We start from the raw sequence: 93,532 nt of genomic DNA on the forward strand, positions 1-93,532 counted from the left end.
CAGGATCAGACGGGGGCCGCCTTCTCGTCCGCTGAACTGCGAAAACGCCGACCAAGTTCGAGCCGTGTTCGACGCCGGACCATAAATGACAAGTTAAGTATTAGTATGCGAACCGCCGGCATGGTCACGGCCCTTACAACCTCGTGTCTGGTGCAAGCGCCAGCAGCTGCAGCTAGCGAGGCTGAGCCGCGAGTATATACGTATGTGGTTCCTCTTAGTACGCCCGTACCTTCGCTGGCTGAAGTTCGTAGCGGAAAGGGGATGCTCCGGCTTGAGGCTGCTGCCCAGGGTGCGACCGCGCCTCGCGTCCCCATGGAGACTATTGGGCCTGCGGAGCTTTACGGGGTGAAGTACAGCTCTCCGTCGAGTGTTGGACCTGTAGCGACTCCGAAGAAGCAAGGTTTTGCCACCGCGGCTCCGGAGCCATCCCGGGGGATATCGCTCGCCGAATGCAAGCTTGCCCTTAAAAACTTTGAGGTGGATGTCTACCTTAAATCGCGCTACGCGGCCTGCTCCGGCATGAAGGTGACTCAGCTATGGAAGAACCGGCAGGGACTACCGGGCAGTAGTAGCTTTGCGTTCACAGTGAGGGGATCAGTCCCTAAGGGTGACCGGAAGTTCTACTTTGAATACGACTTCAGCGATTTCGCTAAGAGTGGCGCGAATCTAACCAGCGGCCTCATGTACAAGATAGATTACGGGATGCCAGCCGTACAGCCGACCACGGCGAGGGTGAAAAACGGCGGGAATATGCCGCAGCAATCCATGAGCTTCGATCAGCTATCTGGAATGAAGCCCAACGCGCGGTTCCTGCATAGCGTTAGCGTTGACCCGGGGCAAGGAAGCGGCTTGGACGACGTCGTCTACGGGGTGTACATGCCCGAGCTGAGCTCCAAGCTCCCTCCAGGTTGGCTTGGCGAAGAATTGCACAAGAGGCCGTTCGTTCTCCCTCCCCGGTGGGACTCTGCCTCATATCTCAATAACGCCACAGGAGCCAATAAGGGGGGTGCCGCATTCAGCACGCTTCCCACCCTGCACTACAGCGCCGCTGATGGCGCCGAAGAAAAGGATGCAGCTAGGCACATACGAGATGCTTACGCTAAGCCGGACGCAACCAAGCCGCCAGCCACCGGAAAATTCTTCCCCGGGCAATCCGCGACCAACCCGTTGCATCGCTTGTATCACGACGGCGACCGTCGCAAAAGGAACCGGGCTGTCGCTTTGAGCAGCTGCATCCGAAATTTCGGCGAGGACTACACCAAGAGCAACATTCCAGGGAAGAAGAATGATTGCGACGAGTTCCCCTTTGCTGTGACCTATGAAGGTGCTGCACAGTTCGAATACCCGCCCCACACCAAGCCTGATAACTTCTCAGTCCGTCCGGTCCTCTCGGACGAGAACCAAGCCGCTGGCCGCATTCTTGGTGATTTTCTCACAAAGAACCGCGTCATAGACGGCGATGGGGACGGGTTCCTTGTGGCTGTTGATGACGGGCCTTCGGAGCATCGAGCAAGGTTGATTAACGGGAACAGCGATAAGTGCTTGGAGGTAGATAATTCGAGCCTCCAGAACGGTGCTCGCGTGCAGCAGTGGGACTGCTTGGGGCAGCCAGGCGCCTCGTGGAGCCTGAGGCCGGACGGAAATAACTTCAATATCATTAACGCGCATAGCGGAAAATGTTTGGAGGTGGCAGACTCGCGAACGGATGATGGCGCCCCGGTACAGCAGTGGGACTGCATGGGAAGCAAAACACAGCAGTGGGACCGGGTTGATCTGCAAGGAGAGTCGCAAAACATTCTGCTTTATAACGTAAACAGCGGGAAAGTGCTCGAAATGGATAATTCCAGCATGGAGAATGGCGCTAGGGCTCAGCAATGGAAGTACACAGGGCAGAGAACCGCCAAATGGAGTGAACTCGCGCAAAATTAAGAAGGGTGGGGCCCGGTATTACTGATGCCTGGCGTCCATTCAAGGGGCGGCACATGGGAAAACTGGTCAGAAAGCAGCAGTTGGCCGTCGAGGTGGAGTTCTACAGCTTCGGGATCCAGGAGGAGAACGACTTCGCAGTCGCTATCCCGTATCCGGACCACGGTCAAAGTGACACCTTCCTGCAAGCATTCCCGATGCGAATCGATATGGGCAGCGCTGGGCATACGCACACTGCGTCAGTCGAAGTGGAAATCTGGGATTCATCCCCGGACTTAAGTGATCCGTCGCCATGGGACGAGGTGGACGAAGCCACTTTGGAGACGGGCAGCGGGCATCTTTCAGTTTGGAGTGTGGGAGGTCGGCAGCCAAACGCCACTCTCCACTTGGGCAATGCTGGGCTGTGGAGGGTCCGCGTCGCGGTGGCTGGCCGTGAGGAGACCGCGAGGCAGACTCGCGTGAGCCCCGTTGACGGCGTCGAACGGTGGCTCCTGCAATTTTGGCCCGAAGCGTCCTGAAGCGGGCGCGACTTGGGCTTCCCGGAGGCAGACGCCGAGCCGTTGTGCTCGAGTCACCAAAGCACCTCGTGCGCATGTGATCCGGAGGACGGGCGGCAGGGTGCCGGACGATTGCCTTAGGCGGTGCACTAGTTCTCGCTCACTGCCTGGAAGCCTGGCGGCAATGCTCTGGGCACGATCATGATCCCTGCCCATGGTGTTCGGCCGGGTTGCCGAGGCTGCCACGAACTGGCGTGAGACATGGACGCCTTATCCATGTCTCCGCCACGCAGCGATCTATCCGACGACACTCAACGGATACTCCGGATCATCACCGTGAGGTGGGGCGAGGCCGCTGAGGGCTGGCTGTATCCAATCCCTTCGTAACCCCACGACCGGTAGAGCGAGTGGACCTTTCCGTCCCCGGCCGCCTCATTGACCATGAGAGTCACGTACTGCTCGTCTCGACTGGCGAGCAGCGCGTCGTGAATGCGCCGTGCGGTTCCCGTCCCACGCCATGCGGGGCGAACTCCGATCTCCTTCAGGGCAACGGCCGGGCGCACGGTGTATCGCTCATCCGGCACCGGTTTGGTCCGCTGCCAGTACCTGTCACCGTCCTCGATCCTGTTGCCGTAGGCGTACCCCACTGGGTGGTCGCCGTCATAGGCCAGGACCGCCGTGAACCCTGGCTCGGCGCTGTGCCTGTCGAGGCGTTCGCCGAATGCGGTGACGGCGTAGTTCGGCAAATGCAGCAGCGGGGCGCGGACTTCGGCGTATACGTCGAGCAGGTCGCCGCGGACAGGGTCGAGCTGGGTGAACGTGCGGAGTTCGATGGCGGGTGCCGAGGTCATACTGTGGCCCTCCAAGCGGCGGTGTGCTCGGTCCAGGTACGTGTGCTGACGCTACCCGGCGCAGTGGCGCGCAGCGCAGCGCTGAATTCCTGAAGCATGCGGGAAACCCGCGCATGCTGGGTAGCGGCCTCGACCGGAACAGACATCGCCGTACGTGTAGCGGTCTCGACGTCGCCCTGTGCAAGCTGGGCGTGGGCGAGGCGGCTGGTTGCGATGGCACGGGAACGACGCATGTGCGGCCTGAGTGCGACGAGGCAACGGTGCGCGTGGTACTCGGCGGTGGGCCAGTCGCCGACGGCGAGATAAGCCGTGAGGGCGAGCGAATGCAGCTCGGCCTCGTCGTAGAACGCCAGTAACCACACGGGTCGAAAGGTGTCCGGTTCAGCGCGCCCCATTGCGTCCTGCGCCTGGTCGAAGGTTCGACGCAGACTGCGACGTTCGTGGGCGATTCCTTGGATGGCCATTTGCCGGGCCATTCCGAGCGAGGCGAACATGGGATCGCGGCGCGTGATGTGCAGATTCCGCGCCACGTCGTTGGCAGCGAGCGCATCAGCAGGGCGGCCCATATGTCGGTAGAGGCTCCCCGCGTGGGACCAGATGCGGAACTTGATGGCCTGGTCTCCGGAGAGCTCGGCGAGGGTTTGGGCTTCGCGCATATGGCCGATTGCTTCGTGGTAGCGGCGGCCATCAATAGCGGCCCACATCGCGGAAGAACGGAACGAAGCTGCGGTGGCGTAGAGGTTGCTGCGTACACGCTGGGTGGCGCTACCGGAGTTCTGGAGGTTCAGGGCTTCGTCAGCGAGAGCCGCCGCGCGTTGTTCGATGCCGGGTTGGCCGCCATGGCGGTGGTCGCTGGCGACGACGGAAGCGAACTTGCGTTGCAGGCGCTCGACGTCGCTCATACCGATCGTGCGCGGTGCGGCAGCGCCTGGCGCAGCGGCTGCCACGGCCGCCGCGAGAGGGCCGGCGACGAACGTGCGGCGATACATGGGGTCCTCCTGCAGTGGGGCTGCCGTGAGCGAACGCCGTCCCCGTGGCACGAAGCCTAAAACGGCCGCAGACATCCCGGTAACGTCTTCCAGTGCTCGCCGCGTTGCCGCGTTGGGCCAGCGGACCCTTCCTGAGCGCCAGTCCCGAACGGTACGCCCGTCGAAGCGACCAGGCCGACCAGTGAGACGTTCAAGGGCTGCATTCGCAGCTTTGGCAAGGCTGTTGGAGCTATGGCCATGCTCGCTCATCCACGCCTCAAGAGCCTCATTGCGGGCGACATCCATAACCGCACAGTAGATCGCCGCGCACACACTGTCAGGTAAAGAGGTAGTCAAAACCTCCTGGAGGGCGCGCGAGGATACACGCGGTTACCCCTAACCCGCCGCGTGAGTACGGGCGTTAGCTGCTGCGTACGGCGACCGGCCCCCGCGTTATCGCCCGGCCGTGCCGACAGCCCTACTGCCCCACAAAGAGCCGAGGCCAGCAATGCGCCAGAGCATCACCGCCCGCAGGGCCCCTGACTGGATGGACGTCGAGCGGCAGAGCGACGTGGAGTGGCACCCGGACCAAGTCCGGATCGCGACGGACCCGGTAGTCCGGCTGATGAACGATCGCCGCGAAGTTCTCAGACGGTGCCTCGCACGCATCGCGGCGGCGGGGCGCCCCCCGCGGGTGTGCCTGTACGCGCTCTCGGTCAGAGGGCAGGAGCCGCGGCACTCCCTGAAGGCGGCTGCGGCTTACGCAGTGCGCCAGTCCTGGCAGGTGGGTGTGGGGCAGTCCTTCACGGACCACCAGGGTCCGACCGACCCCGTGACGCGACCGGGCTGGTGCCTGGTGCGGCAGCAGGTCCGGGCCGGGTACGCGGACGGGGTCGTGGTGGTCACCCACTCCGTCATCAGCCCCCACGTCGGCGAGTACCGGCGGGAAGTCGACTGGTTCGGACAGCACTGGGGGTTCGTCGGCGTGGTCGTCCCTGAGATTCAGGCGGCACGCAGGTGATGGCCCCGGCATCCAGACCATGGTGCACCGCTGCCCCGTGTGCCACGCGACGCAACAGCGCCGCATGCCGCACGCTCCCCGATACCGCACACCTGGGAGGCCCCCGATGAGCCCTGCCACAGGCGTAGCCCCGACCCTCGCAGCGTTTCGGTCGCACGCCTTCGAGGTGGCCATCGCCCCGGACCCTGTACGAGTCGCCCACATACGGCGCATCAGCAAGGCGTTTATGCGGCACTGGGCCGTGCCCGCCCCACTGATCCGTGACGTGGTGGTCGTCGTCTCGGAACTGGGCACGAACGCGATCCAACACGGCCGCGGGACCGTGAGGCTCCGCATTCGGCACACCGGCAACGAACTGCGCGTCGAGGTCACCGACGACAACCCGGCGCCCGCCCGAATGCGCGCCGCTGGGGATGACGACGTACACGGCCGTGGTCTGTTCCTCGTCCACGTCCTCGCCCGGGACTGGGGCGTCAGTGAGGACGGCCGGACCACATGGGCCACCTTCCCCGTCCCCACCGGGAGGCCGTGATGGTCGCAATCGACGATGCGACCGCCGTCGAGCTGTTGAACCAGCCGGTCAGCCCCGAGGACGAGGTGAAGCTCAGGGTCGCCCATCTCCTGTCCCGTTCCCTCGCCCACGAGGGGATCAGTGATGACCTGATCGACACCCTCGAAGAAGCCCTCGGCAACCGGCCCGTCCCCGCGGCTCCTGTACGAAAGCTCGACGCCTTTTTAATCCGCTTCGGCTTCCCCGTCCCCCGGCAACCACCGCCCAAGGACACACCGCTCAGCGAAAGGGACGCCGCGCGGATCACCGACCGGTTCCACCGGGCGACCCGCCAGCTGATGCAAGTCGTTCCGCACCGCGTCGCGATGTATCCGACCGAGGAACTGCGCCGCCTGCTCGCCCTGCGCGACGAGCAGGCGGCTCCCGAGGACGCACTGCCCTACCTGCGTCGATACGCCCTGGCGATCCTCGCCGTCCTCGACCTCATGGGAGACGACGCCGAATGACGTGCGCTCGCCTCCACGGCGTCGGGCCCCCTCCCCGCACGGCCCGCCCCCCGCCCCCACCTGGGGCTCACCGCGCCGGGCCTGTCCGCCCATCATCGACGGGGGATGACCCACCCGGCCACCGGACCTGAAACAAGGCTCGGTGCCGGACGAGCGGCGTGGGGAGAGGAAACCGGTACCACTGCTTCTCCCCGCGCCGCTACCCCCTCAGCAACCTCCGCGTCTCCTGGAGAGTCATGCTCACAACCTCTACCTTCCGCAGCGTCGAAGGCGCTTACTTGGCCCTCCTCAGGCTCGTGACCAGCGAGCACGAGCACCAGATCGCGGCGCGCGGCAACCATGCGCGCGAGGTGATCGGAGTGGGCTTCCGGTTGCCCGACCCCCGTCAGCGACTGCCGTACCTGGTGACACGCAAGGCCAACCCGATCTTCCAGTTCGCCGAAGCGCTCTGGTATCTGGCCGGCCGCCGCGACCTGGAGATGATCGGCTACTACGCGCCGTCCATGCGCTCCAGCTCGTCCGACGGCGTCAACCTCGGTGGGTCCGCCTACGGCTACACCCTCTTCAACCCGGCACAGGGAGATACCGTCTCACCGTTCGACCGGGCCCTGGAGTTGCTGCGCACGGAGAGAGACAGCAAGCGCGGTTACCTGCCGGTCTTCTCCGCCGCCGAGCTGGCCGTCAGCGACAACACCGACATGGCATGCCTGGCCGGGTTGCACCTCCTCGTCCGCGGCGGACGATTGCACATGGTGTGCAACATGCGGGCCAATGACCTGGACTGCGGCCTGTTGTCCGACGTGTTCAGCTTCACGATGATCCAGGAGTACGCGGCCGTGCAGCTCGGTCTGGAGCTGGGGACGTACACCCACTTCATCGGTTCGGCGCACGTAAACGACGCAAACGCCGAGCGCGTCAAGAAGGTGCTGAACGAGGCGGACACGCGACACCACCCGCAGCACTTCCCCTTCCCGGCGATGTCCACGCAGACCAATCCCGACACCATCACGCGAGTCCTCGAACACGAGGAACTGCTGCGAACGAACAAGGCCCAATACAGCGCGGGGGACATCGCGCGCCTCGACGTGAACCCGTACTGGCAGCAGGCCGTGTTGCTGTTCGAGGTGTACCGGCAAGTCGAACACGACAAGACCCACGCCGTGAGCCGTGATGTGCTCGACGCACTGCATCCGGGCCTGCGCTGGCTCCTCGGGCACCGCTGGATGGCCTGCGCGACCACCGGAGCCGAGCAGTGAGCGCCAAGCCGCCGAGCGGCGCCGTGGTGGAGGGCATCGACTTCACCCGCTGGGCTGTCGTCCTGTGCAAGCCGGACGCGCTGGAGCGGGGCCTAGTGGACGCGGTACTCGAACGCATCGCTGCCGCAGGAGTCACCATCACTGCCCGTCGCGACCTCACTGCGCAGGCGTGGCAGGCCCACGTCGCCTACCGGGACATGCTCGCGGACACCGGTACGGCACCGCAGGTGCTCCCCGCCCACCTCGACGCCGCGTACGCCGGCCAACCTGTCGTTGTCGCCCTGGCGCATGGCGAGCTGGGGCTCCACGCCCGCTTACGGCAACTCCTCGGTCACACCGACCCCACCCGGGCCGTGCCCGGCACGATCCGCCGTGACCTGGGAGACGACAGCCTGGGCACCGCGCGTGCCGAGAACCGGCTTGTACGGAACCTTGCGCACACCTCGGATGACCCAGCCGCAGCCCGCCGCGAGTTCGGGACCTGGTTCGGTGCGGCCCGCCCGTCAGCACCGGACTTCGAGCGGTGCTCCGTCATCCTGTGCAAGCCGGATGCGGTGGAACGGGACCACGTGAACGCCGTCCTCGAGCGGATCGCCGCTGCGGGGGTCACCGTCACCGACCGGCGAGACGTCACCGTGGAGGCGTGGCAGGCCCACGTTCACTACTGGGATCTGCTGGTGGACGCCGACTGGTTCCCCGACCGGGACATCCCCGCCTGTCTGGACGCGGCGTACGCCGGCCGGCCCGTCACGGTCGCGCTCGCGCACGGCGAGCCCGGCTTCCACGGCCGTCTGCGTCAGCTCCTCGGCCACTTCGACCCGCCCCACGCAGCGCCCGGCACAATCCGCGGCGACCTCGGCGACGACAGCCTCGAAGCCGCCCTCGCGGACAAACGCCTCGTGCACAACCTGGTGCACACCTCCGATGACCCCGACGCCGCCCGTCGGGACTTCGGCATCTGGTTCGGCGCCGGCCTCCGCGAACTGCTGACGCCCATCCCGCTCCAGGCCGCCCCCGCTGATGCGTGACTCCCTTCGCCTGCCTCTGGAGGACCACATGACCGTCCCCACAGCCCCGCCCCGCCGCGCCCTGCCGATTCTGTCCCCCGAGAAGATCGGCGGCCTGAAGCCAGCACTCGCCGACGTGATCGAGTACCGCAAGTCGGGGCTGTCACTGAACTGGATCGTCGGCTGTCCGCTGGAGTGCGGGTACTGCGTCCGGCACCTCTTCGACAACTTCGAGATGAAGGTCCCCCGACGCCTCATGAGCGACGAGGAGGCCGTAGTCCACCTCGTCAGCCACCCGTACTTCCGGGCACACAAGACGCCGATCCAGCTCCTGAACCGAGCCACCGACCCGATGCTGGCCATCGTGAAGCCGCACGTGTACGAGGTGCTGCGCAAGCTGGACGAGCAGGGCCTGACCAACCACGTCCTGATCATCACGCGGTGGCGGGTGAGCCCCGAGGACTGCGCCGTCCTCAACAGCTTCAAACACCTGCGCCTGACCGTGCTGGTCACCCACTCCCACATCGCCGACCCCGCCATCGAGCCCGTGGACTCCCGCATCGCCGCGGAGAGCCTGTGCACCCTGTACGAGCACGCCGAGCGCTACCGCACGGTCCTGTACTGGCGGCCGATCGTGCCCGGCCTGAACGACTCCGGCGCCGACATCGAGCGGGCCCGGGAGCTGTCCCGGCACGCACACGCCACGGTCTTCACCGGGCTGTTCTTCCGTGAGGAGATCGCTTCCTACTACCAGGCGCACGGTCTGCCCATGCCGTATGAGGAGACGGCGCGGCGGAAGATCATGCCGGAGGTCGCCGAGCGGCGGATACTCGACGCCTTGGAGCGAGGCTCCTGGGGCGCCCTGTTCCGCAAGACCTCCTGCGGGGTGGCGTACGCGCATGGAGAGGCCGACTACAACGGCCACTTCGGTGTCCGGGAACTGTGCGACATCTGCCCACAGGACCAGATCGCGCGGTGCCAGGCCGCCTGGGTTAAGCCGGAACTGTCAACGGTCACTCAAGAAGCGCGATTCCTCGGCGCGACGGGCGAGGTAGAGGTCAACGACCGTGCCATTGTCGTGGAGGGACTGGACGAGCCGCCGCGCTACTTCCTCCAGCACGGCTTCGGCTACCAGTGCCACGACCGCTCCAAGCCTCACCACTACCGCCAGCACGGCCGGGCCCCCATCGGCTGGAAGGCGGGGAACGGAACCACCAGCGCATGAACTTCTCCTCCTGGCCCTCGCTGCTCGTTGTCGATGTCGAGGGCAACGGCACCAACCCGCCCGATCTGGTCGAAGTCGCCGCTCTGCCCGTACGGGCAGGACGCCCGGACACGAGCACGGCGGGGGTGTGGCTGACCAAACCGCGCCGCCCCGTCACGCCCTTCGCCGCCCGCGTCCACGGTCTGACCAACGAGCGGCTGGAACGCGAGCCGAGTTGGGAGGAGATCGCCGACCAGGTCCACAGGCTGCTGGCCGCCTCGTGGATCTGCGCGCACAACGCACACGTGGACTACAAGGTGCTCTCCGCGCACCTCCCGCGGTGGCAGCCGGCCGGAGTGCTCGACACACTCCGGCTGGCCAGGGCCACCTACCCCGGCTTGCCGAAGTACAGCCTCGACGCCCTGATCAACCACGTCCAGCCGGACCTGAGCGCAGCGCCCGCCCAACGGCACCGCGCCACGTTCGACGCCTTCGCCACGGCGCAGCTCCTCCTCGCCATGGCCGCCCACTACGACACCTGGGACCAGCTCGTCGCCGCGGCCGTGCCGCCCGGCCTGCCCGGAGCCCCCCAACCAGAAGAGGAACCGACCCTGTGGTGAACAAGCCTGTGCGTATCGGAGTGCTCGGTACCCACTCCACCGGCAAGACCACGTTGCTGAAGCGGATAGAGATGGAGCTGCGCGCCCACGGCGTCCGCGTGGCCCGCACCGGCCGGCTGGCCAAGCGTGCCGCCGCTATCGGCCTGCCGAAGATGCACCAGCACACCGTGGCGTCCACCGAGTGGATCATCACGCAAGGCATCGCCGACGAGATCGCGGCCGCCGCGCAGGGCGCCGCCGTCATCCTCGCCGACCGGGCCCCGCTCGATGCCGTCGCCTATCTCCACGCCGCCCTGGAGTTCCGTGACGAGCACCTTCACCGGCTGGAGCGGGAGCGCCTGCGGCTCCTCGCCTCGACACAGCTCCCCAAGTACGACCTTCTCCTGGCCACCGTGCTCGACCCACACGTCCCGGTCGACCAGAGCCACGACTACGACCCCCGCTATCGCCTCCTGGTGGACCGCTATGTCCACAGCCTCCTCGCCGACGACCCGATCCCGCACACCCGCGTCACCAGCGAACCCACCAGCCAGGTGAACGCCATCGAGCAGTCGATGCGGCTCTGCTTGCGGGAGGCAACCGTATGACCGCCTCGGCGCCTGCCGGCACCATCACCATCGCGGGGAAGACCGTCTCGCGGCTCGGGTTCGGCACCATGCGGCTGACCGGGCCGGGCACCTGGGGTGATCCGGACGACCGCCACACCGCGATCAGTGTGCTCCGTCAGGCTGTGCACACCTACGGCATCACGCACATCGACACCGCGGACGCCTACGGCCCCCACACCGTCGAACACCTGATCTGTGAGGCGCTGTACCCCTACCCGGGGCACGTGCTGATCGCCACGAAAGTCGGCATGCTCCGCCCCGCCCCGAACGTGTGGGTGCCGCATGGCCACCCGGCGTACCTCAGGGCGTCTGTCGAGGCGAGCCTGCGCCGTCTCGGTGTTGAACGGCTGCAGCTGTGCTACCTCCATCGCATCGACCCCGAAGTGGCCCTCAACGATCAGATGGCGGTCATGCAGGCCCTGCAGGACGAGGGCAAGATCGGGCACATCGGCCTGTCGAAGGTCACCCCGGAGGACCTTCGCGCGGTGAGCGGAGAACTCACCATCGCGGCAGTGCAGAACGTCCTCAACATGAGCGACCCCTTCGACCCGGCCCTGGAACTCTGCCGAGACCTCGCCATCCCGTACGTGCCATACCGGCCCTTCGACGCCGGCACCCTGGCTCGCGCGCACGGGGTTTCGGCCCCCCTGCACTGGCTCCTCAACCTCGGCCGTCATGTCGCCCCGATTCCAAGCACGAGCCGACCGCTCCACCTCGAACAGATCGTCGCCGCTGCGGCAGGCGAAGCCTGATGCCGGCGATCACAACCCCCGCGCCCGGCGCCCGCAGTACCGACCCCGCGCCTGCGCGGGAAACGGCCCGGTACGAAGGCTGGCGGCCGCCGATCGTCGCCGTGTCCCTCCTCGTCCCGGTGGGGGCGGACGCGCTGGTCGTCATCGACCTCCTCGGCTGCATCGTGCTGCCCACCGGAACCCTGTACGACGGCCAGACCCCACAGCAGGCCGCCCAGGACGTTCTTCGCAGGGCCCCGGACGGCATCCCCCTCCTGCGGCGCGTCGCCCTGGCCTGGGTACAGACCCGCCGCAGAAAGATCATCACGCACGTACTGGCAACGGAGCCGATGACCCGCGAGGACGTCGGACAGCTCATCTACCGCGACCCACGGGCTGACGTACGCGTACTGCCCACCATGCGGGCCATCGACCAGCTTCCGGCGGCGGGACGGCTACGAGTCCTGGCCGGATTGCAGGCCCTAGCCACCGGTGAGACGGCCTACATCGAAGCGGATGAGGTGAGCCCCGCCGCGCCCCCAGGGCTGACGACGAAACCGAGGCATGCAGGTGACTGGGACTGACGCCTCGACTGTAAAGGCGGAGGTGCCGCCCCACACCCCTGGTCCAGGCGTGCGCCGACGACCACCGCCGACGGACCGCGTTTCTCACTGACCACTCCGCGATGACGCTGACGCTCTCCGTGGTCGGCTGACCCACGCCGCACGAGAAAGGAATCTGCCATGATCGTACCGACGCCGCCGAAACAATGGGTGAGCCTTGGACTGCTGTTCGGGGGGCACACCTCTTACGAGACCCCGCCGCCCGTCCATGTGCCGCAGGTGGCGCCAGCCCCGCCTCCGACGCCCGGCCCGCAGACCGTCGAAGAGCGCCCGGCCGAGGAGGAGATGCGCGCGGCGGGCTACGAGCCGAAGGCGCCGTTCCCCGGCACCCGCTCCAGGCCCTGGCCGAGCCAGTGCACCACCTGCGGCGCACCCCGCCAGCCGTCGCTCCAAGACGTAGAGCGAGGCATGAGGTGCAAGCACATCCGGCGGAGGTCTGCCACCCCCAGCCTATGAGGCGAGCGCGCACACCCGAGCGATACAAGGTGTTCCAGTGCAAGCTGTGCCCGAACAAGGGAACTGACCGGGAGATTCGCGGGGTCGGCGCGAGGATAGCGGCGTACCGCGTGTGCAGTTCGTGTGACTTCTGGCTGACGTGCCTGGGCTACATGATGCTCGGCGACCAGGACCCCGACGGCCGCCGCGCGCTGCGCGTCGAGTCATCGGACAGCGGGGGCCACTCGCCCCGCCCGCTCTCTGCAACGGCCTGACCATCCCGGTCGCGAGCTTCGAACAGATCTGCTCCTTCGGCGCCGATGAGCTGGTGGCGGCGATCGGCAAGCCCAAGGGGATGAGCGACAAGTGGTTTGAGGCATCTTTCAACGAACTACTGCGCCGGGCCCTGCAGTTGGGGGATATCGCGGGCGACACCGACGAGCACCGCGCCATCAACTACCTCGCGGTCCGCTATCCGCGCATCTACGAGAAGACCGTGGAGGCCTTCGCCGCCGACTCCGCACTGAGCGGGGTCAGCTTCCGCGAGTCCCGGCAGAGCGGTGCCCGCAGGATCATCGACGTCGTGTTCTGCTACACGGGCCGCCAGACGGACGTGACCGAGAAGTTCTTCGTCCGGTGGACGTGACCGAACCTTTCCCGTTCCTGGCGAACAAGCTGTCGCCCTACTACGACCGTTGTCCCGCGCCGGACCGGCGCGGGACGAAGGAGGTGTGTGAGATGGGTGTTCCGGGCTTCACCGCCGAATCGGCGGTCTACCGGACGAGCGGGCACTACCGGGTGTACCGCAGTGGCTCCACCGGCCGTCGGCAGGTCATCACGCCGCAGGGCGATGCAGCAGGGTACTGCAGCACGGTTGAGTGCCCGGCGGAATGCGCCCGACCCCTGCGATTCCAACCCCTACGGCTTTTGGTGCACGCGATGCTTGAAAATCTGTCGGGAGAACTGCGTCCCCGCGTCATCCCGTCGGCTCCCGCGCCAGATTGCCATGTACGTCTGGTGATGCCCCGCGGCTGACAGCACAACGAGGACGGCATCATGGCGGCATCGCTGGAGCAGGTCGGGCTCGCGCCCCTGATGGCGCGCAGCGCCGGCCGGCGGGAGATCGCCGTGGGGCTGATCGACGGCTTCGTTGCCCTCGACCACCCGGAACTCGCCGGCCGGCATCTGCGTCTCCTGCCCGGAGGTGTCGGGGGCGGGCACGGTGGCGCCTGTCGCAGTGCCGGCGGCGACGCGTCCTGCCGCCACGGCACCTTCGTCGTCGGTCTCCTCGGCGCCGGCCGGGCGTCGGAGCCACCCGGCATCTGCCCGGGCTGCACGTTCCTGGTGCGCCCCCTGTCCGCTGCCGGCCACCCACCCCGCCGCCCACCTCGCGCCGGCCGCGCGGCCCGAGGACTTGGCGGCCGCCATTGTGGAGACCGTCGACGCGGGCGCCCGCGTGCTGAACCTGAGCGTCGCGCCGGAGCGGCCCTCCAGCACAGGACTCCGCGAGCTGGAGTGGGCACTTGACCACGCGGCCAACCGCGGCGTGATCACGGTCGCGGCCGCCGGGAACCAGGGCGCGGTCGGGACGTCCGTGATCGGCCGGCACCCGTGGACCGTCCCGGTGGTCGCGTACGACGGGCGGGGGTTGCCGATGAACCTGTCGAATCTGGGGGGGGATCGATCGGAGTACGCGGTATCGGCGCGCCGGGCGAACGCATCGTGGGCCTCGGCGTCGGCGGGCGCCCGCTGGTGCTCACCGGTACGAGCGCGGCCGCCCCGTTCGTGGCTGTCCGTTGACGTTCATCGTTGTCCGCATGCGGTGCTGATCTGTGGGATGAAGGAACGCGAAGCCCGGTGGGAACTCGGTTCGTGTCATTGGATCTTGCGTTTCCTGTGGCGGTAGACGCGTGCCGGAACGCGAACCGCCGTGAGTGGTCTTCCTGTTAGGTCATGAGGCGGCGGGTGAAGGCCAGGGAGTGGGTGAAGATCTCCTCGACCTGGGCGTCGGGCAGCCGGTGCCAGCCGTGGTCGGCGCCCGCGACCGTCCACAGTTCGACCGGCGCCCCGGCTCTCTCCAGTGCGGCGGCGAGGGATTGGCTGTGTGAGCAGCTCACCAGGGTGTCCTCGTTCCCGTGGACGAGGAGGAACGGCGGTGCGGCGGGGTGGGCTTGGGTGAGGGGGCTGGCTGCGTGGGCGCGTTCGGGGACGGTGGCCGGGGCCGCGCCGAGCAGGAGTGCCTCGGGGGTGGTGGGGTCTTCGGGGGTGAAGCAGCCGCGTGCGGTGGTCAGGTCGCTGGGTGCGTACCAGATCACGGCGCCGGCCAGGGACGGGATGGTGTGGGTCAGGGCGAGGAGCGCGGCGAGGTGCCCGCCGGCGGATTCTCCCCACACCACCGTCCGCCGGGTGTCGATGCCGAGTTCCGCGGAGCGCAGGGTGAGCCAGCGTAGTGCGGCGTTCAGATCGTCGAGTGGGGCGGGGAAGATGGCCTCGCCGCTGAGCCGGTAGTCGACGCAGGCGACGGCGCAGCCCGCAGCCGCCATGCGCGCAAACGGTCCTGGATCCCAGGTGCGTGTGCGCAGGCCCATGTCATCGCGCCGTCCCCGGCGCCAGGAGCCGCCGTGGACGAACAGCACCAGCGGAACGGGCCCTGCCAGGTCGTTCGGCAGCCACAGATCCAGTTCCAGTGGGCGGCTGCCCTCCGCCACGTGGTAGGGCACGCCGCGCAGCTGACGGACGCCGGGCTCCCTTTCATCGGCGGGTGGCAGGGCAGCGCGGTCGGGGTGCGGCGCGGCGATCAGTTCCCGGACCGGGGGCCCGGCCGCCGTCACCGGGTCCGCCACTGGTGGTCGGGCAGGAAGCGCACGTCGTACTGCTCGGGAACGCTGGCGAACTTGTGAGGTTCCGGGATGACCGGTTCGGCGGGCAGACCGAGCTGCTCGGCGGGCGCGCCGAAGTTCTCGAAGAACCGCTCGAAGGTGCCGCCGGGGCCGGCGGCGACGCCGACGACCTGGCTGTGGTGGCGCTCCATGCGGTAGGCGTGCCGGCAGTTCTTGGGTACGAAGCCGAAGTCGCCGGGGGTGAGCAGCTTCTCCTGCTGGTTGCCCTCGGTGTCCTCGACGAACAGCCGGACGGCGCCGGCGGTGATGTAGAAGACCTCGTGGGTGTCGGTGTGCAGGTGGGCCGGGATGATGTCGCCCTTGGGGCCTTCGACGGTGAAGAAATTGAAGGTGTTCTCGGTCTGCTCGCCGCCGGCGTAGATGGTGATCAGGTCGCCGAACAGGTGGGCGCGGTCCCCTTCGCCCTTCTCGATGAAGTAGGGCTTGCCCGGTTCCGCGGGTATGCGTGAAGCCTGGCGGTAGCGGGTGGCGTACTCGATGGTCATGTCTTCTTCTCCTCGGATCTGCCCCGTGACGACTGTCAGGTAGCCTGACATGAAAGGGTTCGGGCAGGCAAGCCGTGCAGGTGACCCGGTCCCGCTTTCCGTCATCGTGAGGAACAGATGCAATCCACCCGCCGCAACCTCCCCCAGCTGCTCGGCGACGCCCGGCGCTGGTTCGAAGAAGGGCTGCTGGCAGCCCTGGAAGCAGGCGGAGCCACACCTGTGTCCCCGACACAGGCACAGCTCTTCGCCGCGCTGGACGACCACGGCACCACCATCTCGGAGCTCGCCCGGCGCATGGGCGTCACCCGCCAGACCGCTCACCAGGCCGTGCACGGCCTGGTCGCCGCCGGACTGCTCGAACAAACCCCCGATCCCACCTCCGCCCGGCAGCGGCTGATCCGGCGCACCGCGGAAGGAGAACGCGCTCACCGCCAGGCCGGCCTCATCCTCGAACGGCTGGAAGAGCAGCTCGCCGAGCGGATCGGCCGGGAGAACGCCGATGCCCTGCGCACGGCACTGGAGGCGCCATGGGGCCAGCCGCCCGCCCCGCGCTCCGTGTGAGTCGATGTACCGCCCGTCGTCGACAGGGTGTTTTGCCCTACGGCCCTTCGACGGGGTGCCGGGGCGGTCTCGGGCCGGCCCGGCCTCAGCGGCAGGCCGCCTCCAGGCCGGTTGCGCCCTCGCCCACCCGCTCGGTGGTGATGGCGCCCGCGCGTGGCAGGGCGGGGTCGGTGATATCCACGAGCGAGGCCCGGTACGGCGACCGGGGCAGGGCCTCGGGCTCCATGCTGAGCCGGCCCGTCCTGGCGGTGTTCCACCGTGCCGCCGTGACGGCCTTCGTGCCTCCGGCTCGTGATCACTGCCGCCGTCAGCCAGCCGATGGAACAGGCCCACCACGGTGGTCTGGCCGGCCTTGATCTGAAGTTCCCTGCCGTCCGTGAGCCCGGCTGTGCCGCGTACGCCCAGTGTGCGGTTTGCGGCGCTGCCCTGTAGCTCTGTCCGCGCCGGACGAGAACGGACAGCAGGCCTTCACCGCCTCGCAAGGCGCCGTGAGCGGCGGGGACGCGGGACCGTGCGGGCGGGGCGGGCTGGTCAGAGCTGGGCGGCGACGCTGACGTCGGTGAGGTGTTCGGCTTCGGTCCACAGGCGTGCCGCGACGGTCTTGTCCTGTGCTCGGCGCGGTGGGCGGGTGGCTTTCGGGGGGCCGGTCATGACCCAGCGGGGGCCGTAGTAGCCGCCGGGTGTGGCGTCGGGGCCGGTCGCCGCGTACAGCAGCGGTTCCGCGCCTTGCTCGGGGCCTTGGGAGGGCACGATTTTGGCGGCCAGCGAGGTGAACCCACCGGGTCGGCCGCCGCCGAGGGTCGGTCCCGAGGCCATCAGGTTGGTGCGGGTGGTGCCGGGGTGCGCGCCGACCGACAGCAGTGGCCAATGGTGTCGGGCCGCGATGTCCGCCAGGTGCAGGGTCATCATCAGGTCGGCCAGTTTGGACTGGTGGTATGACCTGGTGGGGCTGTACTGGCGGGTGGACTGGAGGTCGTCGAAGTCGATCCGGCCGGTGGCGGCGCCCAAGCTGCTCATCGTGGCCACGCGTGGCGCGGGCGCCGACAGCAGCAGCGGCAGCAGCCTCACCGTGAGCGCGAACGGGCCCAGGAAGTTGCTGCCCAGTTGCAGCTCGAATCCGTCCGCTGTTTCGTGCCGGGTGGGCACGTTCGCCACTCCGGCGTTGTTGAGCAGCAGGTCCAGCGGCCTGCCGTCGGCGGTCAGCTTGTCGGCGAACTCGCGAACCGAAGCCAGGTTGGCCAGATCGAGTCGGCGCACCTCGACCTGGGCGTCGGGGTGCGCGGCGAGGATCTCCGCTCGCGCTTGCTCGCCCTTGGCCGGGGTGCGCACGGCGAGCACCACGTGGGCTCCGGCGGCGGCCAGACGTTTGGCGGCCTCTTTGCCCGTGCCGCTGTTCGCGCCGGTCACGACGGCGAGCTTTCCGTGTTGATCGGGAACCCGGTACATCACTACCCCCTAAAAGACTACTGGTCTCTAACATGGTCAACCGTAACAGACCGCCGGTCTAGCATTAAGAGACCGGTGGGTAGTTACGATGGGCGGGTGGAATTCCAGCGCGCACGCAGTGCCGAGCAGCGACTCGAACGGCGTCGGCAGATCTTGTCGACGGCAGCCGTGATGCTGACCGAGATGCCGGTCGCCAAGCTCAGCCTCAACGAGCTGAGCCGCCGAATAGGGCTGGCCAAATCCAACGTGCTGCGCTATTTCGAGTCGCGCGAGGCAGTCCTGCTCGAACTCTTGCTGGCTGAGATGCGGGACTGGATCGCCGAAGTGGAGCGCGCGGCCGGACCGGGCGGCGGAACACCGCGCGAGCGCGGGGACCGGCTGGCCGAGACCCTGGCCGCCTCCCTGGCGCGGCGGCCGGTGATGTGCGACCTGCTCGCCGCGCAGGCCGCGGTGCTGGAACACAACATCTCCACCGAGGTCGCCGTCCGGCACAAGCACGCGGCCTGGCAGAACACGCAGGCCCTCGTCGAGCTGGTCCGGCGACACCTCCCCGAACTCGGCACCGAGGGCGCGTCCAGACTGGTGGAGACGACCGTGCTCACGGCCATGGCAGCCTGGCCGTGCAGCCGCCCCCCGGAGGCGCTTCAGGCCGCCTACGACTCCGACCCGGCGCTGGCCCCCCTGCGGATGGACTTCACCGACCTGGTGCGCCGCACGGCGGAGGTGACCGTCTGGGGACTCCTCGCCCGCCAGGAGCCGACCCCCGCAAGCCCAGCTTCCTGAGCGACCACTTGCGCCGTCGCAGGCGCATCCACGCGGACCGTGCGCGGCTCAGCGCCACCTGCGAATCGGTCAGCCTCATACGGCAAGGCAAGGCAAGGCCGGCGCAGGTGTGCACAGGTCGGGGGATGCCGTACCGTGGATGAGTCCTCGCCCCGAAGGTCCCCTTCGGCGGCAGTGTTCGAGCTTCCTGTTCCGCGATCTTGAGGTGATTTCATCCACCAGGCCATGTAGCCGTCCGCGTTTCCCCGCGTGTCGATTCTTCGAACGTGTCCGGGGGCGGACGTCGCGCTGGCCTGAGTTGCGTCACCCTCCCCCGTATTTCCTGTTGTTTCCCGGGTGCAGCTCTGCCGTCTGCCCCGGGTTTCGTGTTGTCCGGCCCCGGCGCGGCTGACGGCGAGCTCCCCGATTCTTCTGAATCAGGAGTTCCACCGTGGTTTCCCCTTCGCTCGACCCTGAGCCGAAGCATCCGGCCGAGTCCCCGGCCCGCATCCCCTCCCGTACCGCCCGTACGACGATGACGTCGGCTGCCCGGATCGCCCTCGTGGTGGTCCTGGTCGCCGAGCTCATGAACATCCTCGACAGCTCGATCGTCCTCACCGCCCTGCCCACTCTCCAGGAGTCTCTCGGCGCCGGACCGGCCGCCCTCCAGTGGGTGACGGCCGGCTACTCACTGACGATCGCCCTGGGGCTGATCACCGGGGGCCGGCTCGGCGACCTCTACGGCCGCCGCAGGATCTTCCTCATCGGCACCGCCGCCTTCACCCTGGCCTCGCTGCTGTGCGGGCTCGCATCCGACCCCGGCACGCTGATCGCCGCCCGCATCCTGCAAGGCGGCGGCGCCGCCGTGATGCTCCCGCAGGTCCTGGCCACCCTCCACGTCACGTTCGACGGCGAGCAGCGCAGCAAGGTCTTCGGCCTCTACGGTGCCGTCCTATCGTTCGGTTCCGTCCTGGGGCCGGTGCTGGGCGGTGTGCTCACCCAGTCCGACCTGTTCGGCCTGGGATGGCGGCCGGCCTTCCTGATCAACCTGCCCATCGGCCTGGCCGTGTTCCTCCTCGGCCGGAAGTCCGTCCAGGAGTCGACCGCGGAGCGGGCCCAGCGTCTGGACCTCACCGGCGTGCTGCTGTCCGCGCTGTCCGTCGTCCTGATCGTCTTCCCGCTCACCGAGGGCCACGCGCACGGCTGGCCCCTGTGGTGCTTCGCCATGCTCGCCGCCGGTGCTCTCGTGCTCGGCGTCTTCGTACGCCACCAGCAGCACAGGAAGGACGACGCCCCGCTGGTGGTGCTGTCCCTCTTCCAAGGCAGGGCGTTCTCCGGCGGGCTTTCCGCGCAGCTGCTGCTCGGCCTGTCGACTGGCATGTTCTTCATGAGCTGGACGCTGTACCTCCAGCGCGGCCTGGGCATGAGCGCGCTTCAGGCGGCCGTGGCCTTCGTGATGATCGCTCTCGGTGAGCTGGCCGGCGCGATGGTCGCGGTGAAGGCCGCCGGACGCTTGGGGCGCCGCCTGCCCCAGGCCGGTGTTCTGATCGTTCTCGGCGCGATGACGGCCTACGGGCTCCAAATCGTCGACGGTCAGGGCGACCTGACGCTCCTGGCGATGACCGTTCCGCTCCTGGTGCTCGGGGTCGGCTTCGGCGCGGTCGGCGGGCCGATCGCCGACATGGCACTCGCCAAGGTCCCGCACGAGAACGCCGGTTCGGCGTCGGGGCTGTTCAACACTGCGATGCATCTGGGCATCGCTCTGGGCGCGGCGCTGACCGCCTTGGTGTTCTTCTCCGCCACCGGCGGCTCGACCGACGGCGCGGTCAACCGGGACGCGTTCACCGGCGTGCTCTGGTGGGCCGGCGGTGCCTTCGTGGTGATGTGGGCGCTGATGTTCTGCCTGCCCAAGCGCCCGGGCAATCAGAAGGACTGAGCCATTTCCCAGGGCGGCGGCTCCTGCATCCCCAGGCGCCGCCGCCTCGGGGCCCGGTTCTGTTCCGGAGCTGTGCGTGGCACCTCCTGCCGACTGACACAGAGCGTCACAGCCCCCTGGGTTGAGCACAGCTAGTGAGCGCCGTCGAGGCGGTGATGCGGCAGGCACGGGTGCTGCCAGGCAGGGCGCTGGTCGGTGGCGAGGTGCGGGCGCGGCGCCACGGCCCGACAATGGCGTCCATGAGCCGTATGGAGAACGTGCTGTTCATGCGGGCCGAAGACGCCGGCACGGGACACCAGGCGCTGGACCGGCTGCGCCGCGCCGACGCCGACGGCGCCCTCACCTTGCGCGGGGCCGCCGTGATCGCCCGGGACGCGGAGGGTTCCGTCGACTTCCCCGACACCCTCGACACCACCGGCACCGCTCGGGGCTTCCTCGCAGGCGGGCTGATCGGCGGCCTCGGCGGCATCCTCGGCGGGCCCCTCGGCGTCATGGCCGGTTTCGGAGCCGGTGGTCTCGTCGGCGGTGCCCGGGACGCGCGACGGGCCACCGCGGACAACGTCGCCCTCCAGTTGCTGACCGAGGAAGTGCCACCGGGCACCACGGTCCTGGTGGCAGAGGTCGCCGAGGACGGCCCGGAGGCGGCGGACGAGGCGCTCGCGCCGTGCAGGACGCCGGTACGGCACCCGGCGGACCGGGTCAGAGAAGAGGTCGAGGCGGCGATCGCGGAGGGCAGGAGGAGCGCGTGACGCCTGCGCGCCCGGACCGCCCCCCTCCGCCCCGCCGCACCGGCTCGGCGAAGCAGTGGCCAGTGCACCGCCCTGCCGGTGGTCGCACCTCCGGTGCCGGTGTCGGGGAGGCCGCCGGATGACCTGCGAGAGCCCCCGCCCGAGCAGGGCCGACGCGCCCCGCTACCTGCCCATCGCCGAGCACGGCCTGATCGGCGACATGCGTACGGCCGCGCTCATCGGGACGGACGGCACGATCGACTGGTACTGCTGCGCGCGTTTCGACGCACCGAGCGTCTTCGCGGCACTCCTGGACGCGGACCGCGGCGGGGCCTTCGAGCTCGCCCCGGACGTGCCCGCCCGGACGAAGCAGTTCTACTTCCCCGACACCAACATCCTGATCACCCGGTTCTTCGCGGACCACGGCGTCGGCGAGATCCAGGACTTCATGCCGATCGTCGACGACTCGCGGGAGGCGGACCGCCACCGTCTGATCCGTCGGGTCCTGTGCGTCCGCGGGGCCCTGCCGTTCAGCGCCCGGGTGGCACCGCGCTTCGACTACGGGCGGCAGACGCACACCGTGAGCGTCCGGAACGGCCATACGGTCTTCGCGTCCCCGGACCTGTGCCTGGGTCTTACCGCCAGCGTCCCGGTCGAGACCGACGGCCTGGACGCCCGGTCCTCCTTCACGCTGGAGGAGGGCGAGGCAGCGGTGTTCACGCTGGACCGGATCTGCGACGGGGTGGAGCCGCGGGGCTGCACGCCGCTTGAGGCGGAGGAGATGTTCGGTGCCACGGTGAGGTACTGGCGCCGATGGCTCTCGCACTCCCGCTACCGGGGGCGCTGGCGGGAGACGGTCCACCGCTCCGCCCTCACCCTCAAGCTCCTCACGTACGCCCCGACCGGTGCCATCGTGGCCGCGCCGACGACCAGCCTGCCCGAACAGGTCGGCGGCGAGCGCAACTGGGACTACCGCTATGTGTGGGTGCGGGACGCCGCGTTCTGCATCTACGCACTGCTCCGGCTCGGATTCACCGACGAGGCCAAGGCGTTCGTGGGCTTCCTGTCCGAAATCATCCGCGCCGGATGCGGATCCGGCACCGGGGCCGGGTCTGAAGGCCCGCTGCAGATCATGTACGGGATCGATGGCAGAAGCGAGCTCCCGGAGGAAGAACTGCCCCACCTGGAGGGCCATCTGGGCTCATCACCCGTCCGTATCGGCAACAACGCCGTCACACAGCTCCAACTGGACATCTACGGAGCCCTCATCGACTCCCTCTACCTCTACGACAAATGGGGGGAGCCGCTGTCCAGCGACAACTGGGACACCGTCGGCGCGCTGGTCGACTGGGTCTGTGACCACTGGGACCAGCCGGACGAAGGCATCTGGGAGACCCGCGGGAAGACCCAGCGCTTCCTCTACTCACAGCTGATGTGCTGGGTCGCGATCGAGCGGGCGATCCGGATCGCCCGCCACCGCGGCCTGCCGGCGGACATGCTGCGCTGGATCCGGGTCCGTGACGCGATCTACCGGCGGATCATGGAGCGCGGCTGGTCCGCGGAGCGGCGGGCGTTCATCCAGCACGAGGGCGACGACGTCCTCGACGCCGCCGTCCTGATGATGCCGCTGACCAAATTCATCTCGCCCACCGACCCCAAGTGGTTGGCCACCCTCGATGCCCTGGGCGAGGGCCTGGTGTCCGACTCCCTGGTCTACCGCTACGATCCGCAGCGCAGTCCGGACGGCCTGCGGGGCGAGGAGGGCACCTTCTCGATCTGTTCCTTCTGGTACGTCGAGGCCCTCTGCCGCGCCGGCCGGGTGGACGAGGCCCGGCTGGCCTTCGAGAAGATGCTCACCTACGGCAACCATCTCGGTCTCTTCGCCGAAGAGATCGGCCGCACCGGCGAACAGATCGGCAACTTCCCCCAAGCCTTCACCCACCTCGCGCTGATCAGCGCCGCGTTCAATCTTGACCGGGCACTGGGGTGAGACGCGCGCTGGGGTGAGTCCGCCCCTGCGCAGCCACGGTCCGCGCGGGGACGGTCCGGGAGCCCGGTGACGGCTTCCTCGGTGGCGACGACGGGAAGGCCCGCAGCCATGTAGGCGAGCACCTTCAGCTTCATGCCGCCCCCGGAAAACGACGATGCTCACCGGCCCCGTGGCCGTCATGGTTCCCGCCCTTCGGCCGCACCGTCGGGGGCCGGGACGGCCGTCCGGGGGAGGAGGCCGTACTCCCATGCACGGCGGACGGCGTGGGCGCTGGTACGGGCGTGGAGCTTGGCCAGCAGGTTCTGGTGGGTGTTCGTCATGGCGCGCGGGACGAGGCGCCGGGCCTGGCACAGGTGCTTGATCGTGATGCCGCCAGTGAGGGCGAGGAGCACCATCCACTCCGCCGGGACGAGGTCCGGTGCAGGGCTGTCGATCTTCGCTGGCGCGGGGAAGCCCGGGTGGCTGTAAGCGGTGTGGACCAGGTGGGGGCGGTCGACGGCCGCAGCCCAGGGCGGCGGCTGCGGCGTGGAGGTAGGTATCCACCGCACCCGGCGTGATCTTCATGGCTTCCGCGGCCTGCTGTCGGGTCCGGCCGAGGGCGATCAACGTGACCACTGCCTGCGACTGCGGCCTGAGAACGGTCGAGGCTCGGAGCGCTTGGTACTCGGCAGCGGGGACGAGGCGGGCGAGGACAAGCCTCGGCGGGGTTGCAAGGGATGGGGCACGGGTGACGGGCATGGGAATCGGCTTTCGAGTGGTATGGAGGACGCGGACTCAGAGCGTGGGCGGGGCGAGGTCGAGCACGACGGGCAGGTGACCCGACAGGACGCGGGTCGTCGGCGTTTCATGCACGGCCGCGCCGATCAGCTCGTTGATTGCGGCTTCTTCCCGACGGCCAGGTAGACGGGGCCGGGGGTTACCGGGTGGGGGACAGGCACGCGGCCGCGAGGGGGCCGCGGGTGAGGGCCATCAGGCGCAGGTCGGCCGGCTGGGCTTCGCACGATTTGGGCAGGCCCACCCGGTGGCGGCGCAGCCCGAGCAGCCCCGGATCGGCGACGGGGTGCCGGGTGAGCGCTCCGTCGGTGCCGAGGACGTACTGGGTGCCGTACAGCTGTGGCTTGCCGCCGTCGTGCATCAGCTGCCGGTCGGTGAAATAGGCGAGGTGCCGGGCCGGGGCATCCTCATGGTCCACCGACTCCAGCAGCAGGGCGTGGGCCTTCTGCTGGAACACCGACTGCCGGTCGCACAGCAGGGCCACCCACCAGGCGGCCTCCGCCCCGACCTCACCCACCAGGGCGGGCCCTGGCCAGCCATGGGCGTCGAGCATCAGCCCCAGTTCCCGGGCGGCGCGGTTCTCCCATTGCACTATCTCCAGCAGTTCCGTCCGCGTGGGCACCAGATCGTGCGTCATGCGGGCGGCGACGCCCTCGCGGTGCAGACGGCACAGCGTGACCAGAAGATCCAGACGGAGGGGCGGGCGGGTATCGGGCCTCATGCGGGTGGTGTCCTTCGCGGCACGGCAGAACAAGGAGGGCAGGACGGTGCGGTGCGAGCCGGGGGAGTAGGTGGTTCCCTGGGGGCAGGTCCCAGAGGCGGCCGCCGCCAGGGGGCCGGATCAGGACCTGCTGCTCACAGCAGGAGAGGAGCGGTGCGGGTCACCACCCACCCCGTGGGCACGATGACCACCAGCACAAGCACGACCCCCCTCGGGAAGCGGGCTGCCTGCCTCGGACCGGCCATGCGGTGGGCACCACGGCAGCGTCTTCCGGCGTGCCGCCCCGTCGGCTGCCGCCCTACCGGAGCCCCGGCGAAGGCGCGTCTCGGCGGGGGTGCCGGGGGCATGAGCGGGGCTTCGCCGGCCGGGCCCCGGTAGGCGCTCACCGCGCGCGGCCTTGAGCTGCGGGGCATACGTAGGCCCAGGTGGAGAGGTGGCCGTCGGGCAGGGTGCGCCAGCCCCAGCGGCCCAGGTTCTCCACCAGGTCGAGTCCGCGGCCGTGCTCAGCGTTCTTGTCGGTCTGTCTCCGGGCGGTCGGCCTGCCTTCTCCTCCGGCGTCCTCGACCTCGATCAGGACCGCGCCGCCGCCCTCGGCGATGCACAGCCCGATCTCCGTCCCCGGGGTCTCGGCACGGCTGTGGCGGTAGGCGTTGGTCAGCAGCTCGGCGGCGAACAGCTCCGCCTGGAACGCCTCTTCCGGGCTCACGCCCCATCGGAGCAGGAGCTGCCGTACGGTGCGACGGGCTTCGCTGACCGCTTCCCGTTGCCGGGGCACGCCCATCGCCTGGAGGTGCTCGGCCCGGAGCCGGGGACGTTTCCGCAACGCGGGAACCGTCTGGGGCGCGGAGGCGCGCGGGGCAGTCACGACGCTCATGCCGCACCCCCGCCCATGCCTTGGGGGAGGAATCCGGGAGGGGCGGGTTCGTGCGGGTTGCCCAAGGCCCGGTAGCAACGCCGTGCACCGTCGAAGGCGGTGCGGCCGTGGAGCCACCGGTGGTTGTCGAGGAGGTAGCCCTGGCCGGCTTCCAGGGTGAGCATCTGCTGGTTTCGCTTGGCCGCCATCCAGAAGCCATGCAGGTGCATCTGCGTCAGAGGGCTCCAGCGGACGAGACGGTCCTGCCGGTAGCGCACCGCGACACGGCTGCCTTCGTGCCGGGCGAACACGGGGGCGAAGATCCCGGTACTCGGGCCGAAGAACCCCGCGCGCGGACCGGAGAGAACGGCCACCGCGTCCGGGCACCGCTGCTCAAGCTCAGCGTGGACGGTGCGCCCGTCCACCAGGAGGCAATGCCCTCCCTCGGGCGCGGGCTGGGTGCACACCATCAGCATCAGGCGGGGCGGGCTCTTCAACGCCGCGCCCTCGGTGTGCAAGGCCAGCTCACCGTTGGTCAGCCCGGCGAAGCCGGGGCGCTCGTCGTGCCGGCCGGTGTTGTAGATCGCGGTCAGCCCGTCCGCCCCGCTGTCGCGGTGGTGCACCACGCGCATGACCTGGGTGGCGAAACCCAGCACGCGACTGCGCGTAGTCAGCCTGTCGAAGGTGACCAGACCTGCCGCGCTCAGCCCTCCGGCTACCCTCTCCACTGCCCCAGGGAGCTGAAGGTCCACGTAGTGGCGGGCGAACAGATCCATCGCGGGTGACGTGGCGCTCATCGGCGAACTCCCGTGAGATTTAAGTCCGGTGGGGATCACTCTGGAGACCAGGGCCGGGCCGGTAAAGCGACAGATTGTCGACCTGCCACCCCCGCTCTCCCGGGCCCTGGAGGGGTGGGTGCGTGCTACGGTCCGAGCGGCCCAGCCGCACCCAGAACCGCGAGGAATCGCATGCCCTACGTGCCGCCGACCTGGCCCGTCTCCGTCAAGGGCGTCGCCCTGGACTCCCAGGGCCGCACCCTGCTGCTCCACAACGAACGCCACGAGTGGGAACTGCCGGGCGGGCGGCTCGAACCCGGCGACCCGAGCCCGGAAGCGGCCCTCGAGCGGGAGATCGCCGAGGAGACCGGGTGGCAGGTCACCGTCACCGCCGATGACCTGCTGGACGTGTGGATCTACGAGCCGATCCCCGGCCGCCGTGTCGTGATCATCACCTACGGCTGCACTGTCCTGACCCCTGATGCTGAGCCCGTCCTCAGCCACGAGCACAAGAAGATCGGGCTCTTCGGCGCCGACCAGGTGCCGGGCCTGACGATGCCCGACGGGTACAAGAAGTCCATTACCGCCTGGCGCGCCCGGCTGAATGAGCCGACCGCGTACGAACGGACCTGACCCATGCCGCCGGGCTGCTGCCCGACCCCCGACACACGCCATGCCCTGTGGCGCTGGGCCACCCCGCAGGCGGAGACCGTCCTGGCGCGCCGTGACCTGGGGGCCATCTTGCGCTTCCACCGCCACGTCCACGGCCAGAACCAGACCGCCCTCGGCGACCAGCTCGGCTACGACAAGACCTACATCTCCGCCCTCGAAACGGGAAAGCGCACCATCGACGACATCGGCTCCCTGCGCCGTATCGCCACCACCCTGCGCCTGCCCCCACACGTCCTCGGCATCACCGACGCAGCCGACATCGACCACCAGACCATGATCCAGTTCGGCGAGTCCACCGTCCGCCTCGCCGAGATCGCCCGCCAGTCCGGCCACGCCTCCGAAGCCGTCGAAGAACTCTGGCCACTGGTCGCCCGCCTCGAAGCCCGCGTCGACGACGGATACGCCGAACGCGACGGCCTGCACCTCCTGGCCCGCGCCCGCGTCGGCCTCGGCGTCGCTCTCGGCAACATCCTGCCCGAGGAACGCCTGGCCACCGCCGCCCGCTGGACCGCCAAGAGCCTGCCCATCGCCGACTACTTCGGTGACCCCGGCTTCCGCTCGTACGCCCTGCGGATGCACGGCAACGAACTCAGGAAGGCCGGGCTCAGGGGCGCCGCCGTCACCCGCCTCCAGCACGCCGCCGCCCTCGTGCTCGACCACGACGCACGCGCAGCCGTCCTGCCGCTGCTCGCCCGCGCGGCCGGCACGCTCGGCAACGGCCACCTCTTCGACACAGTCGTCGAGGAGTGCGGGCACCTGCTCGGCGACGGAGTCCAGCACACCAGCCTGTTCAACCCCTTCGCCCTGCACGAGGTCAGTGTCCGGGGACTCGTTACAACCGGGCGGATCCGGGATGCCATAAGGCTGATCGACACCACACCAGTGCCCACCACGCCTGTGGCGCCCCAGTGGCGCGTGATCGAACTGGTAACCGTGGGCCACGTGCAGCTCCTTGGCGGCGACCGGTCCGGAGCCGAGCAGTCTCTGACCCAGGCCACAGCGGAGGGAGCGGCGCAGCGGCTGCCGCACCAGCTCCAACGCATCATCCGAACCGCTGGACAGCAGCTGCCCGACATCGCGATGGCGGCGACGGGGCATCTGCACCGGCTTCGCCATGAGATGGCCGCGTGAACGGAAAGCCGAATGTGAGCATGCGACGCCAGTCGCGTTAGCGGATCGCACCACACGTGCAGATGCGCGCATCGACCTCTCCCTTCGTCCCCTGCAAGACCCAGCCATGAACACGGTCTCCTCGCCTCACAACATCTGCGCTGTAAAGGATTCGGGCCCGGGTGACGCAGGATCGTCACGGCGCGGCGAGCCAACAACCGACAACATTTGACGGGTCGTTGCCAGCCATCAGGAATTGAGATCCGGGCGAGAGACAGGCAGTGAGAGGTTCACTGTTTCCCGTCACGTGATGCGGTGCCTGGTTCCTATGATCGTGAAAGCACCCATGCACTGAGCTGGCGAGGTGAACAGATGGAGGAGCCCACGCACGCACGCGACTGCGCCACGCGGCTTCGTGAGCGCGCAGAGCAAGAAGGATGGGCGACTGAGCAAACGGCCTCAGCGATTCACCAGTGCTGCGGGCTCAGCAGGCTTCGAGCACACCGCCTCGCGCACGGGTGGACCTTGCGCGAGGCGGTGGAGCGACTGCTGAATCTTTGCGCGGAAGAAGGCATCACCGCGCCGAAAATCGACGCCGACCAACTGGGGCGCTGGGAGAGCAACACGCACACGCCCCGAGCAACGACGGTCCACCGGTTATGCCGGCTGTACCGGACCGACGCTCACAGCTTGGGACTGGCAGGCGCCAGCGACTACCGCCTACACCGGGCCTCTTCGACAGTGGACTCGACGCCGGGAGTCATCTCCTCAGGCTGCGCAGTGGTGAAGCATTCCGCCTTACCGCCCTCGTCTTCTTCTGCCCACGACTTCGACATGCAGATCGAGCAGATCCGGCGTTCCGTGGACCGCACGCTAGCTGCGGGCAGTGTCAGCTCCGGGCAGCTGGACCTGATCGAAGAACGATTGCTGTGGTCGCGCCAGCGGTACCTGTACGCTCCGCCCACCGACATACTCAAGGAACTCCTCGAGGAGCTGTCCGACGTCCAGGCCCTGGCCGCCGAGCGGCAGCCGGCCAGCGTGCAGACCCGCTTGTCGGAAATGACGGCCGTTCTCGCGACCCTGATCGCGGACGCGCTGATGAAACTCGGCAACCTGCGCAGATCACATGCCTGGTACGACACCGCCCGCACAGCAGCGGACGACAGCGGCAATCTCGAACTCCGCGCCCGTGTCCGGGCCCAAGCCGCCATGCTGCCCTACTACTACGGCCCCATAGAAGCCGCCGTTTCGCTGACCCGGGAAGCCCGCCTGATGACGCGCGCACGCCCGACGGCAACCGCGGCCTTCGCCGCCGCAGCCGAAGCCCGCGCACTCGCCCAACTCGGCGATTCAGCGTCTGCCGAGCACGCCATCGACAGCGCCCAACGGGTCTTCGAACAATGTGACACTGGTACGGACAACGACGCCTTCGCCTTCCCCGCCCGGCGCCTGCTGCTCTACCTCTCCGGCGCCTACACGGCCCTCGGCCACAGCATCCAGGCGCGCCGAGTCCAACAGGAGGCGCTCGCCCTCTACCCGGCCCGCACGGGCATCGACCCCGCGCTGCTCCGCCTGGAGGCCGCGATCTGCCTCGCACACGAGCGCAGCCCCGGGGAAGCCTGCCAGATGGCCGGTGAGACATATCTCCAGGTGCCCGTGGAGCACCGCACCACCATCCTCGGGGCCCGAGCACAGCGGGTCATCGACGTACTGCCGACATCCGCACGATCGGCCCGAGCCGTCCGCGAACTGAGTGACATCCTCGCTCTGCCCGCAGGGCCGATATGACAGCAGGGCTGCGCTTCAGCCAGCCTTGAGCCCATGACTGCACCAGCAATGGCCCATGGCGGGTTCGACACGCAGGAGATGAACGACGTTCTGCGCCGCGCCTGTGCGGCTGCGGGGCTCGACAGCACAGACGCACAGCTCTTGCGCGGTCACACGAACGCCGTCGTCCGACTCGCCAGTGATCCAGTCGTGGTGAAGATCGCCCGCCGGGGCTCCAGCCGGGCCGGCGTCGAGCGAACCGTCCGCTTCGTGTCCTGGCTGATGGAGCTCGGCTTCCCCACCGCCCCCCTACACCCCGTGCCGGAGCAACCAACGGTGATCGACGGCCACTCGATCACCTTCTGGACCTACCTGCCCCAACCGCAGCACCCGGTGGCCGCCGAACAGATCGCCCCACCGCTCCACGCCCTTCACCAGCTCTCCGAGCCCCCGGAACCCCTTCGCGAACTCGACAACGTCGCCGCCATCCGAGCTTCCCTCAGGGCCACGACGTCCCTGCCGCCAGCCACCTTGAACTTCCTCACCCGGCGGCTGGACGCGCTCGAAGCCCGCTTGGCCAACGTGCCCTTCGCCCTGCCGCGGGCCATCGTTCAAGGGGACCCACAGCACCGAAACGCGCTGCACCACGGCGGGCAGGCTGTCCTGTGCGACTGGGACACAGTGGCCGAGGGACAACCGGAATGGGACCTGGTCACGATGGAGATCCACTGCCGCCGATTCGGGTATGGACAGGAGCACTATCAAGCCTTCGCGGACGGCTACGGCTTCGACGTCACAGCCTGGGAGGGTTACAGCATTCTGCGCGATCTGCGAGAGCTTCGGATGATCACCACCAACGCGAGGAAGTCTGCGCAGGCATCCGCAACCCTGGCAGAAGTCGAACGCCGCATCGCCGGGCTCCAGAACGAGGACGCGAGTTTGCAGTGGAACATCCTGTGACAGAAGCGAGCCTTAGGTAGCACTCCGCTGTAGACCTCCTCCAGGCCGTCATGTGGCCGAGCAGTGTTCAGCAAAGCTGGCCGACTCAGCAGCCGCGCACGGGTCGAGTGTGGGAGGGCAGGCGAGGTGCCCCGCCCGGCTGTGGGTCTTGTCGATCATCCGTCTGTGAGAAGTCCGGGAATCCGTCATCAGGGGTACGGGCGGGTAGGCGGCGATGCGCGGGTTGGGCCCTCTGTTTACGACCCGTCGGATTCGCCGACAGCAGACGGGACAGAGCCTGAAGGGGCTGGAACGTTCTCGAGGACCATGTCAACGTACAACGTCCCCGAGAACACCATGCGCGGCGAAGGGATAACCGTCCCTTATCGTGCCCCTTTCGCCTCGCCTGAGGCTCTGGTCCGAGGAGTCCGCCTGTCCGACACTGCTTGGCGATCTCTGCGCTTCATCGCTTCGTTCTTATCCGCCCTCGGCGCGGAGGAACTGCTGCAAGGCGACTGGTTCGTGGTGCGCCTTCTCCCGCGTATGTCGCCGCCCGATCAGGTGCTGCGACTCGGCATATCGCTGGTGCTAACGGCGCTCGTGAGTGGGTCGTGGCTCGCGACCTCAGCCGCTTCGACGCCACGGTGCGGCAGTCTCCTACATAGCAGAAGATCCCCGGTTAGCGAAACCGGGATTCGTCCACACCATTGTCCTTGTCCGCAGCGGCTTTGCTTGGCGGTGGAACGTGCGGACATGGCGATCAGTGCTGCACAGGTTCCGTGGGGACGGATGTTTCCGCCGAAGTCCCCTCGGTCCTGTAATTGGCAGTCTCTGTTCGCTGCAGGGACGTGTATTTCTGCAGTCGGCTGAAGTTGTCGTCGGCGAACGAATTTGTCCGGAACCTCTTACGTGGCGCGTAGGTTTGCTGGTCAAGGTGTGTGGGACGGCCTCCGGCAGGGAGGTGAGGTGACTGATAGGGGAAAAGCGGAGAGGCGGTTATCGTGGAATCTGATTCTATTCGAGAACTATGCAGGCGAAGTTGCAAGTGCTGAGGAATGCGTAGAGTGAATGACGCTAATTTCTGCAGGCTTGGTCTGACTCTAGTGGTCGGTTCTGATCAAAAAGTCGAGGATGGGTTGGCTGCTTTCGCTCATAGTGTCGGCGAGGCACCTCTCCGGGCGTTGGGGCTGATCCATTCGCTGGAGGCCTCCGAAGTCAACAGCTTGACTGCTAATGCCGCGGTGTGTGCCCCATCGGTAGAGAGGTCCCGTAGGCGAGTAAACCGCTGAAGATCCGGGGGCGTTCGACGTGTCAGAGCCAGTTCTGGTGGTGTGGACGGCTGTCTTCCTGGGTGCGTTCGGGTCTCGATGTCGCCAGAGTCCCCCGACGCTTTGAATGCGGGCAGCGCGCCGCCCCAGCTGCCAGGGCGGCGGGCACGTCGATGGGACGGGTTTCGGGTTTTGCAGGGTGCTGCACGCCCTGTCTTGGGTGTGAGGCCACTGTGCACGCGCGGGCGTGTCAGCGCGATGCTCGCTGAACTGACGGTTAATGAGAGGGAAGCGGTGAGTCGATGATATCCCTGGGCCATCAGAGTAAGGGGCGCGACAGGGCCTTGGGCGTCGTGAGGCTTTCGGTCGGCAATATTGGTCAAACGGGCAACGAGACGCAGCGCCGTCGGATCCAGAAGAGGGCTGAGGCCGACGAGCTTGAGGTGGTGGGCTGGGCAGAGGACATCGATGTATCTGCTTCGCTTTCTCCGTGGCTCCGTCCCAAGATTGGTGACTGGCTGAACAACCGACGTGACGAGTTCGATGTCTTGTACGTCTACAAGATCGATCGCATAGCCCGATCGGTGAAGGACCTGTGTGCTCTTCTCGATTGGTGTGACGAACATGGTAAATCCCTTGTGTCGATCGAAGAGGGCTTTGACCTGTCGACTCCTTGGGGACGCACTATTGCCAAGATCCTCGCGGTCCTGGCGGAGGCTGAGCTCGAGGCCATCAAGGCCCGGGTCCGTGCCTCTCGTGCGGCTCTGCGTGAGGCAGGCCGATGGGCTGGCGGCCTTGTGCCGTTCGGTCGTGTTGCGGTCAGAGAGGATGACGGCTATGCCTTGTGCCTTGACCCGGTGTACGGGCCGGTGCTGCTGGAGATGATTCGCCTTTTCCTGGCGGCTAAGTCGTACGGGGTTGTTGCTGACTGGCTCAACTCCGGGGGCGTCCCCACGACGGCGGACATTGCCCGCATTCGGGCAGGAGCGTCCAAGGAAAATACGCGTTTGGAGGGTGAGAAGGCGAAGCCTAGGGGGGCCAGGTGGATGGCGTCCTCGGTACGCTCCATTCTGACTTCACGGTCTCTGCTGGGCGAGTACGTACGCGCAGACGATACGGTCGTTCGCCAGGCTGATGGCTCTCCGGTGATGATCGGGGAACCTGTGCTCACCGAGGTCGAATGGCTTCAGCTGCAGGAGGTCGTGAGCCTGGTCAAGAAGACACAGGGGCCTCGGCGGGTCTCGCCGGTACGGGGCTTCCTGTTCTGCGACGGTCCGGGGGCTGCGGTGGCTCCGCACAGCCTGTACTGGACGAAGGGCGGGGATGGCACGGCCCGGACCCGGAGCAAGACCGCCCGTATCCGATGCGACGGCCGCAAGGCCACAGGGCTCAAGCCGTGCTTTGGTCACTCGTGGTCCGCGGACGTGCTGTACGGGCTCATGGAAGCTGCCTTCAAGTTCCAGGCGGGCCGGATCCCGGTTCAAGAGCGTAGGACGGTTGCTGACGGTTCCAGAGCGTTGCAGGTGGCGGTCCTGGATGGTCGTATGGCCGAGCTCGGAGCGGAGTTCAAGGCGGGCCATCTCTCCGCTGTCGAGTTCGCCGGGCATCTCGGGGAAGTGGCGAGGCAGCGGGAGGAACTGACGAATGCTCCTGCGGCCAAGCCGGTGGAGCAGTGGGTGGCCGCGCAGAAGCACGTCCCGGGCTGCACCGGTGGGGACTGTCCGTGTTCTGCCATGACCTACGCGGAGTGGTGGGATGCTTCGACTCCGGAGGAGCGGCGCGAAAAGCTGCTGGCCTGGGGGGTGAAGGTCTATGCCGGTACTCGGGGCTTGCGCTTCGAGTACGGCAAGGGCTTTCCCGCTCAGGTGCAGCTGAGTGAGTTGAGATTCGATGGTTCTCATGCCAAGGCGGGGCCGGGCACGGTTTCGGTGGTCATAGACCCGGGGGCGTGGACGGCTGAGCTGATGACGCATGAGGGAGAGGTGGCGACGTTCCCTCTCCCTGGGGGGACTCAGGCGGTAGCCCTGGCTGCGTGAGCAGCCATGGGTGAATGTTTCGTACCGTGTTCCCGCTCGGCGTCAGTTTCCCTGTGCGGTGAAGGCCGCGTAGGCGGCCTCGTCGAAGAGGACGAAGCGCACCTCTTCGACGGACGTGTCCGTGGTCTTCACCGTTTCGACGGCGATGTGTGCCGCGTCGTCCATCGGCCAGCGGAAGATGCCGGTGGAGATCGCCGGGAAGGCCACCGTTCGGGCTCCCAGCTCGTCCGCGACCCGCAGGGATTCGCGGTAACAGGAAGCCAGGAGATCGGCTCGGGGTGGGGAAACGCTCCACACCGGGCCCACCGTGTGGATGACCCAACGCGCCGGGAGGCGGCTCGCCGTCGTGGCGACGGCACGGCCGGTGGCGAGGCCCTTGCCGTAGTGGGACGCGCGCAGGTCGCGGCAGGCGCTGAGGATCTCGGGGCCTCCCGCGCGATGGATGGCGCCGTCGACACCCCCGCCGCCGAGGAGGGAGGAGTTCGCCGCGTTGACGATGGCATCCACGTGCTGCTCGGTGATGTCGCCCCGCACGAAGGTGATGGTGGTCATGAAGCCATCTTCGCTCACCACCTCGTCCCGGCCGAAGCGGGTTTTCCAGGGGCGTACGGTGACATGACACGTTCCGCGCACGAATGAATCCGTGCGCCCCCACCGTGCCGTTTGCATCGGCAGGACGAAAAAAGTCATTCCATACCACCGCCCGGTTGCTCTTCTGCTGCCAATCTGCAACCTGGACACGCCGAAACATGGGGCGGATCTTCCGTCTCCGGCAGGCCATCGGGGGATCACATGGCACGGGCGGACAGCTGCGTTCGGCCTGCCGCGCGAGCGGTTCGGCATCGGCTCCACGGAACGGTGGTACGGGTACTCCTCGCGCTGGGCGCGGTAGTGGTGTTGAGCGCGCCTTCGCCGTCACCGGACGATGGTGTCCCGGAGGAGTTGGGCCGGACGGCCCAGGAGCTGCGTGAGGCCAAAGGCGGACAGGCCCTCCGGGTAATGGTGAAAGGGCAGCTCGACCTCAGCCGGGGAAACGTCGGGGAGGGTGTGCGGCAGATCGTCGGCGCGCAGAAAGACCGCCCCTTGGTCGTCGACCTGAGCGCAACTCGCAAGAGTGGGCAAGTCGGAGCCCTGCTCGCTCTGCTGGCGAAGGAGCGGGTGTTCCCGCGCGATGCGGTACTCAGCTCGCTGCGAGGGCAGGACGAGGCATTGACGGAAGTGCCACTGTGCGGCGATGCGAAGTACAAGGCGCTGTGTCAGGCGCTGCTGAAGGGGGACGTGAAGCTGGAACCGGGTAAGGGCAAACCGCTTGTCTTGCCCATCCGCGACCCGGCGTTCGCGCCCGGAAAGGGACCCGACGGGACGCGGTCGCTGGTTCTGGGAGAGGGCCGGCGCCCTACAGGCGGTGGACGCCCCGACGCGGCCGACGTCCTGCTCATCGCCCTCATGGCCCTCCTCGGACTCGTCGCCCTGGCCGTGTTCAAGACCAGGCGCCCCGTCACCACGGTCACCACCGGCCGTCCGCTGCCGCCCGGCTTTCTCCTCTCGGGGGCGACGGCGTCCGAGGGCCGGTCGTCTCCGGCGCCCACGGGGCGGCCTCGCCTGGCCGTCGTGCGGCGGCCCCTGGACGGCCCGGTGCGGACCGCGGTCGTGCGGACGTGCTTGCGGCCTCAGGGGTATGTCGAGTTCGACGGCTGGCTGCACCGGGCGACGTGGGCCGAACCCTCGCTCACCCCGCCGGGGCCCGGAGCGAGAGTCGACGTCGTGGGCCCGGAGTCCGGGCGGCTGGAGGCCTTCGTACCCGGCGGCCCCGGGCACGCCGACAGCCACGCGCGCGGCAGCACGCCACCCTGACGTCCGTACCGGAACATCAACGCACACACATCGGGGGACAACGTGATATCCGGAATACCGAAGCGGCCACCCGTGCCACCGCAGGACCTGCCCACGCAGGACATGCCCGCGTCCTTCAACGACATCGAGATCGAGAACAACAACGCCCAGCGGCTACCGCTGCTGCTCCTCCTCGACACCTCCAGCTCCATGGCCGGTGAGCCCATCCGGCTGCTCAACGAGGCGTTGGCCACCTGGGGGGACGAGATCAGGGACGATCCGGCGCTGAGCAACAGTGTCGAGATCGCCCTGGTGACCTTCGGCGGCGCGGGTGTCGGCGTCTGGCAGGGGCCGCACGAGCTGGCCCCGGGAGCGCAGGTCAGCCCGTTCGTACCCGCGCAGCTGTTCCAGCCGCCGCGGCTCGCCGCCTGTGGGGTCACCCTGCTGACCGAGGCGGTGGAGGCGGCGATACCCCTGGTGGCGAACCGCAAGACGGAACTGAGGCGCAAGGGCCTGCAGTACTACCGCCCGCAGGTCTGTCTGGTGACGGACGGCCTGCCGACCGACACGGCGGGCCGGGTCACCTCCGCGTGGCGGCGGCTGATCCCGGTCCTCGCCGCGGAACAGCAGGCGAAGAGGTTCCGTTTCTACGCCTTCGGTATCGGCGGCATCAGCGAGTACGGGCAGCAGGTGCTGCGCGAGCTGGCCCCGACGTACCACGCCACGCTACGGGGATTCCCGTTCAAGGACCTGCTCCAGACCATGTCGGCCAGCGCCGGCGCGGAGCAGAGGGGCGCGGAGGAGAAGACGTTCGAGCAGCTCTTCGCCCGCTTCAAGACACAGCGTTCCGCGTGGGACGCCTGAGCGACGAAGGCGGGGACGAGGTGTCGGGGGTGGTGGGAAAGGGGCATTCCGGAGCAGCGACATGGCGGGTGCACGGCCTGAGCGTGCGCGGGTACCGGCATGTGCAGCAGGGGTTGCCCTGTCAGGACGCCTGGGGGCAGGCGTGCGCGGGCCCTACCGGTGCCCGGATCACCGTGCTGGCCGTGGCCGACGGGGCCGGCAGCAGGCCCCGGTCCGAAGAGGGCGCACACCTCGCGATCCGGCTCGCCACCTCGGTGTTCGGGCGACATCTCGCCTCCTTCGCGACGGCGCCGGACGAGCCGGGCGGGCTCGGCGAGCGGGGAGAACCAGGCGGACCGGGCGAAGCGGACACCCTCGCCCGGCTCCAACGGGACGCCTTCCGGGAGGTGGTGGACACCTTCCTCGAGGACACCCGGGAGCTGGCCGGGGACAGGGGCGGACCGGCGGACTTCGCCACCACTCTCACCGTGCTGGCGCTCGGCCCCGGCTGGGTGGGGCACACCTCCCTGGGCGACGGATTCGCGGTGCTGCGCGCCGGTGAGACGGACGGCGCACCGCAGTTCCACCTTCTGCCGCAGCCGGAGCCACCGGGGGAGTACGGCAACGAGACGACGTTCCTCAGCTCGCCGGACGCCGCGTCGCGGGTGCGGATCGACTGCGTCCGTGACGACGGGGTGGACGGTGTGCTGTTGTCGACCGACGGTCTGGCGCAGGCGGCCCTGTCCACCGCGGACGGCCCGGGAGGGCCGGTGCCCAACCGGTCGTTCGTCGCTTCCGTGCTGCGTGCGCTGGACCGGCCGGGGCCGGATCCGCAGGCCGACGCCGACGACCTGGGGGCGCTGCTGCGTTCGCACCGGCTCACCGCGCTCAACGCCGATGACAAGACGCTCGTCCGGGCCGTGCGTGGAGCCCGGCGGGAGCGGGGGAGGGGCCTGTTGTGACGGGCCGGAAAGTGCGGTTGAACGGTTGGCCGGTCGTCCTGCTCGATCAGCCGCTGGGCTCGGGCCTGGAGGCGGCGGTCCACGGTGTGGAGGGCGCGGATGATCTGGTGGTCAAAGTCTACCACGAACCCGACGCGGCCCGGGAACACCGGCTGAGGCGGATGCTGTCCCTGAGCCCGCTGGCCGGCCGCCCGGTGGGCCCTGGCCAGCCGCCCGAGCTGGCCTGGCCGGTGGGTCTCGCGTACACGACGGACGGTGTGTTCCTCGGCTACGGCATGGGCCGCTACGCCGGCCCCGAGCACGTGCAGCTCACCGGGTTGTTCAGCCGCGACCAGCGGCTGCGCCGGTTTCCCGAGCAGACCGACTGGCGGTTCCTGCTCGGCGTCTGCTGGAACCTGGCCTTCATGACGGCCCGGCTGCACCACGAGGGGCTGGTCATCGGTGACTTCTCCGCCAAGAACGTGGTCGTCGACCAGCGGGGCTTCGCGACGTTCCTCGACTGTGACTCGATCGGCTTCACCGACCCCGTGACGCGCGAGGTGTTCCCGGCCTTCCTGCACACCCCCGACTACGCGTCCCCGGAACGGCTGGCCGGTGCCCCCGGCAGCGCGCACAGCGACGACTTCGCCTTGGCGGTGCTGGTCTACCAGTTGCTCAGTGCCGGATACCACCCCTTCGGCGGGGTGCCCCGCGACAGCGAGGACGACGTACAGATCTCGGACAACATCACCGCCAGCCGCAGCTTCGTCGTACGGCCGGAGTCGGTGTACCTGCCGCGTGGTGTGATCGACCCGACGGTCCTGCCCCCCGCGGTACTGGAGCTGTCCCGGCAGGCGTTCGGGCCGGGATTGCGGGAGGTGGCGTCACGCCCCTCGGCCCGGCATTGGCTGGAGGCCCTGGAGCAGGCGAGGGCCGAGGGCGCGGTGACGACGTGCCCCACTCGCCCGCGTCACACGCACAGCACGCACCTGGCCCGCTGCCCGTGGTGCGACCGGGCCCGGCTGACCGGCCACGATGCCTTCAACCCTCCGACGGCCCCGCCCGCCCCCGACCCCCAGCCCGACGACCCCGTGTTCCCGCCGGAGTGGCTCAAGTTCGCGGCAGTGGCGTCAGCCATCCTCCTCGTCATCATGCTGCTCGCCTCGGTGAGGTGAGGCGATGCGGCCGTTCCCCGATCCCACGGGCGCGCACGACCATGTCTTCGACCGGATCGCCCGGGCCGTCGATCCCACCGACCCGGCGTCCGCCGATCTGCTGGCCCTCGTCGGCTCCGCGCGGGCCCGGATGACCACACCGATGCGGGTGGCCGTGGCCGGACAGATCAAACGCGGGAAGACCACACTGGTCAATGCGCTGCTCGGCGAGGAGATCGCCGACACCGGACGACTCGAACTGACCTTCAACGTATGCGAGTTCCATCACGCCGAGCGCCCGCGGCTGCTCGTCCACTTCAAGGACGGCAGGCCCGCCAGGGAGTTGCCGCCCGGCGCGCTGTCACGGCTGACCGCGCGCGACCCCGCCGGGACGCGGCTGCTGAGCGCCGTACGCAAGGTGGAGGTGGGCCGCCCCAGCCCGTTGTTGCGCCGCTTCCGGCTGGTGGACACGCCGGGACTGGGCAGCGTGCACGGCACCGACGCCGAGAACACCCTGGCCTTCCTGGGCATCGACGACCCCGAGCAGCGGGAGGACGCCGCCGGAGCGCTGCGGCGGCTGGGGCGTGACGTCCGGTCGGTGCACGCCGAGAGCGCCGCCGAGATGGACCGTGCCGACGCCGTCGTCTTCGCCTTCAGCCGGGGCCTCGGTCGAGCCGACCAACAGGCCGTCGACTCCTTCGCCGGGGCGTACGGCACGCTGGTGAGCCCGCTGAAGGCCTTCGGTGTGCTCACCCGCGCCGACCAGTACTGGCCGCCCGCCGGTGAGACGGGCCCGGACGGACTGCCGGTGGACCCCATGGCCCACGACCCCATGGCGACGGCCCGGCGCATCGCCGACTCCTGTTGTGAACGGCCCGCCGTGCGCCGCGTGTTCCACACCGTCCTGCCCGTCTCGGGGCTGCTGGGAGTGGCGGCCCAGTGCATGCCGTCCGCCGCGTTCGAGCCGCTCGCGGACCTGGCGAGGACTCCACCGCAGCGGCTCGCGGAGCTGATGGAGGACGTCAACCTCTTCTGCGTCCGCGACTACGCGCAGCTGCCCGTACCCGCCGGGACCCGGGGCGCCCTGGTGGACCGGATGGGGGCCTGGGGTGCCTTCCTCGCGTGCGGCGCCCTGCGCGAGGGTCTGGACGAGGGCGCCACCCGCCGGTTGCTGCTGGAACGCAGCGGCGTCGTCGCGCTGCGGGAACAGATCCTGCGGCACTTCGGCAACCGCGCCGCACTGATCAAGCTCGAGCACGGCCAGCGGGAGATCGCCGAGGAGGTGACCCGGCTGCGCACGGCGGCGCAGCTTGCCGACCGGCCGCCGCCGGCCGTGGCGGGACGGGTGGCCGGACTGCTGGAGGACATGAGAGTCACCGACGCCGGCCCCTCCGAACTGGCCGCCCTGGCCGCCTACTACCGGGGCGGGCTGGACCTGACGGCGGCGGAGGAGTCCCAGCTGTTGGCGGTGACCGGCGAGTCGGGTCCGAGCTGCGCCGCCCGACTGGGCCTTCCGGCGGGCACCCCGGTGGCCACTCTGCTGCGGACGGCCCGCCGCCACGCCGCCCACTGGGCCGCGCGCTGCTGCGACCCGCTGCTCGACCGGCCCGCGCTCGCCGTCGCCCGCGTGGTGCTGCGGTCGTACGAGCGGGTCGCGGACCTGGTCGGCCGGGCGGAGGAGCTGCTGTACGGGGACGGCCATGAAGGGCCGGGCGGGTCCGCCGAGGACGAAACGGACGGAGGGAGCGGGCGGTGAGCTGGAACGCGTACGACGGGGGTGCGAGCGCGTACGACTGGGGCGTGAGCGCGTACGACGGGGAGGGTTTCGAGCCACCGCTGGACCCCGCGTCCGGCGGGGAGCTCTTCGACCCGACGGACCTCGCGGACACCCCGGACCCCATGGAGTGGACGGATTTCCTGGATCCGCACGACGGCGCGGAGATCGACCACGGTGCTGCCCCGGCCCTCGCGGGCGTCGCCGACCTGCCGAACTACGCCCCTGCCCACAGCGACCCCCATGCCGTCGTCGGCGACCCGGACGGCGCCATGGGCGTCTGGCATCAGCACACCGGCGAGGGCGGCTGCGCGATCGGCGCCCAGGGCATGGTCCTCGAATACCTCACGGGGGAGCGGGTCAGCGAGGAGCAACTGACGGCGGAGGCCACGGCCAGAGGGTGGTTCGACGGCGCGGGCACCTCGCCGGACGCGGTGGGAAACCTGCTGGAGCTGCACGGCGTCCGGGTGGACCACATCGAGGGCGCGTCCCTGGCCCAGCTCCAGGAGGTACTGAGCCGGGGCGACGCCGCCATCGTCGGCCTCGACGCGGACGAGATCTGGGCACCGGGCCACGACCTGGCCGACGACACCCTGGGCGACCTGCCGGGCATCCCCGGTCAGGACGCCCACCACGCGGTCTGGGTCACCGGGTTCGACCACAGCGACCCCGCACATCCGATGGTGGTGCTCAACGACTCCGGGCACCCCGACGGCCAGGGCCTGAGGTTCCGCTGGACGAGTTCGTGGATGCCTGGCAGGACTCCGGCAATCTCCTGGTCACCGCCGAACGCCCGGAGGCGTGAAATGACACACGAGCAGAGGACCGGGCCCGTGCGACCGCCGACACCTCTCCTTCCCCACCGGCCGCCGACCGTGGCCCACGAATCCCTGGCGGGGCTCTCCGCCAGGTGCGCCGCGTGGCTCGGCGCGGAACGGGACCGGATCGAGGGCGAACTGCGCGCCGCGTACGGGAAGCCGCCGGGAGCGGCGGTCACCGAGCCGCGCCCGGTCCCGGATGCCGTGCCCCCCGCGGCGGCGCCGCTCATCGAGCTGCTGGACCGCTTGGCCGGACTGGCCGGCGACCCGCCGCCCGCCGACGAGCCGGTGCTGGACCGGGTGCGCCGGGGTGTCGTGGCCGCGCTGACCGCCTCCGGTGTCACCCCCGTCGAGGACACCGGCCCCGTGGACCCCGCCCGCCACCATGTGGTGGCCACCCGCGACGACCCCTCCGGCCTGCTGAGCGACCGCATCGCCGAAACGGTCCGCCCCGGCTACCTCTGGCGAGAGGTGCTGCTGCGGCCCCAGGAAGTCGTCTCCTACGTGCCGTACGTGGGCCCCCGGACCCCGCAACCCGAAGCCGAGCGTGGAAGGGAGGAAGCGCGATGACCGCCACCGACGGCGACCGCCCGAGGTCCGAGGCCCTGTGGGGGGCCCTGCGCCGCTCCCGGACGTTCCGCGAACTCGCCCCGATGGAAGCGGGCATCGGCTGGCCGCTGCCCGTGCCGGTCCTCCAGGACGGTGTGCCGCGCGTCTACCTCCGGATGCCGTTGTTCGTCATGCGCCCCGACCCGGCCGGGGGCGCCGACCTCTTCCCGCCGTTCGCCACGGCGACGCTCGACTGGTCCACCGGGCGCCTGGTCGAGTACACCGACCTGCGTTTCAAGGAGCCGGGCCGATCGCGGCGGGAGTGGATACGGCCCGTGGGGCGCTTTCCGCACCCGGCCGTCCAAGGGCTGTCGACCGCCGCGTACCTGGCGGAGCGCGCCCGGCTGTTCGGCCTGTACGACGAGCTCTTCGACGGTCTCGCGCACGGAAGGCCGCCCGCGGGCACATGGGCGAGGCCGTTCGGCGAGCTGCTGGGACGGCTGCTCGAACCCTCCCTGGCCCCCTACTACCGGCGACTGGCCCCCAGGTTCCTCGGTCGGCACCTGCCCGAGGAAAGGTGAACCACAGCGTGCGCGACAACGCCTTCGGCCGGCTGCGCGCCGACGTACTGGCCGCCTTCCCCCGGCTCACCGAGGAACTCTCCGGCGAACTGGGCCCCCGCCGACGGGAGCGGCTGGAGCAGTCCCGGGCCCGCCTGGAGCGGGGCACCTGCCACGTGGTCGTCGGCGGCGAGTTCAAACACGGGAAGTCCACCCTGCTGAACGCCCTCGTGGAGCGGCCCGGGCTGTTCCCCGTCGACGTCGACGTGGCCACGAACGTGGTCTCCACCCTCGCCTGGGGACCCCGGGAGCGAGCCCGGGTCCACCTCGGCGACCCGGCCTCCGCCGACGGCACCGGGCGGCACACGGAGATCGCCCTCGCGGACCTGGGCGCGTACGTCACCGAGCAGGGCAACCCCCGCAACCACAAACGCGTACGGCTGGTCGAGGTCCGGGCTCCGGTCCCGCGGCTGGAGTCCGGGCTCGTGCTCGTCGACACCCCCGGCGTCGGCAGCGTCAACCCCGAACACACCGCGGCCACCCGCTCCTTCCTGGACCGGGCCGACGGCCTGGTCTTCGCCTGTGACGCCCTCGACCCGCTCACCACCTACGAACTCGACTTCCTCGACGAAGCGCTCAAGGCCTGCGACGTGGTGATCGTCGCCGTCACCAAGACCGACAAGGTCCGTGACGCCGCCCCGCTGGTCGCCGACGCCCGCGAGAAGATCGCCGCGCGGACCGGCCGCCCGGTCGGCAGCCTGGTGGTGGTCCCCGTCTCCGCCTTCCGTAAGCTCACCTGGCTGCGGCACAGGGAACGGGCAGCGGACCGGGAAGGTGACCGCACCGACGACCGGCTGCTCGCCGACTCCGGCTTCCCCGAGCTGGACCAGGCCCTGTGGGACGGGCTGGCCACCACCGCCGGAGCCGTGCAACTGCGCCGGGCCCTGGACGGACTCGGCGACGCGCTCGCCACGGCAGGCTCCCCGACAGCCAACGAACTCGCCGCCCTTGAGTCGGACGAGTCCCTGCGGCGCCTCCGGCACGACATCGCGGGCACCACCGCGCGGATCGAGCGGCTGACCGCGGGCGGCGCCGAATGGCGCACCGAGCTGCGCCAGCGCTTCGAACTCGACAACCGCCGTACGCGCACCGGCCTTCAGGAGGCCTTCGACGCGGTGTCGCGCCGCTATCAGGAGGCGGTCGCCGGCGGCTGCGACCCCGGATCGGAGGAACGGGTCGGCGAGGTGGCCGCGGGCATGCTCCACGCGCTGACCGAGGCCCACGAGCGGCTGGCCACGGTGGCCGTGACGCTGATGCGCGAGTTCACCGAGCGCACCAGCCTGCGCCTCACCCCGCCCGAAGTGCCCCCGCCGCCCTTCACACCCGCCGTGGCCATACCCACCGTACCGCTCGACGTCCGTCCCGCCCGCGCCTTCGACCTGCTGCGCAGCGGCTGGTCGACCGGCATGGCGGGGCTCGGCGCCGGGGGCTTGCTGGGGTTCGTCGAACCGGTCACCGGCTTCACGGTGGCCGCGTGCCTGGGCGTCACCGGAGTCGTCCAGGGCATCCGAAACCACCGGGAGGACCTGCGCGAGCGCGCCGAACGGGAGCGGGCCGCCCGTCTGTTCCAGTTGGTCAACCAGGAGATCACCGCGAACCGGCGGCATGCCACGGAGGCGTTCCACCAGGCGTACGGGGACACCGCCCAGACGCTCACGCAGGAGCTGGGCGCGCAGCTCGCGGCTCAGCGGGAGTCGCTCGCCGAGTCCGGCCGCAGGCTCCAGGAAGCGACCTCGCGGACCGAGGAACAGCTGGCCGGGCGGCGCGGCGAGCTGCTCGCCCGGCAACAGCGCCATCGCCTCCTGCAAGGCGAACTCGACCGGCTGCGCTCCCGGATCGAGCGGTCGGCCGCACCACCGCCCCGACCTCCTGCCCGGCAGCCGACGGGCCCTGCGGACCGACGCCGTGCCCCCGCCGACTCCCAGGGCTCCGCCCCGGACTCCTCGGACTCCTCTCCGGAGTCCCCGGATTCCCCGGTTCCGCTCGGTCTCTTCGACCCCGGCCAGTTCGACGCGCCATGACCACCGATGCCGACCGGCCCGGACCGGTCTACGGAATCGACTTCGGCACCTGGTCCTCGGCACTGGTCGTGCTGCGCCGGGGCCACCCGCCGCTGCCGGTGCGCGACCCCGTGAGCCCGTACGGCACGACATCCGTGCGCACCGCCGTCTGTCTGCTGCCCGACCGGTCCATGGTGGTCGGGCAGGCAGCGCAGAACTCAAGGCTGCGGCACCCGGAACGCTTCCGGTCGGGATTCAAGCAGGAGTTCGGCCAGCCGTCCCCGCACCTGCTCGGCGACCGACGCTTCAGCACCGCACAGCTGACGACGGAGGTCCTCGGCTTCCTCGTCCGGCAGGCCCGGCGTGCCGTCACCCCCGCCCCCGCCCGCGTGGTGATCACCGTGCCCGCCACCTGGGAGAACGGCCGGCGCGAGCTGATGAAGACAGCGGCCCGGGCCGCGGGCCTCGCCCCGGAGACCATCGAGGTGTACAGCGAGCCCGTGGCCGCGGCCGTGTACGCCCTGCACGACCACGACCCGGGCAGGGAACGCACCCTCCTCGTCTACGACCTCGGCGGCGGCACCTTCGACCTGGCCATCGCGCGGGGGACCACGGAGGGTCTCACCGTCCTCGGCTCGCCCGGTGGCCTGCCCGACTCCGGCGGCATCGCCATCGACCAGGCCGTGCTCGCCCTGGTCCGCGAGCGCTGCCCGCAGGCCGTGGACGACCTGCGACGGGCGGCCACCGGCACGGACGATGCCGCGGTGCTGCGCCGCGCGACCCTGCTCCACGAGGCGTGCACCGCTTTCAAGCACCAACTGTCGGTCTCCTCCGAGCACTCCGACCTGCTGACCATGCTGGACCCGCCCGTCGAGATCACCCTCACCCAGGCCGACCTGCGGGACGCCATCCGCCCGCTGCTGTCGGACACCGTCGCCGAGTGCGAGCGGGTACTCGCCGCCCACGGCCTCGACTGGGGCGACCTCGACCTGATCGTCCCCGTGGGCGGGAGCTCCCGCCTGCCCATGGTCGGCGACCACCTCGTGCGGCACGCGCGACGACCGGTGCTCGATGTCTCCGAGCCGGAACTCGCGGTGGCCACCGGCGCCGCGTGGCTGGCCCGCGGGACCGCCCCCGTACGCGTGACGAACTCGACGGCACTCCCGTCGCCCGCGCCCCGTTCCCGTCCGCTGCCGCCCCGGATCGCGGCCCTGCTTGACGCCGGACTGACCGACCGCATGGTGATCGAGGCGGTGCGCCGTGCCCGCACCTGACACCACGCCGGAAGCGCCGATGCCGCTGGCCGCCCACTGGCGACAGTTGGTCTGCTCCTGGGCATCAGGCCACCGGTGGCCGTACGAGGCCGACGCCTCCTACGTGACCATCGAGCGCGACGCCCCCGAAGCGGAGTGGACGATCCGTCTGACGGTGACCACGACGGGAAACGGCCTGCTGATCGTCCTGATGACCGACGACCGCTTCCTGAAGGGGGATCAGCTCGCCCTGGCGGCGGCCGCCGCCAACGCCTGGAACACCGACAGGCTGGTCCCCATGCTGACCGTCTTCAACCTGACCACTGCCCACCCCTACCTGGCCGGGATCCGCACCCTGCCCCTGACCTGCGCGATCCCACGGGCCGACTTCCATACAGCCGCAGATCGGTGGGTCACCGAGGCCCGCGAACTCTTCGCCTGGTGCCGCGAGGAATGCCGTCTGTGACACCTCCCCCCCGGGATTCCCCCTTCCATCCCCTCCGTTCCTCCATCCCCTCCATACGACTGAACCGCCGTCGACCGGAGCCGTCCGTGCGCGGACGCCCGCCTGGGCCGGTGTTACTTATAGGACGGGTGCGAACGTGCGAGGCCCGTCCGCCGGCCGGGCACGGCCATCGTGACGATCCCGGGCTCGGCCCGGTGGGAGGTTCTGCAATGAGACGTGCGCTGGCGTGGACTCCCGTCGCCCTCGTGGTGGCGGTACTGGGTACCTCGGTGGCGGTCGCCGCCGTCGGCCCCACGGTGCCCGTGCGCGGCTCGGCCGGACTGTGCCTGACCGGCCCCGCCGCGGCGGCCCTGGAAGACGCGGACATCACCATGACCGCGACGGCCCCGGCATCCATCGACCCCGCGGTACCCACCTGCGTACGCTTCCCGATCACCCACGGCAGGGTCTCGCTCCCCCTGGAGGACGGCGGGGCGATGCTCGACGGCGGCATGGCCTTCGTACGCGACGACAAGAAAGTCGAACTCGGCGCACTCTTCGGACACTTGGGAAACCCGCGCACCACGGCGAAGGCATCGGTCAACGGCACGGAGAAGAAACAGATCACCTTCCTGCGGTACGCGGTGGACCTGGAACACTTCTCGGTCGGCGCCCGGAGGGTGGCCGCCAGGGATGTCCGGACCGTACTGGCCGAGGACGGTTACGCCGCCTTCGACAAGGCCTTCGACGGCTCCCCGCTGCGCGCCGGTGAGGACATGTTCACGGTCGGGGCGACCACCGTCTTCGTGCTGCCCGAACCTCATGAGGTGACGTGGTGACGGCGGATGCGTCAGGTGGCCCGGTGGCATGTCGGGCAGGAGGTTTTCCATCCACGGCAGACAACAAAAGGCAAGGAGAATATTCGCTCCTTGCCACTCTCAATGTATAGCGCACCAGGGGGCTTGCGGCAAGGCCCGGGGCGTGCCGCAGAATAGTTGATCAAGGCCGGGGACCTGCGGAAACGGCAGACACGCGAGGTGTGTGCCGCTGTCGACGCAGGGGTGCGCGCGCCGCGGGACTACGCGGAGCGACCGGCCGAAACTCAACCTTGTCACCTGGGGGCTTTGTGATTGACGTGATCGTGGTCGGCAGCGGACCGACCGGCCTGATGCTGGCCGGCGAGCTGCGACTGGCGGGGGTGCGGACGGTCGTGCTCGAGAAGCTGGCCGAGCCGACCGCGGAGTCCCGCGGGCGCGGTCTGCACGTACGCAGCGTCGAGGTGATGGACCAGCGTGGTCTGTTGGAGCGGTTCCGCGAGGTCAGCGAGCCGTTCTCGGTCGGCGGCCCCTTCGCCGCCTTCCCCACACCGTGGCCGGAGCAGATGGACACCGCCCACCCGTACGGCCTCGCCATGCCGCAGCCGGTCACCGAGCGGGTGCTGGCCGAGCGTGCCGTCGAGCTCGGTGCCGAGATACGGCGCGGCTGCGAGGTGGTCGGGCTGAGCCAGGACGAGGACGGGGTGACCGTCGAGCTGGCGAGCGGGGGCGGCGCCCCCGCCCATGAGGGCGTAGCCGGTGGGGGAGGTACGCGCCTGCGCTCGCGCTACGTCGTCGGCTGCGACGGCGGCCGCAGCGCGGTGCGCAAGCTGCTCGGCGTCGGTTTCCCCGGTGAGCCTCCCACGGTCGAGACGCTGCTGGGCGACCTGGAGGTGACCGAGGATCCGGCGACGGTGGCCGCCGTGACAGCCGAGATCGGTAAGACCTACGCACGGTTCGGCGTCATCCCCAACCCGGACGGGACGACGTACCGCGTCATCGTGCCCGCCGACGGAGTGGCCGAGGAGCGTGCCGCGCCGACCCTCGAGGAGTTCAAGCAGCGGCTGCGGGAGGTCGCGGGCACCGACTTCGGCGTGCACTCGCCGCGCTGGCTGTCCCGGTTCGGCGACGCCACCCGGCAGGCCGAGCGCTACCGTGTCGGCCGGGTGCTGCTGGCCGGTGACGCGGCGCACATCCACCCGCCGGTCGGTGGGCAGGGGCTCAACACCGGCGTGCAGGACGCGTTCAACCTGGGCTGGAAGCTGGGCGCTGCGGTCAACGGTTGGGCGCCGGAGGGCCTGTTGGACAGTTACCACACCGAACGGCACCCGGTGGGCGCCCGCGTGGTGAGCAACACCCGTGCCCAGAGCGTGCTGTTGGGGACCGACGCGGGTGCGGTCGCGTTGAAGGAGATGTTCTCGGAGCTGTTGGAATTCGAGGTCGTGAACCGGTACGTGACCGAGATGATCACCGCGGTCGGGGTCCGTTACGACTTCGGCGAGGGCCACGAACTGCTCGGCCGGCGCATGCGGGATCTGAAGACGGAGCAGGGGCGCCTCTACGAGCTGATGCGCGGCGGCCGTGGTCTGCTGCTCGACCGGACGGGCCGGCTCTCCGTGGAGGGCTGGGCGGACCGGGTCGACCACGTCGTCGACGCCGGCGCGGAACTGGATGTGCCCGCGGTGCTGCTGCGGCCGGACGGCCACGTGGCCTGGGTCGGTGAGGACCAGCAGGAGCTGCTCAGCCGACTGCCGCAGTGGTTCGGTGCTCCGTCAGTCGAGCGCGCCGCCTGACCGGGAAACCACCTGTCCGGCCCGGCCCCCGACCTCGATGGTGCCATCGGGGTGGGGGAGGGTCAGGATCTGTGAGCCGCTGCCCTGACGGATGTCCAGGGCGCGGCCCTGCTCGTGGGTGAGCACGATCGCCGCCGCGCCCGTAGCCTCGTCCTCGACGACACCGTCATCGCGCCGGGGGAACGCGCGGGCGCGCACCCGCCCCGCGCCCTCGTCCTGCCACGCCCACGCGTACAGCCACCCCTCACCCTCGGGCGGGGCGGGCAGCGCCTCGACCTCGGCCGGCGAGGCGAAGCGTTCGGTGCGCCGGCCCGACGCCCACTCGGCACGCCCGCGCACCCAGGTGAGGTCGCCGTCCCGGCGGACGGGGACCTCACCGGCGGGCGGGCGGAGCACGTCGGCGCCCAGCAGCCACGCGACGCCGACGAGTGGATGCCCGGCGAACGCGAGCCGGGCGGACGGCGTCCAGATGTCGACCAGCCCGCGCTCGACATCGTCGATGAACACGGTCTCGCTGTAACCGAGTTCGGCCGCGAGCTCCTGTCGGCTCCCGTCGCCGCGTACGGCGGCGCCGTCGCGTACGACGCCGAGCGTGTTGCCGCCCCGGCCGTCGGGGCCGCCGAAGACACTGAGCACCTGGATGTCGGTCATCCCGGCATTCAACATCACCGATCACCTCCGTGCCCGTGTCCGCCCTCTTCGCCTTCGGCGCGGTCCTCGCCGATGCCCCGTCGCCACGAGCGGATGCGGCGCAGCCCCCAGACGGTCAGAGCGCCGAGCAGCGCCGCGAGGTAATCGCCGAGGACATCGTGCAGGAGGAAGTCGGGCAGTCGATGCATACGGCTCAGGCTCCGGGCCCTCCCCGGGCCGGCGGTCGGCTGCGATCGGTTGTGAACATCTCCGGCGCGGCGGCGGCCGGACTGGGATGATCCGGGACAGCCACGAATGGTTGCGAACGGCTGCGAACGGTTGCGAACGGGTCGATGGGAGAGCGAGTCGTGGGACGAGCGGGCCACTTAACGATGCCGGAACTGCCGTCCGGCGCGCGCCGTCGGCTCAAGCGCAAGCTGCACGAGCTGCATCTGAAGGCGGGAGCGCCGTCGATCGCGACGATTCGCCGGGAAATGCCCGAGCGGTATTCCCGGTCCGTCGTACACGGTGTGCTCGCGAGCCCGGTGATCCAGCAGCGGGATCAAGTCGTCGCGGTGGCCGAGGTGTTGGTGCGACGGGTCCGTGGAGTCGATGCGGAAAGGTTGCTCGACGAGGTGTACCGGCAGTGGGAGGAGGCCTGGACCGAGGAGGTCCAGCCGGCCGCGGCCTCGGCGACCCCGGTCTGGACCGTGTCGTACCTGGACGAGGCTCCGCGCCCGCAGTCCCGGGAGGCCAACACCCGCCTGGCGGATCTGTTCGGTCTGAGCGGCTGGTCCAAGGGCGAGCTGGCGAGACTCGTGAACCGGCAGGCGGCTGTCATGGGACATCCGCAGCCGGCGGTGGACACCTCGCGGGTTCGGCGCTGGATCGACATGGGGGAGTCCCCGCGTGATCCGGTGCCCAAGGTGCTGGCCGCCCTGTTCACCGAGCGTCTCGGTCGTGTCGTGACCATTGAGGATCTCGGGTTCGGCCGGCGTGGGCGCGCGACCAAGGGGCAGTCCGCCGACGGGCTGCCCTGGGCGCCCGAGCGGACGGCCGCGGTCCTCACCGAATTCACGGGAATGGACCTCATGCTCAACCGACGCGGTCTGGTGGGCGCGGGCGCGACGCTCGCCGCGGGTTCCGCTCTGAGCGTCACCGCGTTTTCTGCGGGCGGCGGCGCCGCCGAAGCCGCCCATGGCCATGAGCGGCAACACGCGTGCGTGGTGTGCGGAAGTCCGGCCGCGGAAGGGCTGTTGCACACCCCGGCGTCCCGGGGCGGCGTCTGTCACCCCTGCGCCCGGCGACTCGGCCACATGGCGGGCCCGGCCATGTGAGAGGTGCCGGGGACGTGCGACGATTCACTCTCCAAGGCCCCCTGACGTCCCGTCGCGAGGAGCCCGTGCGACGATCTCGGCAGTAACTCACATGATTTCAGGACCATGAGAGGGAACGTGGCATGACGGACCACACACGCCGCACCGTCCTACGAACAGCTGCCGCGACCGGCGCCCTGGCGGCGGGAACGCTCTCCGCCGCACCCGGCGCGAACGCGGCGCCCCACGGCGGCGGACACGGTGGGCATCGGCTGCCGACCTACGTATTCGTCCACGGTGCGAACAGCTCGGCCGGTGGTTGGGCGCCCTACCTGCGGGAGCTCACGCTGCTGGGCCATCGCGCCCTCGCGGTCGACCTGCCCGGCCACGGCCCGGACGCCTACTTCCCGGTCGCCTACCAGGCGCCGCAGGACCTCGAAGCGCTCAAGACGGAGCCGTCCCCGCTCGGCAAGGTGACCCTCGACGACTACACCGACCATGTGGTGGAGGTCGTCCGGCGGGTGCGGAGAAACGGCCCCGTGATCCTGGTCGGGCAGAGTCAGGGCGGACTCACCGTCAACCGGGTGGGCAACGCCGTTCCCGAACTGCTCGACCGCATCGCCTATGTCGCGGCCTTCTGCCCGGTGAAGCTGGCGACTCTGCTGGACTACCTCAAGGCACCGGAAGCCAAGGACAGCCTGGCGTTCACGATCCCCGGCGTCGCGGCGGCGCCCGAACTCGGCATCACCCGGGCCAACTGGCGTTCGGGCGACCCGAACTTCCTGGCCAAGCTCAAGGCGGCGACGGCCGCCGATTACCCGGACGCGGTGTTCCGGGCGCTGATCAATACCCTCGAACCGGACGAGACGGCGAGCATCGCCGTGACGGACGCCCGCGTCGACGCCGCGACCTGGGGTCGGATCCCCCGGACGTACATCCGCTTCAGCGAGGACCGGATGATCCCCCCGGCACTCCAGGACCGGATGATCGCCGAGGCGGACGCCCTGACCCCGCGCAACCGCTTCACGGTACGCACCGTGAAGGCCCCGCACATGGGTCCCTACCGGCGCGCCCCGCTGGTCTCGGCACTGGCGGAGCTCGCCCACGGTGTCGCCTGAGCCCGGCCCGGGGTTCCTGGCTGCCGGTCCGTCCGGCCTCGCGACGGAACCGGCCCCCCTGGGGCCTCGGTCGTTCTGCCGCAACGCCACGTCACCCGGGCGGTGACTGCTCCGAAAATACTCAGTGGTTGCGGGTGTGTGCGGGGCGGGCCCGGCGAGGCGGCCGGGTAAGGGTGATCTGACGGGTCACCTGGTGGAAGCAGGTGAGCGCGGTGACCGGTGGCAGGGCGGCGACGCCCAGGGACGGCAGTGACATGGGGGCGTGGCTGACGCACAGGGCTACCGCGAGGCCGGAGAAGAGCAGGAGCACGCCCCAGGAGTGTGCGGCGCGGCGCTGGTGTACGGCGGCACGCAGGATGGACAAGGCGGCTGCCAGCCAGGGGCCGTAGACCAGGGGCGGCCACCAGGGGCACAGACCGCGCGGCACGTACGGGGCAGCCAGGTTCTCCAGGAGCGGATAGGAGATCACTCCGCCGAGCATGCTGGCCGCCGCCACGATCAGTGCGGTCAGCGCGGCCAGGGTGGAACTGAGCAGCCGTGTCCACTGCAACGTCCCGGGCTGCCAGCCGCGGCGTCGGCGATGCCGGGGATGGCTGTGCACACCCCCGGCCCGTGGTGTGGCAGCCGTGCGCCCGGCCTGACGAGGCGCCTGGCCTGGTTCTGTTCCGTGCCATACATGGGGGTAATCGGGTGCGGGGGCGAAGGAGCAGGCCTCTGTTCCCACGGAGGCATGGAGTGGTTCCCCCAGGAGGGATCCGGCGGTTCGCACGGGCTGCTCGTTTGCCGCTCTCGGTTGGGGAACGTGCGGCTTGTGGTCATGCATGGCAGGGCGGCCCGCACCGTCGGGAGTGCTCGTCGGTGCTGTGCGCACCATGTGCCGACTCTTCCGCTGTCACCGCAGCGCCTCCCAGGACTTGTGGAAATCGGCCTGGAGGCGGGCGAGCGTGGCCAGATACCCCTCCAGCAAATCCGAGTCTGCCGGCCCGTCCGGCCGTTGCATCCCGGCGTTCACCGTGCGGTGACCGGACCGGACGGACAAGGCTGCCGCCCACCGGGCGGGAAAAGAAGAGGCCCGTAGGACCCTGGTGGCGCCGGGACGGTCGTGGCCGTCGGGTACGGGCTGCTGCGGTTCGGATGACATCACGCTGCCCCAACGAACGAGAGGCCGACGCAGTTGACCGACATTTGGGTGAATACCACCCAACTCCACAATTTTTGAGCACACCTTGCATTGGCCGGTCATAACATCGCATACTGGTGTAATGGGGGAGACGGTGCGGGCTCGTGCCTGCACGCCTGCCGCTGCCTGCCCCGTCCGCGCTTGTCCATGATCGGCCTCGCCGAGAAATTGTCTTTCGGGGCGGAAGGGACATCCTTCCGTCGCGGGCACTCGTCCCCACCGCCGACGGCCCGTCGCAGTCCCCCATCGGTGCTGCCGCGTCCCACGCCCTGATGCGGAATCGACCGAAGTTGGATTGGCTTCGACCGGCACGAGGACATCGACCGGCCGCCCGGGGTGGACGAGTACGTGGTCAAGCCGAAGCTCGGCGCGGACTCCATAGGCCTGGAGATCGTCCCCCAAGACCGGCGCTGGACACCCTGGAATACGGCGGTGTGCTCGTCCAGCCCCGCATCCGCTTCCGCCCGGCCAGTCCCCGCTACGGGCGGTGTGTCGGCAAGGGCGTGAGCTTCGGCCAGCGGGCGAGGACGCGTCGGCGCATGTCCGCGCAGAGTCGGCTCAGACAGCTCAGATCGGCCCGGTCGGCGGTCATCCGGCCGACGACACCGAGCCGGTGGGCCAGGCGTTGCCGGGCGGTCGCGGTGCCCCATGCCCAGTCCTGGCCGGTGACACGTGCCAACTGGTCGGTGGTCCCGCGCTCGGCCCGCGGGACGAGCGCGTCGCCGCGGAGCAGCCAGCCGGCGCACGCGTCGGTGAGATCACCGCGCGGTTCGGTGCCGGTCGCGGTGCGCCACGCCGAGCGGTAGGCGGCTTCGGCGCGGCCGAGGAGCGGTTCGGGGGCGGAGGTGGCGCACCAGCACGTCGGGAAGCCGATGCGCAGGTAGGCGAGTTCCATCAGGCCGTTGCCGAGAGAGGCCTGTTCGAAGTCGATGAACCGGATCCCGTCGGCGGTGTGCAGATCGTTGCCCGGACACGGGTCACCGTGCAGCAACGCGTACCCCGGCGCCTCGCCGAGGCGGTGCACGAGGTCGTCGAGCTGGCCGGGCGCGGGGGCCGGCACGGGGACCCCGAGGGTCTCGGCCAGCCTGAGGAAGGCGGCCGCGTCGTGGTGTCCCGGGCCCGACCACGCGGGGAGCGCGCCGACGTCGCCCGGTCCGGTCGTCGCGTGCAGCCGCGCCAGGGTCGCGGCGTAACCGATGATCCAGTCGCCGGGCGGGCGGTGGTGGTCCATGTGCTCCAGGACCAGGACGCGCTGCGGGGGATCGGTGCCGAGGAGCGCGGGCACCACGGGAGGGTCGGCGCGGGCGGCGAGCCGCAGCGCGGTCACTTCGCGGTCGTGGCGCTCCGCGGCGTCCGGGCCCGCCACGGCCTGTTTGACCACGGCCCGCGCCCCGCCCAGCTCGACGCGCCACACGTGTGAGCGTGGGCTGCTCTCCAGCAGGCGAGCCTGCCGGGGCCGGCCCAGCTCGTCCCGCAGCGCTTCGCCGAACGGCAGCCGTGGTGACATGAGTTCATCCTTCCGCGCCGGAGGCGGGCCTCCGAGCCCGCCACGGGCGTCACAGTAGGCCGGAGGCGCAGTGGTCGGCCACGGGATTGTCGCGTGCGCGGATCAGTTTCCCGGCCGGTGCCGGAAGGTGTCTCTCACGCCGCCGTGCGTGCCTGCTCGGGGCCTTCCGGGCGGTGGCTCTCCGCGCCGAACTCCACCGCCGTCATCCGTTCGCGCGAGGTCCGGTCGAGGAGCACCACCGAGGCCGCCTCGGCCACCACTCCGGGAACCGCGCCCGAGTCCTTCTCGGCTTGTGCGGACAGCGCGAGCAGCAGCCGGTCGAGCCTTCGCCGGTGGCGGGCGAACACCCGGCCCGGCGCCCAGCGGCCTCGGGCCCGCTGCCCCGCGAGGGCTTCGGCGGCGCCGACGTCCAGCAGCACCAGATGCAGTTCGCGGCCCTGGCGCCCGGCGGACCGGGCCAGCCAGCGGCGCAACCACGGCCGACTGCCGCAGTCGTGCACCAGCAGCGGCCCGCCCGCGCGCACCGCGGCGCGCAGCCGGCGGACGTGCTCCAACCGTGCCCAGGGCCGGTACACCGCGTACGGCAGACGCTCCGGCATCAGCGCCTGGCAGGCGACGTGGACATCCCGGGGATCGACGGCCGCCGCGGCCTCGGACCACCGGCGCAGCAGGGTGCTCTTGCCGCTGCCGGGCAGGCCGGAAACGACCACCACGGCACCTGCGGGATAGCACAACACGGCCGGGGCGCCTGCCCGGTCCCGGAAGTCCACCAACCCGCGCGGACGCACACCCGGCCCTCGGTCCCCGTACGGAACGGCCCGTACGTCCACCGTGTCCGGCCTGCCTGTATCGCCCACTGCCGCCCCTTGTCCGTGCCGACGTGCCCCACGGCCTCGTACGGGCCGCCCGTCGGCCCTCGAGAACCTCGCGCGTCCGCCCCCGCCGGGGCATGAGCGGGGACAGTCTGGGAGACGTCGCGGGGAGCCCGTCGGTTTCTGCGACCGGGACATTTACGGATGGTAGGACGCGATGACACCCTATCGGCCGGAAGCGGCCCAGCGTCCGACTGTCCGGTGGACCGTCGTGGATCAGCGGGCGGCGTCCGGTGCGTGCGTTCGCGAGGCGGAGGGCAGACCTCGTACCGGTCGCACTCGGGCGAGCCCGACAACGCGGCGAGTTCCCCCGGCCACCGCTGGGAGGTGTCCCCGGCGGTAGGCGTCGGGAGTCCGCGAAGATCCGTCGGATGGGCCCTGGCCGGAAGCCGGTGTCAGAGTGATGCGGAGGAAGCGGGGTCGGTAGATGCTCGCGCGGTCGATGACGTCACGCGGTCGGAGACTGTTGACGTTGTACGAGACGACGAGCTCGCCGTGGGAGGCGAGTTCCGGGTGTTCGTGGGCGTTGTAGGCGTAGACGTTCTGGTTGCGGTAGGTGCCGTGCGGTCCTGACTCGGGTGCGGTGTAGACCGTGCGGGGTGTGCTGAAGGGACCGCCGGGGGAGCGGGACCAGGCGAGTTGGAGTTCCGCGCTGAACGGCAGGTCCGCCCGCTGCGTGAGCAGGGCGTACCAACGGCCGTGGCGGACCACGCTGACTTCGTCCGCGGTGCGCAGCGGCGTCCCGTCCGGACCGGACAGCCGGGCGGCACGGGACTCGTCGGGGGACCAGGTGCCGTGGGCGGTCCGGTACTGCCAGGGGCGGCGCAGATCGGACCCGGCGACTCGGGCCAAGCGGAGGTAGTGGCCGCCGGAAGGGGCTTTCTCGGTGCCGTAGATGTAGGTGTGGTTCCGCTGCCGGTCCAGCCACGCCCCCCAGGCCGTGCGGGTCGCGGACGGCAGCGGGGTGACCGACCGCGGCCGGGCGAGCCGGCCCTGGCCGAACCTGGCCAGGACGTTTCCCCGCCAGGCCACGTCGAGTGGACCGGGCCCGGTGCGGGCGTAGCGCGCGTAGACGACCGCGACACCGTGACCGTCGGGAACACCGGCCCGGGCCCAGTACCAGTGGCCGGGGCCGGACACCAGGGACGCGGCACGGCCGGAGGCGTCCCGCCCGGTGATGGTGCGGGGACCGTCGGCGCTCCACAGCACGAAGCTGTTGTGGACGAAGGGCGTCGGCCCGCCGTCATGGGTGGTGGGTGGCCGGGAGCCGTCGGGCCGTACGGTGCCGAGAAAGGTGTCGGAGAAGATCCAGAGTTGACCGGCGGGCGTCGGTACGGAGTAGGTGCTGTCCCCGCCGGTCCAGTGGTGCGGTGAGCGGCCGCGTTCGGCGTACCCGGTGAAGGCGTCGTTCAGCGCGTGGAGCGGGCGCACCCCGGCCACCCGGGGCACAGTCGTGGCGGGCTGCGGGGCGGGTGGCAGGAACGCGCAGGTGGCGGTGAGGGCCGCGAGCAACAGCGCACGGGGCACCCGCGACCCGGCCGCGGCCGCGAGCGCGGCGCGGATCCGGCTCCATGGCGACGGAGGCATTGTCATGGCAGGACCAACGAGTCGGAGGGGCCGGTGGTTGCTGCCCGCTCAGCGGTCGGTGGCGAACAGCATAAGCGCCGTTAGTCCGAAAATCACTTTGACATGCACGCTCTGAGTGGCATTTAGTTCTATTTACTAGGACCATTTCAGTTGGGGAGCACGTCATACTTACGAAGCGCAAAGGACTGACGGCCGCGGGATTCGTCGCCCTGATAACGGCAGCGTCCGTTTCCTGCGGACCCGCCGAACAGCTCAGTGCGGAAGCGAAGGTGCAGCGCGCCTTCGACAAGCTGGGACAGCAGAAGTCCCTTTCCGCGGACATCAGCCTTGACGCGAACGCGGACGAGATCTACGCCGCGCTGAAGGACACCGAGGACTTCGAGCGCCGCGACGCCGACCTGCTCGAAGGCCTCAAGCTCACCTCCGCCTCCGCGTTCGACAAGCCGCTCAAGGACGTCAAGAGCGGCGACGAGAACGGCTCGGGCGCCTTCAAGCTGGCGAAGAACGACGGCAAGGCCCTGTTGGAGGTCCGCTGCATCGGCAAGAAGTACTACGTGCGCGGTGACCTCAAGGCACTCTCGGAACTGCCTACCTCGAAGGACCGCGACGGCAGGGCGGGAATCGACGAACTCATGAGGAAGGCGGACGAACTCCCCTCTTCCATGGGCGCGGTCAAGAGCGCGGTCAAGGGCGAATGGGTCGTGCTCGACGCCGATGCCTTCAAGGAACTGGCCGAAAAACGCGGCAAGAGCGGGAGCGGAGCCCTGGGCGAGGAGGAGCAGCTCGACCCGAAGAGCCAACAGCAGATCTTCGACGCCCTGCGGAAGGCGCTCGGTGACAACGCCGAATTCAAGGCCGCCGGCAAGAAGGGTGGTGCGGACCACGTGAAGGTCACCGTGCCGGCGAAGAAGGTCTCCGAGGACCTCGTCAAGGCCCTCGAGCCGCTGCGGAAGAAGCTGGGCAAGGGCGGTAAGCCGTCCGGGCCGGGCGACACCCCGAAGAAGGACGTCACCGTCGACGTGGCCATCAAGAACGGCATGGTCTCCACCCTGACCCTCGACGTATCCCAGCTGGACGAGAAGGTCAAGGGGAAGCTGCCGCTGGTCATCGGCCTCGGCGGTGGCGCCGGTGGTGTCATGGCACCGTCCGGCGCGCAGGAGCTGAAGCCGCAGGACCTCGTCGCGGCGATGATGCGCCTCGCCATGGACAGGATGGGCGAGCGCGGCACCCCGGACGGCCTCGGCGGCGTACGGATCTGACGCCGGGAGTTCAACGGACGCACGCCCGGCCCGCCTCCCCCCCCAGCCCTGCCCCGCGGTTTCGAAGCCGCCGCGGGCGGGGCAAGGAGGGGGTGAGCGGAAGGGGGCAGCGTGACGGAGGGAAGCTCGCGTCATCCGAAGGAAGAAATCATCGCGCTGCGCATGAAGGAGTACGAATCACTGCGGGCCGAGGTGACCCAACGCGTCAACGCCCGGCAGCAGATCGCGGGCTTCGCCGGTGTGATCTCGGCTCTGCTGTCCACGGGCAGCGGATTCGCCCTCGGCAGCTGGAAGCTGTACCTCGCAGTGATGATCATGGGGCTCGCCGTCCTCTGGCTGCGGGACAGCAACCAGGCGATTCAGCGGATCGGGGTACACCTTCAGCACATCGAGGACGACGTCAATCAACTGTCCCAAGAGATCTACGGCCGCCGGGCCCTGAGCTGGGAGACCCGCAGGCAGCGGCAGCGTGACCGGGAGAAGAAGGTCTGGAAGCTGGGCGGCAGCGCCGGCGGATGGCATTTGAAGGACCCCGCCCGTCACCTGCCTCCGCCGCCGTAGCGTCTTTCCGTCGTCCCGGCAACGTTGCCCGGGTTCGCGTCGGGACGCCCTCGCGCCGCGTCGTACCATCCCCGCCATGAGCCAGCTCCTGACGGTCGACCTGCCCGTGGCAGTGCGCGCGCACAGACTCCGGACCAGCCGCGGAAGCTTCGCGGTCCTCGAAGCGCCTCCGCACGGAGGCGCTTCACGGGCCACCGCCCTGTTGGTGCCCGGATTCACCGGCAGCAAGGAGGACTTCATCCCCCTGCTGGAGCCGCTGGCCGCGGCGGGGGTGCGCGTGGTGGCCATGGACGGACGCGGTCAGCACGAAACCGGGGGGCCCGAGGAACCGGCCCGTTACGGACAGACGGAGGTGGCCCGGGACGTCATCGCCGTCACCGAAGCCCTGGGCGAAGGCCCCACCCACCTGGTGGGGCACTCCTACGGGGGGCTCGTGGCGCGCGCCGCGGTCATCGAGGCGGCTGCGCGCGGGGCGGTTCCCTGGGCCTCGTTGACGGTCATGAACAGCGGCCCCGCCGCCGTGTCCGAGCAGCAGCGGGAACGACTGGGCATGCTGGTCACGGCACTCGGCAGCGTGAGCATGGAAGACATCTGGGAGTTCATCGGCCGGTCCGAAGCCGACGGTGTTCCCCCGAAGGCCGCCGAGTTCATGCGGCGGCGTTGGCTCAACAACGTCCCCGACCACCTGCGCGCCGCGGGGACGCAGATGATCGAAGAGCCCGACCGCGTCGAGGAGTTGGCGCGCGTGCCCGTCCCCAAGATGGTCATCTCCGGATCCCCGGACACCACCTGGGAACCCTCCCAGCTGTCGGACATGGCCGAGCGCCTGTCCGCGGTGCTGCTCCCGATCCCCGGTGCCGGGCATTCGCCGAACGTGCACCGCCCCGGCGAGGTGGCGGCCGGACTGCTCGCTTTCTGGAACGACCGGACGTAGGAAGGGACTTCGACGAGCGGGCGGAGCCCGGAGCCGCACCCGGAGTCGGCCGTCCTCCTCGCGGCCCTCGTTCCGGCCCGCCACCGGTCCTGGGGACGCGCCCCGACGGAGTCCGCGGCGATCCGGTGGGCTGCCGGATCGGCTGAACGTGCGACTTCTCCGCGCCGTGTGCCTCGCCCTCACCGCACTCGTGATGGCGAGCTGCGCTGTGCCACCGGCCGAACCCGCCGCCGGTCGTGGACACCGGCGTCCGCGCCCTCGTCGTCCGCGCGGTCGGCGGGGTGAGTCCCCGCCACCGGGTACACCGTCACCGCCCACACGGACGGCTGCCAGGCCGCCGCGTAGCGCGTCCTCTACGGAGACCAACGACGTTGGTTCCGGGCCCAGGCCACCGTCAACGACCTGCGCTCCGAGGCGGGCGCCCGGATGGTGGCCGACCCGCGCTTCCGCGCCGCCCTGGCCCGGTGGAACCGCTATTACGGCGGACAGCGGGCCAACTGGAGTGGTGACGAAGGCTGGTGGGAGAGCTACATCGCCGACGAGGACTCCTCGTGGGCGAACCACGGCATCTCGGGGCCGGGCATCAAGGACCACGTGAAGGTGTATTCGGGGGCATACCTGGGCGGCCGCATGACGATCTGCCTGAGCCCGGGGGAAGAGGTCTATTACAACGGAGCGGCCAACGACGACGGCGCCTCCCACACCTGGGCGGCGAGCTGCTGAACACCTGCGCCCGAAGGGCCCCGCTCCGGAGCGGGGCCCCTCGGGGCCCGATCGTGTCGGCACCCCCCGGGCACGCCAGGCGAAGGGCAGAGTGGGGCCATGGACTACATCCCTCATTTCCGGCGCGAGGTCCTGGCGTTCGAGGCCGCGGCCCGCCGGGCGGCCGAAGCCGACGTCGCTCCTCTGGTGCCCTCCTGCCCGGGCTGGTCGGTCTCCGAGCTGGTCGGACATCTGGGCGCGGTGCACAGGACCGTGGCCCGCGTCATCAGGGAACGCCGCCGCGAGCCGCTGGACGGCACGGACCTCAGCACCCTCGAACTCCCCGCCGACCGCGCGGGCTGGCCGACGGCACTGGAGCTCGCGCCTGCCGACCGAGGACCGGTTCCGGTGAGCCTGATCGACTGGTTCGGTGACGGGGCCTCGGCCCTGGAGAGACAGTTCAGGGACAGCGGCACGGACGAGCCGGTGTGGACCTGGTCGCGGGAGCAGACCACCGGCTTCTGGCTGCGGGTCCAGGCGATCGAGGCGGCCGTGCACCGCTGGGACGCCGAGAACGCGCTCGGGACGGCCCGGCCGGTCGCGTCCGAGCTCGCGGCGGACGCGGTGGGCCAGACCTTCGAGGTCATGGTGCCGGCCCGGCGGGCCGCGGCAGCCGCCCCGCCCGGGTCGGGCGAACGGTTCCGGTTCCGGCGCACCGACGGCATCCGGGCATGGACGGTGCGCTTCGACGGCGACGACGTCCGGCTCGACGACCGTACCGGCCCTGGTGACGTCGAGCTGGCCGGTACGGCGTCGGACCTGATGTTGTTCCTCTGGAACCGGATCCCCGTGGACCGGCTGGAGGTGAACGGGGACCAGGCTGTGCTCGACCGGTACTTCACCCTCGTTCCGCCCATGTGACGGTACGGCCGGGGGCGGAGTCGGGGCCGGGGCGTGCGACGTCCCACGGTGCTCGCGCTCGACCGGGGGAATTCCGGTCGGCGCCCGCGTCACTTGATGACGACGTTGTGGGCGGGAGTGACCTCCGGGCGCAGGTCGCCGTATCCGAGGTCGGCCAGGATCGGCCCGAGCGCGGTGGCGAAGATTTCGAAGGCCTCGGGGGATTCCCAGACCTCGGTGACCCGCCATCCCCCCTCGACCGGTCCGGAGGCGTGCGCGAGCAACCCGGGAACCGGCAGATCGTCCGTGCTGGTGAAGCCGCGTCCGTCGGTGACGCGTTCGACGCACATGTCGTAGAGGTCCTGAGCCGCGCCGGGGGCGTTGAACGTGACGATGATGGCCATGGCGGTTCCTGTCTGTCGCGGTGTCGGTGGATCCGGAACGTGCCGTGCGACCTGCCCCGCCGGGCCCCGTGGACCGGGCCCCCGGCGTGGCCGACCCGCCCCTCGGCACCCCCTCTGGCTCCCCGTCCCGTGGCCACGGCATCCCCGGCCGTGACGGCTTGTCGGCGCGTTGGCCACCGGGCCGGAGGCTCGGGGCGCGGGCGCGAGGGCCGGACGGGCTCACCGCTTACCGCGCGCCCGGCGCCGTCGCTTCCGGGCACCCGCGTGCCGCGGCCTCCGTCTCTTCGTCGGCCGGCTCCCCCCGGCCGGCGACGGCCCGCTCTGTGCCACACGGCCGCGTAGGCCGTCCTGAGCCCCCTGACCGCGTCCAGGTCGCCCGGAGGCGGACCATGGCCCCGCCGACGACGAAGGCGCCCACCCGCGGCCTGAGCCGGGGGTGGGCGCCTTCGTGGCTGTCACGGGCCGTGGGGCCCACGCGCGAGGGCGCGGGTCCGGTGGCCGGTCGGGGCTAGGCCTTCTCGGCCCCGGCCTGCTGCAGCTCGGTCTCCTGCTTGACGCGGGCGACCCGGCCGCGGACGACGAACCAGCCGCCGACCAGCGCTGCCGCGATGAGCGGCAGGCACAGCACGGTGGTGCGGCTGGCGCCCTCGTCGGCCGCCATCAGACCCAGCACGCTCGCCAGGAAGACCAGCGTGATGATCTGGGTGTACGGGGCCCAGGGCAGCCGGTACCCGGGGCGGGTGACGCGGCCGTCCTTGGAGCGGTGCCAGAAGAGCAGCGAGCAGAGCATGATCATGCCCCAGGTGCCGATGATGCCGATCGCGGCGAAGTTCAGCACGATCTCGAAGGCGTTCTCGGGGACGACGAAGTTGAGGCCGACGCCGAGGACACAGAAGAACGCGGTGAGCAGGATGCCGCCGTAGGGGACCTGGCCCTTGTTCATCAGGCCGGTGAACTTCGGGGCCGAGCCCGACATGGCCATCGAACGCAGGATCCGGCCGGTCGAGTAGAGACCCGAGTTGAGGCTGGAGAGCGCCGCGGTGAGAACGACGAGGTTCATCACGCCGGCCGCGTACGGGACGCCGATCTTGCCCAGGACGGTGACGAAGGGGCTCTCGTCGCCGGTGAAGGCGGTGTAGGGCAGGAGCAGGGCCAGCAGGATGACCGAGCCGACGTAGAAGAGACCGACACGCCACATGATCGAGTTGATCGCCTTCGGCATGATCTTCTCGGGGTTCTTGGTCTCACCCGCCGCGACACCGCACAGCTCGACCGAGGCGTAGGCGAAGACGACACCCTGGATGACCATCAGCATGGGCATCACACCGGTCGGGAAGACACCGCCGTTGTCGGTGATGTTGGCCAGGCCCGGGGTGCTGCCGCCGACGTCGTGCTGGGTGACCAGCAGGAAGATGCCGATGAACATGAAGAGGACCAGCGCGCCGACCTTGATGATCGCGAACCAGAACTCCATCTCGCCGAAGTACTTCACCGAGATCAGGTTCACGGTGAGGACGATCGCGAGGGCGATCAGCGCGAGCACCCACTGCGGAATGTCGCTGAACATTCCCCAGTAGTGGGTGTAGGTGGCGACGGCGGTGATGTCGGCGATGCCGGTGGTCGCCCAGTTGAGGAAGTACAGCCAGCCGGCGGTGAACGCGCCCTTCTCGCCCATGAACTCACGGGCGTAGGAGACGAACGCGCCGGAGGACGGACGGTAGAGCACGAGCTCGCCGAGCGCCCGGACGACGAAGAAGGCGAAGACGCCGCAGACGGCGTACGCGATGAAGAGGGAAGGGCCCGCGTTGGCGAGGCGGCCGCCGGCGCCGAGGAAGAGGCCGGTGCCGATCGCTCCGCCGATCGCGATCATGTTGACGTGGCGGGACTTGAGGTCCTTGCTGTAGCCCGCGTCTCCGGCGTCGACGTGCGTGGACGTCGTCGCCGGGGCGGATACATCGGGCTCGGTGCCGGCCGCAGTGAGGGTGCGGTCACTCATGTATGTCTTCGCCTTCATTGGAGGGGGGAGCAGGATCGGGCCGTACGACTCCGTCGAGGGTGATCTCCGTGTGCGGGGACGGGCGGCCTGAGCGGCCGACCACCCGGCACCGCTGAGCGGCAGCCTCGACGGATGGCCCGGTGCCCGGGACACGGCTGGCGACGCCGCTTCCCGAGGGCTTCGGAAGGGATGGACCGGTGGGCCCGAGGCGTCCCGGTGCTCTTCGATATCTCATCGATGATCTTGGGGGTGCCGGTTGCCCGAGGCCCGAATGATCCGGACGTGGAAGAAGGCGCCGAGCACCCCGGGGGATGGATTCGGACTTCTCTTCCCTGTCTTGATCAGTTCTTGTGGTGAGGACGCTCGCCGTGGGCTAAGCGCCGTCGGCGCCCCGAGGGGCGCGGAGGCCGAACACCTGCGGGGTGTGTCGTGCCTCCCCGGTGACAGACAGCGTCGCCGCGGGAAGCTTGCGCCCCGGAGCGTGGCCGAGCACCGCTTCCGTGGCGCTGACGCGCCCCGGTGCTCCGCCGGCTGTCTGACAAGTCCATGCGGTGAATGGTGTGAGGCGCGCTAGGTAATCGTCAAGAGTTTACGAAAACTTGTTTTTACCGGCTACTCACGGTAGGACCCCCCTGGTCAGCGGCTTTCTACCCGGCGGTTACCGCGCTGTACGCAGGCGCGCCAGTGACGCAAGACACGCCCTCTTGGGTAGGTGTGGGGCATTCATCACGGTGAAAAAGCGGCATAAACGCGCGACGAGGAGGCCGCGGCCCACCAGGGTCCGCGGCCTCCTCGGCCGTATCCGCCGCCCGGCGGCTCAGCGGTAGCGGGCGCGCCCGACGCCGGCGGCGATGGTCAGCGGGACCGTCAGCACGGCGGCGATCAGGAAGAGGGCGCGGTACGCGTGGTGGTCGGCCGCGCCCGCGGCGAGACCGCTGGCGAGCGCGCTGCCGACGTACAGGGCCACGCCGAACATCGCCACCCCGGTCGCCCGGGCCGTCGGGGCGAGCACCGTCGCCCAGGACTGGACCGTGGAGTGCATGAACGACCAGCCGCCCCCCAGGAGCAGCGCCGTCACCACCAGCGCGGGCACCGACAGGCTCACCGCCGCGATCGTGTAGGCCACGGCCATCTGTACCCCGCCGATGAGGATGATCATGGCCGGGCTCCACCGGCCGACCAGCCGCTTGACCAGCTGAGCCGCTGCCATGGACCCCACCCCGTACAGCGCGGACACCGCACCCGCCACCGCGGTCGGCACCCCCCGGGACTCCAGGGCCGGGGCCAGATAGGTCAGGAATCCCAGCAGCACCGCCCCTTCGAGCAGGGCGACGGCCATTACGTACCACTGCCAGCGCGAGCGCATCACCACCCGGATCGGGGCGAGCAGCGAAGGTGTGGGCTCACGCTCGGGCTCGGCCAGCCGCCGCAGGGCCACCGCGAGGTACGCGGCGAACACACCCGGCAGTGCGAACACCAGCCGCCAGCTGACGTAGTGCGCCAGCGCTCCCGCCACCACGGTGGCCACCGCCGTGCCCAGGGCGAACGCCGTCATCAGCTCGCTGAGCGGGCGTTGCCGCACCTCGGCGGGCACCGTGTCGCCCACGTAGGTGAGCGAGGCCGCGATGGACGCGGCGAAGAAGGCACCGGCCACGGCGCGGGCCACGATCAGCATCGTGGCGTTCGTGGCGGCCGCCGACACGAACGCCGCCAGGGCCGCGCCCATCAGCGAGAACCGCATCACCGCGACCCGGCCCACCCGGTCGCTGGCGAGCCCCCACACCGGCTGCATCAGCCCGTAGCAGAGGTAGTAGCCGCTGGCCGCGAGCACCATGGTCGGCAGCGGGACACCGAGCCGGGCACCGATCACCACCAGCATCGGGGCGATGCAGAAGCGGTCGAAGTTGCTGATGAACCCGGCCGCGCGCAGCAGTCGTAACGAAGCCGGCGGCAGGCCCGTCGGCGGCGGGGCGGTGGGTGCGGTCGTCGTGGTCACGGAGACGGTGTCCTTCCTTCAACTCTTCAACCGGACACCCCAAGCCCATCACCCGGCCGGACGTCTTTCCCCGCTCAGCCGATTACCATCACTCACAGCCTGCCGGGCGGCGGGCCGGGTGACGTCACGGGTGGGGGAGCGGGCGGGAGATGCCGGGGAACGGGAACGGCTACGGCACGGACCGCAGCACCCCGCGCAAGGAGCTCGGCGCCTTCCTGCGCTCCCGCCGGGAACGCCTCACCCCCGCGCAGATGGGCCTGCCGGGATCACCGCGCCGCCGCACCCCCGGGCTGCGCCGCGGCGAAGTGGCCGAACTGGCCGGCATCAGCGACTCCTGGTACGCCTGGCTGGAACAAGGCAGGGTCCGCACCTCGGAACAGGTCCTGCGCTCGGTGGCACGCGCCCTGCGCCTGGACGAGGCGGAGACCGCGCACGTGCTCTCGTTCGTCGAGGACACAGCGACGGAGGAGCCCGCACCGGGGTGGGTGTCACGGAATCTGCTGTCGCTGGTGGAGGCGATGGCGCCGAACCCGGCCGTGGTGATCGACCCGCACTGGGACCTGCTGGCGTGGAACGCCGGTTACGCGGCGCTGCTCACCGATCCGGCACGGCTGGCGCCCAAGCAGCGAAATCTCCTGTGGCTGGTGTTCCGGTGGCCACCGAGCCGGCGGTTGCTCGCCCAGTGGGAGCCGGAGGCGCGGAGCCTGCTCGGACAGTTCCGCGCGCACGCCGCCCGGCACCCCGACGACCGGCGGTACGCGGAAATCGTCGACGAACTCATGGCCGATCCCGACGCGGCCCGCTGGTACGCGGAGCGGGCGATCGCCGAATTCCAACCCGCCGTGCGGCATTTCCGTCACCCCACCGCGGGGGATCTCCGGCTGCGCTACGTCAAGCTCGCGGCGGTCGAGGAACCGGGCCATCACTTCCTCGCCTACCTGCCCGACGACCGGTCCACCGGGGACGGGTTGCGCACGCTCACCGGGCAGGCGTGAGAGCCGCCCGTCGCCGGGCGGCTCTCACCTCACAGATCGCGGGTCAGCTCGTCAGGACGGCCTTCATCACCGACCCGTCGGCGACGGCGGCCAGTGCGTCCGCGTGCCGCTCCAGCGGGAACGACGTCACCAGGCTCGCGAGGTCGAAGCGGGCCGCGAGCGCCGGCAGCAGTCGTACGTACTCGACGAGGTGGGCTCCGGTGAACGCCCAGGAGCCGATGACGTCGAGCTGGCGGTAGACGATCTGATGCGGGTTGATCAAGGTGTCACCCGCGTCCGTGTACTGGCCGATGACCAGATAGGACCCGCCCCGGCGGGCCAGGGTGAGGCCCTGCGCCACGGCCGCCGGAACACCGGCGCACTCGATGACGAGGTCCGCCCCCGCCCCGCCGGTGGCGGCCCGCACCTCGGCGAGGACGCGTTCGGGGTCGTCGGCGCCGGCGATGTCCAAGTGGACGTCGCCGATGCCCGCCCTGGCCGCGCTCTGCAGCCGTTCGGCGGGGCCGCCGACGAGGATGACCTTCGCCGCCCCGGCGAGCTGGGCGAAGGCCGCCGCGGCCAGCCCGACGGGCCCGCTGCCTTGGACCACCACGACCTCGCCGAGCCGTACGGGCCGGCGCTCGTACAGGGCGTGCACGACGGTGGGGCCCGCGCAGGCCAGTGACATGGCGGCGAGCGGATCGACGCCCTCGGCCGCCTTGACCACGGTCGTGCCGGGGTGCAGCACGATGTGGTCGGCCCAGGAGCCGGCCAGCTCCGGGCCGTCGTCCAGCGACCGGTTGACACCGTACGTGCGGCGGTTCTCGCACAGCGTCGGTTCGCGGTGCAACCGGCACGGCGGACAGACGCCGCAGGCGATGGAGGAGGCCCACATCACCGCGTCGCCGGGGGCGAGTGCCGCGCCCGTGGCGTCCTTGTGGGTGCCCGGACCCAGCTCCCGCACCACACCGAGCCCCTCATGACCCAGCACCAGCGGGGTGGGGATGGCGAGATGGCCCTGGCACAGATGCAGATCGGTGCCGCAGACCCCGCCGTGACCACAGGCGACGATCATGCCGCCGTCGGGGGCCGGCGGGATGGCGAACTCGCGGAGCGAGAGGGGCCGGCCGAACTCCTCCAGGACGACGGCGCGACCGGTCCGCGCGCCGGTCACGCGGTCACCGTCCGGAGGGTGTCGAGGAACGGCGCCGACAGGGAACGCAGCGGCTCGGTGTCGCGGCACACCACGTACTCCGGCCGCTGCCCGCCCGGCGCCTCGGGCAGGTTGGCGACGTCGTTGTAGGTCGCGATGAGCAGCCGACGGGCGAAGGGCGACATGTTGGGCGCCGACCCGTGCACGATCTCGGGCGAGAAGAAGACCACGGATCCCGCGGGCCCCTTGGGGCTGGTCATGCCGTGCCGGTCGACGTGCTCGGCGAGCTGTCGGGGTGTCAGTGAGATGTCGTCCGGGTCGAGGTGCTGCTCGGACTTGGCGTCGGCCTTGCGGCTCTCGCGCACCAGGCCGCCCCGGTGGGAGCCGGGCACGAAGATGACCGGGCCGTTGAACTCGGTGACGTCATCGAGGAACACCCCGATGTTGACCTGCCGCGGCGCGGGCAGCCCGTCGGCGATCCGCCACGCCAGATAGTCCTGGTGCCACGCCCATCGCTCGCCGCCGAAGGCGGGCTTGGCGTTGATTTTGAACTGGTAGACATACACGTCGTCGGTGAGCAGCTGTTGGACGGGGCCGAGCACCCGGGCGTCGCGGATGAGCCCGGCGAACTCCGGCTGCCGGTGGTGCGAGGCGTAGACCGCGCGGACCTCCGCGCTGTCGTCCTCGACGACCAGGTGGGGGCCGGGCACCTCGCAGTCACGCGCGAAGGACTCGCGCAGCCGCTCCACTTCCCGCTGGTCCAGCAGGGACTCCATCATCAGGAAGCCGTCCCTGTGGTACTGGTCCACCTGTCGCTGATGCAGACGCATGGTTCTCCTCGGTTCGTCGCGGGTTTCGTAGGGGAGTCGCGCCGCGGGTCAGCCGGCGACGAGGTCGCCGCGCTTGAGCCCGGAGTCCGCGGGAACGGCGGCCGGGTCGCCGCCGAGTTCGACGACGGCGTTGTGTTCGTCGACGAAGACGACGCTGGGCACGAAGGAGCGGGCCTCCTCGTCCTTCATGGCGGCGTAGGCGATGATGATGACGCGGTCACCGGGGCTGATCAGCCGTGCCGCGGCGCCGTTGATGCCGATGACGCCGGAGCCGCTCGGCCCCTCGATGACATAAGTGGACAGCCGGGAGCCGTTGTCGATGTCGACGATGTCGACCTTCTCGCCCGGCAGCAGATCGGCGGCCGCCATGAGATCGGACGCGATCGTCAGCGAACCGACGTAGTGCAGGTCGGCCTGGGTCACGGTGGCGCGGTGGATCTTCGACTTCATGAGGGTGCGGTCCATGGGGAACTCGACTTTCCTTGTCGGGAGGGTGATGGGGTACCGAAGGCCGTTCAGAGGGGCCAGGTGACGTACCGGCGCATGCCGTACAACAGCGGTGCCGTGGTGCTCGCGCCGGGTGCGGCCGGGTCCTGCAGGACCTCTGCCCGCAGCACTTCGCCGATCACGATGGTGTGGTCACCGGCCGGTACGAGCCGTTCGACGCGGCACTCGGCGAGGGCGTGGGAGTCCTCGCGCAGGGCCGGCAGCCCCGTCGCGGGGGCGGCCTCCCAGGGGACGCGGGAGAAACGGCCGGCGGTGCGGCTCGCGAAGGCCTCCGCCGCCCGCCGCCCGGGCCCGTGCAGGAAGTTGACGACGAAGGCGCCGCGCGCGGCGAGGACGGGCAGGGTGCTGCCGGTGTTCGACGCGCACACCAGCAGCAGTGGGGGATCGAGGGACACCGAGCACACGGCCGTGCACGCGAACCCGTAGGGCTGCCCGGATTCGTCCGCCGAGGTGACGACGGAGACACCGCCGGGGTGGGCGCCCATCAGGGCGCGGAAGGCGTCCGGGGTCACAGGGGCGGCGGTGTCCGCGAGGGGGCTCACCACGCGAAGGCCCGCGCGTCGTAGAGGTTGATCCCGACCGCCGCCTTGCCGAGGTACTCCAGGCACTCGTGCGGCTTGGCGGGCATGACGGAGGAGAACGACACCTCGCGGATGAGCCGTTCCAGCGGCTGGGAGCGGCTGACCGCCGCCGAGCCGCAGATCCGCAGGGCGTCGTGGGCGAGCTCGGGGCCCACCTCGCCGACGATGTACTTGGCGGCGTGCACCATGGCGTTGGCCTCCATGCTGCCGCGTTCGGCGTCGACGAGATCGCCCGCCTCGTGCACCAGCGCCCGGGCGGCCCGCAGCCGGGCGGACATCCGCCCCAGGTCCTGCTGGAGCACCGGGGACGTGGCGCGCGCGTCGGAGGCGGCCACGTAGTCGGCGGTGTAGCGGTAGACGGCCTCGGCGATGCCCAGATAGGCGCCGGTGTACCCGGCGATCATCCAGTGCGGTTCGCGGACGAGCTTGAACAGCGACATGCCCTCGACGCCGAGGTAGAGCCGGGAGCGCGGCACGGGCACGTGGTCCAGGGTCATCGTGGCCGTGCTGGTGCCGTTCATCGCGGACATGCTGTGCACGGGGCCGAAGGTGATGCCCGGGTCGTCGGCGGCGACGACGAAGTGCGAGACCTCGCTGCTGCCCTCGGTGCCCTCGGCGCGGGCCGCCACGACGTAGTAGTCGGCGATGCGCGCCAGGGAGACGAAGGACTTCTCCCCGGTGATGACGTAGGTCTCGCGGTCCTGGCTCAGGGTGTAACTGGTCCGCACCTCCCGGAGTTTGGCGCCACGACCGGCCTCCGAGGTGGCGGACGCGAACAGCTTGCGGCCGCGCACCACCTCGTCGTTCATCCAGGACCGGAACCGGTCGGCGGCGGGCGGCAGCGGTGTGGCCGCCGCGTCCGCGAGCGCCCCCATCACGACGTTGTGCATGTTGAAACCGAGCGCGGCGGCGCCGTTGTGGGCGCCCAGTACGGCCAGTACGCGGGAGTACCCGCCGTAGCCGAGGCCCGCGCCGCCGGCCTCACGGGGCAGCAGCAGCCCGAGCAGCCCGGCTTCGCGCAGGATGCGGTAGGTCTCCTGGCCGTCGGTCAGTCCGGCGTCCACCCCGGCGGCCAGTGGCGCGAGGGCCGCGCCGGTCTCCTCGGCGAGCTTGAGGATGTCGTCCATGTGTGTCGGCAGCGTCATCGATGTCCTTCGGGTCAGTTCTCGACCGGGAGGCCGAATTGACGGGCGATACCCACCCGCAGCAGATCGTTGGGGCCCGCGTAGGTCAGCGCGGCCATCGGGCTGTGCAGGTCGGCGGGGAGTTCGGAGTCGGCGATGAAGGCACGTACGCCCGACAACGCGGTGGCGTGCTCGGTGAGACGCACATAGTCCTCGGAGACCGAGATCTTGGTCAGCGCCGCCTCCGCCGTCAGCTGCCGTGCGGGGGTGCCCGCGTCCAGCCGGGCGGCCATCGCGTACAGCTGCACACGGGAGCGGTGCAGGGCGAGTGCCATCTCGCTGACCCGGGAGGCCACTTGGTGGCTCGCCCCCATCCGCCGCCCGAAGTGGTCGCGGCCGGCCGCCCACTCGACAATGCCCCGCAGGGTGCGGCGCATGGGGCCGAGGGCGTAGCCGAGGATGACGGCCCGCTCCCAGGCGGTGGTCGAGGACATCACCGCCAGCCCGGATCCCTCGTCGCCGATCAGACAGCTCGCGGACAGCCGGGCGCCCTCGAAGACCAGCTCGCCCATGGGCACGCTCGGCAGTGCCGTCTTGGTGAAGGACTCACCCCGCACCACGCCCGGGATGTCGAGCGGCAAGAGGAAGGCCGACAGGGCGAACGGCGAGCGGCCCTCGCCGGTGCGGGCGAAGACGATGGCCCGGTCGGCGACCGGCGCGGCCGTGATGAACGTCTTGGCGCCGTCGAGGACGAAGACATCGCCCTCGCGCCGGGCCCGCGTCCGCATCGAGAAGGGGTCGCTGCCGCCCGAGCGCTCGGTCAGCGCGTGGCACAGGAGCGTGCCGCCGTCCTGCACGGCAGAGACCGCCCGCCAGGCGTCCTCGGGCAGGGCGGCGCGCAGCGGGAACTGCATGCCGAACACCTGCGAGGCCAGGGCGTAGCAGATGCCCGGGTCGGCGCCGGCCAGCCCGATGCCCTCGATCATGGCCAGGGAGCGGGTGACCGGCCCGGGGTCGGTGTCATCGGCTGGTGCCAGGCGGAGCACACCGAGGTCGGCCATCGCCTGCCACTGCGTACGGAAGTCCTCCTCGCGCACCTTCTCCACGACCGGCCCGGCCAGTTCCCGGTAGGTGTCGACGACCTCCTCGGCCGCCTTCGGGCCGGTGCGCAGCAACAGGTCGACGGGGGCGCTCACGCGGTCGCCCCACCGGTGGCCCGGTGGTCCTCGACCGCGGACCAGAGGGCCTGGGGGGTACGGAAGTTGGCCGCCACGATCTCGGTGTCGGGCAGCGCGATCCCGGCCTCCTTGTCCAGCGCGGCGACGATCTCCATGATGGCCAGCGAGTCCAGCAGGCCCTGTTCGAGGAGCGGGGTGTCGGGGGCGAGCCGGGCGGGCGTCTCGCCCCGGCCCCAAGTGATCTTGCTGCTGATGAGGGCGCAGAGGTCTTCGACGCTGTTCATCACCCGGGACGCGGGCGGGACAGGCGACACGGTGGGGTTCGCGGTGGTCATATCAGGCTCTCCTCGGTGGTGGCGGGTGTGACGGACGGTGCGGCGACATCGCCGCTGAGGGCGCGGCGGTCGACCTTGCCGCTGGTGAGGGTGGGCAGTGCCGCGACGGGGATCACCCGGTCGGGCAGCATCCGCTTGGGCAGGACCGCGCGCAGCTCCGCCAGCACGTCCCGCTCGGTCGCACCGGTCTGGGCGTACGCCCAGATCTCACCGGTGTGCGGGGCGTCCTTGGCGACGACGGCGGCGGTGGCGACCTGGGGCAGGTCCAGTACGGCGCTCTCGACGTCGAGCAGATCGATGCGGTGGCCGCGCCGCTTGACCTGGGAGTCGCGGCGGCCGCGCAGGAAGACACGGCCGTCCTCGGTGATCCGGCCGATGTCGCCGCTGGCGTACGCGCGCCGGGTGGTGCCGTCGCGGAAGACCGCGGTGACCGTGGGGTCCCGGAGCGCGCCGCCTTGCAGATAGCCCTGGAAGACGGTGGGCCCGGCGATGTGGATCTCGCCTTCGCCGTCGGTGGGCCGCCCCTCGGCGTCGAGCACCTCGATGGTGACGCCGCCGATGCCGCGGCCGATGGTCAGCTCCTGGTCCGCGGTCCAGTCGGCCGGCATGCGGAAGTAGGTGCACGCGTTGGTCTCGGTGGGCCCGTAGAGGTTGTAGAAGGGCACGTCGCCCAGGAGTTCCAGGTAGCGCTCCAGCAAATGCGGGGCGAAGGGTTCGCCGCCGAAGGCGGCCACCCGCAGCGACGGCGGTACGGCTTCGGCGAAGCCGCCCTGCTGGAGCATGCCGTGGTACAGCGAGGGCACGGCGACGAAGGCGGTGACGCGCTGTTCGTGGAGCCAGCCGACCACGTCGCGCGGGAAGGCGCGCAGCAGGTCCGGCATGAGGACGGTGCAGGCGCCCACCGCCGCCGCGCTGAAGAGGTCGAAGGTGGTGAGGTCGAAGGTGAGCGCGGCCTGTGAGCCGATGCGGTCGGTCTCGGTGAGGCCGAACTCCCCGGCGGCCCAGAGTGCGTAGTGCGCGACGTTGGTGTGCGAGAGCAGCACACCCTTGGGCCAGCCGGTGCTGCCGGAGGTGAAGAGGATGTAGCCGCCCCGGTCCGTGGGCGGGGGCAGCGGTTCGGGGTCTGCCGGGGCGTCGACGCGCAGCCAGTTCAGCCCGTGCGCCAGCGGCCCCTCGGCAGGTGTGCCGCTCCCCTCGCCCGCCTCCTCGACGGCCCGCCGGCACGCGGTGAGGGACCGGTCCGTGGTGAGCAGCAGGGACAGGCCGGCGTTGCGTGCCATCCGCGCGGTACGGGCCGGGGGATCGGCGACATCGAGCGGGGCGACGACGGCGCCCGCGCGCAGCGCGGCGTAGAGGGCGATCACCGTCGCCGGGGTCTTGGCGGCGTACACCCCGATCCGTACGCCCGGCCCCGCCCCGACGGCGGCGAGCGCGCCCGCCAACTCCCCGACGGCGTGCTCCAGTTCGGCGTACGTCCAGCTCTCGGTGCCCGCGACGAGCGCGGGTCGGTCGGGGTGCGCCGCCGCGGACCGGGCCAGGAGGGCGTCCAGCCGTGGGGTGTCGATCGCGGTGGTCACGAGAGCGTCTCCACGGGTCGTGCGCCGAGTCCGTACTCGGCGAGGAAGGAACGGGTGGCGTCGGCGACGAGGTCGGGGCAGACGAGGTGGGGGTAGTGGTCACACCCCTCGGGCACCAGCCGCCGTACCACGCCGGAGACCGAGCGCTCGACGGCGTCGAGCTGGTCGAGGGTGCCGTACTCGTCCCGGTCGCCCTGGATCATGAGGACGGGCGCGGTCACGTCGAGGTCGTCCTCGATGCTCCAGTCACGGAACTCCGGGGAGAGCCACACCCCGCTCCAGCTCTCGAAGACCGAACGCGGGTCGTCGTGCACCAGCGCCAGCTTCCGGGCCAGCGGACCGGCCTCGTAGGAAGCCCGGGCCGCCTCGATGCCCAGCCGGTTCTGGTCCTCGAAGTACATGTGCGGCCCCATGGCGACGACCGCCTCGACCGGCCGTACGGAGGCGTACAGCAGCGCGATGGAGCCGCCGTCGCTGTGCCCGACGAGAACCGGGCTGCGCACCCCGAGCAGGTCCAGCAGTTCGGGCAGGACCTCGTGGGCGTGCTCGTGCATGTAGCGCGGGGTCCGCGGCCCGCGGGCCGGCCCGGAACCGCCGCTGCCGTGCCGGGAGTACACCAGCGCGCGACGGCCGGTGGCCGCGGCGAGACGGGCGGGGAACCGCCCCCAAGACGCCACGCAGCCGAGCCCGCCGTGCAGGAAGACCAGGGGCGGCAATTCCGGGTCGCCGTCGAGGAATACATGCTCGACGGGGCCGCTTTGTGTGTCGACTACCGGCACATCAATACCCTTCTCGGTGGTCTGTTCGTCCCGTGCGCCCGGTCTTCTGAACGGCGGTGCGCACGCATGCGGGAGGGGATACGCAAAAGGGGATACGGGGAGCCGCGGCAGACGGATGCATCAGGAAACCATGTGTCTGCGGCAGGAATCGGAGGATTGCTTCCGATTATGGTGTCGCGGGTCCGCCTCATGACATGTCGGACATCTTTGACGTGACGTCCGACAGGGGCTCAAGAGATCGGGTGCCTGGGGCAAACGCCCTGGATCGGCGTGCCCTGTCCGCTACTTCGCTGGTCGGAGCTGTCTCCGATGGCATCCGGACGGCTTTCGGTCGACCCGGTTGGCCTTTTCTTTAATGACTCTTGGCTGCCGCATTGATTTCCTATGGGCAGGGCAAGGCGGAACTCGCACTGTCAACCCCCGTCAACTTTCTTGGCGAACACCTGACGGAACGGGTGGCGACGCGTCATCGACGCGCTTCGCGCGGGAATCCGTCCGCCCGGTGCATCGATAAGACTAGGCAGACCGCATCGATCGGAGAAATGCGTTTGCCGTATCGCCTATGCTCTGGCCGTATGGGTGTTGAACTACGTCATCTCCGCAACTTCTTGGTCGTCGCAGAGGAAGGCGGTTTCACGGCTGCCAGCAGACGGCTGCACCTTGCGCAGCCGACGCTGACCCGGAACATCCGCGCGCTGGAGGACCTCCTGGGCGTCCGCCTCTTCGACCGCAACACCCGCAGGACCGACCTCACCGCGAAGGGGCGCGAGTTGCGGGACGCGCTCGTCCCGCTCCTGCAGCAGCTCGACACCGCGCTCGCCGACATCCGCGAGGAGGAGACGCTGCGCCTGGGGTTCAGCTGGGGACTGCCCGACGGGTTGTCGGCCGTGGCCGCGCGCTTCGAGAGCGAGACGGGCGTCGAGGTCGAGTTCGTACGCTGCGACACCCCGCTGGCCGGGCTGGACACCGGCATGGTCGACCTCGGGCTGTTGCGCGGCGAGACGCTGCCGCCGGGGGTGCGCGGTGTGTTCCTCTTCGAGGAGCCGCGCGTCGCCGCCGTGCCCCGCCCCGGGCCGCTGGCCGACCGCACCGCGCTGAGCTGGGCGGAACTGGCCCACTGGCCCCTGGTGGTCAATACGGTCAGCGGCACCACCTACCCCCACATGTGGCCCGAGGGTGGGCGCCCGGAGGTCGGTGCCGAGTGCCGCAACTACGACGAATGGCTGGAGAAGGTGGCGGCCGGCCATGGTGTGGGCACTGCCCCGGTCTCGGCCGCCCGGCGCTTCACCCACCCCGCCGTGCAGTTCGTCCCGCTCAGCGGCGCCCCGACGGTCCGCACGCACCTGGCCTACCCCTCGCACGGCGCGCATCCGCAGGCCGCCCGGCTCGCCGACGACGCCTGGCGGGCGGCCGCCGAGCTGCTCACCGAGGCGACCGGATGAACCGGCGCCCCCGGATCCCGGCCGCGCGGCCATGAAGGGACGGCAGCCGCCTCTTCGCCATCGACGCGGTCATCGTGCGGGGCCGGCCGGCCGGCCGGCCGGGGCGGGGCTGAGCGAGCGCCGGGGCGTTGAGCGCGGCGAGCAGGGTCGTGGAGGCCACCGCCGTGTGGGGGCGGAGCGCGTGAGGCTGCGCGGATGAGGGACGCGCGCGCGAGGTGAGTAATACTCTCCCAATGACTTCACGCATTACGGGTGGGGGTCCCGGGGCCCGTGGCACGGCCGTACGAGTGGTGCGGGCCACCGCACGGGACGCGAAGCGTCTCACCCGGCTCATACGCGCCTCGAAGGCCTACGACGGCCGGTACGCCCCGATGGTCGCCGGATACCGGGTGGGTCCCGACTACATCGAGACCCACCGGGTCTTCCTGGCCGAGGACGCCGACGGCCGGCTGCTGGGCTTCTATGCCCTCGTACTCGACCCGCCGGAGCTGGACCTGATGTTCGTCGCCGACGCCGCGCAGGGGCGGGGCATCGGACGGCTGCTGGTCGAGCACATGCTGGGCGAAGCACGCGGCGCGGGCCTCGCCGACGTCCTGGTGGTCTCGCACCCGCCCGCCGAGGGCTTCTACCGCAGCGTGGGGGCGCGGTGGGTCGGCACCCGGGCCGCGAACCCGCCCGCCGTGATGTGGGACCGGCCGGAGCTCGTCTTCCCGCTCGCGTGAAGCCCACGGGCTCGTACGCGGCAATGGGCTCGTACGCGGCCCCGGCCTGCTGCCCGCCTCCTGAAGCACCGGGCGGCGGTCACCTCCCGGGGCTTCGGGCGGCGGGCCTCAGGGCAGGAGTTGTTCCGCCCAGATGACCTTGCCCTCGGGGGTGTACCGGGTGCCCCAGCGTTCGGCGAGCTGGGCGACGAGGAAGAGCCCGCGGCCTCCCTCGTCCTCGGCGGCCGCGTAGCGCAGGTGCGGCGAGGTGCTGCTGGTGTCGGAGACCTCGCAGATCAGGGTGCGGTCGTGGAGCAGCCGTACGCCGATCGGGCCGGAGGCGTAGCGGATGGCATTGGTGATCAGTTCGCTGAGGATCAGTTCGGTGGTGAACACCGTCTCTTCCAGGTCCCACCGCGTCAGCTGCCGGGTGACGTCGGCGCGGGCGCCGGCGACGGCCGCGGGGTCGGAAGGCAGCTCCCAGTCGGCGACCCGGTCGGGCTCCAGGACCCGGGTACGGGCCACGAGGAGGGCGATGTCGTCGCTCTGGCGGGCGGGCAGCAGGGCGTCGATCACCGCGTCGCAGACCTCCTGGGGCGCCCGGCCGGAATGCGCCAGCGTGGTGCGCAGGATCTCCAGGCCGACGTCGATGTCCCGCTTGCGGTCCTCGATGAGTCCGTCGGTGTACAGGACCAGGCTGCTGCCTTCCGGCAGCCGCAGTTCCGCGGCCTCGAAGGGCAGGCCGCCCAGGCCGAGCGGCGGACCGGCGGGGATCTCGGGGAAGTCCACCGTGCCGTCGGGAGCGACGACCGCGGGCAGGGGATGGCCGGCCCTGGCCAACTGGCAGGTGCCCGAAGCCGGATCGTAGATCGCGTACAGACAGGTGGCGCCCGCGATCGTGGCCTCCTCGCCCGCCGAGGCGGCCTCCGCTTCCTGGTCGATGCGGCCGACGAGTTCATCGAGGTGCCCGAGGAGTTCGTCCGGCGGCAGGTCGAGGGTCGAGAAATTCTGTACGGCGGTGCGCAGCCGGCCCATCGTGGCGGCAGCGTGCAGACCGTGCCCGACCACATCACCGACGACCAGGGCGACGCGGGTGCCGGACAGCGGGATGACGTCGAACCAGTCACCACCGACCCCCGCCTGGGCGGGCAGATAGCGATAGGCGATGTCGAGGGCGTTCTGCTCGGGCAGCCCGCGCGGCAGCAGGCTGTGCTGAAGCGTCACCGCCATGTCGTGCTCGCGGGTGAAGCGGCGTGCGTTGTCGATACAGACCGCCGCACGGGCCGCCAGTTCCTCGGCCAGCGACAGGTCGTCCTCCTCGAAGGGCTCGCTCTCCCGCGTGCGCCAGAAGTTGACGATCCCCATCAGCACGCCCCGTGCCTTCAACGGGACGGTGATGAGCGAGTGGAAGCCGTAGTCCAGGACCGCCTGGGTGCGCTCCGCGTCCTGGGTGCGCCAGTCGGGGGAGGCCGCCAGATCGGGCACGAGCACGGGATGGCCGCCGACGAAGCCCGTGGCCTGCGGGGTCGGCGCGGCGAACGTGATCAGCTCGCCGGCGCGGTACAGCGGGTGGTCGTCCGGTGTGCCGGTGAGCGCGACGCGGCGCAACTGCGGTGCCTCACCCCCGACCCCCGCGCGGGGCTCCTCGCCGCGCAGCACGGGCTCGGCGAGGTCGACGGTGGCGTAGTCGGTGAACCGGGGAGCGGCCACCTGGGCGAGTTCCTCCGCGGTGCGCTTGACGTCCAGGGTCGTGCCGACGCTCACGCTCGCGTCGTACAGCAGCCGCAGCCGGCCGCGCGCGGCCTCGGCCTTCCCCGCGAGCGCGCGCAGCTCGGTGGAGTCCCGCAGGGTGGCCACGCTGCCGGGCGGGCCCCCGCGGCGGTCCGTCGGCCGGTTGTTCACCGCCAGCAGCCGGTCCCCGACGGGCAGCACCTCATCGGTGGCGACGCGGCGGGACACCAGCAGTTCGGCCATCCGGGGGTCGAGGCCGAGTGAGGTGACGTGCCGTCCTTCCGCGTCGGGGGGCAGATCGAGCAGTCGCCGGGCCTCGTCGTTGGCGAGCAGGACGCCGCCGTCGCCGCCGACGATGACCACTCCTTCGCGCACCGCGTGCAGCACCGCGTCGTGGTGCTCGTACATCCGGGTCATCTCGGACGGTCCGAGGCCGTGGGTCTGGCGCCGCAGCCGTCTGCTCACCAGCGCGGTGCCGGCCGTGGCCAGGGCCAGCCCGGCGGCGCCGGCGCCGAGGACGACCGGCAGCTGCCGGTCGAACGCGCTGCTCACCGCGCTGACCTTGATCCCGGACGACACCAGGCCCACGACCGTGCCGCGGGAGTCCTTCACCGGGACCACCGCCTGTACCTCTTCGCCGAGCGGCCCGTCGACGCTCTCGACGGTGACACGGCCCTCCTGCGACGGTCCGATCGTGCCGATGAACTGCTTGCCGATCAGCTCCGGTCTGGGGTGGGTGTAGCGGATGCCGTCCCGGTCGGTCACGACGACGAAGTCGACCCCGCCCTCCATCCGGGCGGCCTCGGTCAGCGGCTGGAGCACCGCGCTGGGGTCGGGGCCGCGCAGCGTCTCCACCAGCCCGGGCGAGTGGGCGAACGTCTGGGCGGCCGCCAGCGAACGGTCACGAGCCGCCTGGAATCTGTCACTGCGGGCCTGGAGCAGCAGGGTGACCACCGCGGCCACCACGAGCAGCAGCACGATGAGGACCTGGAGCACGAACATCTGCCCGGCGACGCTGCGCGAACCCGCCACGGCCCACAGACGCCGCGCCGACGGCGCCCGCGAGCCGTGGCGCGTGCGCCGCTCACGCCGGCTACCTGGGCGCCGACCAGCGAACCAGCGGCCCGAGAGCCCCCAGGACCGGCCCCGGATTCGGGCCATACCCCATGTCTACCCCGCCCCCTTCCGCGACGCGAACGATATGCGCGAGGCCGGGAAGGCGGAAGCCGCTTGAAATCGAACGCGCGTGCGCATTTTTTCGAGTGGTGGCGACAGGTCACGGGGCATTCCGGCTGACCGAAGATCGTCCGACGGTGACGCGCCTACGTCTCCCCGATGTCCCCCTTCCGCCGCTCGGCCCTGTGCAGCAGCAGCGCCGCGAGAGCGCCGCCGAGGAGCACCACCGCCGCGCCCGCCAACTGACTGGTCCGCAGCCCCGAGGCGAACGCCTCCAGCACGTACACCCGCTCCCCTTCCGTGCGGGCGTCCGCCAGGGCGGCCGGAAGGGAGCCCGCGCCGGCGAGGCCGACGGGGAGCAGGGCGGTGAAACGGGAGTTCATGACGGCCCCCAGGACGGCCACACCGAGGCTGCCGCCGAGTTCGGACATGGTGCCGTCGACCCCGGCACCGGCCCCGGCCTTCTCCGGCGGAATCGCTCCCATGACCGCCTCGGCGATGGCCGGGTTGGCGAGTGCGCACCCCGCGCCCATGAGCACGAGGCCGGCCAGCAGCACCCCGTAGCCCGCCGCCGGGAAGGCCCCGACGACCGCGAACCCGCCCGCCAGCGTCCCCACGCCGAGGGCGATGGCGAGCGACAGCCCGAGGCGGCGCAGCAGCCGGGTCGAGAGCCCGGTGAAGTTCAGGGCGACGACCGTGAGCGCGAACGGCGCCGTCCGCAGGCCCGCCTCCAGCGGTGTGCAGCCGCGGACGAACTGGAGCTGCTGGGTGAGCAGGAAGAGCGCACCGGCGCTGCCGAAGGTGATGAGGACGACGCCCACGACGGCCCCCACGAACCGGCGGTCGCGGAAGAAACCCAGGTCCAGCATGGGGTGCGGGACACGGCTCTCCCAGAGTGCGAAGGCACCGAGGACGAGCGCCCCGCCCAGGGCCGGCAGCAGCACCCGGCCCGTGCCCCAGCCGTGCTCGGGCCCCGAGACGACCGCGAGGACCACCGCGGCCATGCCGACGGTCGACAGCAGCGCGCCGAGCAGGTCGGGCCGCTGTCCGGCCGCGCTCTTCGACTCGGGCACCAGCGCCCGGGCCGCGACGAGACCGACCAGCACCACCGGGATGTTGACCAGGAAGATCGCCCCCCACCAGAAGCGGGCGAGCAGCACACCACCGAGCAGGGGGCCGGTGGCGAAGCCGAGGGCGTTCACCGCGGCCCACACGCCGATCGCGCGCAGACGCTCCTCGGCGTCGAATATCTGCATGACGACGGCGAGGGTGGTGGTCAGCAGCAAGGCGCCGCCGACACCCATGCCCGCCCGGGCCGCGATCAACTCCCCGGTGGAATCGGCCAGCCCGGCGGCCAGCGAGCCCACACCGAACAGCGCGAGGCCGACGAGCAGCATCTTCTTGCGGCCGTAGCGGTCGGCGGCGCTGCCCCCGGCGAGCAGCAGCCCGGCCTGCACGAGCGAGTAGGCGTTGATCACCCACTGGACGTCCGCGGTGCTCGCGCGCAGGTCCCTGGTGAGGGAGGGGACCGCCACGTTCAAGGCGGTGTTGTCCAGCAGCACGGTGAGCTGTACCAGGCAGATCACCCCGAGGACCAGCCACCGGGTGGGGAGCCGGGCCCCGGTCGTGGTCCCAGTGGCTTCCGTGGTCACCGTCACGGCCGGGACCGCGGGGCGTAGCGGGCAAGAGGATTGCTCAGGTCACCCGCCAGCTGCAGGGCGGCCGAGGGGTCCGCCAGGTCGACCATCTGCTGGTTGTCGCGCAGCTGCAGCCGGTTCAGGCAGGACAGCGCGAACCGCTCGGCGAACAGGTCGTACTGCTGGAACTTCTCGGCCAGGTGCGGGACGGACGCCTGGTAGTCGCGGACGCACTCGGCGACGGTCCGCCAGAAGGTCTCCTCCTCCAGGACGCCCTCGGTGGCCAGGATGCCGTTGAGGTAGCGGAAGAAGCAGTCGAAGACATCGGTGAAGATCGACAGGAGCTTCATGTCCTCGGGCACGTCGGCCCGGACGCGCCGGACCTCCGGCGGCAGGGCGGCGTCCGGGTCCATCACCACGATCTCCTCGGCGATGTCCTTGAAGATCACCCGCTCGACCGTGCCGCCGTCCAGGACCAGGATGACGTTCTCGCCGTGCGGCATGAAGGCCAGGTCATAGGCGTAGAAGCTGTGCAGCAGCGGCGTCAGATACGCGTCGAGGTAGCGCCGCAGCCACACCTCGGGCGCGAGCCCCGACTGCTCGATCAGCGCGGCCGTAAAGGAACGCCCCTCGTGGTCGGTGTGGAGCAGAGCGGCCATGGTGGCCAGGCGCCGGCCCGGTTCGAGACCGGCGACGGGGCTCTCGCGCCACAGTGCGGCGAGCATCTTGCGATAGGGGGAGTAGCGGTCGGTGGCGGCTTCGTACTGGCGGTGGTGGTAGCCGACGGCCGCCCGCTCGCGGATGACCGACAGGCGCGCCCGGCGCAGGACGTCGTCGTGGTCGACGAGGTGGGCGAGCCAGTCGTTGATGGCCGGGGTCGCCTCCATGTACGCCGCCGACAGGCCCCGCATGAAGCCCATGTTCAGCACGGAAAGGGCCGTCTTGACGTAGTGCTTGGACGGGGCGCTCGTGTTGAAGAAGGTACGGACCGACTGCTGGGCGAGATAGTCGTCGTCGCCGGGGCCGAGACAGACCAGGCGCTGCCGGGCGAGCTCGGCGGCGAAGGTCACCGACAGCTTGTTCCACCACTGCCAGGGGTGCACGGGGATGAGGTGGTAGTCGGCGAGGTCCAGGCCGTGGCCCGTCATGGTGTCCGCGAAGCGGGCGAGGGCCGGCTCGCCCAGCTCCTCCCGCATCAGGGCGTCGTAGTCGAGGCCCGCACCGGAGGTGAAGGTGGAGTGGTCGCGGTGGGCGGCCAGCCAGATCAGCCGGACGGGGTTCGCGGTCTCGGGGGCGTACGCGTGGTACTCGTGCACGCCGAAGCCGAGCCTGCCGTTGTTGGCGACGAAGCCGGGGTGACCCTCGGTCATCCCCGTCTCGATCGCCTGGAAGTCCGCCCCGGCCAGTTCGGCGGCCGTGATCCGCGGCTTGCCGAGCTTGTAGGCCGTGCCGGCCAGGGTGGAGCTGATCTCCTCCAGATAGACGGGGAGGATCCGCTCGGTCAGACCGAGCGCCTCGCGCAGCTCGATGTGGAAATCGAGGGCGTCCAGCGGGAGTTCGGTCTCACCGCGGTGCCGGGTGATGCTGTCGGCGTCGATGTGCCAGTGATCGAGGGCCAGCAGACGGGCGGCGAAGCGGTACTCGACCGACCCGTCGTCGCCGCGTACGGCATACCGCCCGTCCGGGGTCCGTTCCGGCGCGAGCAGCCGTTCGTGGGAGAACTCGGCGAGCGCCTTGCGGATCAGCTGCCGGTTGGCGCGGTCCCAGGCGTCCGGGGTCAGATGCGAGACGGCATCACGGGGGTTCACGCGGTCACTCCTCGGGTGGCGGCCGGCTCGGTGGCATTCAGGAACCGGTCACGGGTGCAGATGCTCAGCAGCGCGTCCTTCTCGGGCTTCGCGATCGTGCGCACGGCCTCGAAGCCGACGGCGGCGTTGAGCGTGTGGACGGCGGTGTTGCGTACATCGGGTTCGACCACGACGCGCAGGGTCGCCGGGTCGGCGAAGAGCCACGCCATGACCGTGGTGAGCACGGCACGGGTGAACCCGTGCACCGGGGTGTCGGCCGGCGCGCACAGGAAGTGCATGCCCACGTCGCCGCGTCGCGGTGCGTACAGGCCCACCAGCTCGACCCGGGCGGGGTCGTAGCGTTCGGCCAGGAAGGCGGGGCGGCCGTCCCGGAGCCCGATGAAGGCATCGTGGTGCGGATGTTCGGCGATCTCGCGGTATGCCCGGGTGACCTCGGCCACGTCGGCGTCCTGCATCATCCAGAACGACGCCTTGGGGTGGGTCACCCATCCGTGCACCAGCGCGGCGTCGGCGGCCGGGTCGAGCGGGCGCAGGGTGAACGCACCGAGCCGCTCGTCGGTACGGGTGAAGACGGTCTCGTTCATCGGACGACGCCCTCCGGCGCCCCGAACTCCTGGAAGGCGATGGCCTTCTCCACGGGGTAGTGCTCGCGGCCCAGCAGTTCCCGGATGATCCAGGAGTTGCGGTACGGGCCCATGCCCAGGTCGGGGGAGGTGATGCTGTGCGTATGAGTCCCGGCGTTCTGCAGGAAGACACCGCGCCCGGTGACGTCGATGCTGTAGTTGCGGGCGACGTCGAAGCGCCCGTGTCCGTCCCAGCGGATCCGGTCGTGCAACGGCTCGAGGAACGCCGGCGGGCGGTAGCGGTAACCGGTGGACAGAACGAGGCCCTCGGTGGTGAGCGAGAAGTCCCGCTCCTGCTCCACATGGCGCAGACCGAGCGTGTACGCACCGGCCGCCTCGTCGTAGGAGGCGCTCTCCAGCGCGGTGTTGGTCATCAGCCGGGTGGGGACCGGGCCCGTGACGCTCTTCTGGTACAGCAGATCGAAGATGTTGTTGATCAGCTCCGCGTCGATGCCCTTGAACAGGCTCTTCTGTTCGGCTTCGATCCGGTACCGGGTGTCTTCGGGGAGGGCGTGGAAGTAGTCCACGTACTCCGGTGACGTCATCTCCAGCGTGAGCTTGGTGTATTCCAGGGGGAAGAAGCGTGGTGAGCGGGTGACCCAGTTCAGCCGGTAGCCGTGCGTGTCCGCGTCGCCGAGCAGGTCGTAGTAGATCTCGGCCGCGCTCTGGCCGCTGCCGACGACGGTGATGCTCTCCTTGCGCTGCAGCTCCGCCTTGCTCTCCAGATAGCGGGAGTTGTGCAGGAAGTCCCCGCCCAGGCCCTGGCAGGCGTCGGGGATGTACGGAGGGGTGCCCGTGCCGAGCACGAGGTGCCGTGCGCGGTGTGTCGTCCTCTCGCCGGTGGCCGCCTCGACCGCGTGGACGGTGTAGAGACCGTCGCCCTCGGTGTACTCGACGGAGGTCACCTCATGACCGAACCGGACGCTGCGGAGCTTGGCGGCGGCCCAACGGCAGTAGTCGTTGTACTCGCTGCGCACGGGATAGAAGATCTCGCGTATGTAGAAGGAGTACAGCCGCCCGGATTCCTTGAGGTAACTGAGGAAGGAGTACGGGGAGGTGGGGTCGGCCAGCGTGACGAGGTCGGCCATGAAGGGGGTCTGCAGCGTGGCGGAGTCCAGCAGCATCCCCGGGTGCCAGTCGAAGTCGGGCTTGCTCTCCAGGAAGAGGCCGTCGAGTTCGTCGAGCGGTTCGGTCAGACAGGCGAGGCCCAGATTGTAGGGGCCCAGCCCGATGGCGATGAAGTCATGCGTGGACATGGGGATCTCCGTGCGGGGGGAAATAGCAGGCAGACAGGCGGGGGAGGGGGCGGTCAGCCGGCGCGATGGCGGAGCTCGGGGGCGAGCCGCTCGTTCACGTACCGGCCGGCGTGCTCGGCGAGGAGGTCGAGGACGTGGGCGATGTCGTCCAGCGAGGTCTCCGGATTGAGCAGAGTGAATTTGAGGTAATGGCGGCCGTCGACCTTGGTGCCGGCCACGACGGCCTCGCCGGAGGCGGCCAGTGCCTCGCGGGCGAACAGGTTGGCCCCGTCGGCCAGGTCCCGGGCCGGGCCCTCCGGCGGCAGATAGCGGAAGACGACGGTGCTCAGCTGGGATTTGGTGACGACCTCGAAGCGCGGGTCGTCGGTGAGCAGTTCCCAGGCCTCGGCCGCGCGGTCGATGACCTCGTCGAAGAGCGCGCCGACCGCGTCGGCGCCCATGATGCGCAGCGTCAGCCACAGCTTGAGCGCGTCGAAGCGGCGGGTGGTCTGGATGCTCTTGTCGACCTGGTTGGGGATGCGCTGCTCGGCCATGCGGGCCGGGTTGAGGTAGTCGGCGTAGTAGGTCGCGTGCCGCAGCACGGCCCGGTCGCGCACGAGGACAGCGCTGGAGCTGACCGGCTGGAAGAAGGACTTGTGGTAGTCGACGGTGACGGAGTCCGCGCGCTCGATGCCGTCGAGCAGATGGCGGCGGGTGGGGGAGACCAGCAGTCCGCAGCCGTAGGCCGCGTCCACGTGCAGCCACAGCCCGGCCCACTCGCACAGGTCGGCGATCTTGGGGAGGGGGTCGATGGAGCCGAAGTCGGTGGTGCCCGCCGTGGCGACGACGGCCATGATGATGAGGTCGTCGGCGTGGCAGCGCTCGATCTCACGGGCGAGGGCGGCCGGGCGCATGCGCCGCTCGGGGCCGGTGCCGACGGCGATGACGGCGTCCTGGCCGAGGCCGAGCAGCTTCGCCGACTTCTGCACGCTGAAGTGACTGGCCTCGGAGGTGAGAATGCGCAGGCGCGGCAGGATGTCGTGCCGGGGGAGCGGGGCCGGGGAGTTCTTCGCGGCGAGCGCGCAGGCCTCGTCGCGGGCGAGCAGCAGCGCCTGGAAGTTGGACTGGGTGCCGCCGCTGGTGAAGATGCCGTCGGCGTCCTGGCCGAGGCCGATGCGCTCGGCCGTCCAGTCGATCAGGCGGCGTTCGATGAGGGTGCCGCCCGCGCTCTGGTCCCAGGTGTCGAGCGAGGAGTTGACGGCGGTGAGTACCGCCTCGCCGAGCAGGGCCGGAATCACCACCGGGCAGTTGAGGTGCGCGAGATAGCGCGGGTGGTGGAAGTAGACGGCGTCGCGCAGATAGACGTTTTCGAGTTCGTCGAGGGCGGCCGTGGGGTCGTTCAGGGGTTGTTCCAGGTCGATCCGGTCGATTTCGGGCGCGAGTCGGGCGGGGGATATCCCGGTGAACGGCTGCTCGGTGCCGGCGACGCGGGTGGCCACCCGGTCGATGCCGTCGGCGAGTGAGCGCCGGTAGTTCTCCACTGTGCGGTGGTTGAAGAGATGTGGACTGGCGCCCGGCGCCGTGGCCCCCGGGGTCTGTGGCACGGCTCCTGCCGAAGGGGCTTCGGCGATGTGCCCCTGGAAACTCATGATCTGTCCTTCCGGTCACGAACGTGATCGACTTAGGTAAGGCTAACCTAACTTACTTGGGCGTCGCGAAGTGCCGGTCACTGGGGATGAGCTGGTCTTTTGGGCGGCTTCGGCGAGCGTCTTATGTGGCTTCGGCGAGCGCCGAACGCGCGAGAGGTGTGGGCTCCGGGGTGGCGACGGGGCGCGGAACCCGAGGAGCTGACTTAGGTTAACCTAACCTAAGTTTCGTCCTGAGCGGGTGCGGCCGCGCCACTCGCCGACCGCATCCCGGCCCCGCGCATCCGCGCTCAAGAAGCCGCGGATTCACGGCAGTTCGGTGACCGGACGCAGTCCCGTGGGTAGCCGACAGTCCGGCCGTACCCGCCGCCCGCCGACACCGGCGTGGCCGTACCGGCGCATGGCGCCAAGGAGACAATGTGAGCATCAAGGTCTACCGGGACGCTTGGGGGATCCCGCATCTGCGGGCCGACAACGCGACCGAACTCGCCTTCGCCCAGGGCCGCACCACCGCGGTCGACCGGGCCTGGCAGATCGAGGTCGAACGGCACCGGTCACAAGGCGGCACGGCCGCCTTTCTGGGCGCGGGCGCCATCGGCTGGGACCGGTTCGCCCGGCAGGCCCGGCTGGACGACACCGCCCGGCGCTGCTTCCAGGGCCTCGACGCGGACACCGCCGCCTGGGTCACGGCATACGTCGACGGAGTCAACACCGGCCTCGCGGAAGGGGCGCAGCGGGCGGGGGAGTTCACGGCGACCGGACTCGCCCCCGGAAGGTGGGAGCCGTGGACGCCGCTGGCGGTCTGGCTGTCGCACCACATCCTCTTCGCCGGTTTCCCCGCCAAGCTCTGGCGCGAGGAGGTCGCCCGCCTGCTCGGTCCCGGGATGACCGGCCTGTTCGCCACCGACGGCCCCGCGACCTCGGGAAGCAACGGCTGGCTGGTCACCGGCGACCGCACGCTCACCGGGGCCCCGCTCATCGGCGGCGACCCGCACCGTTTCATCGAGGACCCCGGCATCTACCAGCAGGTCCACCTGGCGTGCCCGGAGTACGACGTGGTCGGACTGGCCGTCCCGGGCGTCCCCGGTATCGCCCACTTCGGGCACACCGGCGGTGTGGCCTGGGCCATCACCAACGCCATGGCCGACTACCAGGACCTCTACGAGGAACGGCTGCGCCGCCGCGGAACGGACGTCGTCGAGGCGCTCGGGCCGCGCGGCTGGCGGCCCGCCGCGGTGCACACCGAGACCATCGACGTGGCCGGGGGAGACTCCGTCGAGGTGGAGGTGATCGAGACCCAGCGCGGCCCGGTCGTGATCGGCGGCCCGGACGACGCCCGCGCCATCAGCCTCCGCTGCCCGCCACGGGTCCGCGGTGACCTCGGCTTCGGCGCGCTGCCCGCGCTGCTGCGGGCCACCACCGTCGCCGACGTGGACCGGGCCTTCGAACAGTGGGCGGAGCCGGTCAACGTCGTACAGGCCGCGGACACCGAAGGCGGAGTGCTGCACCGGGTCGCGGGCCGGGTGCCGCTGCGGCACCCGGACAACCGGCTGCGCGTCGTGCCGGCCTGGGTGCCCGGTCACGAATGGCGGGGATGGCACGAGCCGATGCCGCGCGCGGCGGTCGACGGCATCGCGGTCATGGCGAACGAGCGGGGTCTGGCCGCACCGCTGGGCACCGAGTTCGCCCCACCGCACCGGGCCGACCGGATACGTCAGCTGCTGGAGGCCTCGACGTCCTGGTCCGCCGAGGACATGGCGGCCGTCCACACCGACACCCTGCTGGCTTCGGCCCGGCCGCTGCTGGACCTGCTGGCCCAACTGGACGGGCTGAGTGACGAAGCCCTGCGGCTGCGGCAGCGGTTGCTGCACTGGGACCGCAGGATGGAGGCCGCCAGTACGGACGCCGGAGCGTACGCCGCCGTCCGGGCGGCGGTGGTACGACGGCTGGCCGCTCACCCGGCACTGGCCGAACTGTCCGGGCCCGCCCCGTACCCGGACCTGTTCCTGCCGTGGCTCGCCCTCGTCCCACGGGTCGCGTTCGCGCTGGAGCACCTGCTGGAGGATGACGTGCTGCCCGGCGTCGACAGGGCTGAGCTCGTGCGCGCGGCCGTCGAGGAGGTGGCCTGTGCGGCGGACGCACCGGCGCCATGGGGCACGACGCATCGGCTCGCGCCGTGGCAGTCGCTGCCCGGCGAGGAACCCGGCGGGTGGCCGGGGCTCTCCGGCGACCACGACTGTGTGCTGTCCACCTCCAGCGTCCCCGGCGTCACCGACCTCAGCGCGCGCGGACCCGCTGCGCGCTACGTCTGGGACCTCGCACGGCGTGAGAACAGCCTGTGGGTGGTGCCCCTCGGCGCCAGTGGTGTACCCGGCGACGCCCACCACCGGGACCAACTGTCCCTGTGGCTGCGGGGAGAACTCCTCCCCGTGGTCACCGACTGGAACCTTCTGACAGAGGAGCGAAATGACTTCTGAGACCCCCACCCACCGGACGGCCGTGCATGAGCAGGTGGTCGAGGGTTTCGGCACGGTACGTGTCGTCCCCGTGCGTCCCCGGGACGACCTCGATGTGATCCACACCTGGGTCGGCCAGGAGCGGGCACGCTTCTGGGGCATGCGGGAGGCGGACCGTGAGCGGGTCCTGGGAATCTACGAATACCTGGACTCCCTCCCCACCCACCACGCCTATCTCCTCCACCGGGACGGCCGGCCCGTCGCGCTCTTCCAGACATACGAACCGAAGTCGGACCCGGTCGGCGCGTGCTACGACGTACAGCCCGGTGACTTCGGAATCCACCTCCTGATCGGACCCGCCGAAGGGGAGCCGGAGCGGGGCTTCACCGACACGCTCCTCTCCGTGTTCCTCACCTTCGTCCTGGCGGACCCCGGCAGGCAACGAATCGTCGCCGAACCGGACGCCCGCAACGCCAAGGCCATCGCCCGTCTCACGAGGGCGGGCTTCGTACCCGGCCCCGAGATCGACCTTCCCGGGAAGCGGGCACGGCTGGTCTTTCTGAGCCGTGACACCTTCAGGGGCCGCGGCTGAGGAAGCCGTGGCTTGAGGTGAAGCCCCCGGCGCCGACGCGTCCGGCCTCCCCCGCCGAAGGCCGGGCCGGCACCGGGAGCCAGTCGGCCATCAGTGGTGAGTGTTCGGCTACCGCGTCCACACGGTGACGCGGTGCGAGTCGGCCGCGGCTACGGGAGCCCCGCGCTCACGGGCGCGAGGAACCGCCGGTCAGGCGCACCGTGCTGAGGATCTTCCGTACCGTCGCGTCCGGAACCTCCTCCTTCACGCCCTTCACGCCGTGGAACGTCCAGGACACGAAGTCGCCCTTGGAGTCCTTGAAGGCGAACGCGGTGGCCTTGCCGTCGGTGCCGCACTTGCCCTTCTTCCCCACACCGGAGGACGTGGCCGTCGCCACGCTGCCGGTGATGCCGGATGCCGTGGTGAACGGCTCCACGGCACCGGGCTTGACCTTGGACCTGTCCGGCTGGGTGTAACCGCCGTAGACCCACTGGCTCGCGTTGTGGCGGGCGGCCTCGTCGGTGTTCTTGGCACCGTTCTCACCGCGGGAGCCCGCGGCGGCGATCGGGGTGCTCTCGGTGGTGCCGTTCTTGTCCTCGTCGGACGTGCACCACTCCTCCTCGAGGATCGCCGGGGCCGAGAAGCCGACGAGGGGCGTGTCGTCCGGATCCTTGTTGTCGGAGACGTAACTGGCCCAGTCGGGATCCTTGCGTTGCCAGTGCGCGGGCACGTCGAAGGCGATGCCGCGCTTGGGGTTCACCACGACCTTCCAGCCGGGAACCACCGGCTTGGGCTCGTCACCGCGGCGTCCGTCGTCACCACCCGTGGGCGTCGGGCCGGTTGCCCCGGTCGACGCGGACCCGGTCGGTTCGGGGCTCGCCGCGTCGTCCTTGTCACCGCCCAGGACGAGGAAGCCGGTGACGCCGGCGGCGATGACGACGGCGGTCGCCACGGCGACGGCGATGACCGTCGTCCTCTTTCCGCCACCGCGCGGCGGCCGGGGCGCCGCGGCCGGGGTGGTCGGGGCGATCCACGGCGGTGCCTGGTGCGGCTCCGCGTACGGGTTCGTCTGGGTGGGCTGCTCGTGCGGGTTCGGCTGTCGGTACGGATTTGCTTGCGCGTCCCGCGGGTCCTGCTCGCCCCCGGCAGCTGTTTGTCCTGGCCACATGAGGGGCAACCCTATGCGGCCGCGATCGGACGGGGAGCGTCAGGGCCCGCCGGCGGGCCTTCGTGGGGACGGCGGTCCTTGTCTTGTCGGGGCCTTCGCCGTGGTGCGGCTCCCGGCCTTCCGCTTCGCGGGGCGCCCGACCCCCGGCGAGGGAGTGCCGGGACGGCGCACCAGGGAAACGGTGGCTTCATGGCTGACGTGGCCGCGCGGAGGGAGACTGATCCCGGCGGCCGTCCGGCCGCCACGAGCGCGTGGAGTGAGACGGCATGCAACACCGGACGGTGAAGGACGTGATGACCCAAGAGGTCGTCAGGGTGGTACCGGAAACGGGCTTCCGCGAGATCGTGACCCTGCTGACCGAGTTCGACATCACCGCCGTCCCCGTCGTGGACGTCGACGAACGGCCCGTAGGAGTGGTGTCCGAGGCGGACCTGTTGCGTACTCAGGTGGCGCAGGACGACACGGAATCCGATCTGCCGGCCCTGCCGCCCGGCCCCGCGGCGGTCACGGCCGGGCAGCTGATGACCAGCCCCGCGGTATGCACCACGCCGGACGTGAGTGTGGTGGCCGCCGCGCGCGTGATGGCCGGCCGGCAGGTCAAGCGGCTGCCAGTGGTGGACGGCCACGGACGGCTGGTCGGCATGGTCAGCCGGGGCGATCTGCTGAGGGTGTTCCTCCGCGATGACAAAGCCATCCGCACGGAGATCGTGGAGGAGGTCCTCGACGACGTGACCGGGGTCAGCCCCGCGGCCGTGGGCGTCGAGGTGGAGCAGGGACTGGTGGTGCTCAGCGGCACGATCGAGCCGCCCGAACTCGTACCGCTGGTGCTGCGCCTGTGCCGGGCGGTCGACGGCGTCGTCTCGGTCACCGACCGCACGAACGGGGCGCTCGCCCGGGCGGAGGCCGCTTCCGAGTCCTGACCCGGGCCGCTCACTCGTGAGGGGCGACCGCCACGGGACAGGGAGCGTGATGGAGGGCGGACTGCAGTACGGGGCCGATGTGCGGCCCCAGGCCGGTGCGGTGCTTGTGCCGGCGGCCCATGACCAGGAGCCCGGCCCCGGCCGCCGCCCTGACGATCACCCGGGAGGGGCTCTCCAGGTGCACGCTCTCCTTCACGTCCACCCCCGGGAACTTCTCCCGCCACGGACGCAGCGCGTCACCGAGCAGCTTGCGCGCGTCCCGGGTCAGGTCCTCCACGACATCGGGGTCCATGCCCCAGGGAGCGTATGCCTGCACGGGCAGCTTTCCCGCGTGGACGGCGTGCAGGGCCGCACCGCGACGGGCGGCGCTCGTGAAGGCGAACTCCAGGAGACGGTCGCACGGGCCCTGCAGATTCAGGCCCACGACCACGTCACCGTCGGCGGCCTGCGGAGGTGCCTGCACTGCCGTGCCTGCCGCGGCTGCCGCCGTGTCCTCCTGAGCGCGGACGAGCACCACGGGCGTGTCGGTGTGCGCCACCACGTGGAGGCCGATGTCCCCGAGGAAGAAGGCGGCGATGGGCCCCATGCCCCGGGAGCCGAGGACGAGCAGGTCCGACTCCGCGGCGGCGGCCAGTAGTGCCGGACCGGGGTCCTCCGCCACCAGATCCTCGGTGACGGGAAGCTCCGGGTACAGCTGGTGGATCTCCCGTTGCGCGTCGTCGACGATCTTTTTCGACCAGTAGTCCCGGTCGCTCTCGGCCGTGGTCTCCTGTCCTGCGGCGGAGAGCAGGACCCACGCGTGGAGCATCCGCAGCGTGCAGTCGCGCAGCCGCGCCTCCTGCGCCGCCCACAGGGCGGCAGAGCGACTCTCCGGAGAACCGTCGAGTCCTACGGTGATGACGGGGTCCATGACGAGTGCCTCCATCTCCTCGGGATCACTGCGGCGTCCCGCCGGGCGGAAACCGGACGAGAGGGCTGGGGGTTCCTTCCCCTCCCATCATGCGGCTCTACCTTCTTCCTGGGTCTGCCCCAGCCATTCGTAGGGTTGTGGCACCCAGGGGAGCTGGGTGTGGCTTTCATGCGGCTGCCGTC

87 protein-coding genes and 1 pseudogene are annotated in these 93,532 nt (G+C 70.3%); 49 read left to right on the forward strand and 39 right to left on the reverse strand.

Annotated features, from left to right (window positions below; translation table 11 throughout):
• Positions 1–345 precede the first annotated feature (345 nt).
• Positions 346–1,929, forward strand: coding sequence for an RICIN domain-containing protein (locus ACZ53N_RS25545; protein WP_469143123.1), 1,584 nt, complete (start codon positions 346–348; stop codon positions 1,927–1,929).
• A gap of 53 nt (positions 1,930–1,982) precedes the next feature.
• A complete protein-coding gene (locus ACZ53N_RS25550; protein WP_469143124.1) occupies positions 1,983–2,444 on the forward strand; it encodes a hypothetical protein in 462 nt (153 codons plus the stop codon).
• A gap of 290 nt (positions 2,445–2,734) precedes the next feature.
• Here ACZ53N_RS25550 and ACZ53N_RS25555 read toward each other — a convergent pair whose 3' ends face one another.
• Together ACZ53N_RS25555 and ACZ53N_RS25560 are read right to left on the reverse strand one after the other, a co-directional pair.
• A complete protein-coding gene (locus ACZ53N_RS25555) occupies positions 2,735–3,274 on the reverse strand; it encodes a GNAT family N-acetyltransferase (RefSeq protein WP_469143125.1) in 540 nt (179 codons plus the stop codon).
• Positions 3,271–4,263, reverse strand: coding sequence for a hypothetical protein (locus ACZ53N_RS25560; RefSeq protein ID WP_469143126.1), 993 nt, complete (start codon positions 4,261–4,263; stop codon positions 3,271–3,273). Before ACZ53N_RS25560 ends, ACZ53N_RS25555 begins: the two co-directional genes overlap by 4 nt.
• Before the next feature lie 487 nt (positions 4,264–4,750).
• Here ACZ53N_RS25560 and ACZ53N_RS25565 point away from each other — a divergent pair, with 487 nt between their 5' ends.
• The 11 genes from ACZ53N_RS25565 to ACZ53N_RS25615 all read left to right on the forward strand — a co-directional run bounded on the left by ACZ53N_RS25565 (position 4,751) and on the right by ACZ53N_RS25615 (position 13,410).
• Positions 4,751–5,263 (forward strand): hypothetical protein, encoded by a 513-nt coding sequence (locus tag ACZ53N_RS25565; protein ID WP_469143127.1) that lies wholly within the window; start codon positions 4,751–4,753, stop codon positions 5,261–5,263.
• Between the two features lie 106 nt (positions 5,264–5,369).
• Positions 5,370–5,795: an ATP-binding protein gene (locus ACZ53N_RS25570; protein WP_469143128.1), complete on the forward strand. Its 426-nt coding sequence runs from the start codon at positions 5,370–5,372 to the stop codon at positions 5,793–5,795.
• Positions 5,795–6,280, forward strand: a complete 486-nt coding sequence (locus ACZ53N_RS25575; RefSeq protein WP_469143129.1) for a hypothetical protein — start codon at positions 5,795–5,797, stop codon at positions 6,278–6,280. Before ACZ53N_RS25570 ends, ACZ53N_RS25575 begins: the two co-directional genes overlap by 1 nt.
• 236 nt (positions 6,281–6,516) lie before the next feature.
• Positions 6,517–7,536 carry a thymidylate synthase gene (locus tag ACZ53N_RS25580; protein WP_469143130.1) on the forward strand — a complete coding sequence of 340 codons (1,020 nt, stop codon included), beginning with the start codon at positions 6,517–6,519 and terminating at the stop codon, positions 7,534–7,536.
• Positions 7,533–8,564 carry a nucleoside-diphosphate kinase gene (locus tag ACZ53N_RS25585; protein ID WP_469143131.1) on the forward strand — a complete coding sequence of 344 codons (1,032 nt, stop codon included), beginning with the start codon at positions 7,533–7,535 and terminating at the stop codon, positions 8,562–8,564. Before ACZ53N_RS25580 ends, ACZ53N_RS25585 begins: the two co-directional genes overlap by 4 nt.
• Before the next feature lie 28 nt (positions 8,565–8,592).
• On the forward strand, positions 8,593–9,768 hold the full coding sequence (locus ACZ53N_RS25590; protein WP_469143132.1) for a radical SAM protein: 1,176 nt from the start codon (positions 8,593–8,595) through the stop codon (positions 9,766–9,768).
• On the forward strand, positions 9,765–10,367 hold the full coding sequence (locus tag ACZ53N_RS25595; RefSeq protein WP_469143133.1) for a 3'-5' exonuclease: 603 nt from the start codon (positions 9,765–9,767) through the stop codon (positions 10,365–10,367). The genes ACZ53N_RS25590 and ACZ53N_RS25595 overlap by 4 nt, the downstream gene beginning before the upstream one ends.
• Positions 10,364–10,954 carry an AAA family ATPase gene (locus ACZ53N_RS25600; protein WP_469143134.1) on the forward strand — a complete coding sequence of 197 codons (591 nt, stop codon included), beginning with the start codon at positions 10,364–10,366 and terminating at the stop codon, positions 10,952–10,954. The genes ACZ53N_RS25595 and ACZ53N_RS25600 overlap by 4 nt, the downstream gene beginning before the upstream one ends.
• Positions 10,951–11,727: an aldo/keto reductase gene (locus tag ACZ53N_RS25605; RefSeq protein WP_469143135.1), complete on the forward strand. Its 777-nt coding sequence runs from the start codon at positions 10,951–10,953 to the stop codon at positions 11,725–11,727. Before ACZ53N_RS25600 ends, ACZ53N_RS25605 begins: the two co-directional genes overlap by 4 nt.
• On the forward strand, positions 11,727–12,290 hold the full coding sequence (locus ACZ53N_RS25610) for a hypothetical protein (protein ID WP_469143136.1): 564 nt from the start codon (positions 11,727–11,729) through the stop codon (positions 12,288–12,290). Before ACZ53N_RS25605 ends, ACZ53N_RS25610 begins: the two co-directional genes overlap by 1 nt.
• Positions 12,291–13,092: 802 nt before the next feature.
• Entirely contained in the window at positions 13,093–13,410 is a 318-nt protein-coding gene (locus tag ACZ53N_RS25615) for a cyanobactin maturation protease PatG family protein (protein ID WP_469143137.1), read from the forward strand.
• A 272-nt stretch (positions 13,411–13,682) separates the two neighbouring features.
• On the opposite strand, the gene ACZ53N_RS25620 is transcribed toward ACZ53N_RS25615, so the two are convergent.
• The gene (locus ACZ53N_RS25620; RefSeq protein ID WP_469143138.1) at positions 13,683–14,192 is read right to left on the reverse strand and encodes a hypothetical protein; all 510 of its coding nucleotides are present in this window, start codon (positions 14,190–14,192) and stop codon (positions 13,683–13,685) included.
• Position 14,193: 1 nt separating this feature from the next.
• Between ACZ53N_RS25620 and ACZ53N_RS25625 the strand changes: the two genes are divergently transcribed.
• Positions 14,194–14,670: a S8 family serine peptidase gene (locus ACZ53N_RS25625; protein WP_469143139.1), complete on the forward strand. Its 477-nt coding sequence runs from the start codon at positions 14,194–14,196 to the stop codon at positions 14,668–14,670.
• A 40-nt stretch (positions 14,671–14,710) separates the two neighbouring features.
• Here ACZ53N_RS25625 and ACZ53N_RS25630 read toward each other — a convergent pair whose 3' ends face one another.
• Both ACZ53N_RS25630 and ACZ53N_RS25635 read right to left on the reverse strand, forming a co-directional pair.
• A complete protein-coding gene (locus tag ACZ53N_RS25630; RefSeq protein ID WP_469143140.1) occupies positions 14,711–15,607 on the reverse strand; it encodes an alpha/beta hydrolase fold domain-containing protein in 897 nt (298 codons plus the stop codon).
• The gene (locus ACZ53N_RS25635) at positions 15,592–16,149 is read right to left on the reverse strand and encodes a quercetin 2,3-dioxygenase (RefSeq protein ID WP_469143141.1); all 558 of its coding nucleotides are present in this window, start codon (positions 16,147–16,149) and stop codon (positions 15,592–15,594) included. The genes ACZ53N_RS25630 and ACZ53N_RS25635 overlap by 16 nt, the downstream gene beginning before the upstream one ends.
• A gap of 117 nt (positions 16,150–16,266) precedes the next feature.
• On the opposite strand from ACZ53N_RS25635, the gene ACZ53N_RS25640 reads away from it, so the two are divergent.
• Positions 16,267–16,710, forward strand: a complete 444-nt coding sequence (locus ACZ53N_RS25640) for a MarR family winged helix-turn-helix transcriptional regulator (RefSeq protein ID WP_469143142.1) — start codon at positions 16,267–16,269, stop codon at positions 16,708–16,710.
• An 85-nt stretch (positions 16,711–16,795) separates the two neighbouring features.
• On the opposite strand, the gene ACZ53N_RS25645 is transcribed toward ACZ53N_RS25640, so the two are convergent.
• Complete coding sequence (locus ACZ53N_RS25645; RefSeq protein WP_469143143.1) at positions 16,796–16,936, reverse strand: hypothetical protein; 141 nt, start codon at positions 16,934–16,936, stop codon at positions 16,796–16,798.
• A 305-nt stretch (positions 16,937–17,241) separates the two neighbouring features.
• The gene (locus tag ACZ53N_RS25650) at positions 17,242–18,156 is read right to left on the reverse strand and encodes an SDR family oxidoreductase (protein ID WP_469143144.1); all 915 of its coding nucleotides are present in this window, start codon (positions 18,154–18,156) and stop codon (positions 17,242–17,244) included.
• A 96-nt stretch (positions 18,157–18,252) separates the two neighbouring features.
• Between ACZ53N_RS25650 and ACZ53N_RS25655 the strand changes: the two genes are divergently transcribed.
• From ACZ53N_RS25655 to ACZ53N_RS25670, 4 genes are all read left to right on the forward strand, one after another.
• The gene (locus ACZ53N_RS25655; RefSeq protein ID WP_469143145.1) at positions 18,253–18,939 is read left to right on the forward strand and encodes a TetR/AcrR family transcriptional regulator; all 687 of its coding nucleotides are present in this window, start codon (positions 18,253–18,255) and stop codon (positions 18,937–18,939) included.
• 430 nt (positions 18,940–19,369) lie between these two features.
• On the forward strand, positions 19,370–20,854 hold the full coding sequence (locus ACZ53N_RS25660; protein ID WP_469143146.1) for an MFS transporter: 1,485 nt from the start codon (positions 19,370–19,372) through the stop codon (positions 20,852–20,854).
• Between the two features lie 239 nt (positions 20,855–21,093).
• Positions 21,094–21,603, forward strand: a complete 510-nt coding sequence (locus ACZ53N_RS25665; RefSeq protein WP_469143147.1) for a DUF1269 domain-containing protein — start codon at positions 21,094–21,096, stop codon at positions 21,601–21,603.
• Between the two features lie 118 nt (positions 21,604–21,721).
• Complete coding sequence (locus ACZ53N_RS25670) at positions 21,722–23,572, forward strand: glycoside hydrolase family 15 protein (protein ID WP_469143148.1); 1,851 nt, start codon at positions 21,722–21,724, stop codon at positions 23,570–23,572.
• Between the two features lie 176 nt (positions 23,573–23,748).
• Here the strand turns inward: ACZ53N_RS25670 and ACZ53N_RS25675 are convergent, their stop codons facing one another.
• The 4 genes from ACZ53N_RS25675 to ACZ53N_RS25690 form a co-directional block, all read right to left on the reverse strand.
• Complete coding sequence (locus ACZ53N_RS25675; RefSeq protein ID WP_469143149.1) at positions 23,749–24,120, reverse strand: hypothetical protein; 372 nt, start codon at positions 24,118–24,120, stop codon at positions 23,749–23,751.
• Positions 24,121–24,488: 368 nt separating this feature from the next.
• Complete coding sequence (locus ACZ53N_RS25680) at positions 24,489–25,067, reverse strand: DUF6624 domain-containing protein (protein ID WP_469143150.1); 579 nt, start codon at positions 25,065–25,067, stop codon at positions 24,489–24,491.
• 382 nt (positions 25,068–25,449) lie between these two features.
• Positions 25,450–25,941, reverse strand: a complete 492-nt coding sequence (locus tag ACZ53N_RS25685; protein ID WP_469143151.1) for an ATP-binding protein — start codon at positions 25,939–25,941, stop codon at positions 25,450–25,452.
• Positions 25,938–26,717, reverse strand: a complete 780-nt coding sequence (locus ACZ53N_RS25690) for a TauD/TfdA family dioxygenase (protein ID WP_469143152.1) — start codon at positions 26,715–26,717, stop codon at positions 25,938–25,940. The genes ACZ53N_RS25685 and ACZ53N_RS25690 overlap by 4 nt, the downstream gene beginning before the upstream one ends.
• A 171-nt stretch (positions 26,718–26,888) precedes the next feature.
• On the opposite strand from ACZ53N_RS25690, the gene ACZ53N_RS25695 reads away from it, so the two are divergent.
• From ACZ53N_RS25695 to ACZ53N_RS25715, 5 genes are all read left to right on the forward strand, one after another.
• On the forward strand, positions 26,889–27,329 hold the full coding sequence (locus tag ACZ53N_RS25695) for an NUDIX hydrolase (protein WP_469143153.1): 441 nt from the start codon (positions 26,889–26,891) through the stop codon (positions 27,327–27,329).
• Between the two features lie 3 nt (positions 27,330–27,332).
• Complete coding sequence (locus tag ACZ53N_RS25700) at positions 27,333–28,499, forward strand: helix-turn-helix domain-containing protein (protein ID WP_469143154.1); 1,167 nt, start codon at positions 27,333–27,335, stop codon at positions 28,497–28,499.
• 762 nt (positions 28,500–29,261) lie between these two features.
• Positions 29,262–30,266, forward strand: a complete 1,005-nt coding sequence (locus ACZ53N_RS25705; RefSeq protein WP_469143155.1) for an XRE family transcriptional regulator — start codon at positions 29,262–29,264, stop codon at positions 30,264–30,266.
• A 48-nt stretch (positions 30,267–30,314) separates the two neighbouring features.
• On the forward strand, positions 30,315–31,205 hold the full coding sequence (locus tag ACZ53N_RS25710; RefSeq protein WP_469143156.1) for a phosphotransferase family protein: 891 nt from the start codon (positions 30,315–30,317) through the stop codon (positions 31,203–31,205).
• Between the two features lie 1,600 nt (positions 31,206–32,805).
• Positions 32,806–34,488, forward strand: coding sequence for a recombinase family protein (locus ACZ53N_RS25715; RefSeq protein WP_469143208.1), 1,683 nt, complete (start codon positions 32,806–32,808; stop codon positions 34,486–34,488).
• A gap of 42 nt (positions 34,489–34,530) precedes the next feature.
• On the opposite strand, the gene ACZ53N_RS25720 is transcribed toward ACZ53N_RS25715, so the two are convergent.
• The gene (locus tag ACZ53N_RS25720; protein ID WP_469143157.1) at positions 34,531–35,040 is read right to left on the reverse strand and encodes an O-acetyl-ADP-ribose deacetylase; all 510 of its coding nucleotides are present in this window, start codon (positions 35,038–35,040) and stop codon (positions 34,531–34,533) included.
• A gap of 306 nt (positions 35,041–35,346) precedes the next feature.
• Between ACZ53N_RS25720 and ACZ53N_RS25725 the strand changes: the two genes are divergently transcribed.
• The 12 genes from ACZ53N_RS25725 to rox all read left to right on the forward strand — a co-directional run bounded on the left by ACZ53N_RS25725 (position 35,347) and on the right by rox (position 49,326).
• The gene (locus ACZ53N_RS25725; protein ID WP_469143158.1) at positions 35,347–36,342 is read left to right on the forward strand and encodes a hypothetical protein; all 996 of its coding nucleotides are present in this window, start codon (positions 35,347–35,349) and stop codon (positions 36,340–36,342) included.
• 72 nt (positions 36,343–36,414) lie between these two features.
• A complete protein-coding gene (locus ACZ53N_RS25730) occupies positions 36,415–37,185 on the forward strand; it encodes a vWA domain-containing protein (protein ID WP_469143159.1) in 771 nt (256 codons plus the stop codon).
• A complete protein-coding gene (locus ACZ53N_RS25735) occupies positions 37,173–38,126 on the forward strand; it encodes a PP2C family serine/threonine-protein phosphatase (protein ID WP_469143160.1) in 954 nt (317 codons plus the stop codon). Before ACZ53N_RS25730 ends, ACZ53N_RS25735 begins: the two co-directional genes overlap by 13 nt.
• Positions 38,127–38,137: 11 nt before the next feature.
• Positions 38,138–39,280 (forward strand): hypothetical protein, encoded by a 1,143-nt coding sequence (locus ACZ53N_RS25740; RefSeq protein ID WP_469143161.1) that lies wholly within the window; start codon positions 38,138–38,140, stop codon positions 39,278–39,280.
• A 4-nt stretch (positions 39,281–39,284) separates the two neighbouring features.
• Positions 39,285–41,015 carry a dynamin family protein gene (locus ACZ53N_RS25745; protein WP_469143162.1) on the forward strand — a complete coding sequence of 577 codons (1,731 nt, stop codon included), beginning with the start codon at positions 39,285–39,287 and terminating at the stop codon, positions 41,013–41,015.
• Positions 41,012–42,421 (forward strand): C39 family peptidase, encoded by a 1,410-nt coding sequence (locus ACZ53N_RS25750; RefSeq protein ID WP_469143163.1) that lies wholly within the window; start codon positions 41,012–41,014, stop codon positions 42,419–42,421. Before ACZ53N_RS25745 ends, ACZ53N_RS25750 begins: the two co-directional genes overlap by 4 nt.
• Positions 42,418–42,981 (forward strand): hypothetical protein, encoded by a 564-nt coding sequence (locus ACZ53N_RS25755; protein ID WP_469143164.1) that lies wholly within the window; start codon positions 42,418–42,420, stop codon positions 42,979–42,981. The genes ACZ53N_RS25750 and ACZ53N_RS25755 overlap by 4 nt, the downstream gene beginning before the upstream one ends.
• Before the next feature lie 8 nt (positions 42,982–42,989).
• Positions 42,990–45,041 carry a dynamin family protein gene (locus ACZ53N_RS25760; protein WP_469143165.1) on the forward strand — a complete coding sequence of 684 codons (2,052 nt, stop codon included), beginning with the start codon at positions 42,990–42,992 and terminating at the stop codon, positions 45,039–45,041.
• The gene (locus tag ACZ53N_RS25765; protein WP_469143166.1) at positions 45,038–46,294 is read left to right on the forward strand and encodes an Hsp70 family protein; all 1,257 of its coding nucleotides are present in this window, start codon (positions 45,038–45,040) and stop codon (positions 46,292–46,294) included. Before ACZ53N_RS25760 ends, ACZ53N_RS25765 begins: the two co-directional genes overlap by 4 nt.
• Complete coding sequence (locus ACZ53N_RS25770; protein ID WP_469143167.1) at positions 46,281–46,739, forward strand: hypothetical protein; 459 nt, start codon at positions 46,281–46,283, stop codon at positions 46,737–46,739. Before ACZ53N_RS25765 ends, ACZ53N_RS25770 begins: the two co-directional genes overlap by 14 nt.
• A 209-nt stretch (positions 46,740–46,948) precedes the next feature.
• Positions 46,949–47,557 (forward strand): hypothetical protein, encoded by a 609-nt coding sequence (locus ACZ53N_RS25775; protein WP_469143168.1) that lies wholly within the window; start codon positions 46,949–46,951, stop codon positions 47,555–47,557.
• A gap of 287 nt (positions 47,558–47,844) precedes the next feature.
• Positions 47,845–49,326, forward strand: a complete 1,482-nt coding sequence (gene rox, locus ACZ53N_RS25780) for a rifampin monooxygenase (protein ID WP_469143169.1) — start codon at positions 47,845–47,847, stop codon at positions 49,324–49,326.
• On the opposite strand, the gene ACZ53N_RS25785 is transcribed toward rox, so the two are convergent.
• Together ACZ53N_RS25785 and ACZ53N_RS25790 are read right to left on the reverse strand one after the other, a co-directional pair.
• Complete coding sequence (locus ACZ53N_RS25785) at positions 49,306–49,977, reverse strand: PhzF family phenazine biosynthesis protein (RefSeq protein ID WP_469143170.1); 672 nt, start codon at positions 49,975–49,977, stop codon at positions 49,306–49,308. The two genes, rox and ACZ53N_RS25785, sit on opposite strands and share 21 nt — an antisense overlap.
• A gap of 14 nt (positions 49,978–49,991) precedes the next feature.
• Positions 49,992–50,165 (reverse strand): hypothetical protein, encoded by a 174-nt coding sequence (locus ACZ53N_RS25790; protein ID WP_469143171.1) that lies wholly within the window; start codon positions 50,163–50,165, stop codon positions 49,992–49,994.
• 510 nt (positions 50,166–50,675) lie between these two features.
• Between ACZ53N_RS25790 and ACZ53N_RS25795 the strand changes: the two are divergent.
• Together ACZ53N_RS25795 and ACZ53N_RS25800 are read left to right on the forward strand one after the other, a co-directional pair.
• A pseudogene (locus tag ACZ53N_RS25795) lies at positions 50,676–51,239 on the forward strand (DNA-binding protein NsdB); the annotation flags it as partial.
• Between the two features lie 176 nt (positions 51,240–51,415).
• On the forward strand, positions 51,416–52,390 hold the full coding sequence (locus ACZ53N_RS25800) for an alpha/beta hydrolase (RefSeq protein ID WP_469143172.1): 975 nt from the start codon (positions 51,416–51,418) through the stop codon (positions 52,388–52,390).
• 121 nt (positions 52,391–52,511) lie between these two features.
• Here the strand turns inward: ACZ53N_RS25800 and ACZ53N_RS25805 are convergent, their stop codons facing one another.
• The 5 genes from ACZ53N_RS25805 to ACZ53N_RS25825 form a co-directional block, all read right to left on the reverse strand.
• Positions 52,512–52,991: a DUF2637 domain-containing protein gene (locus ACZ53N_RS25805; protein WP_469143173.1), complete on the reverse strand. Its 480-nt coding sequence runs from the start codon at positions 52,989–52,991 to the stop codon at positions 52,512–52,514.
• Between the two features lie 291 nt (positions 52,992–53,282).
• Positions 53,283–53,531, reverse strand: a complete 249-nt coding sequence (locus ACZ53N_RS25810) for a hypothetical protein (RefSeq protein WP_469143174.1) — start codon at positions 53,529–53,531, stop codon at positions 53,283–53,285.
• A 517-nt stretch (positions 53,532–54,048) separates the two neighbouring features.
• Positions 54,049–55,077 carry an aminoglycoside phosphotransferase family protein gene (locus ACZ53N_RS25815; protein WP_469143175.1) on the reverse strand — a complete coding sequence of 343 codons (1,029 nt, stop codon included), beginning with the start codon at positions 55,075–55,077 and terminating at the stop codon, positions 54,049–54,051.
• 134 nt (positions 55,078–55,211) lie between these two features.
• Positions 55,212–55,787: an AAA family ATPase gene (locus tag ACZ53N_RS25820; protein ID WP_469143176.1), complete on the reverse strand. Its 576-nt coding sequence runs from the start codon at positions 55,785–55,787 to the stop codon at positions 55,212–55,214.
• A gap of 378 nt (positions 55,788–56,165) precedes the next feature.
• Positions 56,166–57,542, reverse strand: a complete 1,377-nt coding sequence (locus tag ACZ53N_RS25825) for a hypothetical protein (protein ID WP_469143177.1) — start codon at positions 57,540–57,542, stop codon at positions 56,166–56,168.
• A 263-nt stretch (positions 57,543–57,805) separates the two neighbouring features.
• Here ACZ53N_RS25825 and ACZ53N_RS25830 point away from each other — a divergent pair, with 263 nt between their 5' ends.
• The 5 genes from ACZ53N_RS25830 to ACZ53N_RS25850 all read left to right on the forward strand — a co-directional run bounded on the left by ACZ53N_RS25830 (position 57,806) and on the right by ACZ53N_RS25850 (position 61,913).
• Positions 57,806–58,795, forward strand: coding sequence for a hypothetical protein (locus ACZ53N_RS25830; RefSeq protein WP_469143178.1), 990 nt, complete (start codon positions 57,806–57,808; stop codon positions 58,793–58,795).
• 111 nt (positions 58,796–58,906) lie between these two features.
• Positions 58,907–59,356: a hypothetical protein gene (locus ACZ53N_RS25835; RefSeq protein ID WP_469143179.1), complete on the forward strand. Its 450-nt coding sequence runs from the start codon at positions 58,907–58,909 to the stop codon at positions 59,354–59,356.
• A gap of 76 nt (positions 59,357–59,432) precedes the next feature.
• Positions 59,433–60,290, forward strand: coding sequence for an alpha/beta fold hydrolase (locus ACZ53N_RS25840; RefSeq protein ID WP_469143180.1), 858 nt, complete (start codon positions 59,433–59,435; stop codon positions 60,288–60,290).
• A gap of 426 nt (positions 60,291–60,716) precedes the next feature.
• Positions 60,717–61,013 carry a peptidase inhibitor family I36 protein gene (locus tag ACZ53N_RS25845; RefSeq protein ID WP_469143181.1) on the forward strand — a complete coding sequence of 99 codons (297 nt, stop codon included), beginning with the start codon at positions 60,717–60,719 and terminating at the stop codon, positions 61,011–61,013.
• Positions 61,014–61,112: 99 nt separating this feature from the next.
• Positions 61,113–61,913, forward strand: coding sequence for a maleylpyruvate isomerase family mycothiol-dependent enzyme (locus ACZ53N_RS25850; RefSeq protein ID WP_469143182.1), 801 nt, complete (start codon positions 61,113–61,115; stop codon positions 61,911–61,913).
• Between the two features lie 89 nt (positions 61,914–62,002).
• Here the strand turns inward: ACZ53N_RS25850 and ACZ53N_RS25855 are convergent, their stop codons facing one another.
• The 3 genes from ACZ53N_RS25855 to ACZ53N_RS25865 all read right to left on the reverse strand — a co-directional run bounded on the left by ACZ53N_RS25855 (position 62,003) and on the right by ACZ53N_RS25865 (position 66,288).
• Entirely contained in the window at positions 62,003–62,296 is a 294-nt protein-coding gene (locus ACZ53N_RS25855) for a hypothetical protein (protein WP_469143183.1), read from the reverse strand.
• Between the two features lie 508 nt (positions 62,297–62,804).
• Entirely contained in the window at positions 62,805–64,292 is a 1,488-nt protein-coding gene (locus ACZ53N_RS25860) for an amino acid permease (protein WP_469143184.1), read from the reverse strand.
• Between the two features lie 817 nt (positions 64,293–65,109).
• Positions 65,110–66,288 carry an MFS transporter gene (locus ACZ53N_RS25865; protein ID WP_469143185.1) on the reverse strand — a complete coding sequence of 393 codons (1,179 nt, stop codon included), beginning with the start codon at positions 66,286–66,288 and terminating at the stop codon, positions 65,110–65,112.
• Between the two features lie 149 nt (positions 66,289–66,437).
• Here ACZ53N_RS25865 and ACZ53N_RS25870 point away from each other — a divergent pair, with 149 nt between their 5' ends.
• The gene (locus ACZ53N_RS25870; protein WP_469143186.1) at positions 66,438–67,283 is read left to right on the forward strand and encodes a helix-turn-helix transcriptional regulator; all 846 of its coding nucleotides are present in this window, start codon (positions 66,438–66,440) and stop codon (positions 67,281–67,283) included.
• 43 nt (positions 67,284–67,326) lie between these two features.
• Here ACZ53N_RS25870 and ACZ53N_RS25875 read toward each other — a convergent pair whose 3' ends face one another.
• The 9 genes from ACZ53N_RS25875 to ACZ53N_RS25915 are packed head-to-tail and all read right to left on the reverse strand — an operon-like array spanning position 67,327 to position 75,326.
• Positions 67,327–68,436: a zinc-binding dehydrogenase gene (locus ACZ53N_RS25875; protein ID WP_469143187.1), complete on the reverse strand. Its 1,110-nt coding sequence runs from the start codon at positions 68,434–68,436 to the stop codon at positions 67,327–67,329.
• The gene (locus ACZ53N_RS25880; protein WP_469143188.1) at positions 68,433–69,245 is read right to left on the reverse strand and encodes a phytanoyl-CoA dioxygenase family protein; all 813 of its coding nucleotides are present in this window, start codon (positions 69,243–69,245) and stop codon (positions 68,433–68,435) included. The genes ACZ53N_RS25875 and ACZ53N_RS25880 overlap by 4 nt, the downstream gene beginning before the upstream one ends.
• Positions 69,246–69,293: 48 nt before the next feature.
• Positions 69,294–69,710 (reverse strand): aspartate 1-decarboxylase, encoded by a 417-nt coding sequence (panD, locus tag ACZ53N_RS25885; protein WP_356451768.1) that lies wholly within the window; start codon positions 69,708–69,710, stop codon positions 69,294–69,296.
• Positions 69,711–69,760: 50 nt separating this feature from the next.
• Entirely contained in the window at positions 69,761–70,294 is a 534-nt protein-coding gene (locus ACZ53N_RS25890) for a flavin reductase family protein (protein WP_469143189.1), read from the reverse strand.
• The gene (locus tag ACZ53N_RS25895; RefSeq protein ID WP_469143190.1) at positions 70,291–71,478 is read right to left on the reverse strand and encodes an acyl-CoA dehydrogenase family protein; all 1,188 of its coding nucleotides are present in this window, start codon (positions 71,476–71,478) and stop codon (positions 70,291–70,293) included. The genes ACZ53N_RS25890 and ACZ53N_RS25895 overlap by 4 nt, the downstream gene beginning before the upstream one ends.
• A 14-nt stretch (positions 71,479–71,492) precedes the next feature.
• Positions 71,493–72,653, reverse strand: a complete 1,161-nt coding sequence (locus tag ACZ53N_RS25900) for an acyl-CoA dehydrogenase family protein (protein WP_469143191.1) — start codon at positions 72,651–72,653, stop codon at positions 71,493–71,495.
• Positions 72,650–72,970: an acyl carrier protein gene (locus ACZ53N_RS25905; RefSeq protein ID WP_469143192.1), complete on the reverse strand. Its 321-nt coding sequence runs from the start codon at positions 72,968–72,970 to the stop codon at positions 72,650–72,652. The genes ACZ53N_RS25900 and ACZ53N_RS25905 overlap by 4 nt, the downstream gene beginning before the upstream one ends.
• Positions 72,967–74,547: an amino acid adenylation domain-containing protein gene (locus ACZ53N_RS25910; RefSeq protein WP_469143193.1), complete on the reverse strand. Its 1,581-nt coding sequence runs from the start codon at positions 74,545–74,547 to the stop codon at positions 72,967–72,969. Before ACZ53N_RS25910 ends, ACZ53N_RS25905 begins: the two co-directional genes overlap by 4 nt.
• Entirely contained in the window at positions 74,544–75,326 is a 783-nt protein-coding gene (locus ACZ53N_RS25915; protein ID WP_469143194.1) for an alpha/beta fold hydrolase, read from the reverse strand. The genes ACZ53N_RS25910 and ACZ53N_RS25915 overlap by 4 nt, the downstream gene beginning before the upstream one ends.
• Before the next feature lie 575 nt (positions 75,327–75,901).
• Between ACZ53N_RS25915 and ACZ53N_RS25920 the strand changes: the two genes are divergently transcribed.
• Positions 75,902–76,768 (forward strand): LysR family transcriptional regulator, encoded by an 867-nt coding sequence (locus ACZ53N_RS25920; RefSeq protein ID WP_469143195.1) that lies wholly within the window; start codon positions 75,902–75,904, stop codon positions 76,766–76,768.
• A gap of 233 nt (positions 76,769–77,001) precedes the next feature.
• Complete coding sequence (locus ACZ53N_RS25925) at positions 77,002–77,490, forward strand: GNAT family N-acetyltransferase (protein ID WP_469143196.1); 489 nt, start codon at positions 77,002–77,004, stop codon at positions 77,488–77,490.
• A gap of 108 nt (positions 77,491–77,598) precedes the next feature.
• Here ACZ53N_RS25925 and ACZ53N_RS25930 read toward each other — a convergent pair whose 3' ends face one another.
• The 6 genes from ACZ53N_RS25930 to ACZ53N_RS25955 form a co-directional block, all read right to left on the reverse strand.
• Entirely contained in the window at positions 77,599–80,361 is a 2,763-nt protein-coding gene (locus ACZ53N_RS25930; protein ID WP_469143197.1) for a SpoIIE family protein phosphatase, read from the reverse strand.
• Positions 80,362–80,522: 161 nt separating this feature from the next.
• Complete coding sequence (locus ACZ53N_RS25935) at positions 80,523–82,034, reverse strand: MFS transporter (protein ID WP_469143198.1); 1,512 nt, start codon at positions 82,032–82,034, stop codon at positions 80,523–80,525.
• Complete coding sequence (locus ACZ53N_RS25940; RefSeq protein WP_469143199.1) at positions 82,031–83,821, reverse strand: IucA/IucC family protein; 1,791 nt, start codon at positions 83,819–83,821, stop codon at positions 82,031–82,033. Before ACZ53N_RS25940 ends, ACZ53N_RS25935 begins: the two co-directional genes overlap by 4 nt.
• Positions 83,818–84,405 carry a GNAT family N-acetyltransferase gene (locus tag ACZ53N_RS25945; protein ID WP_469143200.1) on the reverse strand — a complete coding sequence of 196 codons (588 nt, stop codon included), beginning with the start codon at positions 84,403–84,405 and terminating at the stop codon, positions 83,818–83,820. Before ACZ53N_RS25945 ends, ACZ53N_RS25940 begins: the two co-directional genes overlap by 4 nt.
• On the reverse strand, positions 84,402–85,700 hold the full coding sequence (locus ACZ53N_RS25950; RefSeq protein ID WP_469143201.1) for a lysine N(6)-hydroxylase/L-ornithine N(5)-oxygenase family protein: 1,299 nt from the start codon (positions 85,698–85,700) through the stop codon (positions 84,402–84,404). The genes ACZ53N_RS25945 and ACZ53N_RS25950 overlap by 4 nt, the downstream gene beginning before the upstream one ends.
• Positions 85,701–85,753: 53 nt before the next feature.
• Complete coding sequence (locus ACZ53N_RS25955) at positions 85,754–87,328, reverse strand: pyridoxal phosphate-dependent decarboxylase family protein (protein ID WP_469143202.1); 1,575 nt, start codon at positions 87,326–87,328, stop codon at positions 85,754–85,756.
• Between the two features lie 416 nt (positions 87,329–87,744).
• Between ACZ53N_RS25955 and ACZ53N_RS25960 the strand changes: the two genes are divergently transcribed.
• Together ACZ53N_RS25960 and ACZ53N_RS25965 are read left to right on the forward strand one after the other, a co-directional pair.
• Positions 87,745–89,802, forward strand: coding sequence for a penicillin acylase family protein (locus ACZ53N_RS25960; RefSeq protein WP_469143203.1), 2,058 nt, complete (start codon positions 87,745–87,747; stop codon positions 89,800–89,802).
• The gene (locus ACZ53N_RS25965) at positions 89,792–90,373 is read left to right on the forward strand and encodes a GNAT family N-acetyltransferase (RefSeq protein ID WP_469143204.1); all 582 of its coding nucleotides are present in this window, start codon (positions 89,792–89,794) and stop codon (positions 90,371–90,373) included. The genes ACZ53N_RS25960 and ACZ53N_RS25965 overlap by 11 nt, the downstream gene beginning before the upstream one ends.
• 166 nt (positions 90,374–90,539) lie before the next feature.
• Here ACZ53N_RS25965 and ACZ53N_RS25970 read toward each other — a convergent pair whose 3' ends face one another.
• Positions 90,540–91,520 carry a DUF8017 domain-containing protein gene (locus ACZ53N_RS25970; protein WP_469143205.1) on the reverse strand — a complete coding sequence of 327 codons (981 nt, stop codon included), beginning with the start codon at positions 91,518–91,520 and terminating at the stop codon, positions 90,540–90,542.
• A 266-nt stretch (positions 91,521–91,786) separates the two neighbouring features.
• On the opposite strand from ACZ53N_RS25970, the gene ACZ53N_RS25975 reads away from it, so the two are divergent.
• Positions 91,787–92,440, forward strand: a complete 654-nt coding sequence (locus tag ACZ53N_RS25975; RefSeq protein WP_469143206.1) for a CBS domain-containing protein — start codon at positions 91,787–91,789, stop codon at positions 92,438–92,440.
• A 10-nt stretch (positions 92,441–92,450) separates the two neighbouring features.
• Here ACZ53N_RS25975 and ACZ53N_RS25980 read toward each other — a convergent pair whose 3' ends face one another.
• Positions 92,451–93,365, reverse strand: a complete 915-nt coding sequence (locus ACZ53N_RS25980; protein WP_469143207.1) for a universal stress protein — start codon at positions 93,363–93,365, stop codon at positions 92,451–92,453.
• Positions 93,366–93,532: the final 167 nt, after the last annotated feature.

The sequence above is a fragment of the Streptomyces sp. NPDC033229 genome, from assembly GCF_055576875.1.

Bases quoted from the DNA above. Each gene is read 5' to 3' on its own strand.
- ACZ53N_RS25575 (WP_469143129.1), top strand. From the start codon at position 5,795: ATGGTCGCAATCGACGATGCGACCGCCGTCGAGCTGTTGAACCAGCCG.
- ACZ53N_RS25595 (WP_469143133.1), top strand. From the start codon at position 9,765: ATGAACTTCTCCTCCTGGCCCTCGCTGCTCGTTGTCGATGTCGAGGGC.
- ACZ53N_RS25665 (WP_469143147.1), top strand. From the start codon at position 21,094: ATGAGCCGTATGGAGAACGTGCTGTTCATGCGGGCCGAAGACGCCGGC.
- ACZ53N_RS25605 (WP_469143135.1), top strand. From the start codon at position 10,951: ATGACCGCCTCGGCGCCTGCCGGCACCATCACCATCGCGGGGAAGACC.
- ACZ53N_RS25965 (WP_469143204.1), top strand. From the start codon at position 89,792: ATGACTTCTGAGACCCCCACCCACCGGACGGCCGTGCATGAGCAGGTG.
- ACZ53N_RS25570 (WP_469143128.1), top strand. From the start codon at position 5,370: ATGAGCCCTGCCACAGGCGTAGCCCCGACCCTCGCAGCGTTTCGGTCG.
- ACZ53N_RS25775 (WP_469143168.1), top strand. From the start codon at position 46,949: ATGAGACGTGCGCTGGCGTGGACTCCCGTCGCCCTCGTGGTGGCGGTA.
- ACZ53N_RS25945 (WP_469143200.1), bottom strand. From the start codon at position 84,405: ATGAACGAGACCGTCTTCACCCGTACCGACGAGCGGCTCGGTGCGTTC.
- ACZ53N_RS25905 (WP_469143192.1), bottom strand. From the start codon at position 72,970: ATGACCACCGCGAACCCCACCGTGTCGCCTGTCCCGCCCGCGTCCCGG.
- ACZ53N_RS25970 (WP_469143205.1), bottom strand. From the start codon at position 91,520: ATGTGGCCAGGACAAACAGCTGCCGGGGGCGAGCAGGACCCGCGGGAC.
- ACZ53N_RS25765 (WP_469143166.1), top strand. From the start codon at position 45,038: ATGACCACCGATGCCGACCGGCCCGGACCGGTCTACGGAATCGACTTC.
- ACZ53N_RS25565 (WP_469143127.1), top strand. From the start codon at position 4,751: ATGCGCCAGAGCATCACCGCCCGCAGGGCCCCTGACTGGATGGACGTC.
- ACZ53N_RS25840 (WP_469143180.1), top strand. From the start codon at position 59,433: ATGAGCCAGCTCCTGACGGTCGACCTGCCCGTGGCAGTGCGCGCGCAC.
- ACZ53N_RS25685 (WP_469143151.1), bottom strand. From the start codon at position 25,941: ATGAGCGTCGTGACTGCCCCGCGCGCCTCCGCGCCCCAGACGGTTCCC.
- ACZ53N_RS25680 (WP_469143150.1), bottom strand. From the start codon at position 25,067: ATGAGGCCCGATACCCGCCCGCCCCTCCGTCTGGATCTTCTGGTCACG.
- ACZ53N_RS25635 (WP_469143141.1), bottom strand. From the start codon at position 16,149: ATGACCATCGAGTACGCCACCCGCTACCGCCAGGCTTCACGCATACCC.
- ACZ53N_RS25880 (WP_469143188.1), bottom strand. From the start codon at position 69,245: ATGCGTCTGCATCAGCGACAGGTGGACCAGTACCACAGGGACGGCTTC.
- ACZ53N_RS25925 (WP_469143196.1), top strand. From the start codon at position 77,002: ATGACTTCACGCATTACGGGTGGGGGTCCCGGGGCCCGTGGCACGGCC.
- ACZ53N_RS25610 (WP_469143136.1), top strand. From the start codon at position 11,727: ATGCCGGCGATCACAACCCCCGCGCCCGGCGCCCGCAGTACCGACCCC.
- ACZ53N_RS25920 (WP_469143195.1), top strand. From the start codon at position 75,902: ATGGGTGTTGAACTACGTCATCTCCGCAACTTCTTGGTCGTCGCAGAG.
- ACZ53N_RS25755 (WP_469143164.1), top strand. From the start codon at position 42,418: ATGACCGCCACCGACGGCGACCGCCCGAGGTCCGAGGCCCTGTGGGGG.
- ACZ53N_RS25555 (WP_469143125.1), bottom strand. From the start codon at position 3,274: ATGACCTCGGCACCCGCCATCGAACTCCGCACGTTCACCCAGCTCGAC.
- ACZ53N_RS25640 (WP_469143142.1), top strand. From the start codon at position 16,267: ATGCAATCCACCCGCCGCAACCTCCCCCAGCTGCTCGGCGACGCCCGG.
- ACZ53N_RS25860 (WP_469143184.1), bottom strand. From the start codon at position 64,292: ATGAGTGACCGCACCCTCACTGCGGCCGGCACCGAGCCCGATGTATCC.
- ACZ53N_RS25690 (WP_469143152.1), bottom strand. From the start codon at position 26,717: ATGAGCGCCACGTCACCCGCGATGGATCTGTTCGCCCGCCACTACGTG.
- ACZ53N_RS25785 (WP_469143170.1), bottom strand. From the start codon at position 49,977: ATGACCGACATCCAGGTGCTCAGTGTCTTCGGCGGCCCCGACGGCCGG.
- ACZ53N_RS25650 (WP_469143144.1), bottom strand. From the start codon at position 18,156: ATGTACCGGGTTCCCGATCAACACGGAAAGCTCGCCGTCGTGACCGGC.
- ACZ53N_RS25975 (WP_469143206.1), top strand. From the start codon at position 91,787: ATGCAACACCGGACGGTGAAGGACGTGATGACCCAAGAGGTCGTCAGG.
- ACZ53N_RS25870 (WP_469143186.1), top strand. From the start codon at position 66,438: ATGCCGGGGAACGGGAACGGCTACGGCACGGACCGCAGCACCCCGCGC.
- ACZ53N_RS25620 (WP_469143138.1), bottom strand. From the start codon at position 14,192: ATGGCGGCCGCCAAGTCCTCGGGCCGCGCGGCCGGCGCGAGGTGGGCG.
- ACZ53N_RS25695 (WP_469143153.1), top strand. From the start codon at position 26,889: ATGCCCTACGTGCCGCCGACCTGGCCCGTCTCCGTCAAGGGCGTCGCC.
- ACZ53N_RS25950 (WP_469143201.1), bottom strand. From the start codon at position 85,700: ATGTCCACGCATGACTTCATCGCCATCGGGCTGGGCCCCTACAATCTG.
- ACZ53N_RS25550 (WP_469143124.1), top strand. From the start codon at position 1,983: ATGGGAAAACTGGTCAGAAAGCAGCAGTTGGCCGTCGAGGTGGAGTTC.
- ACZ53N_RS25590 (WP_469143132.1), top strand. From the start codon at position 8,593: ATGACCGTCCCCACAGCCCCGCCCCGCCGCGCCCTGCCGATTCTGTCC.
- ACZ53N_RS25930 (WP_469143197.1), bottom strand. From the start codon at position 80,361: ATGGCCCGAATCCGGGGCCGGTCCTGGGGGCTCTCGGGCCGCTGGTTC.
- ACZ53N_RS25895 (WP_469143190.1), bottom strand. From the start codon at position 71,478: ATGACGCTGCCGACACACATGGACGACATCCTCAAGCTCGCCGAGGAG.
- ACZ53N_RS25700 (WP_469143154.1), top strand. From the start codon at position 27,333: ATGCCGCCGGGCTGCTGCCCGACCCCCGACACACGCCATGCCCTGTGG.
- ACZ53N_RS25980 (WP_469143207.1), bottom strand. From the start codon at position 93,365: ATGGAGGCACTCGTCATGGACCCCGTCATCACCGTAGGACTCGACGGT.
- ACZ53N_RS25810 (WP_469143174.1), bottom strand. From the start codon at position 53,531: ATGTCATCCGAACCGCAGCAGCCCGTACCCGACGGCCACGACCGTCCC.
- ACZ53N_RS25800 (WP_469143172.1), top strand. From the start codon at position 51,416: ATGACGGACCACACACGCCGCACCGTCCTACGAACAGCTGCCGCGACC.
- ACZ53N_RS25720 (WP_469143157.1), bottom strand. From the start codon at position 35,040: ATGACCACCATCACCTTCGTGCGGGGCGACATCACCGAGCAGCACGTG.
- ACZ53N_RS25850 (WP_469143182.1), top strand. From the start codon at position 61,113: ATGGACTACATCCCTCATTTCCGGCGCGAGGTCCTGGCGTTCGAGGCC.
- ACZ53N_RS25710 (WP_469143156.1), top strand. From the start codon at position 30,315: ATGGCCCATGGCGGGTTCGACACGCAGGAGATGAACGACGTTCTGCGC.
- ACZ53N_RS25645 (WP_469143143.1), bottom strand. From the start codon at position 16,936: ATGGAGCCCGAGGCCCTGCCCCGGTCGCCGTACCGGGCCTCGCTCGTG.
- ACZ53N_RS25825 (WP_469143177.1), bottom strand. From the start codon at position 57,542: ATGACAATGCCTCCGTCGCCATGGAGCCGGATCCGCGCCGCGCTCGCG.
- ACZ53N_RS25745 (WP_469143162.1), top strand. From the start codon at position 39,285: ATGCGGCCGTTCCCCGATCCCACGGGCGCGCACGACCATGTCTTCGAC.
- panD (WP_356451768.1), bottom strand. From the start codon at position 69,710: ATGGACCGCACCCTCATGAAGTCGAAGATCCACCGCGCCACCGTGACC.
- ACZ53N_RS25580 (WP_469143130.1), top strand. From the start codon at position 6,517: ATGCTCACAACCTCTACCTTCCGCAGCGTCGAAGGCGCTTACTTGGCC.
- ACZ53N_RS25790 (WP_469143171.1), bottom strand. From the start codon at position 50,165: ATGCATCGACTGCCCGACTTCCTCCTGCACGATGTCCTCGGCGATTAC.
- ACZ53N_RS25955 (WP_469143202.1), bottom strand. From the start codon at position 87,328: ATGAGTTTCCAGGGGCACATCGCCGAAGCCCCTTCGGCAGGAGCCGTG.
- ACZ53N_RS25560 (WP_469143126.1), bottom strand. From the start codon at position 4,263: ATGTATCGCCGCACGTTCGTCGCCGGCCCTCTCGCGGCGGCCGTGGCA.
- ACZ53N_RS25845 (WP_469143181.1), top strand. From the start codon at position 60,717: ATGGTGGCCGACCCGCGCTTCCGCGCCGCCCTGGCCCGGTGGAACCGC.
- ACZ53N_RS25670 (WP_469143148.1), top strand. From the start codon at position 21,722: ATGACCTGCGAGAGCCCCCGCCCGAGCAGGGCCGACGCGCCCCGCTAC.
- ACZ53N_RS25815 (WP_469143175.1), bottom strand. From the start codon at position 55,077: ATGTCACCACGGCTGCCGTTCGGCGAAGCGCTGCGGGACGAGCTGGGC.
- ACZ53N_RS25855 (WP_469143183.1), bottom strand. From the start codon at position 62,296: ATGGCCATCATCGTCACGTTCAACGCCCCCGGCGCGGCTCAGGACCTC.